98 protein-coding genes and 1 riboswitch (1 of these 99 running past the window's edge) are annotated in these 115,343 nt (G+C 61.6%); of the genes, 43 read left to right on the top strand and 55 right to left on the bottom strand.

Features of this window, described 5'->3' with window-relative positions; genetic code table 11:
• Window positions 1-7,582: the 5' portion of a peroxidase family protein gene (locus tag ACEN2R_RS13290; RefSeq protein WP_442042960.1), read on the bottom strand. It extends 977 nt beyond the left edge of the window; only the first 7,582 of its 8,559 coding nucleotides appear in the window; its start codon is at window positions 7,580-7,582; the stop codon falls past the left edge of the window.
• A gap of 452 nt (window positions 7,583-8,034) precedes the next feature.
• Between ACEN2R_RS13290 and ACEN2R_RS13285 the strand changes: the two genes are divergently transcribed.
• Window positions 8,035-8,709 (top strand): hypothetical protein, encoded by a 675-nt coding sequence (locus ACEN2R_RS13285; RefSeq protein WP_442042958.1) that lies wholly within the window; start codon window positions 8,035-8,037, stop codon window positions 8,707-8,709.
• A gap of 4 nt (window positions 8,710-8,713) precedes the next feature.
• Here ACEN2R_RS13285 and ACEN2R_RS13280 read toward each other — a convergent pair whose 3' ends face one another.
• The 17 genes from ACEN2R_RS13280 to ACEN2R_RS13200 form a co-directional block, all read right to left on the bottom strand.
• Window positions 8,714-10,267 (bottom strand): acyl-CoA dehydrogenase family protein, encoded by a 1,554-nt coding sequence (locus ACEN2R_RS13280; RefSeq protein WP_442042956.1) that lies wholly within the window; start codon window positions 10,265-10,267, stop codon window positions 8,714-8,716.
• Window positions 10,264-11,139 carry an amidohydrolase family protein gene (locus tag ACEN2R_RS13275; RefSeq protein WP_442042954.1) on the bottom strand — a complete coding sequence of 292 codons (876 nt, stop codon included), beginning with the start codon at window positions 11,137-11,139 and terminating at the stop codon, window positions 10,264-10,266. Before ACEN2R_RS13275 ends, ACEN2R_RS13280 begins: the two co-directional genes overlap by 4 nt.
• 8 nt (window positions 11,140-11,147) lie before the next feature.
• Window positions 11,148-12,980: a feruloyl-CoA synthase gene (locus ACEN2R_RS13270; RefSeq protein ID WP_442042952.1), complete on the bottom strand. Its 1,833-nt coding sequence runs from the start codon at window positions 12,978-12,980 to the stop codon at window positions 11,148-11,150.
• A 7-nt stretch (window positions 12,981-12,987) separates the two neighbouring features.
• Window positions 12,988-13,473, bottom strand: a complete 486-nt coding sequence (locus tag ACEN2R_RS13265) for a MarR family winged helix-turn-helix transcriptional regulator (RefSeq protein ID WP_442042950.1) — start codon at window positions 13,471-13,473, stop codon at window positions 12,988-12,990.
• A 14-nt stretch (window positions 13,474-13,487) separates the two neighbouring features.
• Window positions 13,488-14,810 carry a TRAP transporter large permease gene (locus tag ACEN2R_RS13260; protein WP_442042948.1) on the bottom strand — a complete coding sequence of 441 codons (1,323 nt, stop codon included), beginning with the start codon at window positions 14,808-14,810 and terminating at the stop codon, window positions 13,488-13,490.
• Entirely contained in the window at window positions 14,810-15,349 is a 540-nt protein-coding gene (locus ACEN2R_RS13255) for a TRAP transporter small permease (protein ID WP_442042946.1), read from the bottom strand. Before ACEN2R_RS13255 ends, ACEN2R_RS13260 begins: the two co-directional genes overlap by 1 nt.
• A gap of 2 nt (window positions 15,350-15,351) precedes the next feature.
• Window positions 15,352-16,398: a TRAP transporter substrate-binding protein gene (locus ACEN2R_RS13250; RefSeq protein ID WP_442042944.1), complete on the bottom strand. Its 1,047-nt coding sequence runs from the start codon at window positions 16,396-16,398 to the stop codon at window positions 15,352-15,354.
• An 80-nt stretch (window positions 16,399-16,478) separates the two neighbouring features.
• The gene (locus ACEN2R_RS13245; protein ID WP_442042942.1) at window positions 16,479-17,246 is read right to left on the bottom strand and encodes a crotonase/enoyl-CoA hydratase family protein; all 768 of its coding nucleotides are present in this window, start codon (window positions 17,244-17,246) and stop codon (window positions 16,479-16,481) included.
• Between the two features lie 26 nt (window positions 17,247-17,272).
• A complete protein-coding gene (locus tag ACEN2R_RS13240; RefSeq protein WP_442042940.1) occupies window positions 17,273-18,040 on the bottom strand; it encodes an SDR family NAD(P)-dependent oxidoreductase in 768 nt (255 codons plus the stop codon).
• Between the two features lie 253 nt (window positions 18,041-18,293).
• Entirely contained in the window at window positions 18,294-18,821 is a 528-nt protein-coding gene (locus ACEN2R_RS13235) for a DUF2478 domain-containing protein (RefSeq protein WP_442042938.1), read from the bottom strand.
• A 20-nt stretch (window positions 18,822-18,841) separates the two neighbouring features.
• Complete coding sequence (locus tag ACEN2R_RS13230; protein WP_442042936.1) at window positions 18,842-20,068, bottom strand: molybdopterin molybdotransferase MoeA; 1,227 nt, start codon at window positions 20,066-20,068, stop codon at window positions 18,842-18,844.
• A 54-nt stretch (window positions 20,069-20,122) separates the two neighbouring features.
• Window positions 20,123-20,953, bottom strand: a complete 831-nt coding sequence (locus ACEN2R_RS13225) for a peptidylprolyl isomerase (RefSeq protein WP_442042934.1) — start codon at window positions 20,951-20,953, stop codon at window positions 20,123-20,125.
• Window positions 20,953-21,675, bottom strand: a complete 723-nt coding sequence (narI, locus tag ACEN2R_RS13220; protein ID WP_442042932.1) for a respiratory nitrate reductase subunit gamma — start codon at window positions 21,673-21,675, stop codon at window positions 20,953-20,955. Before narI ends, ACEN2R_RS13225 begins: the two co-directional genes overlap by 1 nt.
• Before the next feature lie 11 nt (window positions 21,676-21,686).
• Complete coding sequence (gene narJ, locus ACEN2R_RS13215; protein WP_442042930.1) at window positions 21,687-22,397, bottom strand: nitrate reductase molybdenum cofactor assembly chaperone; 711 nt, start codon at window positions 22,395-22,397, stop codon at window positions 21,687-21,689.
• On the bottom strand, window positions 22,397-23,926 hold the full coding sequence (gene narH, locus ACEN2R_RS13210) for a nitrate reductase subunit beta (RefSeq protein WP_442042929.1): 1,530 nt from the start codon (window positions 23,924-23,926) through the stop codon (window positions 22,397-22,399). Before narH ends, narJ begins: the two co-directional genes overlap by 1 nt.
• The gene (locus ACEN2R_RS13205) at window positions 23,923-27,654 is read right to left on the bottom strand and encodes a nitrate reductase subunit alpha (protein WP_442042927.1); all 3,732 of its coding nucleotides are present in this window, start codon (window positions 27,652-27,654) and stop codon (window positions 23,923-23,925) included. The genes narH and ACEN2R_RS13205 overlap by 4 nt, the downstream gene beginning before the upstream one ends.
• 17 nt (window positions 27,655-27,671) lie before the next feature.
• Window positions 27,672-30,401 (bottom strand): nitrate/nitrite transporter, encoded by a 2,730-nt coding sequence (locus ACEN2R_RS13200; RefSeq protein ID WP_442042925.1) that lies wholly within the window; start codon window positions 30,399-30,401, stop codon window positions 27,672-27,674.
• Between the two features lie 230 nt (window positions 30,402-30,631).
• On the opposite strand from ACEN2R_RS13200, the gene ACEN2R_RS13195 reads away from it, so the two are divergent.
• Entirely contained in the window at window positions 30,632-31,330 is a 699-nt protein-coding gene (locus ACEN2R_RS13195; RefSeq protein WP_442042923.1) for a cyclic nucleotide-binding domain-containing protein, read from the top strand.
• Between the two features lie 210 nt (window positions 31,331-31,540).
• On the opposite strand, the gene corA is transcribed toward ACEN2R_RS13195, so the two are convergent.
• A complete protein-coding gene (gene corA / locus ACEN2R_RS13190) occupies window positions 31,541-32,512 on the bottom strand; it encodes a magnesium/cobalt transporter CorA (RefSeq protein ID WP_442042921.1) in 972 nt (323 codons plus the stop codon).
• Between the two features lie 186 nt (window positions 32,513-32,698).
• Between corA and ACEN2R_RS13185 the strand changes: the two genes are divergently transcribed.
• Genes ACEN2R_RS13185 through ACEN2R_RS13175 form a run of 3 tightly spaced genes read left to right on the top strand, consistent with a single transcriptional unit; the run spans window position 32,699 to window position 35,218 of the window.
• Window positions 32,699-33,367, top strand: a complete 669-nt coding sequence (locus ACEN2R_RS13185) for a potassium channel family protein (protein ID WP_442042919.1) — start codon at window positions 32,699-32,701, stop codon at window positions 33,365-33,367.
• A gap of 3 nt (window positions 33,368-33,370) precedes the next feature.
• Window positions 33,371-34,705, top strand: coding sequence for a TrkH family potassium uptake protein (locus tag ACEN2R_RS13180; protein ID WP_442042917.1), 1,335 nt, complete (start codon window positions 33,371-33,373; stop codon window positions 34,703-34,705).
• Between the two features lie 45 nt (window positions 34,706-34,750).
• The gene (locus ACEN2R_RS13175) at window positions 34,751-35,218 is read left to right on the top strand and encodes a hypothetical protein (protein ID WP_442042915.1); all 468 of its coding nucleotides are present in this window, start codon (window positions 34,751-34,753) and stop codon (window positions 35,216-35,218) included.
• Here the strand turns inward: ACEN2R_RS13175 and ACEN2R_RS13170 are convergent.
• Window positions 35,149-37,122, bottom strand: coding sequence for a transketolase family protein (locus tag ACEN2R_RS13170; RefSeq protein ID WP_442042913.1), 1,974 nt, complete (start codon window positions 37,120-37,122; stop codon window positions 35,149-35,151). The genes ACEN2R_RS13175 and ACEN2R_RS13170 overlap by 70 nt on opposite strands.
• 261 nt (window positions 37,123-37,383) lie before the next feature.
• Here ACEN2R_RS13170 and ACEN2R_RS13165 point away from each other — a divergent pair, with 261 nt between their 5' ends.
• From ACEN2R_RS13165 to ACEN2R_RS13140, 6 genes are all read left to right on the top strand, one after another.
• Complete coding sequence (locus tag ACEN2R_RS13165; RefSeq protein WP_442042976.1) at window positions 37,384-38,238, top strand: transketolase; 855 nt, start codon at window positions 37,384-37,386, stop codon at window positions 38,236-38,238.
• The gene (locus tag ACEN2R_RS13160; protein ID WP_442042911.1) at window positions 38,235-39,278 is read left to right on the top strand and encodes a transketolase family protein; all 1,044 of its coding nucleotides are present in this window, start codon (window positions 38,235-38,237) and stop codon (window positions 39,276-39,278) included. The genes ACEN2R_RS13165 and ACEN2R_RS13160 overlap by 4 nt, the downstream gene beginning before the upstream one ends.
• Window positions 39,279-39,332: 54 nt before the next feature.
• Window positions 39,333-40,085, top strand: a complete 753-nt coding sequence (locus tag ACEN2R_RS13155) for an SDR family NAD(P)-dependent oxidoreductase (protein WP_442042909.1) — start codon at window positions 39,333-39,335, stop codon at window positions 40,083-40,085.
• A 68-nt stretch (window positions 40,086-40,153) separates the two neighbouring features.
• Entirely contained in the window at window positions 40,154-41,119 is a 966-nt protein-coding gene (locus ACEN2R_RS13150) for a TRAP transporter substrate-binding protein (RefSeq protein WP_442042907.1), read from the top strand.
• Complete coding sequence (locus ACEN2R_RS13145) at window positions 41,119-41,691, top strand: TRAP transporter small permease (RefSeq protein ID WP_442042905.1); 573 nt, start codon at window positions 41,119-41,121, stop codon at window positions 41,689-41,691. Before ACEN2R_RS13150 ends, ACEN2R_RS13145 begins: the two co-directional genes overlap by 1 nt.
• A 12-nt stretch (window positions 41,692-41,703) precedes the next feature.
• Window positions 41,704-42,960, top strand: a complete 1,257-nt coding sequence (locus ACEN2R_RS13140) for a TRAP transporter large permease (protein WP_442042903.1) — start codon at window positions 41,704-41,706, stop codon at window positions 42,958-42,960.
• Here the strand turns inward: ACEN2R_RS13140 and ACEN2R_RS13135 are convergent.
• Entirely contained in the window at window positions 42,957-43,997 is a 1,041-nt protein-coding gene (locus ACEN2R_RS13135; RefSeq protein ID WP_442042901.1) for a LysR substrate-binding domain-containing protein, read from the bottom strand. The two genes, ACEN2R_RS13140 and ACEN2R_RS13135, sit on opposite strands and share 4 nt — an antisense overlap.
• 79 nt (window positions 43,998-44,076) lie before the next feature.
• On the opposite strand from ACEN2R_RS13135, the gene ACEN2R_RS13130 reads away from it, so the two are divergent.
• Window positions 44,077-44,544, top strand: a complete 468-nt coding sequence (locus ACEN2R_RS13130) for an Lrp/AsnC family transcriptional regulator (RefSeq protein ID WP_442042899.1) — start codon at window positions 44,077-44,079, stop codon at window positions 44,542-44,544.
• A gap of 153 nt (window positions 44,545-44,697) precedes the next feature.
• A complete protein-coding gene (locus ACEN2R_RS13125; RefSeq protein ID WP_442042974.1) occupies window positions 44,698-47,043 on the top strand; it encodes a transketolase in 2,346 nt (781 codons plus the stop codon).
• A 39-nt stretch (window positions 47,044-47,082) separates the two neighbouring features.
• Here the strand turns inward: ACEN2R_RS13125 and ACEN2R_RS13120 are convergent, their stop codons facing one another.
• Complete coding sequence (locus ACEN2R_RS13120) at window positions 47,083-47,823, bottom strand: FadR/GntR family transcriptional regulator (protein WP_442042897.1); 741 nt, start codon at window positions 47,821-47,823, stop codon at window positions 47,083-47,085.
• A gap of 202 nt (window positions 47,824-48,025) precedes the next feature.
• On the opposite strand from ACEN2R_RS13120, the gene ACEN2R_RS13115 reads away from it, so the two are divergent.
• From ACEN2R_RS13115 to ACEN2R_RS13105, 3 genes are read left to right on the top strand one after another with little or no spacing between them, the layout of a single operon-like run.
• Window positions 48,026-49,228 carry a mandelate racemase/muconate lactonizing enzyme family protein gene (locus ACEN2R_RS13115; protein WP_442042895.1) on the top strand — a complete coding sequence of 401 codons (1,203 nt, stop codon included), beginning with the start codon at window positions 48,026-48,028 and terminating at the stop codon, window positions 49,226-49,228.
• Window positions 49,228-49,995 carry an SDR family oxidoreductase gene (locus ACEN2R_RS13110; protein ID WP_442042893.1) on the top strand — a complete coding sequence of 256 codons (768 nt, stop codon included), beginning with the start codon at window positions 49,228-49,230 and terminating at the stop codon, window positions 49,993-49,995. Before ACEN2R_RS13115 ends, ACEN2R_RS13110 begins: the two co-directional genes overlap by 1 nt.
• Window positions 49,996-50,005: 10 nt before the next feature.
• Window positions 50,006-50,968, top strand: coding sequence for a 2-hydroxyacid dehydrogenase (locus tag ACEN2R_RS13105; RefSeq protein ID WP_442042891.1), 963 nt, complete (start codon window positions 50,006-50,008; stop codon window positions 50,966-50,968).
• Window positions 50,969-50,983: 15 nt separating this feature from the next.
• Here ACEN2R_RS13105 and ACEN2R_RS13100 read toward each other — a convergent pair whose 3' ends face one another.
• Entirely contained in the window at window positions 50,984-52,906 is a 1,923-nt protein-coding gene (locus tag ACEN2R_RS13100; protein WP_442042889.1) for an FAD-binding monooxygenase, read from the bottom strand.
• A 97-nt stretch (window positions 52,907-53,003) separates the two neighbouring features.
• On the opposite strand from ACEN2R_RS13100, the gene ACEN2R_RS13095 reads away from it, so the two are divergent.
• From ACEN2R_RS13095 to ACEN2R_RS13025, 15 genes are all read left to right on the top strand, one after another.
• On the top strand, window positions 53,004-53,453 hold the full coding sequence (locus ACEN2R_RS13095) for a MarR family winged helix-turn-helix transcriptional regulator (protein WP_442042887.1): 450 nt from the start codon (window positions 53,004-53,006) through the stop codon (window positions 53,451-53,453).
• Window positions 53,454-53,732: 279 nt separating this feature from the next.
• Window positions 53,733-55,331, top strand: coding sequence for an ABC transporter substrate-binding protein (locus tag ACEN2R_RS13090; protein WP_442042885.1), 1,599 nt, complete (start codon window positions 53,733-53,735; stop codon window positions 55,329-55,331).
• Window positions 55,328-56,392, top strand: coding sequence for an ABC transporter permease (locus ACEN2R_RS13085; RefSeq protein ID WP_442042883.1), 1,065 nt, complete (start codon window positions 55,328-55,330; stop codon window positions 56,390-56,392). The genes ACEN2R_RS13090 and ACEN2R_RS13085 overlap by 4 nt, the downstream gene beginning before the upstream one ends.
• Before the next feature lie 11 nt (window positions 56,393-56,403).
• On the top strand, window positions 56,404-57,306 hold the full coding sequence (locus ACEN2R_RS13080; protein WP_442042972.1) for an ABC transporter permease: 903 nt from the start codon (window positions 56,404-56,406) through the stop codon (window positions 57,304-57,306).
• A complete protein-coding gene (locus ACEN2R_RS13075) occupies window positions 57,303-58,136 on the top strand; it encodes an ABC transporter ATP-binding protein (protein WP_442042881.1) in 834 nt (277 codons plus the stop codon). The genes ACEN2R_RS13080 and ACEN2R_RS13075 overlap by 4 nt, the downstream gene beginning before the upstream one ends.
• Window positions 58,136-58,909 carry an ABC transporter ATP-binding protein gene (locus ACEN2R_RS13070; RefSeq protein WP_442042879.1) on the top strand — a complete coding sequence of 258 codons (774 nt, stop codon included), beginning with the start codon at window positions 58,136-58,138 and terminating at the stop codon, window positions 58,907-58,909. Before ACEN2R_RS13075 ends, ACEN2R_RS13070 begins: the two co-directional genes overlap by 1 nt.
• Window positions 58,906-59,967: a dipeptidase gene (locus tag ACEN2R_RS13065; RefSeq protein WP_442042877.1), complete on the top strand. Its 1,062-nt coding sequence runs from the start codon at window positions 58,906-58,908 to the stop codon at window positions 59,965-59,967. The genes ACEN2R_RS13070 and ACEN2R_RS13065 overlap by 4 nt, the downstream gene beginning before the upstream one ends.
• A 340-nt stretch (window positions 59,968-60,307) precedes the next feature.
• Window positions 60,308-60,529, top strand: coding sequence for a hypothetical protein (locus tag ACEN2R_RS13060; protein ID WP_442042875.1), 222 nt, complete (start codon window positions 60,308-60,310; stop codon window positions 60,527-60,529).
• A 35-nt stretch (window positions 60,530-60,564) separates the two neighbouring features.
• The gene (locus ACEN2R_RS13055; protein ID WP_442042874.1) at window positions 60,565-61,512 is read left to right on the top strand and encodes an MYG1 family protein; all 948 of its coding nucleotides are present in this window, start codon (window positions 60,565-60,567) and stop codon (window positions 61,510-61,512) included.
• A gap of 90 nt (window positions 61,513-61,602) precedes the next feature.
• Window positions 61,603-61,730: riboswitch (FMN riboswitch) on the top strand.
• A gap of 71 nt (window positions 61,731-61,801) precedes the next feature.
• Window positions 61,802-62,239 (top strand): 6,7-dimethyl-8-ribityllumazine synthase, encoded by a 438-nt coding sequence (locus tag ACEN2R_RS13050; protein WP_442042872.1) that lies wholly within the window; start codon window positions 61,802-61,804, stop codon window positions 62,237-62,239.
• A 253-nt stretch (window positions 62,240-62,492) separates the two neighbouring features.
• On the top strand, window positions 62,493-63,548 hold the full coding sequence (nadA, locus tag ACEN2R_RS13045) for a quinolinate synthase NadA (RefSeq protein WP_442042870.1): 1,056 nt from the start codon (window positions 62,493-62,495) through the stop codon (window positions 63,546-63,548).
• 2 nt (window positions 63,549-63,550) lie between these two features.
• On the top strand, window positions 63,551-65,125 hold the full coding sequence (locus ACEN2R_RS13040) for an L-aspartate oxidase (protein WP_442042868.1): 1,575 nt from the start codon (window positions 63,551-63,553) through the stop codon (window positions 65,123-65,125).
• Window positions 65,122-65,973 carry a carboxylating nicotinate-nucleotide diphosphorylase gene (nadC, locus tag ACEN2R_RS13035; RefSeq protein ID WP_442042866.1) on the top strand — a complete coding sequence of 284 codons (852 nt, stop codon included), beginning with the start codon at window positions 65,122-65,124 and terminating at the stop codon, window positions 65,971-65,973. Before ACEN2R_RS13040 ends, nadC begins: the two co-directional genes overlap by 4 nt.
• A 123-nt stretch (window positions 65,974-66,096) precedes the next feature.
• Window positions 66,097-66,525: a hypothetical protein gene (locus ACEN2R_RS13030; RefSeq protein ID WP_442042864.1), complete on the top strand. Its 429-nt coding sequence runs from the start codon at window positions 66,097-66,099 to the stop codon at window positions 66,523-66,525.
• Between the two features lie 72 nt (window positions 66,526-66,597).
• Window positions 66,598-68,478: a PHA/PHB synthase family protein gene (locus ACEN2R_RS13025; RefSeq protein WP_442042862.1), complete on the top strand. Its 1,881-nt coding sequence runs from the start codon at window positions 66,598-66,600 to the stop codon at window positions 68,476-68,478.
• Window positions 68,479-68,487: 9 nt separating this feature from the next.
• Here the strand turns inward: ACEN2R_RS13025 and ACEN2R_RS13020 are convergent, their stop codons facing one another.
• From ACEN2R_RS13020 to ACEN2R_RS12960, 13 genes are all read right to left on the bottom strand, one after another.
• On the bottom strand, window positions 68,488-69,438 hold the full coding sequence (locus ACEN2R_RS13020) for a 2-hydroxyacid dehydrogenase (protein ID WP_442042860.1): 951 nt from the start codon (window positions 69,436-69,438) through the stop codon (window positions 68,488-68,490).
• Window positions 69,439-69,441: 3 nt separating this feature from the next.
• A complete protein-coding gene (locus ACEN2R_RS13015; RefSeq protein WP_442042970.1) occupies window positions 69,442-70,344 on the bottom strand; it encodes a 5-dehydro-4-deoxyglucarate dehydratase in 903 nt (300 codons plus the stop codon).
• Between the two features lie 54 nt (window positions 70,345-70,398).
• On the bottom strand, window positions 70,399-71,913 hold the full coding sequence (locus ACEN2R_RS13010) for an aldehyde dehydrogenase (NADP(+)) (protein WP_442042858.1): 1,515 nt from the start codon (window positions 71,911-71,913) through the stop codon (window positions 70,399-70,401).
• Window positions 71,914-71,951: 38 nt separating this feature from the next.
• The gene (locus tag ACEN2R_RS13005) at window positions 71,952-72,413 is read right to left on the bottom strand and encodes a nuclear transport factor 2 family protein (protein ID WP_442042856.1); all 462 of its coding nucleotides are present in this window, start codon (window positions 72,411-72,413) and stop codon (window positions 71,952-71,954) included.
• Complete coding sequence (locus tag ACEN2R_RS13000; protein WP_442042854.1) at window positions 72,410-73,153, bottom strand: ribonuclease activity regulator RraA; 744 nt, start codon at window positions 73,151-73,153, stop codon at window positions 72,410-72,412. Before ACEN2R_RS13000 ends, ACEN2R_RS13005 begins: the two co-directional genes overlap by 4 nt.
• A complete protein-coding gene (locus tag ACEN2R_RS12995) occupies window positions 73,150-74,685 on the bottom strand; it encodes a UxaA family hydrolase (protein ID WP_442042852.1) in 1,536 nt (511 codons plus the stop codon). Before ACEN2R_RS12995 ends, ACEN2R_RS13000 begins: the two co-directional genes overlap by 4 nt.
• A gap of 2 nt (window positions 74,686-74,687) precedes the next feature.
• Window positions 74,688-75,764, bottom strand: a complete 1,077-nt coding sequence (locus tag ACEN2R_RS12990; RefSeq protein ID WP_442042850.1) for a mannonate dehydratase — start codon at window positions 75,762-75,764, stop codon at window positions 74,688-74,690.
• Window positions 75,765-75,776: 12 nt separating this feature from the next.
• A complete protein-coding gene (locus ACEN2R_RS12985) occupies window positions 75,777-76,487 on the bottom strand; it encodes a ribonuclease activity regulator RraA (RefSeq protein WP_442042968.1) in 711 nt (236 codons plus the stop codon).
• 11 nt (window positions 76,488-76,498) lie between these two features.
• A complete protein-coding gene (locus ACEN2R_RS12980) occupies window positions 76,499-77,689 on the bottom strand; it encodes an L-talarate/galactarate dehydratase (protein ID WP_442042848.1) in 1,191 nt (396 codons plus the stop codon).
• A gap of 7 nt (window positions 77,690-77,696) precedes the next feature.
• On the bottom strand, window positions 77,697-79,427 hold the full coding sequence (gene araD, locus ACEN2R_RS12975) for an L-arabinonate dehydratase (RefSeq protein ID WP_442042846.1): 1,731 nt from the start codon (window positions 79,425-79,427) through the stop codon (window positions 77,697-77,699).
• Window positions 79,428-79,432: 5 nt separating this feature from the next.
• Window positions 79,433-79,555, bottom strand: a complete 123-nt coding sequence (locus tag ACEN2R_RS12970) for a dihydroxy-acid dehydratase (protein WP_442042844.1) — start codon at window positions 79,553-79,555, stop codon at window positions 79,433-79,435.
• Between the two features lie 11 nt (window positions 79,556-79,566).
• Window positions 79,567-81,642: a TRAP transporter large permease subunit gene (locus ACEN2R_RS12965; protein WP_442042842.1), complete on the bottom strand. Its 2,076-nt coding sequence runs from the start codon at window positions 81,640-81,642 to the stop codon at window positions 79,567-79,569.
• A 141-nt stretch (window positions 81,643-81,783) separates the two neighbouring features.
• Window positions 81,784-82,824: a TRAP transporter substrate-binding protein gene (locus ACEN2R_RS12960; protein ID WP_442042840.1), complete on the bottom strand. Its 1,041-nt coding sequence runs from the start codon at window positions 82,822-82,824 to the stop codon at window positions 81,784-81,786.
• 169 nt (window positions 82,825-82,993) lie between these two features.
• On the opposite strand from ACEN2R_RS12960, the gene ACEN2R_RS12955 reads away from it, so the two are divergent.
• Window positions 82,994-83,725, top strand: a complete 732-nt coding sequence (locus ACEN2R_RS12955; protein WP_442042838.1) for a GntR family transcriptional regulator — start codon at window positions 82,994-82,996, stop codon at window positions 83,723-83,725.
• 5 nt (window positions 83,726-83,730) lie between these two features.
• On the opposite strand, the gene ACEN2R_RS12950 is transcribed toward ACEN2R_RS12955, so the two are convergent.
• The 8 genes from ACEN2R_RS12950 to ACEN2R_RS12915 form a co-directional block, all read right to left on the bottom strand.
• Window positions 83,731-85,137 carry a hypothetical protein gene (locus ACEN2R_RS12950; RefSeq protein ID WP_442042836.1) on the bottom strand — a complete coding sequence of 469 codons (1,407 nt, stop codon included), beginning with the start codon at window positions 85,135-85,137 and terminating at the stop codon, window positions 83,731-83,733.
• A gap of 35 nt (window positions 85,138-85,172) precedes the next feature.
• Window positions 85,173-86,213 (bottom strand): DUF475 domain-containing protein, encoded by a 1,041-nt coding sequence (locus ACEN2R_RS12945; RefSeq protein ID WP_442042834.1) that lies wholly within the window; start codon window positions 86,211-86,213, stop codon window positions 85,173-85,175.
• A 7-nt stretch (window positions 86,214-86,220) separates the two neighbouring features.
• Window positions 86,221-87,177, bottom strand: coding sequence for a 2-hydroxyacid dehydrogenase (locus ACEN2R_RS12940; protein WP_442042833.1), 957 nt, complete (start codon window positions 87,175-87,177; stop codon window positions 86,221-86,223).
• On the bottom strand, window positions 87,174-88,805 hold the full coding sequence (locus ACEN2R_RS12935; protein WP_442042831.1) for an ABC transporter ATP-binding protein: 1,632 nt from the start codon (window positions 88,803-88,805) through the stop codon (window positions 87,174-87,176). The genes ACEN2R_RS12940 and ACEN2R_RS12935 overlap by 4 nt, the downstream gene beginning before the upstream one ends.
• Window positions 88,798-89,715, bottom strand: coding sequence for an ABC transporter permease (locus ACEN2R_RS12930; RefSeq protein WP_442042829.1), 918 nt, complete (start codon window positions 89,713-89,715; stop codon window positions 88,798-88,800). Before ACEN2R_RS12930 ends, ACEN2R_RS12935 begins: the two co-directional genes overlap by 8 nt.
• A gap of 9 nt (window positions 89,716-89,724) precedes the next feature.
• Window positions 89,725-90,639: an ABC transporter permease gene (locus tag ACEN2R_RS12925; protein ID WP_442042827.1), complete on the bottom strand. Its 915-nt coding sequence runs from the start codon at window positions 90,637-90,639 to the stop codon at window positions 89,725-89,727.
• Window positions 90,640-90,700: 61 nt separating this feature from the next.
• The gene (locus ACEN2R_RS12920) at window positions 90,701-92,203 is read right to left on the bottom strand and encodes an ABC transporter substrate-binding protein (RefSeq protein ID WP_442042825.1); all 1,503 of its coding nucleotides are present in this window, start codon (window positions 92,201-92,203) and stop codon (window positions 90,701-90,703) included.
• Between the two features lie 241 nt (window positions 92,204-92,444).
• Entirely contained in the window at window positions 92,445-93,344 is a 900-nt protein-coding gene (locus ACEN2R_RS12915; protein WP_442042823.1) for a DMT family transporter, read from the bottom strand.
• 253 nt (window positions 93,345-93,597) lie between these two features.
• Between ACEN2R_RS12915 and ACEN2R_RS12910 the strand changes: the two genes are divergently transcribed.
• Genes ACEN2R_RS12910 through ACEN2R_RS12895 form a run of 4 tightly spaced genes read left to right on the top strand, consistent with a single transcriptional unit; the run spans window position 93,598 to window position 97,759 of the window.
• The gene (locus ACEN2R_RS12910) at window positions 93,598-94,752 is read left to right on the top strand and encodes a sialidase family protein (protein WP_442042821.1); all 1,155 of its coding nucleotides are present in this window, start codon (window positions 93,598-93,600) and stop codon (window positions 94,750-94,752) included.
• A 5-nt stretch (window positions 94,753-94,757) separates the two neighbouring features.
• Window positions 94,758-95,711: a 4-hydroxythreonine-4-phosphate dehydrogenase PdxA gene (pdxA, locus tag ACEN2R_RS12905; protein WP_442042819.1), complete on the top strand. Its 954-nt coding sequence runs from the start codon at window positions 94,758-94,760 to the stop codon at window positions 95,709-95,711.
• Entirely contained in the window at window positions 95,708-96,616 is a 909-nt protein-coding gene (locus ACEN2R_RS12900; protein WP_442042817.1) for a dihydrodipicolinate synthase family protein, read from the top strand. The genes pdxA and ACEN2R_RS12900 overlap by 4 nt, the downstream gene beginning before the upstream one ends.
• 21 nt (window positions 96,617-96,637) lie before the next feature.
• Complete coding sequence (locus ACEN2R_RS12895) at window positions 96,638-97,759, top strand: iron-containing alcohol dehydrogenase (protein ID WP_442042815.1); 1,122 nt, start codon at window positions 96,638-96,640, stop codon at window positions 97,757-97,759.
• Here the strand turns inward: ACEN2R_RS12895 and ACEN2R_RS12890 are convergent.
• Window positions 97,756-98,493: a FadR/GntR family transcriptional regulator gene (locus ACEN2R_RS12890; protein WP_442042814.1), complete on the bottom strand. Its 738-nt coding sequence runs from the start codon at window positions 98,491-98,493 to the stop codon at window positions 97,756-97,758. The genes ACEN2R_RS12895 and ACEN2R_RS12890 overlap by 4 nt on opposite strands.
• 11 nt (window positions 98,494-98,504) lie before the next feature.
• Complete coding sequence (locus ACEN2R_RS12885) at window positions 98,505-99,521, bottom strand: four-carbon acid sugar kinase family protein (RefSeq protein ID WP_442042812.1); 1,017 nt, start codon at window positions 99,519-99,521, stop codon at window positions 98,505-98,507.
• Window positions 99,522-99,678: 157 nt separating this feature from the next.
• Here ACEN2R_RS12885 and ACEN2R_RS12880 point away from each other — a divergent pair, with 157 nt between their 5' ends.
• From ACEN2R_RS12880 to ACEN2R_RS12860, 5 genes are all read left to right on the top strand, one after another.
• Window positions 99,679-100,593 carry a LysR family transcriptional regulator gene (locus ACEN2R_RS12880; protein ID WP_442042810.1) on the top strand — a complete coding sequence of 305 codons (915 nt, stop codon included), beginning with the start codon at window positions 99,679-99,681 and terminating at the stop codon, window positions 100,591-100,593.
• 76 nt (window positions 100,594-100,669) lie between these two features.
• Entirely contained in the window at window positions 100,670-101,581 is a 912-nt protein-coding gene (locus ACEN2R_RS12875; protein ID WP_442042808.1) for a dihydrodipicolinate synthase family protein, read from the top strand.
• The gene (locus ACEN2R_RS12870; RefSeq protein WP_442042806.1) at window positions 101,578-102,639 is read left to right on the top strand and encodes an Ldh family oxidoreductase; all 1,062 of its coding nucleotides are present in this window, start codon (window positions 101,578-101,580) and stop codon (window positions 102,637-102,639) included. The genes ACEN2R_RS12875 and ACEN2R_RS12870 overlap by 4 nt, the downstream gene beginning before the upstream one ends.
• Window positions 102,640-102,683: 44 nt before the next feature.
• Window positions 102,684-103,973, top strand: a complete 1,290-nt coding sequence (locus ACEN2R_RS12865) for an AMP-binding protein (RefSeq protein ID WP_442042804.1) — start codon at window positions 102,684-102,686, stop codon at window positions 103,971-103,973.
• A complete protein-coding gene (locus ACEN2R_RS12860; RefSeq protein ID WP_442042802.1) occupies window positions 103,970-105,076 on the top strand; it encodes a thiolase family protein in 1,107 nt (368 codons plus the stop codon). The genes ACEN2R_RS12865 and ACEN2R_RS12860 overlap by 4 nt, the downstream gene beginning before the upstream one ends.
• On the opposite strand, the gene ACEN2R_RS12855 is transcribed toward ACEN2R_RS12860, so the two are convergent.
• The 4 genes from ACEN2R_RS12855 to ACEN2R_RS12840 are packed head-to-tail and all read right to left on the bottom strand — an operon-like array spanning window position 105,073 to window position 107,621.
• Window positions 105,073-105,756 carry a nitroreductase family protein gene (locus ACEN2R_RS12855; RefSeq protein ID WP_442042800.1) on the bottom strand — a complete coding sequence of 228 codons (684 nt, stop codon included), beginning with the start codon at window positions 105,754-105,756 and terminating at the stop codon, window positions 105,073-105,075. The genes ACEN2R_RS12860 and ACEN2R_RS12855 overlap by 4 nt on opposite strands.
• Entirely contained in the window at window positions 105,753-106,298 is a 546-nt protein-coding gene (locus ACEN2R_RS12850; protein ID WP_442042798.1) for a biotin transporter BioY, read from the bottom strand. The genes ACEN2R_RS12855 and ACEN2R_RS12850 overlap by 4 nt, the downstream gene beginning before the upstream one ends.
• Window positions 106,299-106,324: 26 nt before the next feature.
• Window positions 106,325-106,921: an energy-coupling factor transporter transmembrane component T family protein gene (locus tag ACEN2R_RS12845; RefSeq protein ID WP_442042796.1), complete on the bottom strand. Its 597-nt coding sequence runs from the start codon at window positions 106,919-106,921 to the stop codon at window positions 106,325-106,327.
• Entirely contained in the window at window positions 106,896-107,621 is a 726-nt protein-coding gene (locus tag ACEN2R_RS12840; protein WP_442042794.1) for an energy-coupling factor ABC transporter ATP-binding protein, read from the bottom strand. The genes ACEN2R_RS12845 and ACEN2R_RS12840 overlap by 26 nt, the downstream gene beginning before the upstream one ends.
• Before the next feature lie 250 nt (window positions 107,622-107,871).
• On the opposite strand from ACEN2R_RS12840, the gene ACEN2R_RS12835 reads away from it, so the two are divergent.
• On the top strand, window positions 107,872-108,654 hold the full coding sequence (locus tag ACEN2R_RS12835; RefSeq protein ID WP_442042792.1) for an HpcH/HpaI aldolase family protein: 783 nt from the start codon (window positions 107,872-107,874) through the stop codon (window positions 108,652-108,654).
• Window positions 108,655-108,747: 93 nt separating this feature from the next.
• On the opposite strand, the gene ACEN2R_RS12830 is transcribed toward ACEN2R_RS12835, so the two are convergent.
• From ACEN2R_RS12830 to ACEN2R_RS12810, 5 genes are all read right to left on the bottom strand, one after another.
• Window positions 108,748-109,764: an endonuclease/exonuclease/phosphatase family protein gene (locus ACEN2R_RS12830; protein WP_442042790.1), complete on the bottom strand. Its 1,017-nt coding sequence runs from the start codon at window positions 109,762-109,764 to the stop codon at window positions 108,748-108,750.
• The gene (locus ACEN2R_RS12825; RefSeq protein ID WP_442042788.1) at window positions 109,761-110,804 is read right to left on the bottom strand and encodes an ABC transporter ATP-binding protein; all 1,044 of its coding nucleotides are present in this window, start codon (window positions 110,802-110,804) and stop codon (window positions 109,761-109,763) included. Before ACEN2R_RS12825 ends, ACEN2R_RS12830 begins: the two co-directional genes overlap by 4 nt.
• Window positions 110,805-110,815: 11 nt before the next feature.
• Window positions 110,816-111,691, bottom strand: a complete 876-nt coding sequence (locus ACEN2R_RS12820) for an ABC transporter permease subunit (protein ID WP_442042786.1) — start codon at window positions 111,689-111,691, stop codon at window positions 110,816-110,818.
• Between the two features lie 9 nt (window positions 111,692-111,700).
• Window positions 111,701-112,582, bottom strand: coding sequence for an ABC transporter permease subunit (locus tag ACEN2R_RS12815; protein ID WP_442042784.1), 882 nt, complete (start codon window positions 112,580-112,582; stop codon window positions 111,701-111,703).
• Between the two features lie 69 nt (window positions 112,583-112,651).
• Entirely contained in the window at window positions 112,652-113,956 is a 1,305-nt protein-coding gene (locus ACEN2R_RS12810) for an extracellular solute-binding protein (RefSeq protein ID WP_442042782.1), read from the bottom strand.
• 246 nt (window positions 113,957-114,202) lie between these two features.
• Here ACEN2R_RS12810 and ACEN2R_RS12805 point away from each other — a divergent pair, with 246 nt between their 5' ends.
• Complete coding sequence (locus tag ACEN2R_RS12805; RefSeq protein ID WP_442042780.1) at window positions 114,203-115,201, top strand: LacI family DNA-binding transcriptional regulator; 999 nt, start codon at window positions 114,203-114,205, stop codon at window positions 115,199-115,201.
• Window positions 115,202-115,343: the final 142 nt, after the last annotated feature.

The raw sequence follows: 115,343 nt of genomic DNA, 5'->3' as shown, positions 1-115,343 counted from the left end.
TGGCGCCGTTGGTGGCCGTCGTCAGCCCCGTATCCGCGTCCATCATCACCACCGTATTGGCCGGGTCGCTGCCCTCGGGGAACAGGATCACATCCTGTGGCCGCAAGTTCCCGATGATCGTATCGGACCCGCCATTCGACAGGAACACAATCCGGTGGTCCGACGTCAACCGAGAGATATCGACCGTGTCGTCGCCGGAACTGCCGTTGATGTGGATCGTGTTCAGCGCAAGCGAGGTCGTCCCGAAATCACCGATCGCCGCCACACTGTCGCCACCGCCGCCCGCGCTGTTGATGGCAATCTCCTCGATATTGTCCAGCTCGGCAATGATCTCCCCGTTGCGGGTGATCACGATCTCCGTGGCCGGGTTCAGCCCCGTCAACCCCGCCGCCAGCGCCGTGGCCGTTGTATAGATCCGGTAGGTTTCGGACGAAAAGTTGCCATTGACGGTAAAGGTATCAATCCCGTCGCCCCCATCGACAAAATCACGACCGTCGGTGGAGAAAAAGTTGGCATTCCAGACAATCCCGTCATTCCCGCCACCGGCGAAAACAATGTCATTCCCGGCGCCCGCGTCAATCGAACTGCCCGCGTCATTGCCAACAACAATATCGTTGTTGCCACTGCCGCTGAGCGTGCCGTTCGTATCGAAACCCATGGTGACGCGCGCGGTGTCGCCGCCGGCTAGGGTATAGTCGAACCGGTTGTTGGTTCCCGCCACATCCGCGACCGTCACAGCCTCGGTGCCAAGCACCGCGCTGACACCGCTTTGGTTCTTGACACCGACGACCGAAAGCACATCGTCCGCATCGCTGTCATTCGCCAACAGCGCCCAAAGGGGCACGTCAATGCCGCTGGTTATGTTGGTATAGACGGTATCGTTGTTGGCAATGGCGGGATCATCGGTGGCATTCACAGTCACGGTCGCGGTGGCGATCGTGCTTTCCGACTCGCCATCGGTGACTGTTACGTTGATCAGGCGCGGCGATCCGGAGCCCAGAGGGTTGGGGTTGTCACCGGTGTTGGCGAACCTGACCTGTGCAATCGCGGTCTGCATATCCGCGGATGAGGCCGGGCCTGCCAGATACATGGTGATTTCACCCGCAACTGCCGGACCGAAGCTGGCCGTGATCCCGGCGGGCAAATCCCCGGCTACCGACAGCACATCGTCGGTCTGCGCATTCGTCAGCACAACTGTCGCGCCCATGATCGTGGTGCCATCCGCATCCGCAACCGCAGGGCCCGCAGCAATGGCAACCGCTGCGCCGTTCTCATCAAAGGATGCCGTGTGATCGGTTGTGGGCATCGCCGAGGGGGCGTCGATGTCGATCTGGATATTGTCGACATAAAGGTTGTCAAAAAACCCGAAGCCGTCGAAAGCTGCCCTGAAGCGGATCGCGGACAAGGCCCCGATCTGATCGGCGCTCAGCGGTGCGGAATACGAGTAGCTTCCGTCGCCATTAGCCGACAGATTGGCAATCTGGTTCCACGAATTCGTGCCGCTGTTCCAGACCTCGGCAACAACGGCACCGCTGCTTACGCCATCATCTTCATAGTCGAAGCTGAGGTTCACCTGAGCACCGGCGGGCAGCCCGCCTAGATCAATCGCACGGGTGATCATTTCTCCGCCGTCAGTGCCGGCGTCAAACTGCAACCGGCCGCCGTTGATTTGAATGTCTGCGTTAAAGGGATCCACCTCGACCCAGTTCTCGTCCCACACGAAGCTGACCGGATCGCCGATGTCGTCTTCGGTGTAACTGGTGCTGCCGAAGGTTTCGATATACGCGCCCAGATGGTCGACCGTGTGCAATTGCAGCGTCGGCACTATATTCACCGGCTCGCCCGTCACGTCATTCAACACCACGGTGAACTGCCGCACTGCGACCAGAACACCGCCGTTTGCTGGCGTGTCCGAGTAGGAATTGATGATCACATCATACTGGTTGTCAACAAACTGGAACGACTGGTTTGCAGGGGTGTGAACCGGCGCTTCGAAGTTCAAAAGCGCAGGCCCGCCCTGATCGACAACCAGCGAATAGCGCGGGAAGCCGTTGATGTCGGTGCCGTTCTGGATGACCGTGAACCGCCCGCCGGCGCTGTTTGCCGGATCAATCTCGTGGTACAGGGTCGTCGGGTCAACGTCGGCTGGTGGCTGCCCGTTGATCGGCTGCGCGCCGTTATCCGCATCGAACGGGATTTGCAGGCCAACGATTGTGCCGGCCGCGCTGTTCTCGTCGACACTATAGGTTGCGGTCGGGCTGTCCGTTGCTGCTGACGCGATGCGTTCGGTCGTTCCGTTGGTATCCTTGAACACAGCGACGGCCCGCAAGACCTGACCCGGATCGACAGAGCGCACCGTATATTCAAGGCTGGTCTGGATCGTGGACCAGCCCCCGTTGCTACCGATCGCGGTGGTTTGCCATTCAAAGGAATAGGGCCCCGTGGGTGTGCCGTTTGCGTCAACAGCGACACCGTCCAGATCGAAAACATTGGTCAGTGTTGCCGTCAGTACCTGACCGACAACAGGTGTCACCAGACCATTGAACGGCGTGGCGTCCTGGATCGTGACAAGCCCCGATGCCAGGTTGTTATCCCCCGCGATGACGATCGTCTGATCGGCGAATTGCAGCTGTTCGATGTTGCGAAGCAGATCAATATCGTCCGTCAGCGCACCCCTGCTGGTCAGTTGCACACCATCGACGACAGCACCGATAGCGCCGGTGTCCATATCGCGGACCTTGATGAAGCCGTCGCCGTCAACATCTGCGGCTTCCGTGATGACGGTGCCGTTTGCCGCAACAACGCGGCCTTCGATCTCGTATTCCGCAAGGTTGCCCTGGAATGCAGCCGTATCGATGTCACCGCCGGGATCGGCCTGCAAAATTTCGCGCACAATGCTGAGAGAGCCGGGATTGATCGTGCCGTCCAGCATCAGCGAGTTCAGCGAACGACCGTCAAATGCCGGACTGCCGAAGTCGGGGTTGCCGTTTGCATCGGTGTTGAAGACAAGGCCGGAATATTCGCCCGCGACGGTGGCATCGGTGTTCAGCGACTCTGCCGAGTAGGTGACGCCATCATGGACAATCTTGATGCGCACGTTCAGCCATGCATCGCCATCCAGAATGTCGTATCCGCCACGACCGCGCAGAACATCGCTGCCGCCGCCACCGATCAGGATGTTCCCGTTCTGGAAGGTTGTGGAATTCGTGCCAAAGATCGCGTCCATCGCAACCAGCCCGCCTTCGGCGGTGTTGCCCCCCAGCAGGGCCCGCAACCCGTCGATGCGATCAATGCCCTCTGCATCCAGAACATGGTCGGTGAACAGCGCCACCGGCACAGAATCCGGTGCCGAGGAGCCGCCATTGGTATGGCCGCGATCGTCACCCTGAATATTGTCGTCATAGTTCCTGCCGGACGCGGCTTCGACCTGATCGAAGCGATCCTTCAGAATGTCGGCCGCGATGCTTGTGAAGATCGGGATCTGGAAGTCGAAATTGACGCCAGCCGTATCGTATTTGGCCGCTGCCCAGTCATAGCCGAACATGCCTTCGAACCGCTGGATGCCGGGCCCCGACAGCGCGATGTCGTCGCCGGATTCCAGGTCATAGTCCTGATCGTTGGCCTGACCCCAGGCCACGTCATGGCCGATGATGGTCGAGTTGAAGAACAGTTGCGAATTCTCGCCCGAGATGACGTCGAAACCCTGACCGCCTTCGATCCAGTCATTGCCTTCGCCGCCCAGGATGAAATCATTGCCGGAGCCGCCCAGGATAAAGTCGTCGCCCCCGTCGCCCGCCGCCTGTTTGTCGTCCTGCCCGAGGATGACATAGTCATTCCCTTCGCCGGCAAAGATCAGGTCAAGGCCCGACCCGGCGCTGATAACGTCGTTGCCATCGTCGCCGCGCAGAACGTCATCGCCGAACGGATCTTCGATAATGTCGTCGCCCGCGCCGCCAAAGACGCTGTCGGATTCCATGCCGGCGTTCAGGTAATCGTTGCCGCCGTCGCCCCAAAGCGTGTCGATGCCCTTGTCACCGAGCAGACTGTCGTTGCCCTCGGTGCCACCAAGCACCACATGTTCACCCCCGCTATATTTCAGGTAGCCGCCGACATCGTGGGTCACCCCGCCGACGTCGATCGTCGTTGCGCCGGTATAGTCGCGCACGACCCTGGGGTCGATCAGTTGCTGGAATGGATCGTCATGCACCGGATCGAGCGACGACGGGTCATCCGGGTTATAGTCCGCCTGAGCGATCCCCCGGTCCAGTTCGAATATATGGTCTGCCGTCACGAACAGCGCCGAATTAAGATGCGTCGCATATTCGTCACCCAGCGCAGAGTTGCGCATCACCAGATCGGTGAAGGTGTTCGGCTCCAGCTGGTTCAGCAGGTTGGTGCCCTGTGTCCGGCTCAGGTAATAGAACCGGTCGCCGGCCTGCAACTGCTCCATCTGGAACTCGAATACCAGATTGAAGGTCGATCCCAGCATCCCGCCGAATTCGTTCAGCTCTTCGGCCAGACCGCCGATCCAGAAGTCGATATTGTTCATCCCGCCAAGCTCGACCGTGGCATAGGCTCCGGTGGCGTTCAGGAAGTCGGACCGGTCCTGCGCAGGCAGTGCCGCAATGACGCGACCATCCGACAGGGTCTGGTCCACGCCCGTGACAATCGCCGTCGCCGCCGCGCGCTTGCCTTCTAGCGTGGCCTCGCCGGTGATCAGGCCATGGGTGCCATAGGCCGCGATGAAGTTGATGATCGAGGCGGGGTTCTTGATGTGCTGGGCAAAATCGAGCCAGCTTGTGTAGGGTTTCAGATCGGCAAGGCCGTAGTCCTCGTAGAACTGCTTGCGGGCCTCGTTCAGGGACGGAATACCGTTCTCGCGGCCCCGCGCGATGTTGATCGCGGCAAGGTCCAGAGGCAGCCCCAAAAGATTGCTTTGCAGCGCGGGAACCACGAATTCATCCATTTCGTTGGCGACATCCAGCGTGGCACCGCGCACGATGTTGCCGATGACCTCCTCCAGGGTGCCGCCACTGGCGAGAAACATCTGCGGGTTCAGGAAGGCCTCGACCAGCGTCGCCTGATCGGTCTCGTCCGGCAAAAGTTCAAGGTTGTTGTCCACCCGGTCTACCGTTTCGGTCAGCATCGAATGGCCGAACCGATAAACGGTATGGGCGAACTCTGCCACGATTGCGGCGTCGACATCGGGCGAATGGGTAAACACAAAGGGATCGACGGCGGGCTGGATACGCCGTGCAAATTCCTCGAAGACAAGATGCTGATACTGCATTTCGGTGACAAAGCGCGCCGCCTGGAACAGACGCTCGCCGTCCCAGACAAGCGTTGACAGATCGGCGGGAACCGCAGCGACATCAATCAGCAACCATTCATTCAAAAAGGCGATATCTCCGGCGTTCGCCGCCTCGAGGATCGTTTCCTTGTTCACCTCGACCAGACGGTTATGTTCGCTGTGGAACACCGAATGAACCGCAGTCAGCGCGATGTTCTCGTTGCCGCGCCCGTCGCCGGTGATGAAATGCGCATTCAGCATCTCGTCGTCATAGGTTGCGGGGTCATGGTCATCGGCGACGCCGGGGTCGGTGTCTGCCGTCTGGGGCGTATCCGGGATGTGATCGCCATTGGAATCGTACAGTCCAGGCCCTGCATGATGCGCGATGTCGTTCAGGAACGCATGGCCCGTGGTGTAGGCCCCCGCTGTCGTGACCGACCCGTCGGGGTTGCCTTCCTGCAGCCAGTCGGCCGCATGTGTGCCATCCGCCATCATCACCAGCTGCGCATAGCCGTTCGGGCCGAGAATGAGCTCGCCATAGGCATCCGTCGCCAAAAGCGGCGCGCTGTGAATGTCGAAATCTCCAAGGGTGATCCCCAGCATGGTCAGCGCCTGCGCCTTGACCTCGCCCCAGTTGGCTACCGCACCGGCCAACGAGCCGCTTGCGGTGGTGCCATCAAAAAGATGTCCGGTGGAAAGGGTGACCATGCCGTTGCCATCGCCAAGATCGGCCCGCATGTATTGGCGCAAGAAAACTTGATGCGACGGATGCGACGTATAGGTCTGGTTCTGGTCGACGAAGGGTGTCGTGGTGTTCTCGGCATTGCCGGTGGCGTCGATCTGCGCGCGTGTGACCGCCATAAAGGCCAGATGCGGCGGCACTTCGTCACCGCTGTTGGGGATGCCGTCCGGCCCGTGGGTGATCAGCGGATCGTCGGGCTGAAGCGGGATATAGACCGTGCCGTTATTGGCCTTGGTCACCAGATCCAGACCGTGATCGAAGAACTGCCCGAAGAAGGTCATCCAGGCGTTGAATGACGGTGAAAGCCCAATATCGGGCGACAGGTTGGGAATTTCCAGCCCGCCATCCGCCCCGATTTCGACACCAAAGCCAGAGGCTGTCTCGTGCAGTGCCGCATCCGCGGTCGCAACGGTGGTGCCAGCGTTCTGCGCGGCGGCAAGGGCATCTTGCGCGGCGGCGAGTTCGGCGTTCGCGATGTCAAGGCCGACAAGTGCGGCCGCAACAGCGCCACCAGGATCGACCAGCGGCTGAAGCGTGGCGGTCAAGGCGGCTGCATTGGAGGCGTTGAAATCGGCAGTGTTCGCGGCATCGACAACCTGCTGCAGCTCGTCGCTGGCGCTGACCGGCTCGTTCAGCGTCAGCCCGTCCGCGTAGGTCTGCAAGACGGTCAGAAGGGCCGCCATTTCGTTTTGCGCCGACAGTGCCTGTGCTTCTCCGGTCAGACCGGCAAGCGCCGTGGTAACCGCCTGTGCGGCAGCGACTGCGGCAACCGCCGCGGCGACGGCGGCATCGGCGTTATCAATATCGGTCTGGTCGACAGTCGAACCAAAAATCGCCGTGCCGACTGCATTTATCGCGACAGCCACATCTTCGGCCGCTGCCTGCGACGCAGCCGCAAGACCGGCAGGTCCGGCATAGATGTCCGCCGCGACGGCGGCATCATAGATCCCCTGCGCGTTTGCCTGTTCGGTTGTCTCCTGATCAATCGTTGCCTGCAATGCGGCAAGCGCGGCGGGCGATGCCGCACCGGCGGCCAGCTGCGCCGCCTGCAAGGCCGCATGCGCCGCCTGTATCGCGGCCAGCGCTGCCGTCGCATCCGCGCCCGTCACGCCGGCATACTGCAGCGCCGCCAGAATTGCGGCGGGGTTGTTCACGGTCTGGTCAACGATCAGGTTGCTGATCGTGCGCGGATCGGCGTCGATGACATTGCCGGGCTGGCTATAGTCGCCCTGAACCATTGCGGGCTGCCCGCCGGGGCCGTCGAAATCAATCGCATCGCCATCGGTGTCATTCACATACAGCGGGTCGAGCATGCGCGGAAACGGTTGATCCGCCGCGCCGAAATTCTCGTTGCCGGGGGCAAGATTGTTGTAGGTGCCATCGACCGTGCGCAACCCGAAGGGCACAAGATTGGTGTCAGATGCGCTTAGGCCATACTCGTTCTGTATCGCCTCGACCAGGGATAGCCCGCCCGAATGAGCTTCGGCGATTTTGATTTGGCGAAGGATGAACATCAGGTCGTCAGTGTTGACGGTAAAGCTGGTAGCCATTTTAAATTCCCCTATTGGTCAATGCGCAAAGCGCCGACGGCATTGCACCGGGGCCCCCTGCTTGCGCGGGCTGTTTCAATTATCGGTGTGCCCCTGGGCCAAAGCGCGACCGGTTCAATTCCGGTCGCTGGCCTATGGGCGGGCTGAAAATATCATTGAAATCAGGTTAACAAGCCGCGACCAGATTCGGCAGGCCGCAACGGCCAACAAGTTACGAGTCCTCCGGGGAAGGGGCGTATCCGACTTTGGTCTGAAACCGCCTTTGCACATTTCATGACGGTCCTGCCGCCCGCACCACGGAACCGACAGGCGATTTTCCGCGCGGGCCGCATCACACGGGCGTTGATCCGCGCATGGGGGCAGGGCGAAAGCTGGACAAGGGAACCGGTCCGGCCCATCACTTTCGGCATTGCCGTCCAACGTCGGGGGGCGTCAAGCAAAGGAAATGCGGAATGCTGTTGCGCGTCTCGATCGTCATTTTGATGCAGTGGGTGGTCATTGCGCCCGCGTGGGCGGCCAGCTGCACGACCTCGCTGAACGGGCAACTGCGCCAGATTGACTATAGGGTGTCGCAGTCCGACCCGACCGCCGCCAGCCAGTTCGTCCCGAAACAAGAGATGAAGGGGAACACATCGGTTCGCGAACGGCTTTTCGGGCGATGGGGCAGGGTGGATTGCCCCGCCTATCTGACGCTAAGGGAATTCACGCCGGACCTGACCGATGCAGAGCGCAAGCCGTTCTGCCTTGTCTATGACAAGGATGCCGATACCTACACGGGTTTCTCCGAGGGCGCGCGCGATGCCTATCTGGTCTGCAATGACCCAAAGACGCTTTGCGAGCGGGTGAACACCACCAAAGACGAGGCCCGGTCGATTGCGCGGACCGGTCTTGATATCGCAGGCAGAACCGCCTTGTCGACGGCCCGGTCGGCCCTGTCACTGGACGGCGGAACGATCATCGGTCACAGTTCGGGCGCGTTGATCATGAACGGCTCTGGCGGTTTTATCTCGGGCGCATTGGGTGCGGCGGGCACCACGCTTGGCACCGCGCTGACAGCGCCTGCGGTGATCGCGGCCGGCGCGGTCACGCTGGTCGGGGTCGGGGGCGCCGTCTATTTTTGCCGATAGCCGGTCATGGATCAAAAGGCGCGCCTGCCTGCTTTGACAACCGGATAAGGTCCTTGCAGGCGCTATGGTGCGGTGCCACGAGGACGATGCGCTGCCAGATGGCGCGCTCAAAGATCGCCAGCGTCGCTTTGACAAAGCGGTGGGCCTGCGCGGCGGGATCGGGGGATTGCGCCACCTCGGCGCAAAGCTCCTGCCATGCGGCCACGTCTTTTGTCAGTCCGCCATCAGGTGACAGGTCGTTCAGCAGGGCGGCAAAGGCCGCGGTGGCACCTTCCATGTGCAAAAGGCGCGTCACAAGAGAGAGGGCGTGGATGCCGTTCGTCCCCTCGTAAATGGCGGTGATCCGCGCGTCGCGGTAGGTTTGCTCTATGCGGTATTCTGACAGATACCCGGATCCGCCAAGGATCTGGATACCAAGATCGGCGGCGCGGATACCGGCCTGTGTGCCGTAGATCTTGCACAGGGGCGTCAGAAATTCGACAAGCCTGTGTGCTGTGCCGCTTTCCAGCTCGACCAGCGCCAGATGGCACATGGCGCGTGCGCCCAGCGTCAGAAAGCGCTGTTGGTCAAGCATCCGCGCGACATCGGCATGGTCGGACAGCACGGCGGGCGACCCGTCGGCCCGACGTCCTTGTTTGCGCTCGGCGGCATAGGCGCGCGCGATATCGCTGGCCCGCGCGGCATGGGCCACCCCCTGAAGCGCCACATCGAGGCGCGCGTGGTTCATCATCGTGAACATCGCTTTCAGGCCCTCGCCCTCAGTACCAAGCCGCTCTGCCGGGGCCGCGTCAAAGGCCAGCTGGCATGTCGGAGAGGCGTGCAGCCCCATCTTTTCCTCGATCCGCGTAACGGTGATGCCGTTCGGGCCAAAGTCACCGCCGTTGCGACACAAAAACAGCGAAAGCCCCCGCACGCCGTCTTCGGCCGCGCCGGTGCGGGCAAGGACAAGATGCAGGATGTGGTTCGACAGGGACTGATCCCCGCCCGAGATGAAAATCTTGCTGCCGGTGATCTGCCAGCCATCGCCATGCCGCGTGGCGCGGGTGCGGATACCGGACAGGTCGGACCCGGCGGCGCCTTCGGTCAGGCACATGGTCGCCAGTGCCGCGCCAGAGGCCAGCGCGGGCATATGTGCCGCGATCTGGTCCGGCGTGCCAAAGCGTTCAAGCGTGCGCGCGGCCCCCGGAACAAGGCCGGTGATCATTTGCAGGGCATGGCAGGCCCCCGAGAATATCTCGGACACGGCACCGTGCAGTGGCCCTGACAGCCCTTGACCGCCCTGCGCCTCTGGCAGCGAGAGCGCGTGCCAGCCCTGTTCGACATAGCGTGCGTAACATTCGGCAAAACCGTCGGGCATCATCACCCGCCCGTTCTCGATCCGGCACCCCTGGCGGTCCCCCGGCTCGTCCAGCGGTGCGATCTCGTGTTCTGCAAATCCGGCGAAATGCGTCAGGATCTCACCTGCGAAACCGCTATCCCAATCGGGCAGGCGACCGGCACGGGCAACATGGTCAAGCGAGAACAGGATGTCTTCGACGGGGGCCGAAAAGGGCTTCATTCCGCCACGCCCAACAGCCGCATCGCGTTTTCCTTCAGGATCAGGGGGCGGACCTCGTCCCGAAAGGCGGCCTTATCAAACGCATCAAGCCATTTCTCGGGCGAGATCATCGGCCAGTCGGACCCGAACAGCATCTTTTTCTTCAGCATCGTATTGGCATATCGCACAAGGATGTCGGGGAAGTATTTCGGCGACCAGCCCGAAAGGTCGATATACACATTGGGCTTGTGGCTGGCCACGGAAAGCGCCTCTTCCTGCCAGGGGAAAGACGGATGCGCCAGAATGATTGGCATGTCGGGAAAGTCGACCGCAACATCGTCGATATACATCGGGTTGGAATACTTCAGCCGCATCCCGTTGCCGCCGCGCATCCCCGATCCGACGCCGGTCTGCCCGGTGTGGAACAGCGCGGGCTTGCCGGTTTCGGCAATCGCCTCGTACAGGGCGTAGGCCATGCGGTCGTTGGGATAGAACCCCTGCATGGTCGGGTGGAACTTGAACCCCTGAACGCCGTAATTCTCGACCAGATTGCGGGCTTCGCGTGCGCCAAGCTTGCCCTTGTGCGGGTCAATCGAGGCAAAGGGGATCAGAATGTCGGAGTGTTCGGCGCAAAGCTCTGCCACTTCCTCGTTCTTGTAGCGGCGGAACCCGGTTTCGCGCTCTGCGTCGACGGGGAAAATCACGGCGGCGATATTTTGCGCGCGATAATGCGCGGCGGTCTGCGGGATCGTCGGCGGGTGGCTCCACGGGGCACCGAAATACTGTGCCATCGACGATTGCAGATCGTCGTATCCGTCATCGGCGTGGCACCCGCAGGGCTCCTCGGCGTGGGTGTGAAAATCAATCGCGCGGACCTTGGAGAAATCAATCATGTTCTACCTCACACCCGGATCAACGCCGGGTCTTCATTGTCATAAAGCCGGTCCAGCAAAGCCGCGCGGCGGGTGATGACCTTGCGCACATTCAGCGAGCCCTTGTCGGTCACTTCGAGATCCTTGAGGGACGGCGGTTCGGCCAGAATGATCGCCCGCGAGATCCGCTTGGCAGAGCCGGTCGCGACACGCGCCATTTCGCGCAGGCGTTCCTCGATCCGGGCCTGAAGCACAGCGTCGATCACTGCCCCGTCAGAGGTGTTATTCCCGTGCACCTGATCGGGGCGCGGAAAGATGAACAGGCCAATGGCGTCGCGGTCATGGCCGCAGATCACCACATCCTGCACAAGGCCACGCAGACCTTCCAGCGCGTCGATCCGCAGCTTGCCCGCCTGCACCCAGGTTCCTGTGGTCAGCTTGAAATCCTCGGAAACCCGGCCATCAAAGGCAAGGCCCACCTCTGGTCGCACAGGATCAACGAAGCGCACCGCGTCGCCGGTGATAAAGAACCCCTCGTCGTCAAAGGCCGCGGCGGTTTTCACGGGGTCACCGAAATAACCGCGCAGCACGTTCGGGCCTTTCACGCGGATCTCGCAGCGCATGTCCTCGTCGGGAAGTAGTTTCACCTCGACCCCCGGTAGCGGCACACCGATCACGCCAGAGCGGCCGATGGGTTCATGTTGCATCACGCAGGCGGGGGCGGTTTCGGTCAGGCCCCAGCTAGAGGTCATCAGCGGCAGGCGACCGCGAATGTCCATCGCGTAATCCTCCAGCTTTTGCCACACGTCTTGCGGCAGCGAGGCCCCGGCATAGAAGATCATGTCAAGGTCGCGGAAATAGGCCTCGCGTAGCGCAAGATCGGTTTCCATCGCCTGCACCAGCATTGAAAATCCCACAGGCACATTGAACGACAGCGTGGCGGGCTGGTCCGTGATGTTGCCGATGGATGTCTGGAACCCCGATTTCGTGGGCTTGCCATGGTCGATATAAAGCGAGCCGCCATGCGCCAGCATCATGTTGACGTTATGGCTGCCGCCGAACACATGGTTCCATGGCAACCAGTCGACAATGCGCGGTGGGCGGGCCTTCAGAAAGGGCAGGACCGACGCCATCTGCGCCTGATTGGTGCACATCATCCGCTGCGTGGTCAGCACGCCTTTCGGCTCCGAGGACGAGCCGGAAGTGAAGAGGATCTTCGCCAGAGTATCGGGGCCGACGGCGGCATTGGCTGCGCTGATGTCAACACCGGCATCGCCGCGCAGCAGGTCGGAAAACGGCGTGACAGGACGCGCGGCCCCCTTTGGGCGCGCGGCAACAACCTCGACCCCGGCAAGCTGCGGCAGGGCCAGCGCGCCGGCATAGCGGGCGGCGTCATCGACAAAGGCCATCGCGGGGCGGACCTTGTCCAGCACATAGATCAGGCGCCCGTGGGCCTCGGGGATCAGCGAATACTGCTCGGCCAGCGGCACGGTCGGCACGCCGACATACTGCGCCCCGAACGACAAAAGCGCGTGATCCATGCCATTGCCGGACAAGATCGCGATTGGTGTGCTTTCGTTCAGGCCCCGCGCCAGAAGGCTGGCCCCGATCGCCTGAACCATATGCAACACTTCGGCATATCCATGCGTGCGCCAGCCTGCGCCGGACCGTTCCGCCAGATAGACCCGGTCCGGCGCGGCGGCGGCCCAGTGGTGCAACCAGTCCGAGGTCTTTGAAACCGCAGGGTCAAGCGGGTGATCCGACCGGAACAGGATCGAACCATCGGCGCGCTGTTCGGTCAAAGCCTTATGGGGCAGGAAACCGTCGAACACGGGGCGGCAGGTGCGGTCGGTCTGGGTCATTATATCCTCAATTCGGGTCGTCGTCCGGCTGGGTGGCTTCAATACGGTTGAGCATGTCCACAAAGGCGGCGCGTTCATTCGCGCTGAGCGCGCTGAAGGTCCGGTCTTCCTGCGCAAGCACCTGCGCACGGGCTTTTTCCCAAAGGCGACGGCCCTTGAGGGTCACGCGCAGCGCATAGGACCGGCGGTCGTTCTTCACCTTGTTGCGGGTGATCAGCTCGGCATTTTCCAGCTCGTCGACGATCAGCACCACACCGGACCGCTCGATAAAAAGCGCCTGACCCAGTTGGGTCTGGGTGATGTCCGGGTTCTCGATGATTGTTGCCAGCGCTGAAAACGTCGTCTGGCGCAGCCCAAGCGTGGCCACCATACGGCGCATGTCGGCATCGGCGACAAGGTAGGCCCGTTTCAGGCTATACCCCGCAAATTGCCGCAGATTGGAGTCTGACAGCGGGGTCTGCGTGTCGGGCTGTGCGGCTTTGGGAAGTTTCATGATGGGTCTCCGGCTCATTGAGTGACAATCTGGACAAGCCAGTAGCTGAGAGCGGGGAAGGCAACCAGAATAGTAATCCGAACAAATTCCGCCATGATGAAGGGAACCGTGCCGCGAAAGATTTCCCGCGTGGGAATGTCACGCGCCATGGCCCCGATCACAAAAAGATTCATGCCGACAGGCGGTGTGATCATCCCGATTTCGACCACCACCAGCGTGATGATCCCGAACCACATTGCCTGCTGTTCGGGCAGCAGGCCAAAGTCGAGCACCATAACAGTTGGAAAGAACACCGGAACGGTCAGCAGGATCATCGAAAGGCTGTCCATGACGCAACCCATGACAAGGTAAAAGGCGATGATGGCAATCAGCACCGTCATCGGGGCAATATCGGCCCCCGAGAACCAGCCTGCAACCTCGGTCGGCATGCGCGACAAGGCAAGTGCGACGTTGAACAGGTCGGCGCCAAAGATAATCGCAAAGATCATCGCGCTGGACCCGGCGGTGTCGATCAGGCAGTCGATCAGATCGGGCAGTGACAGGCTGCGCGTGACAAGACCCGCAGCCATGGTCGCCACCACGCCGACCGATGCGCCCTCTGCCGGGGTGAATATGCCGCCGTAGATGCCCATAAGGACACCGCCGAAGATCCCGACGATATACCAGATATCGCCCAGGGCCTTGATGCGTTCGATCAGGGGTTTGCGGGGTAATGCAGGGGCTTCGGTAGGGTAAATGCGGGCGTAGATCGCGATTGCCGTCATAAACCCCAGAACCGCAAGGATGCCGGGAAGGGTGGCAGCAAGGAACAGTTTGACGATGTTCTGTTCGGTCAGTAGCGCATAGATGATCAGCACCACGGATGGCGGGATCAGGATGCCAAGCGTGCCGCCCGCCGCCAGCGATCCGGCAGAAAGCGCGCCCGAATAGCCGTGTTTGCGCATTTCGGGCAGCGCCACCCGTGCCATCGTCGATGCAGTCGCAAGCGACGACCCAGAGATCGACCCGAACATGGCGCATCCGGCAATGGCGGCCATGGCAAGCCCGCCACGAAAATGCCCGATCCACGCGTTTGCCGCGTTGAACAGCTTGGCCGAGATGCCGGTGCGGGTCGCCAGATGCCCCATCAGGATAAACAGCGGAACAATGGCCAATTCGTAGGACATGAACTTGTCCGGCCATGCGGTGGACAGATAGGCAGAAAGCGCCATCGGGCTGGCCAGCGTGACATAGCCGGCAGACCCGACCAGCCCCATCGCAAGCGCAATCGGCGCGCGCAAAAAGATCATCACCAACAGGATGACGACCATAAGGGCCGCAATGAACATCGGGTCCATCAGATATGCTCCATTTCCGGAATATTGCCGCGCAACAGGCTGTTGGCGCTGACAAGGGCGATGAAACAGGCAAGTCCGGTGGACAGAACGGCGGGCACATAGACCCACCAAAGCGGCAGTTTCAGAAGCATCGTGCGGTCGCCATAGCCGTAGACATCGACAAGCCCGTGACCCAGACGCCAACTGAGAATACCCAAGGCAAGGGCAAAAACCAGTGTCCAGGCACCGTCGATCCGGTGCTTTGCGGGCGTGGGCATCCAGTCGGTGAACAGATCGACCAGAACATGACCGCGCCGCAATTGGCACAGCGGCAGAAACAGGCTGGCGCAGGTCGCCGCGACGACCTCTACCAGTTCAAAATCCCCGCGTATGCCGCCGAACCCGAAGGTGCGCAGGGCGACGGACAGGCTGACGGTCAGCGAGGCGGCAAAAATTGCCACCCCGCCAAGAGCCGCAAAAACGATGGAAAGCCGCAAGAGCCATAGCTGCAGGGAAGGAACCCTTCCCTGCGCATTCCACATGGATCTGAAACCGGTCATGCTCAGCCCGCGTCCAGCAGTTCGTTGGCACGCCTTAGGACGGCTGCGCCATCAAACCCGTTGTCGTCCAGCTTTTTCTGCCATTCGGCATAGATCGGCGCGACCAGCGGACGCCAGCTTTCCACCTCGGCTGCCGCGATCTCGTTGATCTGGTTACCTTGCTTTTCGACAACCCCGCGACCGCCCGTCTCGAAGGTGTCAAAGGACTGACCCATCCGCCGTGACAGCGCGGGACCAGAGGCGTTGTCGATCACGCCGCGCAGATCCTCGGGCAGGCCGTCATAGACCCCCTGGTTCATGACCAAAGCGAACGTGTTGGAATAAAGGCCGCGTGCGGCGGGGGCCGGTTCGCTGCTGAACTTGGTCAGCTCTTGCAGCTTGAAGGCGGGCACCACCTCGTAGGGCAGGCAGCACCCGTCGATCACGCCGTTCGACAGGCCGACGATCATATCGGTGACGGGAAAGAACACAGGCTCTGCGCCAAGCGCCGACAGCAACTGGCCGGTCGACTGGTTCGGGCTGCGGATCTGCTTGCCCTTCAGGTCGGCGGCGGTGACTACGGGTGTGTCGCGCATGTGGAATTTGCCGCCCGCGTGGGTGTGGAAGGCCAGCGGCTTTAGCCCTGCGTATTCGGCAGTGCCGAACTCGTCCATCAGGGTCTGCATCGCGATCGAGCTTTTCTCGGCGGTGGTCACCATGAACGGCAGCGCCATCGTCTCTGCCAGAAGAAAGCGGTCAGGGGTGTAGACCGGCAAGGTCCATGCGATATCGGCAATTCCGCCCTTGGCCTGATCGGCCAGTTGTGGCGGTTTGCCACCAAGCTGCATCGAGGGGAATATCTGGATTTCGATGCGCCCGTCGCTTGCCTCGGCAATTTCCTGTGCCCATGGCTCAAAAATGTTGCGCTGCACCGGGGCCATCGCGGGCAGGAAATGATGCAGGCGCAACGTGACCTCTGCCGCATTGGCACGCTTTACCAGCGCGGGCATGGCAAGCGTCGCCCCCATGGCCGCCAGCATCGTCCGCCTTGTCAGTGAATTCGTCGTCATTGTAGGACCTCCCAGTTATACAAATGTCTGCGGCATCAACCGTGCCGGTGGTGCCCGATAGGCCGCGCGTCCCGCGCCGCTTATCGGAATTTCGGCTGCCTTTTTTCCAGAAAGGCGCGCAGCCCTTCTTCGGCATCGCGACTGGTCTGGGACACGGCGGCGCACAGGCTTTCGGTGAACAGACCATCCTGTTTGGGCATATCGGCGATCCGGCTGATCGCCTGGATCATCATGTAGTTCGACAACGAGGCGTTGGCGGCGATTTTGCCCGCCAGTTCCCGCGCCAGCGGCAGGGCCTCGCCCTCGGCCACCGCGTAATGCGTCAGCCCGAGGCCAAGCGCCTCGCTCGCGGTGTATTTGCGCCCTGTCAGCATCATTTCGCACATCCGGTCGGCCCCGATGATCCGCCCGATCCGCACAGTTGCGCCGCCACCCACAAAGATGCCGCGCCGCCCCTCTGGCAGCTGAAAGATCGACGACGGCTCTGCGATGCGGACATGGGTGGAGGCGGCAAGCTCCAGCCCGCCGCCGATCACGGCGCCGAACATGGCCGAGATCACCGGAAGGCCAGAGAACTGGATCAGGTCCATGACGCGGTGCCAGTTGCGCGAGTGGCGCATTGTGCCCTCCGCATCCCGCGAGACATGCTCGGACAGATCCAGCCCAGAACAGTAATGCCCCGCCGTTCCGGTCAGGATCACCGCGCGCACGCCCTTCGGGGGCTGCGCAAAAAAGGCCTCTATCGCATTGAGCAGCGTATCGCACATCGCGTTGCGTTTGTCGGGCCGGTTCATCACCAGCGTCGCAATGCCGTTTTCAATGGAAATCTGAAGCATGGTGTCAGTCATATGTTTGTTCTTCACTGTTAAGGGGGTCAGCGCGGCTGAAGCCGCACGCCACCGTCAAGACGGATCACGGTGCCATTCAGGAAAGGGTTGCGCACGATGTGTTCGACCAGCAGCGCATATTCCCCGGCATGGCCCAGACGCGACGGAAACGGGATATTGGCCGCGATTGACGCACGCACATCCTCGGGCAGGCTGTCGGTCATGGCGGTTTCGAACAGGCCCGGTGCAATGGCCATAACACGCACCCCCACCCGCGCCAGTTCCCGCGCGGCAGGCAGGGTCAGCGAGGCGATGCCGCCCTTGGATGCGGCATAGGCGGCCTGACCGATCTGGCCATCCTGCCATGCGACAGAGGCGGTGTTGATGATGACGCCACGGGTGCCGTCGCCATCAAGCGTTTCAAGCGTGCTCATGCGTTGGGCGGCATGGCTCATCACGATGTAGGTGCCCAGAAGGTTGATGCGCAACGTCTGTTCGAAGGCGGCAAATGGCAGCACACCGTCCCGCGGCAGAATGCGCGCCGCCGTTCCGATGCCGGCGCAATTCACGACAATCCGGGGGGCTGATCCAAGGGCGTCGCAGGCGGTGTCGAAGGCGGCGGCGACCGCCTTTGCATCGCTTACATCGGCACTGATACCAACGCCGCCGATCTCGTCTGCGACCGCAGATGCCCGCTCTTGCGAGAGGTCCAATACGGCAACGCGTGCCCCTAGCTGCGCCAGATGGCGGGCCGTCGCGCGGCCAAGTCCGCTTGCGCCGCCGGTGACAAGCGCGGTCTGGAATGGAACGGTCATTCAGTGTCCCCCATAGGTGTCTTAACTGTTACATAGCATAACAGTTTTTATTTTAATATATAATTTTTTGAACAATAATTTCTGCACTGCGGCAGGGAAAAAGGCTTTTGCTGCAAGGCAATCCACCGGACAGGGTTGCACTGCAACACGCATCCGCCGCCGTTTTCAGACGCAACGCGTCCTGAACCTGTTGGGAAAAGGATTCGTGGGGGTAGGGTGGACCTGCGCGTTAGGCAGGTCCATTTGCCATCCGTCAAGCCGGAGCAGAATTCCGCGCATCCAGACCGGACAGCCAGGCCGCCAAAAGATCGACGTCAGCCGCAACCGGAACGGCAAGACCTTCGGTAAAACGCTGAAACGCGGCAAGGTTCAGCGGGTTCACCCCGACGATGACAGGTATCGACGCCGACAGCGCCTCTGAGATGATGCTGCGGAACCCGCGACCTTCGGCCTCGTGTTTGCCGAATTTGTTTATGATCAGGACATCCACGCCGCCAGTCATGCGTGTCTCGACCATCGCGACGGCATGTTCCAGCGCCGAAGGGTCAAGGCGGCATCCCTTTGCCAGGGGGCCCAGAGACTGCGAAATCCGGATCATCGGCCCGTCGGGCAAGATGCGCACATCCATGTCGCAGGGGTGGGTCTCGCCGCAATCGGTATTGATCTGCGCAACACCGCAGGTCCGCATACCAGCGGCTTTCAGGCGGTCCGCAAGCCGGGCGAGGACCAGATCCGTGTCGCCCCGCCCCTGCGCCATCGTATAGGCAATCTGCATCGTCATGTTCCTTTTCGTTGGCCGTTTCATCCCGCCCGGAATGGCAGAAAATCAAGCAGATCGCCCGGTTGAACCGCCTCGGTCGCTGCGGGGATCACGATCAGACCATCCGCATCGGCCAGCACGCTTAATCGTCCGGAATGGACAGCGCCCCCTGCGGCGACGATCTGTCGCCCCAGATGGTCGATGCCGGTGATTGTGGCCGGGCGATATTCGCAGCGCCCCGGTCGGTGGTGCAAGGGGTGTCCGGCGACCACCAGTCTTGATCGGGCAGCGGGCGTTCGGTTGCCGACAAGCCGCGCGATCAGCGGCAGCCCCAGCACCTGCCATGTGACATAGGCCGACACGGGATTGCCCGGCAGACCCAGCCATACCGCCCCGGCCACGCGACCAAACATCACCGGCTTGCCGGGTTTCATCGCAACACCGGCGACGGCGATTTCACCCTGCGCCGCCAGAATGGCAGCTTTGCAGTGGTCCTCTTCGCCGACGGATACGCCGCCGGTCGTGATCAGCATATCGACCTGTCCGGCCAGCCCGACCATCAGCGCCCCAAGCGCGGCAAGGTCGTCGGGTGCATGTTTCACGGTGACAATCTCGGCGTCGGCTGCCCGAATGGCCGCAACCAGCAGGCTGGTGTTCGCGTTCCAGATCGCACCATGGGTCAAGGGCGAACCGGGCGGCACGATCTCGTCCCCCGTGGTCAGCAGGGCGACACGCGGACGCCGCGTAACCGTAACGGTCGCATGGCCAGCGGCGGCGGCGGCCCCGATGTCGCGCGGGCCAAGCCTGCGGCCTGCGGGAACAATGCTCTTGCCCGCTGGCGCCTCTTCGCCAGCACGGCGGATATTTTCACCGATGGTCGGACACCGGACAAGGTGGATGCCGTCAGCGCGACGCGTCACGGATTCCTGCATCACAACCGCATCGGCACCATGGGGCAGGGGGGCACCGGTAAAGATGCGCAGCGCTGCGCCGGATTCAAGGGCGATGCTGCGTGCGTCCCCCGCAGCAATCCGGTCCTGCACGGTCATGGACCAGGGCCCTGCACCCGGCATGTCGTTGACCCGCACTGCATACCCGTCCATCGCCGAGGCATCGTATGGCGGCAGCATTGCGCGCGCCACAACGGGCAAGGCCAGCACCCTGCCCGAAGCACCGGCCAGCGGAACCACCTTGCGGTCGGACACCGGCACCACAAACCGCAGCGCCGCCGCGATCGCCTGATCGACAGACATCAGTCCGGGCTGCATATCTCTGGCATCACAGCCACAGTCGGGCCCCACGTATCGCGTCTTCACCTTGTTTCACCCCGCTTGGCCCTGGTGGATATCAAGATCCACGCCGCGAATATCTGCGGCCTTCATCAGATCGGCGGTAAAGTCGCGGGCGGCGCGGGTCCATCCGGCCTTTTCGGCGGCTTCGGCCAGACGCGCGCGCACGGCGGAAAAGGGCAGCTCGCGGGTTTCGGCGCGGCTGTCCAGCCGGATCACATGCCAGCCGAAACGGGTGCGCACGGGGGTCGCGGCCATCTCGCCCGGCGCAAGGTCGCGCAGGACGGCCTCGAACTCGGGCACCGCATCGCCGGGCACAAGCTGGCCCAGCATCCCGCCATTGGCCTTGGACGAACAATCGCTCGCGTCGCGGGCAATCTTGCCAAAGGACTTGGGGTCGCGGGTCACTTGCGCATGGATCGCCTCGGCCCGCAGCCGCGCGCCCTCTGTCGCATCGGCGTCGAACGGGTCTGCGGCGCACAGGATATGCGAGGCCTCCCACAGGGGTGGCGACCGAAAGCGGGCGGGGTCTTTGGCCCAGATCGCTTCCAGCTCGGCCTCGGTTGGCGGGGTCACGGCTATCGCCTGTTCCAGCAAGGCGCGGATCTGCGCCTCGTCGGGCGTTTCCATCAGTCCGGGTCCGACAGCCATCGGCGTAGCCACGATGCCGCGCCGTGCCGCATCCTCCAGCAGAAGTTTGCGGATGGTCAAAGCCCGCGCCGCCATCCGCCAGGCCAGACCCGGCTTGCCCTTGGGGGCTGTGTGGTTCTGCGCCTCGGCGGCGATTGCGGCAGAGGGGATCACCGCGCCGTTGACGGTGATTTCGGGAAACAACGGCGTTTGAGACAGTGCGGGGATCTGCATCACAGTTTCTCCGCCGGTTTGATGGTGGATCTGGGCCGCGCCCTGGGTCGGCGGGATCGCACGATCTGCCAGCCGGGGCGCAATGTGACATAGCGGATCGGGACCGAGAGCATGTGAACAAGCCGCGTGAACGGGAACACCAGCAGAATTGTCAGCCCCAGAAACAGGTGCAGCTTGAAGATCAACGCCGCGCCGGCGATGTGGTCAGCCGCGCCTGCCTGAAAGGTAAAGATACCCTGCGCCCAGGACATGAAGGTGGTCATTTCATGCCCGTCCAGATGCTGAAGCGAGACAAAGATCGTGCCAAGCCCCAAGACCAATTGCGCCAGCAGCAGCGCCAGAATGGCAATGTCGGCAACCGAGGACGTCTTGCGTATGCGCGGGTCGGTCCAACGCCGATGGAACAGGATGCCACCGCCGACCAGTGCCATCACCCCGGCAATGCCGCCCGCAACAACGGCAAGAACCTGTTTGGCACCGTGACTGATGCCAAGCGCGTCGAACACCCAGATCGGCGTCAGCAGGCCAACGAAATGGCCCGCGAAAATGACCAGAACACCGATGTGGAACAGCACCGATCCAAGGATCAGTTGCTTGCGCCGCAACAGTTGCGACGACGATGATTTCCAGGTGAAAGGCACGGTTTCATAGCGCGCGATTGTGCCGATCAGCAGTACGCTAAGCGCGATATAGGGGTAAATGCCGAAAAGAAAGTTGTGCATTGTCGCCTCCTTCAGTCCGCCGCGACCGGCATAGCCGGTTCGGGGGTTACGGGAATATCCATGCCCGCAAGCAGGTCACGGACCTGCGGGCAGCCGGCAGTCGGGTCTGGGCCAAAGGTGACTTCGGTTTCCTCCCAGACGGCATCAAGGGCGTCCAGATCGGTCGGGTCGTCCTCTGGCTGTTCCAGCATCAGGGCCACCGCCGCGCTGTCGGCCACGGTGCCGGACAACTGGCGCAATGCGGCGAACACGGCACCATAAACACAGTCGCGCCGGTCCAGCCTTGTGGCGATGGTGGCAAAGATATGCGCCGCATCGGCCAGCATTTCACGCGCCTCGTCTGCGGATTGCGTCGCCAGAAACTCCAGCAGCACGGGCAGGTGGTCGGGCAGTTCGGTGCTGATCGGGTCGAACCCCGCCTCGCGATAGGTTTCAACCAGCGACACCATCGCCCCGCCCCGATCCCGGCTTTCACCGTGGACATGTTCGAACAGGTTCAGCGACAGCGTGCGCGAGCGGTCGAACAGCATCACATACTCTTCTTGCAGCGCGTAAATGTCGCGTCCGGCCAGCCCTTCGATCAAAGGGCGCAGCGCGCGTCGCATGGCTGCGGTCAGTCGGGTTTCCGACGCCAGCACGCCGCCGATCTCGGGCATTGCGGCCTGCAATTCGGGGGTCGGATAGCTGAGGATCAGCGACAGGGCTTTTAAACTACGGTCCATCAGAATGCCTCCGAAGGCAGGGTCAGGGTTTTCTTTTTCTTGCCGCCGAACAACGTGCCCTTGTCGATTGATCCGGTCGAGCAACCGTTGCCATCGGTGAACCCGCAGCCGCCGCGGATGTCATAGACTTCCTCTGCCTGTTCGCGGTGGGTGGTGGGGATGACAAAGCGGTCCTCGTAATCGGCCAGCGCCATGATCTTGTACATATCCTCGATCATCGCGGGGGTCAGACCGACACGGGCGGCGATGCCTTCGTTGATCACACCGTCCACAGTTTTCGACCGCATATAGGCGCGCATCGCCGACATCCGTTCCAGTGCGGTGACGATCGGCTCCTCTGCCCCGGCGGTCAGCATATTGGCAAGGTATTTCACCGGAATGCGCAGCTTGCGCACATCGGGCAGATCGCCGTTCATCCCCAGATCGCCCACTTGGGCGGCGTTCTGGATCGGGGACAGCGGCGGAACATACCAGACCATCGGCAGGGTGCGATATTCGGGATGCAGCGGAAACGCTACCTTCCAGTCCATCGCCATCTTCCAGATCGGGCTTTCCTGCGCCGCCTTGATCCAATCCTGCGGAATGCCATCGGCCAATGCCTGCGCGATCACCGTCGGATCGTTTGGATCCATGAACACATCCAGATGCGCCTGATACAGGTTGGTTTCTTCGGGCACATTGGCGGCCTCGGCGATCTTGTCGGCGTCATACAGCATCACGCCGATATAGCGGATGCGCCCGACGCAGGTTTCCGAACAGACCGTGGGGTTGCCGGATTCGATGCGGGGATAGCACAGGGTGCATTTTTCGGATTTTCCGGATTCCCAGTTGTAATAAATCTTTTTGTAGGGGCAGGCCGAAACGCACATCCGCCAGCCGCGGCATTTTTCCTGATCTATCAGGACGATACCGTCCTCCTCGCGCTTGTAGATCGCACCCGACGGACAGGCCGAGGCGCAGGTCGGGTTCAGGCAATGCTCGCAGAGGCGCGGCAGATACATCATAAAGGTGTTTTCGTATTGGCCGTAAATGTCCTTCTGGATGTTCTCGAAGTTGTAATCCTTTGACCGTTTCGAGAACTCGCCGCCAAGGATTTCCTCCCAGTTCGGGCCTTTCTCGATCTTCTCCATCCGCTCTCCGGTGATCAGCGACCGGGGCCGCGCCGTGGGGAAGGCGTCCATCTCGGGGGCGGATTTCAGGTGGTCGTAGTCGAAGGTGAACGGCTCGTAGTAGTCGTCGATCTCTGGCAAATCGGGGTTGCCGAAGATGTTCGCAAGGATGCGCCACTTGCTGCCCTGTTTGGGCTGCAAGGTGCCGCGGGCCGTGCGCGCCCAGCCGCCATTCCACTTCTTCTGGTTCTCCCAGTCGGTGGGATAGCCGGTGCCGGGCTTGGTTTCGACATTGTTGAACCAGGCGTATTCGACCCCCTCGCGAGAGGTCCAGACGTTCTTGCATGTCACCGAACAGGTGTGACAGCCGATGCATTTGTCCAGATTCAGGACCATGCCGATTTGTGCGCGAATTCTCATTCTGCGGCCTCCTTTGCGGGGGTATCAAGCCAGTCAACCTTGCGCATCTTCCGCACGATCACGAATTCATCGCGGTTGCTGCCGACAGTGCCGTAATAGTTGAAACCATAGCTCAGCTGCGCGTAGCCGCCGATCATATGGGTGGGTTTTAGCGTGGTGCGGGTGACCGAATTGTGGATGCCGCCGCGATGGCCGGTCTTTTCGGAACCGGGGGTATTCACGATCTTTTCCTGCGCGTGATACATGAACAGAGTGCCCTGCTTGATCCGTTGGCTGACAACAACGCGGGCGGTCAATGCACCGTTGGTATTGTAGGCCTCGACCCAGTCGTTATCGACCAGCCCCGCCTTGGCCGCATCCACTTCGGACATCCAGACCACCGGCCCGCCACGGTTTAGCGTCAGCATCAGCAGGTTGTCGGAATAGGTGGAATGGATGCCCCATTTCTGGTGCGGCGTGATGAAGTTCAGCACGACATGGGGCTGGCCCGCGTCGGTGTTGACCGCCGTGGTGATGGTTTTCAGGTCCACCGGCGGGCGGTAACTGACGAAGCCTTCGCCAAAGGCCCGCATCCACAGGTGATCCTGATACAGCTGTTGGCGGCCTGACAGGGTGCGCCACGGGATCAGCTCGTGCACATTGGTATAGCCCGCGTTATAGCAGACCTCCTCTGATTCAATGCCCGACCATGTGGGGGACGAGATAATCTTGCGCGGTTGCGCCGCCAGATCACGGAACCGGATCTTGGTGTGATGCGCGCCTTCCGCCAGATGGGCATGTTCGCGGCCCGTCGGTTTTTCCAGCTCGTGCCAGGCCTTGACGGCCACCTCGCCATTGGTTTCGGGGGCCAGCATCAGGATCATTTCGGCGGCATCAATCGCGGTATCCAGCCGCGCCATGCCTTTGGTCACGCCCTCTTCCAGCACCACACCGTTCAAGTCGCGCAGATGCTGCACCTCTGTCTTGGTGTCCCAGTTGATGCCCTTGCCGCCATTGCCAAGTTTATCAAGCAACGGCCCGACTGCGGTGAACTTCTTGTAAAGGTTGGGGTAATCCCGCTCTACCGCGATGTAGTTCGGCGCGGTTTTGCCGGGGATCAGGTCACATTCGCCCTTTTTCCAGTCCTTCACATGCGGCTGCGCCAGTTCGCCCGCCGTGTCGTGTAGGATCGGCAGTTGCACGATGTCGGTTTCCACCCCCAGCACCTCGGGCGCGATATCGGAGAACTTTTTAGCGATGGATTTGAAGATGTCCCAGTCTGATTTGCTCTCGTACGCGGGGTCCACGGCCGCCTGAAGCGGGTGGATGAACGGGTGCATATCCGAGGTGTTCAGATCGTCCTTTTCATACCAGCTGGCCGTGGGCAGCACGATGTCGGAATAGACGCAGGTGGTGGACATGCGAAAGTCGATGGTGACCAGCAGGTCGAGTTTGCCCTTGGGCGCCTCGTCGTGCCATTTCGCCTCGACAGGCATCACGCCGCCTTCCTCGCCCAGATCATGACCCAGCACACCGTGCTGCGTGCCCAGAAGATGCTTCAGGAAATACTCGTGCCCCTTGCCCGACGACCCCAGAAGGTTGGAGCGCCAGATAAACAGGTTGCGCGGCCAGTTTTCGGGTGCGTCGGGGTCTTCGCACGACATTTCCAGCGCGCCGGATTTCAGGCCCTCGGTCACAAAGGCCGGGATGTCCTTGCCCGCTGCCTTGGCCGCTTTGGCCACCTCCAGCGGGTTGGTTTTCAGTTGCGGCGCAGAGGGCAGCCAGCCCATCCGTTCCGCCCGGATGTTGTAGTCGATCAGCGATACATCCCAGTCACCCTTTGGCGCGGTGGGCGACAGGATTTCCGTCGCGCGCAGCGTTTCATAGCGCCACTGGTCGGTATGCGCATAAAACGCGCTGGTGGAATTCATGTGCCGTGGCGGGCGGTTCCAGTCCAGCGCAAAGGCCAGCGGCGTCCAGCCGGTTTGCGGGCGCAGCTTTTCCTGACCGACATAATGCGCCCAGCCGCCGCCCTCTTGTCCGATGCAGCCGCACATCACCAGCATGTTGATGATGCCGCGATAGTTCATATCCATGTGATACCAGTGGTTCAGACCGGCCCCCAGGATCACCATCGACTTGCCGCGTGTTTTCTCGGCGTTGTCGGCAAAGGCACGGGCAACGGCGATGATGTGTTCCGCCGGAACACCGGTGATCTTTTGGGCCCAGGCGGGGGTATAGGGCACGTCCTGATCAAAACCCGTCGCCACCGCATCGCCGCCAAGCCCGCGATCAAGGCTGTAGTTGGCGCAGAACAGGTCGAACACCGTCGCCACAAGGGCGGTCTCGCCGTTGGCCAGCGTGATCCGCTTGGCGGGGATATTGCGGGTCAGCACATCCGGGTGGTCGCATTTCACGAAATTTGGCGTGGCCTGCCCGCCGAAATAGGGGAAATCAACGCCGACAACCTCGTCATGGTCGGTATCAAGGATCTGGCTAAGGCGCAAATGGGCCTCGGCCCCTTTCGCGCGTTGTTCAAGGTTCCATTTGCCGGTCTCGCCCCAGCGGAATCCGATGGACCCGTTGGGCGCCACGACCGTTTGGGTGGTTTCATCCCAGGCCACCGTTTTCCAGCCGGGATTGTTCGCCTCGCCCAGGGCACCGTCGAAATCATCGGCGCGCAACTGGCGACCGGGCACAAGGCGGCCGTCGACCTCGTCCAGCCGGACCAGCATCGGCATGTCGGTATATTTGCGGGCGTAGTCCTCGAAATACGCGGCCTGCCGGTCAAGGTGGTATTCGCGCAGGATCACATGACCAAAGGCCATCGCCAGCGCGGCATCGGTGCCGGCCTGCGGGGCCAGCCAGACATCGCCGAATTTCGCGGCCTCGGAATAATCGGGGCAGATCACCGCCGACCGCGCCCCGCGATAGCGCGCCTCGGTGTAGAAATGCGCATCGGGCGTGCGGGTCTGCGGCACGTTCGACCCCCAAAGCAACAGGAACCCCGCGTTGTACCAATCGGCCGATTCCGGCACGTCGGTCTGTTCGCCCCATGTCTGGGGGCTGGCCGGGGGCAGGTCGCAATACCAGTCGTAGAACGACATGCAGGTGCCCCCCAACAGCGACAGATAGCGCGTGCCAGCGGCATAGCTGACCATCGACATCGCCGGAATGGGCGAAAAGCCGAACACCCGGTCGGGGCCATAGGTCTTGGTGGTATAGGCGTTGGCGGCGGCGATGATCTCGGTCGCCTCGTCCCATGTGGCGCGCACGAACCCGCCCTTGCCGCGGGTTTCGACATAGGAGGCCCGCAGGATCGGGTCATTTTGCAACGCGGCCCATGCGGCCACAGGGGCCATGGTTTCGCGCATTTTGCGCCAGGCCCGCATCAGACGGCCCCGGATCAGCGGATTTTTCACGCGGTTCGCGGAATAAAGATACCAGCTATAGGACGCCCCGCGCGCGCACCCGCGCGGTTCGTGGTTGGGCAGGCCCGCGCGGGTGCGCGGATAGTCGGTCTGCTGGGTTTCCCATGTCACGATGCCGGATTTGACATAGATCTTCCAGCTGCACGATCCGGTGCAGTTCACCCCATGGGTCGAACGCACGACTTTGTCGTGCCGCCAGCGATTGCGATAGGTATCCTCCCAGTCGCGGTTCTCGTTGGTGACCTGACCGTGGCCGTCGGCAAAGGTCTCAAGCCGTGTGGTCTGGAAAAAGTTCAGTCGGTCTAGAAGATGGCTCATGGTACTTTCCTTTCGGCTCAGGCTGTTTGTGCAGAGGCACGCGCGCCCCGGCCGTTTTCGATGTCATGCAGCAGTCCACCCCGCCGGGTGTAGTAGGCCCAGGTGATCACAAGGCAGAGGACGTAGAAGACGAGGAACCCCCAGAGGGCCGCAATCGGGCTGCCGGTCATGGCGATGGCGGTGCCATAGGCCTTGGGGATGAAGAAGGCGCCATAGGCGGCAATCGCGCTGGTAAAGGCGATAATCGCAGCCCCTTCGCGGCCGGCCTGACGCTGGCGATCCTCTGGCCCAAGGTTCGGCATAAGGCGCGGGATCTCGCGGCCCATGATGATCGGGATCATCTGGAAGGTAGAGGCGTTGCCGATGCCGGTCAGCAGGAACAGCGCCATGAAGCAGGCAAAGAAGCCGCCGAAGTTTCCTGCGCCGCCGTCTGCGGGCAAGAAATGGATCACGCCGTAAACCGCCACGATCATCGCCGCGAATGTCCAGAAGGTGACACGCCCACCGCCGAACCGATCCGACACCCAGCCGGTTCCGGCCCGGCTAAGCGCGCCGACCAACGGCCCCAGGAACACATATTGCAGCGCGTTCACCTCGGGGAACATCAGCTTGGTCAACAGCGGAAACCCTGCGGAATAGCCGATGAAGCTGCCAAATGTGCCGGTATAAAGGATGCACATGATCCAGTTGTGCTTGCGGCTGAAGATGATCGCCTGCTCTTTGAAGCTGGCCGAAGCATCGGCGATGTCATTCATGCCAACCCATGCCGCGACCGTGGCCGCGATGATGAAGGGCACCCAAACAAAGCCCGCGTTCTGCATCCACAATTGCCCGCCGTCCGACATGACCTGTGGTTGCCCGCCCATCGCACCGAACACGCCCGCCGTGATGACGATGGGGATCAGGAATTGCATCACCGACACCCCCAGATTGCCCAGACCCGCATTCAAGGCCAATGCGTTGCCCTTTTCCGCCTTGGGGTAGAAATAAGAGATATTCGCCATCGACGAGGCAAAGTTTCCGCCGCCGAAGCCACAAAGAAGCGCCAGCACAAGGAAGATCAGATAAGGCGTTTCGGGGTTCTGCACCGCATAGCCGATGCCGATCGCAGGCAGCAAAAGTGAGGCCGTTGACAGCGTGGTCCACAGCCTGCCGCCAAAGATCGGCACCATGAAGCTGTAGAAGATGCGCAAGGTCGCGCCGCTTAGGCCCGGCAGGGCGGCCAGCCAGAACAACTGGCCGGGGGTGAAGTCAAACCCGATGGCAGGCAGCCGCGCCACCACGACCGACCAGACCATCCAGACCGAAAACGCCAGCAGCAGCGCAGGGATCGAAATCCACAGATTGCGACGCGCGATTCTGCGGCCCCTGTCCTGCCAGAACTCGGGGTTCTCGGGGTGCCATTCGGTCAACACGCGCGGCATGGTTGTGGTGGCTGCGTGGTGGATCGGCTGCATTTCAGGCAATTCGGGCAACTGGTCCAGCGCCTCGCCATGCGCGGCACGTTCCATTGCGCGGATCGACAGATGCATCCAGGCCAGCGACACGGCAACAATCACGAACAAAAGTGCGAAACAGCTGGTGTAGATACCTGTCAAGTCCAGCAGCGCACCGAAGGTGATCGGCAGGATGAACCCGCCCAGACCGCCGATCATCCCCACCAGACCGCCCACCGCGCCCACATGCTGAGGGTAGTAAACCGGGATGTGTTTGAAAACCGCCGCCTTGCCAAGGCTCATGAAAAAGCCAAGAACGAAAAGCGTGGCAACAAAGGGCCATTGCGCCATCTGCGTGGAAAAGGCGATCGGGCCGTCCTTGCCCTGAATGATATAGCTGGTCGGCGGATAGGACAGCATGAACAGAAAGATCAGCGAAAAGCCGAAGGTCCAATACATCACCGTCCGTGCACCGAACCTGTCCGACAGATGCCCGCCATAGGCGCGGAACAGGCTGGCCGACAGGCTGAAGGCCGCCGCCGACATACCGGCGGTTTTGACATCCATGCCGTAGACGTCGATCATATAGTGCGGCATCCACAATGCCAGCGCCACAAAGCCGCCAAAGACGAAGAAGTAATAAAGCGAGAACCGCCAGACCTGCAAATTGGCCAGCGGGGCGAATTGCTGGGCCAGCGTTGGCGATTTCACCCCGGATGCACGACGCGCAACCAGTTCGGGGTCATCCTTGGCAAACAGGTAAAAGATGACAGCCATCGCCGCCAGCCCGACAGCCCAGACGTTGGCCACCCCGTGCCAGCCATAGGCGACCATGACAAAGGGCGCCACAAACTTGGTCACCGCCGCACCGACGTTCCCCGCGCCGAAAATCCCCAGCGCCGTGCCTTGCTTGCCCGCCGGATACCAGCGCGACACATAGGCGACGCCGATGATGAACGACCCACCGGCAAGGCCGATGCCAAGCGCCGCGACCAGATACATCGTATAGGTATCGGCCAGCGTCAGCAGCCATGTGGCAACCGCCGCCAGCATCATCTGCAACGAAAACACGATGCGCCCGCCATATTTCTCGGTCCAGACCCCAAGGAACAGCCGCGTCAACGAGCCTGTCAGGATCGGGGTCGCGACCAGCAGGCCGAACTGGAACTCGTTCAGGCCCAGTTCGGCCTTTATGGCGACGCCGATGATGGAAAAGATCGTCCAGACTGCGAAACAGACCGTAAAGGCGATGGTACTTAATGACAGTGCGCGGTTTTGGTCCGCCTGCGTTACAGTTCCCGTGGTTTGCATGATTGTGCTCCGGCAAAATGCGTTGGAACAGACCTGGGGCAGGGCGCGGCGCATCGACTTGATCCATGTCAAAGGGTTGCGCCAGACCTTTGAAATAATTGATAAATGTACTAATGTGTGCCAGAGGTCGGACATAGATCATCTGGCGCTTGGCGGGTTGTTCAGTGACAGGCCGTCACTTGTCGGCTACAGTCTTGATAATTATCAATCCAACCGGGGCGGGACACAGGATGCGGCCAGCCGAAGCAAATTTGATTCGACCCTTGCCCCTGTTCAGGGACATGGAAGATGTGCATTTCGATGCGTTGATGCGCGGATCTTATGTGCAGAACTTTCCACCCCAGATCGAGCTGATCACCGAAGGCGACCCCAGCGATTTTCTGCATATCGTCGTCGATGGCTGCGTCGAACTGTTTGCCGGATGGAATGGCCGCGAGACGATCATGGCAACGATCCGCCCGGTTTCCACCTTCATTCTGGCGGCGACGATACGGGACGCGCCCTATCTGATGTCCGCCCGCACGCTTGAAAAGACGCGGATTGTTTTGCTGCCTTCGGAAGATGTAAGGGCGGTGTTCGACGCGGACCCGACCTTTGCCCGCGCGGTCGTGACCGAGCTTGCGCAGTGTTACCGAAGCGTGGTCAAGAACACCAAGGACCTGAAACTGCGCAGTTCGGTGGAGCGGCTTGCCAACTATCTTTTGCGCAAGCATGCCGCCGCCAACATGCCCGCTGCGTTCGACCTGCTCATCGAAAAGCGCAAGCTGGCGTCTTTTCTGGGCATGACCCCGGAAAATCTGTCGCGTTCCATCAAGGCGCTACAGGCTTACGGCGTCGAGACCGAGGGAAGCACCGTGCGCATTACCGATGTCGCGACCCTGATGCGGCTGGCCAAACCGACGCCACTGATCGACGATCCGGCGCATTGACGCGGCGGCAGCCCAAGGCCCACCACCCCCAGCGCCATAGATTGCTGCACGGTCAGTGCGATGATGGTGCGATCCGGCGCACCTATCAGTTTTGGCGTGGCGATCTGTTTCAGCTTTGCCATCGTCTTTGTTCAGATCATCAGCGCAATGACCACCGCCGAACTGTCGGCAAGATACCCGGAAACACTTGTTCCGCCGAATGCAGCCGCGCTACAACCAGCCACGGTGTTTGAAGAACAGGTAGGGCAGGATCGCGGAAAGCACCATAAGGCCAAGTGCGAAGGGATAGCCAAGCGGCCATTGCAATTCCGGCATATGGATAAAATTCATCCCGTAAATGGATGCAATCAGCGTCGGTGGCAGAAAGACGACGGCAGCGACCGAGAAAATCTTGATGATGGCGTTCTGTTCGATATTGATCATGCCAAGGGTGGCATCCAGCAGAAACGTGATCTTTTGCGACAGGAAACTGTCGTGGTCGGCCAGCGAGCGCACATCGCGCGACAGCGTCTTGATCCGTTCCCGCAAGGTCTTGTCGCTTTTGCGCTGAAGCGCGCCCTGACCGAGGAACCCGACCAATCGTTCAAGCGTCACCAGACTGTCGCGGATGTTCGAGATCAGGTCACCCTTGCGACCGATAGATTCCAGAACCTTCTGGAAATCGCGACTTTTGGTAGGTTTCGCGCCTTTTTGCTGGAAAATACTGCGTGAAATAGCGTCGATTTCGCGGCCCACGCGCTCTAAAATATCCGCCAGACGGTCCACGATTGCCTCTAGCAAGGCCAAAAGAACCCCTTCGCCGGTCTCGCACCCCATCGGGGTCTTTTCGGCGCGGATCGGAAAGGTCTGAAAGGCGCGCGGTTCGTGATAGCGGACCGTAATCAGCCGCTTGCCGGCCAGCACGAACGAGACCGGCGCCATCTGGGGGTCATCGCCGTCGGCCTGCGACGGCAAAATCGCGGTCATGAACGTGGCGCCGTCTTCGGTATAAAGGCGGGACGAGATCTCGATCTCCTCCATTTCGTCCCTGGTCGGAATATCGACGCCCAGCCATTTCTCGACCTGATCTTCCTCTGCATCGCTGGGGTTCATCATATCAATCCAGACAAGCCCGTTCAAACGCTCCTGCACCTCGGCGACCGGCTGCAAGCGGCCCGCCTCGTTTACATATCCGGTGATCATCGGCGTCTCCTGTGTCTTCAAACGAATCTATTTGCGTGGACCCCCCACGACCGCTTGCCGCTTTGTAGTGCGCCTGTGGTGGCGATGCCAGACCAGCGGGATGGGCCCCGTTGCGGTCGTAACTTGTCATCTGCCGCCGATTGCGGCTTAGATGCGTGCAACAGCAACAGCCGGAAGGCAGGATCAGTGAAAACCCGCAGCTTTGCCGTGATCGGCCTTGGAACTTTCGGCAGCACCGTTGCCAGCGAACTGGCCCGCTTCGGCAACCCGGTTCTGGGAATAGATACGGACGCGCGCCACGTCACCAGACTGGCCGATACGCTGTCCGAGGCCATCATTGCCGATGGCAAGGATGAAGCCGCGCTGAAAGAAGCCGGCGTTGGCAACTACGATGTGGCCATCGTCGCCATAGGCGAGGATCTGGAGGCGAATATCCTTTGCACGATGAACGTCAAGATGCTGGGGGTCGAGACGATCTGGGTGAAGGCACTTAACCGGACTCACCACCGTATTCTGACAAAACTGGGCGCGGATCGGGTGATCCTGCCCGAACAGGAGATCGGACAGCATATCGCGCAGATGCTGCATAACCCGCTTGTGCGGGACTATGTAAGCCTTGGAAACGGGTATCATGTCGTCGACCTGCGGGTGCCGTCGCAACTCGACGGCAAGCGGATTGGGGATGCGGCTATTTTCACCAAATACGACCTGCGCGCGCTGGGGGCGATGCGGGACAGCAAGTATCTGTCCTGCGAGGGCGGTGATCTGACGTTGATGGAGGGTGACAAGCTTCTTATCCTTGGAAAGAGAACCGATCTGCGGCATTTCGGAGACGACCTGCGCGACGGGGGCTGACCCATGGCATTTCGCACAGTCAAAAGGCGGGTATCGCACCTGCCGCCCCCGCTTGTCCTTGTTCTGATCTACGCCACCTTCATTCTGCTCGGGGCCATCACCCTGAAGCTGCCCTTTGCGACGACGGCACCCATCACATGGTCGGATGCCGTATTCACGGCCACATCCGCGGTGACGGTCACGGGGTTGGCGGTTCTCGACACGGGGGGCGATTTTACCCTGTTCGGGCAGATCGTGATCGCCTTTCTGATCCAGCTTGGCGGCTTGGGCCTGATGACCTTTGCCGTGCTGATCCTGTCGATGCTGGGCCTGCCCGTCGGGTTTACGCATCATCTGTATCTGCGCGAGGATCTGAACCAGACATCTGCCACCGACCTTCTGGCTTTGACAAAGATGATCCTGCGCGTCGTTCTTTTGTGCGAAATGGCCGGTGCCGCGCTGCTTGCCTTGGTGTTTGTGCCCGAATTTGGCTGGGGCGAGGGGATGTGGCAATCGGTTTTCCATTCGGTTTCCGCCTTCAACAACGCAGGCTTTTCCCTGTTCCCCGACAGCCTTAGCCGGTGGGTCGGAAACCCGGTGATCAATATCGTTATCCCGGTGCTTTTTATTCTGGGTGGTCTTGGGTTTACGGTTGCGGCAGATGTCTGGGGCCATTGGCGCTGGCGGCAATATTCATTGCACACCAAACTGATGCTGGTCGGCACGGCCGCGCTTTTGGCCTGGTCCACCATCGCCTTTGCCGCGATGGAATGGACCAATCCGAACACTTTGGGCGCATTGGACTGGCCTGCCCGGATCTGGGCCAGCTGGTTCCAGGGCGCAAGCACCAGAACGGCGGGCTTTAACACGGTGGACATAGGCGCCCTGAACGACAGCACCGCGCTTATGTTCATGACGTTGATGGTGATCGGCGCGGGTAGCACATCGACCGGCGGCGGGATCAAGGTCACGACCTTCATCGTTCTGCTGCTGGCAACGGTTGCGTTTTTCAAACGCCGCCCCAATGTCGATGTGTTCGGGCGCAGGCTTGGCGCGGATCAGATCATGAAGGTGCTGGCGCTGTCGATGGTCAGCCTGCTTTTGATCCTCATCGCCCTTTTCGTAACGCTGCTGTTCCACGAAGGTGAATTTCTGGACCTTGCCTTCGAGGCCGTCTCGGCGTTTGGCACGGTCGGCCTGTCGCGCGGCGTGACCGGTGATTTCGACACCGCCGGGCGTATCGTGATCATGTTCATCATGTTCGTCGGGCGGGTCGGCCCGTTGACCCTTGGCTTCCTGCTTGCCACAAAAAGACCCAAGCGGATTTCTTATCCCTCGGGCACGGTTTATCTGGGGTAAGACACCGGATCGGTGCGGACCGCGCCAAGGAGTCCAATTCTAAGCATGTTGTTTTCCAGTGTTTCAGGCAGTGACGGATTTCGGGAAGGCCTTAAATTCGGCGTCGAAGCACCCGATTTCCCCCAGCGTTTGCACAAGCCCCCCGGCAAGCGTTATGATCAACGCACTGATGGATATGTCCAATTTGCCCGCGAGCGGCCACAGCGCCCGGCCACGGTGCACCTTGTGCTGGAAGCGGCTGAAGGGATTTTATTTTACGGTGTCGGGGCAATTCAGGGCCGGGTTGCCGCCCCGCGCCCCCGCCACCGGTTCAGCGCGCTGTTGTTGCAAAGCGCCTGCGTTTGGCATCAGAAACACTCAAGGACGCTGGAAGATGCAGCGGCATCGATCGCCGATTGCGAAGTCGATATGCGGATTGAGCAGCACAACAAACTGTCGCCCGCCTATGCGTCCGACCCGCCCAACAGGACTTTTCCGGTCTCGACGATGCGTGCGGCGGTTATGCCAAAATGATCATACAGGATTTCTGACTTTGCCGAGGCGCCAAAGCCCGTCATGCCGATAAACGCATCGCCTTCGCGCAACCAGCGGTCCCAGCCAAAGCGCAGTGCGGCCTCTACCCCGATGCGGGGGACACTGCCCAGCACCTGGGCGCGGTAGGCCGGTTCCTGTGCCTCGAACAGCTCCCAGCAGGGCATGGAAACCACCGCCGCCGCGATCCCGGCCTTGGCCAGTTCGCCCTGTGCGGCAAGCGCTAGTGCGACCTCTGTTCCAGTGGCAATCAGGGTCAGCACACGCGGACCATCTGCGGGACTCACCACATAGGCGCCTTTGCGGCTCAGGTTCTTGTCTGTTGTCCGGCGCAGGGGGGCGGCGGGTTGCCGCGACAGCGCCAAAAGGCTTGGCCCCGTCGTGGTTTCCAGCGCGATCTGCCAGACCTCGGCGGTTTCCACGGCATCGGCGGGGCGGAACACCTGCATGTTCGGCATCGCGCGAAAACTGGCGAGGATCTCGACCGGCTGGTGCGTCGGGCCGTTGCTGCCGACACCGATGGAATCGTGACTAAAGACAAAAAGCGCGGGCAGCCCCATCAAGGCCGCCATGCGCATCGCGGGCCGCTCGTAGTCGGCAAAGGCAAGATAGGTCACGTTGACGGGGCGCAACCCACCATGCGCGGCGATCCCGTCGGCCATTGCCCCCATCAAATGCTCGCGCACGCCGCAATGAACATAACTGCCGTTGCGATCCGTCGCGGTGAACGCTGTGCGGCCCCGCTTGTGGTTTGTCGGCGCCTCCAGATCGGCACAAAGCACAAGGGTTTCGGGCAGGTCGGACGCAAGCGCATCGCAGACATCCCCCGATGCCAGAATCGTGGGGCGCGGTGCGGTTTGGTCCAGCGCTGCGGCGGCAATGTGTTCGGTGATTCCGCTCCAGGCGTCGGGCAGGCAACCCTCGTGCCACCGGCGGAATTCATCCGCCTCGGGGTGATCTGTCAGGCGCGTGGTCCAACCGGCACGGGCCTGCGCGCCCCGGTCCATGGATGTCGCCCAATCTGCGCGGATTTCGTCGGGGATCACAAATGCGGGATGGTTCCAGCCCAGGGCGGCGCGGGCCTCTGTCGAATCCTGTGGCGTCAGCGGGGCGCTGTGCCCGCCGCGTTGCCCTTGAAGACGGGGAATGCCCCGCGCAATCACCGTGCGACACGCAATCATCGAGGGGCGCGGGTCGGCCTTTGCGGCGTCGATGGCGGCGTCGATCGCCTCTATGTCATGCCCGTCGACCGGTTGAACATGCCAACCTGCCGCGCGAAATCTGGCCGGGACATCCTCGCTGATCGACAGCGCGGTGGCGCCGTCATCGGTGATCTGGTTGTCATCCCAAAGGAAGGTCAGCTTGCCCAGACCAAGGTGGCCAGCCAGCGAAATCGCCTCCTGACCGATGCCTTCTTGCAGGCATCCGTCACCGACAAAGGCCCAGGTGCGGTGATCCACCAATCCGGTGCCGAACCGTGCGGCAAGGCGCGCCTCGGCCACCGCCATGCCGACGGCGCTGGCAATCCCTTGCCCCAGCAACCCCGTGGTGATCTCTATTCCGGCATGTTGTTCTATTTCGGGGTGACCCGCGCAGATCGCGCCCAGTTTGCGGAAGTCTTTCAACGCCGCGACCGATATCGGCTCGTAGCCCGACAGGTTCAAAAGCGCATAAAGCAGCATCGACCCGTGGCCGTTCGACAGCACCACGCGGTCCCGGTCAGGCCAAAGCGGCGCCTTGGGATCTACCTTTAAATGGCGCGCATAAAGCGTCGCCGCGATCTCTGCCATACCAAGAGGCACGCCCTGATGGCCTTCGCCTGCGTTCAATATGGAATCCAGCGCAAGAAAGCGGATGGCGTTCGCCATTTTTGAAATATCGGGCATGGTCGGTCTCTCGGTTTTCTGGTCAAAGAAGCGCACGAATACCTGCAATCACCACACAACCGGCCCTGCCGAAGTGCCATTGGAACAGTGCAGGTATCCGTCGCCGCAGTGGGTTTCGCACATTGAACTGACTGATGGTTATCTTGTTTGGCATTGGAATGTTGTTAAGTTTTTCTAACAAGCTTTTGCATTTTTAGGTAATTTCAGGACGCCGGAATGCTGTTACCACCTTGGGACGTCATCGAGCCTTGGGAGGAAACCATGACCGCACACCACCACTCCGGTGCCTTGCCCAACATGTCGTTGGACATGCGCGCCTGGAACATTCGCCGCAAGGCTTTGCTGATGGGCGAGGTTCAGGGACAGGGTTACATCGGTCAGGCCCTCGGGGTCGCAGATGTTCTTGCGACATCCTATTTCCATGCGCTTGAATATCGCCCCGAAGACCCGGAATGGGAAGGGCGCGACCGCTTTCTTCTGTCGATCGGGCACTATGCCATCGCACTTTATGCGGCCCTGATGGAGGCCGGTATTCTGCCCGAGAACGAACTGGACACCTACGGCATGGATGACAGTCGCATGCCGATGTCCGGCATGGCGTCCTACACGCCGGGGATGGAAATCACCGGTGGTTCGCTGGGGCAGGGGTTGGGCATTGCCGTGGGCATGGCCATGGGCCTGAAACGCAAAAAGAACCCCGCCTTTGTCTATAACCTGATGTCGGATGGTGAACTTGGCGAAGGATCGACCTGGGAGGCGGTGATGTCCGCGACCCAATGGAAACTTGATAACCTGATCTGCATCGTCGATTTCAACAACCAGCAGGCCGACGGACCAAGCCGCGACGCGCTGGCGCAAGGGGCGGAAGCACCGAAATGGCAGGCGTTCGGCTGGCACGCGCAAGAGGTAGACGGCAATGACCTGCCCGCGCTGGTCAAGGCCTTTGACACGGCCCGCGCCCTGTCCGACCCAAAGCCGCGGGTCATCATCTGCAATACAAAAATGTGCAAGGGCGTGGATTTCCTTGAACGCCGCGAAAGCAACCATTTCGTGCGCGTCGAGGCCGAGGAGTGGTCCAAGGCACTTGCCGTTCTGGAAGAAGGAAAACCGCAATGACGTTCGCCTCAATGGCCCGCAAATACGAGCCGCGCACCGTCAGCTTGGGGCCGGACGGCGAACGGGTTGCGACCTCTGCCATGATCGCCTCGCTGGCGGCAGAGGGCTATGACGCCGTTCCCGCCCCCTTTGGTCACGCGCTGATCGAACTGGCCAAAAAGGACGACCGCATTGTCGGCCTGTCCGCCGACCTGTCGAAATACACCGACCTGCACGTCTTTGCGAACGCGATGCCGGATCGCTTTTACCAGATGGGTATGGCCGAACAACTGCTGATGTCTGCGGCGGCGGGCATGGCGCGCGAAGGCTTCATTCCCTTTGCCACGACCTATGCTGTCTTCGCTTCGCGGCGGGCGTATGATTTCATTGCCATGGCCATCGCCGAGGAAAACCTGCCGGTCAAGATCGTCTGCGCCCTGCCGGGCCTGACCACTGGCTATGGCCCCAGCCATCAGGCCACCGAAGATATCGCGATCTTTCGCGGGCTGCCCAATATGACGATCATTGATCCCTGCGACGCGAATGATGTGGCGGGGATGGTGCCGGAAATGGTTGCGCATGACGGCCCCGTCTATGCCCGCCTGTTGCGCGGCAAGGTGCCTTCGGTCCTGACCCGTTTCAAACCCGACTACAAATTCAAGTTGGGCAAGGCGCAAATGATCCGCGAGGGCAAGGACGTTCTGGTCATCTCGACCGGCATCATGACCATGCGTGCGCTTGACGCGGCAGAAAAGCTGGCGGCGGACAATGTGGATGTCGCTGTGCTGCATGTGCCGACGATCAAGCCGCTGGATGTCGAGACCATTCTGGCCGAGGCCGCAATAGGCGGTCGGCTGGTCGTCGTGGCCGAGAACCACACGGTGAACGGGGGCCTGGGCGAGGCCGTGGCGCGCGAATTGCTGGTGGCGGGCGTGACCCCGACCTTCCGCATGATCGGGCTGCCGGATGAATTCCTCGAGGCGGGCGCGCTGCCGACCTTGCACGACATGTACGGTCTTTCGGTCAACAAGGTGGCCGAGCGGATCAAGGGTTGGCTTTGACCAACGCACGGCCCCGACGGGGACAGTTCTTTTAATCAGAGGGAGAGAAGGGTCATGGGCCTTTTGGACGGAAAATTTGCGATCATCACCGGCGCGGCCAGCCCGCGCGGTCTTGGCAAGGCAACGGCGAGACTGTTCGCCGAACATGGCGCGACCATTGCGATCCTCGATCTTGACGCGGGTCAGGCACAGGCGGCCGCTGCGGATCTGGGTGCAGGGCATGTCGGCCTTGCCTGCAACGTGACAGACAAGGCGGCCTGTGCCGCCGCCGCCCGTGCGCTGGTGGCACAATGGGGCCGGATCGACATTCTTGTGAACAACGCCGGTATCACCCAGCCGCTGAAACTGATGGACATCGAACCGCAGAACTATGACGCGGTGATGGACGTGAACCTGCGCGGCACACTTTTCATGAGCCAGGCCGTGATCCCGACCATGCGTGCGCAAAAGTCGGGCAGCATCGTCAACCTGTCGTCGGTGTCCGCACAGCGCGGCGGCGGCATTTTCGGTGGCCCGCATTATTCCGCAGCCAAGGCCGGTGTCCTTGGCCTGACCAAGGCGATGGCCCGCGAACTGGCCCCCGACAACATCCGGTCGAACGCGATCTGCCCCGGCTTTATCGCCACCGATATCACCGGCGGCATGTTGACGCCGGACATGATGGTGCAGATATTGGCGGGTATCCCCATGGCCCGTGCTGGCGAAGCCTCTGACGTTGCCGGCTGCGCCCTGTTCCTTGCGTCCGACCTTTCGGCCTATTGCACAGGCACAGAGGTCGACGTGAACGGAGGGTCGTTGATCCATTGATTTCGAGCGCCCCGGTGTTGAGGAGCGCGGGGGCGTAAATTGCAGTCTTCTAAAGGGAGGAACCAACCATGAAGACGAAACTTTTGGCCATTCTGGCCGCCACCACCATGATCGCAGGAACCGTTCAGGCGGACGAGGTGATCTTTGCCCATGGCGCCAATCCGGGTAACCCCCGCTTTGTCGCAGCCGAAAAATGGGCCGAACTATACGCGGCATGCACCGGCGGCACCGACACCGTGAATGTCGCGCCATCCGCGACAATGGGCAATGACGTTGAAATGCTGACCTCGGCCATTGGCGGCGTGATCCAGATCTCTGCCAACTCGCAGGGTGCCATGAGCCAGATCGTGCCGGAAATCGGCCTTTTGGGTCTGCCGTTCCTGTTCAAGGATCTGCCGACCGCATGGGGTGTTCTTGACGGCGAGGTTGGCGGCCTTCTGGACGCGCGCGCACAGGAATCCGGCCTCAAGATCCTTGGCTTCTGGGATAACGGCATCCGCAATGTAACCCATGTGTCGAAAAACGTGTCGGAGCCTGCCGATCTGGCCGGCATGAAAATCCGCACGCCCCCCGATCAGATGACCGTCGATATTTTCGAGGCATTGGGCGCATCGCCTGCTCCGCTGGCGTTCTCGGAACTGCCGACCGCACTGCAATCGGGTGTCTTCGACGGTCAGGAAAACCCGCTGACCAACATCTACTCGTCGAAGATCCACGAGATCACACCCTATGTCACGATGACCGGCCACAAGTATGAATCTACGCCGGTCGTGGCAGGTCTGGCATGGTGGTCCGGTCTGGACGCCGCCAAACAGGCATGCGCCCTGGAGGCGACCGCCGGTGCAGGGGAAATCCAGCGCCAGATGTCGCTTGATGGCGACGCGTCGCTGCGCCCCAAGATGGAAGCAGAAGGGGCCATCTTTGCCGAGGCAAACCACGCCGCCTACGTCGCGGCCACCGCGTCGGTCTATGACAAATATGCGGCTGACTTCCCCGATCTAGTCGCGGCCCTGAAGGCCGCTGTGGGGCAATAATGAACCGCCGGGACCCCTCGTCCCCGGCGCACAACGGGAAGGGGCGGCAACGCCTCTTCCTTGATGCGGTCGCGGTTGCGATGTCGGTTTTCGAATGGAGCGGCAAGATCATCTCTGTCGCAACCCTTGGCATCATGTTTTTCGCGCTTTTTGCCAATGTGGTCCTGCGCTACGCCTTCGGGTCCGGCCTTGCCTGGGCCTATGAAATTCACGCGGTACTGCTGCCTTGGCTTGTGGCGGGGGGGATTGTCATCGCCGCGACGCGGTCGCGTAATATCGCGATTTCCCTGCTGCCGGATATGGTGCAACCCGGCACCCGGAGGGTTCTGTTTCTTGCGGTGCAGATTGCCATCCTGGTGATCGCGGTCAGCGTGCTTTGGTCCAGTCAGCCGATCCTGAAGGCCTCGCAGTTCCAGAAACTCTCGACATTGGGAATAAAACAAATCTGGGGCTATTCCAGCCTTGTCTACGCCTTTGGCGCAATGGCTGTGATCGCCGCGCTTGAAACAATACGGACGGTGTTGTCGGGCCCGCGTCAAGGCACTGACCCCGCCCACGGCAGCCTGAGCTGAGGAGACATAGCCATGTCCGCAATAATGATCTGGATTTTCTTCGGGCTGCTGGCCCTGTCGGTGCCGGTTGCCCATGCCATGCTGGGGGGTGTGGCGGCGGCCCTTTGGCTTGAAGGCAAGCCGATGGCGGTGATTGCGCAGCGGCTATATACGCCGACTCAAAGCTTTCCGATGCTTGCGATCCCGTTCTTCATCCTTGCGGGCAATCTGATGATGTCGGGCAAATTCGGCGTCTATCTGGTCAACATCGCCAGACTGTTCGTGGGCAATTTCAAGGGCGGGCTGGGGCAGGTCTCGATCATCGGATCGGTGATGTTCGGCGGCGTGTCGGGGTCAGCGGTGGCGGATGCCTCGGCGCTGGGAAATGCGCTGATCCCTGTGCAAAAGCAGGAAGGTTATCCCGGCGGTTTCGCGGCCGCGATCAACTCTGCCTCCTCGACGGTTTCGGTGCTTATCCCGCCCTCTATCCCGCTGATCCTCTATGGGTTGGTGTCCAACGTCTCTATCATCAATTTGTTCATCGCGGGGATCCTGCCGGGCCTTATGCTGGGGGGCGGCATGTTCATTGCGGTCTGGTTTGTCGCCCGCAGGGACGATCTGCCGCGCTCGCCGCTGGCGGGTGGTTTCAAGGCCTTCAGGGGCCAGATTTTCACTGCTCTGCCTGCGCTGCTGATGCCGGTCTTCGTGATCGGAACACTGCGTTTCGGGGTCGCGACACCCACCGAGGTCAGCGTGATGGCCGTGGCCTATGCGCTGTTTGTCAGTGGTGTGATCTACCGCGACCTTGACTGGGCGGGGATCTGGAACGCGGCCGTTGATACCGCGATGATGACGGGGGCTGTCATGTTCATCATCATGGCCTCTTCAACGATCCAGTGGGTCCTGACGGCAGAGCGCATTCCACAAGATCTGGCCGTGTGGGTGGCCGCCACGATTTCCGAACCGTGGATGGTTATTCTGGCGCTGAACGCCGTGATGCTGGTTGTCGGGGCGTTTCTGGACCTTCCTGCCGCCGTTCTGTTGCTTGGGCCGCTGTTTGTGACCATCGGTCAGGCCATCGGTCTGGATCCGGTGCAACTGGGTCTGATGATGGTCGTGAACCTTTCGATCGGGCTATATACACCTCCGGTCGGGACCACGCTGTTCATCTCGGCGGCGATTGCCGAGGTCGGGATCGGCGAGGTGGTCAAGGCGCTGGTGCCGTTCTATCTGGTGGCGATTGTGGTGCTGATGCTGATCTCTTTCGTTCCTGCCCTGACGATTTACTAAAGCCCCCAGGGCTTTACGTCGATCAATTCCGGCCGGGCCTCGGTCCTGAAACTACAGCCGAGACCCGCAAGAAAATCGCGGGTCTCGCTCTCGTGTCCGCCTGCCTCTGCGGTTATCCATTCAGAAAAACGGTTCACGATGCGGCGGTTCAGGTGGCGGGGCGGGCAAACGAACCAATAGGCCGGAAAGTCGATCACCGGAATTGTGGGCGCAAGTGGCACAAGCTCTCCGCGCTTCAACTCCGGCAGGCAAAGCATTGCGCTGTCCAGTGCCACGCCGCCACCTTGTTTCGCCATTTCAATCGACATCGAAGAGCGATCGAACCGGAAAGGATAGCTGATTTCCTGTATGTCGATGCGGTTGGATGCAAGCCAGATGTCCCAACGGAACAGCGTCTTGGCACTGTCGATCAGCCGCGCCTGCCGAAGCTGTTCGCTGGTGTCATCCGACACGGCGCGAAGACGCGTCAGGTAATCCGGGCTGCACATCGGCAACACAAGGTCGTGCATGACGCAAGCGACGGTCAGTCCGGCCCAGTCGCCCAGACCATAGCGCAAGTCCAGATCGACCGCCTCGGTGTCGAACGCCGAAAAATCCGGCGTCGCATCAATGCGGATGTTCCACTCGGGGTTGGCGCCTGCGAAACTGGCCACGCGGGGGCCAAGCCAGCGAACGCCAAAGCTGGGACTGACCCTGATCGTCAGGCTGCGCGTGTTATGCTGGCGCCCGATCGCGCTGCGCGCATTCCGCAGCGCGCTGAACGCCTGCGTTGTGGTCTGGAACAGCCTGTCGCCGTCAAGGGTCAGAACCAGACGCCTTTTCTCGCGCCGGAAAAGTTTTACACCGAACTGGGTTTCCAGATGGCGGATTTGCTGGCTGACGGCCGAAGGCGAAACGCCCAGTTCGACAGATGCCTTTGTCACGGTCCCAAGGCGCGCGACGGCTTCGAAATACTCTGTAGCTTTGAGGTTCAGATCCCGCATTTCTGGCGTATACAATGCGTGGAACTCTTTGACCAAGATGAAATTGCAAAACATGCGGTTTCCGGTTCTGACAGTTGCCACTGGCGCGTATTGCAGCACAGTATGCCGGAAATACCCCGCAAAGGAGCCGTAAATGCCAACACGTCACCTTGACCATATCGACCGCAAAATCCTTGCAGAGCTGCAAAGGAACAGCAAGCTGACCAACGTCGAGCTGTCCGGTCTGGTCGGGCTTTCGCCGTCGCCATGTCTGGCCCGCGTCAAACAACTGGAGCGTGACAAGGTCATTCGCAGCTATGTTGCGCTTGTCGATCCGGTGGAACTGGGTTTGTCGATCAGCGTGTTCATTCAAGTGACGCTGGAACGGCAGGTGGAACGGGCGTTGCGGGTGTTCGAGCAGAAGATGAACAGCTTTCCCGAAGTCATGGAATGCTATCTGATGACGGGTGACAGCGATTATCTGGTGCGCCTGATCGTGCCCGACATTCAGGCGTTGGAGCGGTTCATCGTCAAGGAACTGACCACCATTCCCGGCGTGTCCAACATCCGCTCCAGCTTTGCCCTGAAGCAGGTGAAATACAAGACGGCCCTGCCGGTTTAGGGGTGCAATGCGGCATAGTGTGCCGTCTGTGATCATTGAGCAGCACAAATACCCGAAAACATGCCCCACTGGCAGCACCTTCCGCAGCACATATCGGGGGGGTTGACCTATGCTGGCCACGCGCAATTGACCGACGACCAGAAAGAGGCCCGCATGACCGGACCACAGCATTTGAAAACCATAGAGCAACGCCTGCTTTGGCTGTCGCACTGGATGATCCACAACGCCAACCACATCCGGCCCAAGGCGGACGGGATCAAGGTGGGCGGGCATCAGGCCTCGTCGGCCTCTATCGTGTCGATCATGACCGCGCTGTATTTCGGCACCTTGCGGCCCGGCGACAGGGTGGCGGTCAAGCCCCATGCCGCTCCGGTGTTTCACGCTATGCAGTATCTTATGGGCAATCAAACCCTTGAGAAGATGCAGAATTTCCGTGGCTACGGCGGGGTCCAGTCTTACCCGTCGCGGACCAAGGACATCGACGATGTGGATTTCTCGACCGGATCGGTCGGCCTTGGCGTGGCGATCACATCCTTTGCATCCATCGTGCAGGACTACATCCAGGCGAAATCCTGGGGAAAGGATCTGCAAACCGGGCGCATGATCGCCCTGGTCGGGGATGCAGAGCTGGACGAAGGCAATATCTACGAATGCCTGCAAGAGGGCTGGAAAAACGATCTGCGCAACACATGGTGGATCATCGACTATAACCGCCAGTCGCTGGACGGCATCGTGCGCGAAGGGCTGTTCAAGCGGGTAGAGCAGATTTTCGACGCATTCGGTTGGGATGTGGTGCGGGTGAAATACGGCGCCTTGCAACGCGCGGCCTTCACCGAAAAAGGCGGAGAGCGGCTGCGGGACTGGATCGACACATGCCCCAACCAGCTTTACTCTGCGCTGACGTTCATGGGCGGCGCTGTCTGGCGCAAGCGGTTGATGGACGATCTGGGCGATCAGGGGGATGTAACGGCCCTGATCGACAGCCGCACGGATGCAGAACTGGCCGCGCTGATGGAGAACCTTGGCGGCAACTGCGTGCAGACCATGGCCGAGACATTCGCCGCCATCGACCACGACCGCCCCGTGTGTTTCCTTGCCTACACGGTAAAGGGCTGGGGCACGCCGATTGCGGGTCACAAGGACAACCATGGCGGCCTGATGAACAAGAGCCAGATGGCCGCGTGGCAACAGCATATGGGCGTGCCCGAAGGTCAGGAATGGGAGCCATTCGCAACGGTCAAAGACCCCGCCGGGTTAGCGTCGTTTCTGGCCGCCACCCCGTTCTTTTCCAAAGGCCCGCGCCGCTATACCGACGACCGCATTGCGGTGCCGCGCATCGAGACGGGCACAGACCGCGACATCTCGACCCAGACGGGCTTTGGCAAGATCCTTGACGCGCTGTCCAAAGGCGACAGCGAACTGGCCGCCCGCATTGTCACGACCTCGCCCGATGTGACGGGCACCACCAGTCTTGGGCCTTGGGTGAACCGCCGGAAACTGTTCGCCCGCACCGAACAGGCCGACACCTTTATCAACGAGAACATCCCCTCGACCGCGAAATGGGAATTCACGCCCGAAGGCCAGCATATCGAACTGGGCATCGCCGAGATGAACCTGTTCCTGCTTTTGGGGGCTGCGGGGCTGTCGCATTCCTTGTTCGGCAAGCGGCTGTTGCCCATCGGAACGGTCTACGATCCCTTCGTCGCGCGCGGTTTGGATGCGCTGAACTACGCGTGCTATCAGGACGCGCGGTTCATGATCGTCGGCACGCCGTCCGGCGTCACCCTTGCCCCCGAAGGCGGGGCGCATCAATCTATCGGATCACCGCTGATCGGCATGTCACAAGACGGCCTGGCCGCATTCGAGCCGGCCTTTGTGGACGAGCTGGCCGTCATCATGGAATGGGCCTTTGCCTATATGCAGAAAGACGGAGAAGGCGCCCCGGACGAGCGCACATGGCTGCGCGATGAAACCGGCGGTTCGGTCTACCTTCGCCTGACGACGAAGCCACTGGAACAACCCGGCAAACGTGGGAATGACGATTTCAGGCAGGGTGCAATCGACGGGGCCTACTGGCTGCGCAAGCCGGGGCCGAACTGTTCGGTCGTCATCGCCTATCAGGGTGCCGTCGCGGACGAAGCGATTGCCGCCGCCGGACTGGTTGGCGATATGCGCCGTGATGTCGGCGTTCTGGCGGTGACCTCTGCCGATCGGCTGAATGCGGGCTGGATGGCGGCCCAACGGGATCGCGCCCGCGGCAACGCCGGTGCGACAAGCCACATCGAGGCGCTGCTGGCCGGTCTTCCCGCCACCTGTGCCGTGGTCACCGTCATAGACGGGCATCCCGCAACCCTGTCGTGGCTTGGGTCGGTGCGCGGTCACAAAACCATCCCGCACGGCGTTGAACACTTCGGGCAGACCGGCACAATTGACGATCTATATCGCCATTTCCGCATCGACCGGCATTCGATTGTGCAGTCGATCAGGGCGCTGACATAAGGGGCTTTGGTGGCGGCGCGTGGTCAAACGCAGGACAGGTCAGGTGATGCCGGCATGCAGCAGAACCGTTACGGCGGAATCGAAATGTTCGGATATCGCGGCCTCGGCGCGGGTCGGATCCTGCGCCATGATCGCCAGCGCAATCCGTTCGTGACAGCGGATATTCTCCTGCCGGTTTTCAAAGGTGCCACGGCTGCGCCAGCCGATATGCCAGGTCTGGCGTGTGATCACCCGGAATGAATTGACGATGATGGAATACAGCGAATTTCCGGATGCCTTGGCGATCACCTCGTGGAACCGGATATCCAGCTCCATCAGGGCGTCAGGCTGGTCAAGCGCCTCGAACATCCGGGCGACGATGTTCAAAAGCTCTGTCGCCTCGGCGTCGGTCCGGCGCAATGCGGCAAGGCTGGCGGTGCGCAGTTCCAGCGTGCGCCGCACGTCCAGCACCTGCTGGAACGACAGTTGTTTTGTGTAAACGGTGTGGTCCAGGATCATGCTGAGCGCGTCGGCATCCGGGGCGGCAACGCGGGCCTTGCGCCCGTTCCCGATCTCGACAATCCGCAATGTGGCAAGGGCGCGGAATGCCTCTCGGGCGACGGTGCGTGACACGCCAAGTTGCGCCGCCAGCGCAGTTTCGCTGGGCAGCGCGTCGCCGGGCTTTAGCTGATTGTCGCGCATGAACTGCCGGATATCGGCAATAGCCCGGTCAACAAGGCCGACAGTGACGGGCCCTGTGGTTTCGTCAGACTTCCCGACCTGTATGATAGGTTCTAGCATTTATGGTTACCAAACATCATTTTTATGTTGTCAAAACCCTAACATTCCGGCTTAACTCTGCACAGTGAAATCTGAGTCGCCCGCAGCTTGGGGGGAAATCAACACCATTTGACGAACCGGACAGGTTCGATCCGCGCAGTCAGGGGGCTGCGCCCGGTGAAGGTTTGCCCTGTCGGGGACGCCCTAACCGAATGGACGAGGCATGAAGATCACCGCCCTGCGCACCTACCGCGTCGAAGAATTTGCCAATGTTCTTTGGATTCATGTCGAAACCGACGCGGGCATCACCGGTCTGGGCGAAACCTTTTACGGGGCCGAGGCGGTCGAGGCGCATATCCACAATACGCTGGCCGTGCGGCTGGTCGGGCAAGACCCGCTGAACATCGAACTGCTGCACAAGGAAATGGTGTCGCTGCCCAATGCGCAGGCCTCGACCGGGGTGGAATATCGCGCGGCGTCTGCTGTCGATATCGCGCTGTGGGATCTGTTCGGCAAGGTCTGCGGCCAGCCGGTGCACACCATGCTGGGCGGCCAAAGCTGGGATCGGATGCGCACCTATAACACCTGCGCCGGAACGCGATATGTGCGGACCAACAAGATCAGGCCGGTCGATACCTGGAACCTTGATGCCGCGCCGTCGCCCTATGAAGACCTTGACGGCTTTATGAACCGCGCCGGCGAACTGGCCGAGGATTTGTTGGAGAACGGTATCAGCTCGATGAAGATCTGGCCGTTCGACCCTGCGGGTATCGAGAACAAGGGCCAGTTCATCACCACAGAGCAGATGAAAACCGCCGTAAAACCGTTCGAGCTGATCCGCAAGGCGGTGGGCGACAAGATGGATATCATGGTCGAGATGCATTCGCTGTGGAACCTGCCCACCGCGATGGAGATCGCCCGCACGCTGGAGCAGTTCAACCCGCGCTGGTTCGAGGACCCGATCCGCATGAACTCGCCGCAGGCGCTGGCGGAATTTGCACGGTCCACACATGTCTGGACCTGTGCGTCCGAAACCCTCGGGTCTCGGTTCGCCTATAAGGAATATCTGGACCGTGACGCGGCGCATGTGGTGATGGCCGATCTGTGCTGGACCGGTGGCCTGACCGAGGGGCGCAAGATCGCCGCCATGGCCGACACCTATCACCGGCCCTTCGCGCCACATGACTGCATCGGGCCGGTGGGTTTCATCGCCGCGATCCACATGTCGTTCAGCCAGCCCAACACCCTGATCCAGGAAAGCGTGCGCGCGTTTTACAAGGGCTGGTACCGCGAATTGGTGACCGAAGTGCCGCGCATCGAAGGCGGCTATATCTACCCGATGGAAGGTCCCGGACTTGGCACCGAACTTGTCCCGCAGTTCTTCGAGCGGTCCGACCTGACCGTTCGCGTGTCGGAGGCGGCGTGATGTCGGTGTCCTTGTTCGATCTGACGGGCAAGACAGCCCTGATCACCGGTTCCTCTCGCGGGCTTGGCCGCGCCTTTGCCGAAGGGTTGGCCGGCGCGGGCGCGCGCGTGGTGCTGAACGGGGTGAACGAGGCGCGACTGGCCGAGGCGGCAACCCAGATGCGGGCGGCGGGGTTCGAGGTTCTGACCTCTGCCTTCGACATCACCGACGAGCCCGCGATCATCGCGGCGTTCGATCATTTCGACAAAGACGGGGTCGAGATCGACATCCTGATCAACAACGCGGGCATCCAGTTCCGCAAACCGATGCTGGAGCTGGAAACAGCGGACTGGCGCCGCGTGATGGACACCAACCTGACCTCTGCCTTTGTGATCGGGCGCGAGGCCGCCAAACGCATGGCCGCGCGGGGCAGGGGGAAAGTCATCAACATCGGCTCGCTGACCTCGGAACTGGCCCGCGCGACGGTCGCCCCCTATACGGTGTCCAAGGGCGGCATCAAGATGCTGACCAAGGCGATGGCCGCCGAATGGGGCGAACTGGGCATTCAGGCCAACGCCATCGGCCCCGGCTACATGATCACCGACATGAACGAGGCGCTGATCAACAACCCCGATTTCGACGCCTGGGTCAAAGCCCGCACGCCCGCCCGTCGCTGGGGAAAGCCAGAGGAACTGGCAGGCACGGCGATCTATCTGGCGTCGGATGCATCGAACTACATCAACGGACAGATCATCTATGCCGACGGCGGCATGATTTCGGTATTATAAGGATCCCGCGATGAAAATCGTTTTCCATGGCAACAATGCCGCAACGTTCCACCCCGGTTTCGCCGGACTTCTTTCGGCGCCACATGACATCAGTATCCTGTCCGATACGCTTGATCGCGCGGATGAGGTAGCGGCGCTGACTGGTGCGGATGTGGTCATCGGGGTCAAGCTGACGCCGGATCACCCTGCGCTGACGGCGCGGTTGTATCAGGTGCCGGGCGCGGGGTATGATGGCATTGATCTGTCGCTGCTGCCGCCCGATTGCGCGCTGTGCAACTGTTTCGGACATGAAACCGCGATTGCGGAATATGTGATGGCGGCGCTGCTGTCGCGCCATGTGCCGCTGGCAAAGGCCGACGCGCAACTGCGGCAGGGCGACTGGCATTATTGGGCGGGTGGGCCGGATGGCCTGCGGACCGAGCTGGGCGCGCAAAGCATCGGCATCGTTGGGTATGGCCACATCGGGCAGGCGGTTGCGGCGCGGGCGGCGGCCTTTGGGATGGCGGTGCATGTTGCCAACCGGTCACCGGTCGCGGGGGGCCATCTGGCGGCAAGCTATGGGCTGGATGCGCTGTCAGACATGCTGGGCCGCGTCGATATTGTCATCAACACCCTGCCGCTGACAGAGACCACACGCGGCTTGATCGGCATTCAGGCGCTGGCCGCCATGCAGCCCCACGCGATCCTGATGAACGTCGGGCGCGGCGCGGTGGTCGACGAGGATGCGCTGTATGACGCGTTGGCCGGTGACAGGATCGGCGGCGCCATTCTGGACACTTGGTATGTCTATCCGACGCCAGCGGCACCGCATCCGCTGCCCGGGAACAAGCCGTTCCACTTGCTGCCCAACGTCACGATGACCCCGCATATGTCCGGCTGGACGACCGGCACAATCGCGCGCCGCCGCGCCGCGATGGCCGAAAACGTGAACCGCCTTGCTGCGGGGGATGACCTGATCAACCAGATACAGTAAGCCGCCAGATCGGCGTCAAACGCCGGGCGGCTGCACCCCGCGGTCGCGCATGAACCCGTCAAAAAAGCCCGCAACCGCGTCAAAGGCGTCGAGGGGCAGGACCTGCGCGACGTATTGATCTGGCCGGACAATAATCAGGCAACCATTCTGCCGGTCAATCCCGCGCATGTCGAAAATGTCGGCCCCGGATTTCAGGTCTGGGCAAAAGACCTTTTCGGCGTCGGTCAGGCCATAGCGGCCCTTTTGCGGGCGCAGTAACGGGTGCAAGGCGCTGACATCCAAGGCCCTGTGCCCCTTCTGGAACACCGCCCGCACGTCGATCACCGCATCTGTGTCGGCGGTGGCGGGGGTGTATTTGCGCAGGGGCGATCGGGGCGTTTCGGTCAGGAAATCGCAAAGGGCATCAATGTCCTTGCCGCCTGCCTTCGTGCCGGCAAAGGCAATCAGGCGCCAGCGGCCATCTGCCTTGAACATATGCCCCAGTGGAACAGGTCTGGCGTCTGCGGCACGGATCACAGGTGCGGAATGGAACCGCATCCCGATGGTCAGCCCTTTGGCAAGATGTTGATGCGCCGTATCGCCGGTAATCAGGGACGGGCCATACTGCACCGACGTGCCTGCGGTGAACCGCCCGTGCCGCTGGAAATATTTCTGGAATTCCTTCGGGTCGACCGCGTCTTCGTCCGCATCTGTCCCTGCGCCCTCGATAACGGGTTTGGCGCTGAACATTTTGGCGAAGGCGCGGTCGAAATCAATCAGCTCTTTTGCAATCGCCTGACGCTCGGCGGAATAGGTGCAAAGCAGGGCGGGATCGCTGTTGCCGCGCAGAACGCTGGCCAGTTTCCATCCCAGATTGAACGCATCGCCCATCGACACATTCATGCCCTGACCCGCCTTGGGGCTGTGGGTATGACCCGCGTCGCCCGCGATGAAAACATGAGGCAACGGGTTGGATGCGTCATCGGCATCGTCAAACTTGTCGCACAGGCGCTGGCCTATTTCGTAGACCGACCACCACGCCACCTCTTTCACCTCGAAGCTGTAGGGATGCAGAATGCGCTTTGCCGCTGAAATCAACTGGTCCCGGGTGATGTTCTTGCTGGAGATCCGTTCGTCGGTCTTCAGCTTTTCCAACTCGACATAAAGCCGCACCAGATAGCCGCCTTCGCGCGGGATGATCAGAACGGACCCTTCGTTGGCCGAATGGATCACCGATTTCAGCCGGATATCGGGAAAATCCGTATCGACCAGAACATCCATGACCCCCCAGCCCTGATTGGCGGCATCGCCGACAAGATCGCGGCCCATGGATTTACGCACGACGCTGCGCGCCCCGTCACAGCCGACAACATAGCGGGCCTTTATGGTCTCCGGGGTGCCGGTGTCTGCCCGCTCGATGGTCACGGTTGCCGGATGGCGTGCCGTGCGGTCCATCGACAGGCCTGTAACCGCGCGGCCATAATAGGGTTCCAGTCTGGTGGGGGCGTTGCGCATCACGTCAAGGTAGAAGTCATGCACACGCGCCTGACTAAGGATCACATGGGGAAATTCGGACAGGTCGTCTTCGGTGTCCTGAATCCGGTCGGACCGCGCAATCGTATCGGGCCGGTCGGTATCGGGTTTCCAGAATGTGGTTTCGTTGACCCAATAGGCCTCGCGCAGCACGCGTTCGGCAAATCCGAAGGCCTCGAACATCTCGACCGAACGGCAGGCGATGCCATCTGCCTGACCGAACTGAAGGGGGCCGGGTTTTTGGTCGATGATGCAGGTCTTGATGTCGGGAAAGGCCGCCAGTTGCGCGGCCAGCGTCAATCCTGCCGGACCACAGCCGACAATCAGAACATCCACCTTCGGGGGCAGGGTGTCGGGGCGGGGATCGCCGATGTGGTCGGCGATATGGGGGCTGCCGGTCCGATATCCATTCAGGTGATACTGCATGTCCGCGCTCCATATTAATATGTATACATATCTTATATGAGGACTACCGTAACGCTTGTCAATATGATATGTATGCATTCTATTTCGAGGAAACCACATGACCGAGAGTATTCCATTGTCAGATATGCCGGGGCATCTGATCCGGCGCCTGAATCAGGTATCGGCCTCGGTTTTTCAGGACCGGGTCAAGGCGGCAGGCTATGACCTGACCTCGGTTCAATTCGCGGCGATGAACACGGTGCGGCAAAATCCGGGGGTCGATCAGGCAACGCTGGCCAGTCTGATCGCGTATGACCGCGCCACGATTGGCGGCGTTGTGGAGCGGCTGGAGCGCAAAGGATTGGTGACGCGCAGCATCAACAAAGAGGACCGCCGCGCGCGTGCGCTTTGGTTGACCGAAGACGGGCAGGCCACGCTGGACCGGATCGGACCTGTCGTGCGCGGCCTTCAGGATGATATCCTGGGGTCACTGACCGCATCCGAAAGAGAGCAGTTCATCGCGCTGGCGCAAAAGGCGTTGCGGCCCGACGAAAAGGCGCAAGATTAATTGCAGCGGCAATTCTGGCCGATTTTTCCCTTGCCCGTCCCGCGCCATGATCTGCGGGCCAGATGTAGACCTTTGATTTCACGCAGTATTTTACCAGTTGATAAAATTACAGGCAAACGCACACCCCCCTGCCCATGGAAGTGGCAGCGCCTGGCGGGTTTGCCGGGCCTGCGGCAGGCAACTTGACTTGCCCCGAAACTCTCGCGCTAATCGTGCCAGAGCGTGGATTTGGACCTTTGGCACCATTCGCCGCGCCACCATTCAACAGCGAGGTCAAAGATGTCAAACATCTCAAGATTTATTGCGGCAGCCGCCGTTGCGGCCCTAACCGCGTTTGCACCGCCCATGGCGCTGGCCGAAACCCCGAAAGACACCCTGATTCAGGCCTGGTCGATCGACGATGTGATCAGCCTTGATCCGGCGGAGGTGTTCGAGTTCACCGCCTCCGAAATTCTCGGAAACTCTTACCAGCCGCTGGTCGGCTATGACGTGAACGATGTCTCCGACATCTTCGGTGTGATCGCCGAAAGCTGGGAAGTGTCAGCCGACGGCAAGACATTCACCTTCAACATCCGTCCCGACATGAAATTCGCAAGCGGCAACCCGATCACCGCCGCCGATGCCGTCTATTCGCTGACCCGCGCGGTCAAGCTGGACAAGTCCCCCGCGTTCATCCTGACGCAATTCGGGTTCAGCCCCGAGAACGTCGATGCGATGATCCGCCAGACCGGCGACATGACGTTCGAATTCGAGATGGACAAACCCTATGCGCCGACGCTGGTGCTGTATTGCCTGACCGCGACGGTTGGTTTCATCGTCGACAAGGCGTTGGTTGCCAGCCACGAGGCCGATGGCGATTTCGGTTATAACTGGCTGAAAACGAACTATGCGGGATCGGGGGCTTTCAGCATCCGAGAGTGGCGCGCAAACGAGGTTATCGTGCTGGAACGCAACGATAATTACAATGGAGCAGCGCCCGAAATGGCGCGCGCGATCTATCGCCATATCCCAGAGGCCGCAACGCAGCGCCTGCTGCTGGAAAAAGGTGATATCGACATCGCCCGCAACCTTGGGGCAGAGGAAATCGTGGCCCTGGGGTCGAACCCCGACATCACGATCGAAAGTGGCGTCAAAGGCTCGATCTACTACCTTGGTCTGAACCAGAAGAACGCGTTCCTGTCCAAGCCCGAGGTGCGTCAGGCGATGAAGTATCTGGTCGACTATGCGGCGATTGCCGATACGATCATGAAGGGCAAAGTGACCGTGCATCAGGCGTTCCTGCCCAAGGGGTTCCTTGGCGCACTGGAAGACACGCCATTCGCGCTGAACGTCGAGAAGGCCAAGGAACTGCTGGCAGCGGCCGGTGTGCCAGATGGCTTTACCGTGACGATGGACACCCGCAACACGCCTGAAATCACCGGCATTGCGCAAGCGATCCAGCAAACGATGGCCATGGCCGGCATCACGATGGAACTGATTCCGGGCGATGGCCAGCAGACGTTGACCAAGTATCGCGCACGGAACCACGACATCTATATCGGCCGCTGGGGCCCCGACTATCAGGACCCGCACACAAACGCCGATACCTTTGCGCGCAACCCCGACAATTCCGACGATGCGACGTCCAAGCCACTGGCATGGCGCAACGCCTGGGACATTCCTGGAATGACCGCAAAAGCCGACGCCGCCGTTCTTGAAAGCGACGCGGGCAAGCGGGCAGAGATGTATGTCGAGCTGCAAAAAGAGCATCAGGCGATGTCCCCCTTTGTCATCATGTTCCAGGAAATCGAAGTTCTGGGCATCCGGTCTAACGTGAAGGGCTTTATCGTCGGCCCGTCGTTCAACGACAACTCGTTCCGGGCTGTGACCAAGGAATGAGTGCAACACCATCGCAAACGGGGGGGCGCCTGCGCGCCCCTTCCACCTGGATCATGCCTGTTGCGCGACTGTGCGGGACATTGGCGGTAACGTTCTTCGGTCTGTTGCTGGTGACCTTTCTGATCGGGCGCGTCGTGCCTGTCGATCCGGTGCTGGCGGTGGTGGGCGACCGCGCGTCGCAGTCCACCTATGATAAGGCGTTTATCGAACTTGGTCTGGACAAGCCGATCTACGAGCAATTCTGGATCTACCTGAAAAAAGCGGTCGTGGGCGATTTCGGCACCTCGCTTCTGACCAAGAAAGACATTGCCGAGGATATTCGGCGGGTGTTTCCCGCCACGCTGGAACTGGCCACGGTCGCAATCATCATCGGCACGGTTCTGGGTCTGCCCGTCGGGGTTCTGGCGGCGGTGAAGCAGGGCAAGCTGATCGACCAGATCGTGCGGGTGGTGGGCCTGATCGGCTATTCCGCCCCGATCTTCTGGCTGGGCCTTCTGGGTCTCTTGGTATTTTACGCACAACTGGACTGGGTTGCGGGGCCGGGGCGGATAGATATCGCATACGAATATTCCGTCACCCAGATCACCGGCCTGTTGCTGATCGACACCGCGATTCAGGGCCAGTGGGAGGCCTTCGGAAACGTCTTTTCCCACATCATCCTGCCCGCCTCGCTGCTGGGGTATTATTCCATGGCCTATATCAGCCGGATGACCCGCAGTTTCATGCTGAACGAGCTTGCGCAGGAATATGTGACCACCGCGCGGGTCAAGGGTGTTGCGGAATGGCGGATCATCTGGGTCCACGCCCTGCGCAATGCCGCTGTGCCTTTGGTGACCGTGATCGCGTTGTCCTATGCCAGCCTGCTGGAGGGGTCGGTGCTGACCGAGACCGTCTTTGCCTGGCCGGGGTTGGGGCAATATCTGACCAATTCGCTGCAAAATGCCGATATGAACGCCGTGCTTGGCGGGACACTGGTGATCGGCGTTATTTTCGTGGGGCTGAACCTGTTGTCCGATCTACTGTATACCGTGCTTGACCCCCGGGTCAGGAGGCGCGGATGACTGTGCCTGTCCTGTCCCGCCGCGAATGGCTTTTGTCCGATCACCCGACCTCGCGCCGTCAGGCACGGGCAGGGCAGACCTATCGCACCTGGCTGGCTTTTCGCACCAACCGTCTGGCGATGGTCGGTCTTGGCATTGTTGTACTGCTGGTTCTGGTCGCGGTCTTTGCCAATGCGATCGCGCCCTATAACCCGCTTTCGGGTGGCGATCTGCGCACAGAGCGGCTGTTGCCGCCAAGTGCCGCGCATCTGATGGGCACAGATGAACAGGCCCGCGATATCTTTAGCCGGGTCGTGCACGGCGCGCGACTGACGCTGATGGTTGTGGCGCTGGTGGCGGTGATCGCCACGCCGATCGGGCTGCTTGTCGGCACCACGGCGGGCTATTTCGGCGGCTGGGTCGATACGGTGCTGATGCGCCTGACCGACATCTTTCTGGCCTTTCCGCGCCTGATCCTGGCCCTTGCCTTTGTGGCTGCGTTGGGGCCGGGCATCGAGAACGCAATCATCGCCATCGCGATCACCAGCTGGCCGCCCTATGCCCGTCTGGCGCGCGCCGAAACGCTGACCATTCGCGACACCGATTATATCGCCGCGATCCGCCTGCAAGGGGCGGGGCCGGCGCGGATCATCTGGGGGCATGTCGTGCCTTTGTGCCTGTCGTCGGTCATCATCCGCGTGACGCTGGATATGGCGGGTATCATCCTGACCGCCGCCGGCCTTGGCTTTCTGGGCCTTGGCGCGCAGCCGCCACAGCCCGAATGGGGGGCTATGATCGCCTCGGGGCGGCGGTTCCTGATTGATTTCTGGTGGGTGGCAACGATGCCCGGCATCGCGATTTTCGTGGTCTCCCTTGGGTTCAACCTTTTGGGTGACGGGCTGCGCGATGTGCTTGACCCGAAGGGGCTGAAATGAGCAATTTGTTGACTGTAGAAGATCTGCGCATCTCTTTCCCGTCGCGCCACGGCCCGGTCGAGGTCGTGCGCGGCGTCAGTTTTTCCATGGGCCGCGAACGCCTAGGCATCGTCGGGGAAAGCGGGTCGGGAAAGTCGCAAACCGGCCGCGCCATTCTTGGCCTGACGCCCGAACCCGGCAAGGCTGTCGCAAAGCGGCTGGAGTTCGACGGCACCGATCTGCGGAACGCGACAAAGGCGCAATGGCGGGCCATTCGCGGGCAACGGATTTCCATGGTCATGCAGGACCCGAAATTCTCGCTTAATCCGGTGATGACCATCGGGCGGCAACTGATGGAGGCCTATCGCACCCATGGTCGCGCCTCGAAGTCGGAGGCGAAAGCGAAATCGCTGGAGATGCTGGACGCGGTGCAAATCCGCGACGCCGAGCGGGTGATGGGCGCCTATCCACACGAGCTGTCGGGGGGCATGGGGCAACGCGCGATGATCGCGATGATGCTGATCACCGAGCCCGAACTGCTGATCGCGGACGAACCCACATCGGCGTTGGATGTGACCGTCCAGATCGAGGTGCTGCGCATCCTTGACCGGCTGGTGACCGACCGCGGCATGGGCCTGATCTTTATCAGCCACGACCTTCGGCTGGTGTCCTCATTCTGCGACCGCGTTCTGGTGATGTATGCGGGGCAGGTCGTCGAAGAAATCGCGGCGTCGGACCTTGCCCACGCCAAACACCCCTATACACAGGGGCTTTTCAACTGTCTGCCACGGATCGAGGGTGGCATCCGGCCGCTGCCGATCCTGGAGCGGGACGAGGCCTGGGCGAACTGATGGCAATTCTTGACGTTGAAAATCTGGAAGTCACCTTTTCCAAGGGCGCGGAAAAAGTCCATGCCGTGCGCGGCGTTTCCTTTGCCGTGAAACAAGGCGAAAGCTATGGCATCGTCGGCGAAAGCGGGTCTGGCAAGTCCACCGTTCTGCGTGCGATCTGCGGGCTTGCGCCGCGCACCGCTGGCACGATCCGCGTGGACGGAGAGGCGCTGATCCTGCCGCTGACCTCTGCGTTCTACCGACAGGTGCAGATGGTGTTCCAGGACCCCTATGCCTCGCTTCATCCGCGCCACACGGTCGACCGCGTGCTGTCGGAACCTCTGGCGATCCACGGCTTTGACGACCGCGAGAACCGCGTGGACCGGGCGTTGGAGGATGTGGGGTTGGGGCAGGGCTTTCGCTTTCGCTATCCGCACCAGCTGTCGGGCGGACAACGTCAACGGGTGGCCATTGCCCGCGCGCTGATCCTTGAACCGAGCATCCTGTTGCTGGACGAACCGACCTCGGCGCTGGATGCGTCGATTCAGGCAGAGGTGCTGAACCTGCTGGACCGCCTGCGCGGCGAACGCGGCCTGACCTATGTGATGGTCAGCCACGATCTGTCGGTGGTGGCGCATATGTGCGAGCGGCTTTTGGTGATGCAGCACGGTCTTGCGGTCGAGGAAATGACCCGCGAGGATCTTCAGGCGCGGCGCGCCAAGGAACCCTATACACAGTCGCTGCTGTCGGCCACATTGGGCTACCGCGCGGACGAAAAGGAAAAGACCGAATGACGACCCCCATCCCGCATTTCGACGGGCACAACGATTTCCTCTTGCGCCTGCTGCGCGATCCCGCCAACCGAAAGGCGACCTGGCTGACGGGAAACGGCAAGGGACATCTGGACTTGCCCCGAATGCAAAAGGCCGGTTTCGCGGGTGGATTTTTTGCGATCTACATTCCCTCGCCCGTGGCCCATGACGCCCCCGATTTCGATGCCCTGATGAGCCACCCGCCCTATGACCTGCCCTTGCCCGACCTGATCGGGGTCGATGGCGCGCAGCCTGTGGCGCTGGCCATGGCCGGACATCTGATGTGGATGGAGCGCGCGGCAGGCGGTGCCTTCAAGATCTGCCGGACGGCGGCCGAGGTGCGCGATTGCGTCGCGCGCGGTGTCATCGCGGCGATCATGCATATGGAAGGTGCCGAGGCGATCGGCGCCGATCTTGACGCGCTGCACGTCTGGCATGCGGCGGGGCTGCGCTCTCTCGGGCCGGTCTGGTCGCGCCCGACGGTGTTCGGCCACGGCGTGCCGTTCCGGTTTCCGGGTTCGCCCGATACGGGGCCGGGACTGACCGATGCGGGCAAGGCGCTGATCCGCGAATGCAACGCGCTGAACATCATGGTCGACCTGTCGCACCTGAACGAAAAAGGGTTCGACGATGTCGCCGCGATCAGCGATGCGCCGCTGGTCGCCACCCATTCCAACGCCTATGCGGTCACGCAATCGACCCGCAACCTGACGGACCGGCAACTGGGGGTGATCGCCGCCTCTGACGGGATGGTCGGGCTGAACTATGCGGTGTCGTTCCTGCGGCCCGACGGGCTAAAGGGCGCCGATGTGGGCTGGGACATCCTGCTGCGCCACATGGACCACCTGTTGCACCATCTGGGCGAGGATCGCGTCGGGCTGGGGTCGGATTTCGACGGTGCGACCATTCCTGACGGCATCGGCGATGTGACAGGGGTGCCCGCGTTTCAGGCCGCGATGCTGGCGCATGGCTACGGCGCGGATCTGGTGCACAAGATCAGCCGGGGGAACTGGCTGGCGCTGCTGGACCGGACGTTGTGATCCCGTAAGGTCCGGCCAGCCAGCCCCGATTTTTCCGGCAGTCCTTCTTTTCTGCCAAAAAGTATCGGGCTTACTTATCCGAGCAAACAGCAATTGTGTCCACCTGCGCCGATATTGCCGATGCCGCCCTTTCGAAACGGACGCCAATCGGGCCAAGCGGACAAAAGTCAGTCGCGTCAACGATGGTTTGCGTGACGCCGACTGCATTTCAAGGATCGTTTCTTATAGGTAGGAACGCTTTTTCTTTCGAAAACCATAACGTCCGGCTGAAACGCGCCGTTGCCACTGCCGTTGCTTTATGGCAATCGCGGGGGCTGAATTCACAAAGATCAAAGAGCCTATGACCAATACACTTCTGACCAACGACGACCACGACATGCTGATGCAGGCATTGCAAAGCAAGTCCCCCGATGTTTTGCAGGCACGCATGGCCAATGCCCTGCTTCTTTTGTCCGAAGGCCTGCCGGTCGAGGATGTGGCGGGGCTGCTTTACCTGACCGAAGAGGCCGTCTCCGGCTGGCAAAAGATCTTTGAAAAGCGGTCCGTAAAAGCGGCCGCATAAGCCAATAACCCTTTGAATAACAAGGTGTATCCGGTATGATCCCCGATTTTCTAGTGACCCATTCCGGCGGGTTCCATGCCGATGAACTGCTGTCCAGCGTCATCCTGCAACGGCTTTTCCCGGACGCATCCATCATGCGCAGCCGGTCGCCCGACTGGATCACCCCCGGCGCGGATCGCATCATCTATGATGTCGGCGGGGCCTACGATGCACAGGCGCGGATTTTCGATCACCATCAGCGCGGCGCCCCGCTGCGCGAGGATGGCCAACCCTACAGCTCGTTCGGGCTGATCTGGAAACACTATGGCCACGACTATCTGGCGACCTTCGGCATCCCGCAGGACCAACTGGAAAAAGTCCATGCCTCGTTCGACGCCGATTTCGTTTTGCCCGTCGATCTGGTCGATAATGGCGCCTTGAATCTGTCCGTGGCGGGGCCGCTCTCCGGGTTGACATTGCCGGGCCTGCTGGAAACGCTGAAGCCCGTCTTCGATGACACCGACCCGGACGCGGAGGACCGCGCGTTCCGCATCGCCCTGGGCATCGCGCGCAGCTTTGCCGAGGCGCGGGTCGGTCGAAGCGCCGCAAAACTGCGGGCCGAGGCGCTGGTGCATCGCGCCATCGTGGACGCGGGCGAAGGGCGTGTTCTGGAACTGCCGAGCGGAATGCCCTTTCGGTCTGCCGTTGTAAAAGCGCAGGCCGATCACCTGTTGTTCGTGATCCACCCGCGTCAGCAGGACTGGTGCCTGACCGGAATCCGCCGTGCCAGCGAAGGGTTCGAACTGCGCGCCGATCTGCCCGCGGCCTGGGCCGGGCTGACCCATGCCGATCTGGAGGCCGCTTGCGGCGTCGCCGGTGCCAGCTTTTGCCACAATGGCCGCTTCATTGCTGCCGCCAAAACCCGCGATGCTGCCATCAAGATGGCGGAACTGGCGGTGCAGGAGGCCTTGCAGGTCGCGGAAGATGTCTGGCAAAACGGCTGACGCAAGACCAAGGCGCGACGCATATTGCCGCAGGACCGCTGCGGCGGGGCGCCGGCGCACTTGCCTTGGGGCACACATCTTAGTACATGGCGGCATTCTCGGGGCGGGGTGCAATTCCCCACCGGCGGTTAAAGCCCGCGAGCGCCTTCGCAAGAAGGGTCAGCAGATCCGGCGAAATTCCGGGGCCGACGGTATAGTCCGGATGAAAGAGAATGGGCAGGACGGGACGCAGGTTCCGGCCTGACCGCTATCGCCTTGGGACCTATTGCTTGAGAGAGAGAAGGTTCCTGTGACAGACACACTGAAAATCGCCTTTATCAAGGCACGCTGGCATTCCGCGATCGTCGACCAGGCGTTGGTCGGGTTCAACCGTGACATGGAGACGTCGGGCATTCCGTTCCACATCGTAAGTTACGATGTACCGGGTGCGTTCGAGATGCCACTTTTGGCGCAAAGGCTGGGCGCGTCCGGCACGTTTGATGCCATTGTTGCCGCAGCGCTGGTCGTGGATGGCGGGATCTATCGTCACGACTTTGTCGCCGATGCGGTTGTATCCGGCCTGATGCAGGTGCAACTGAAAACCGGCGTTCCGGTGTTTTCCGTCTCACTGACGCCGCATCACTTCCAGCCCACAGAAGAGCACATCGGGTTCTATACCGGGCATTTTGACAAAAAAGGCGCCGAGGCCGCGCAGGCCGTCCGCATGGTTGCCGCGACCAAGGTCTAAGTCTCGACACCGCGTTCCTTTTACGGGGCGCGGATCAACCCTATGCGCAATGGTGACCACCGATCCGGCGGAACGGACATAAATAACATAACTACACTTATGCGAAGCATGCCTGTGCCGGGCACATTCTAGAATGGGTTGTGACAAATCCTAGATCTTGCTGGAAAGCAGAGACGACAGGGTCAATGCCCCTAGAACTTGTCGCACGACAGTTATAAACCGTGCCCCAACAATGACGTGAGGGAAGTTATCTGTGCCTGACCTTTCAACCATCCGAACGCTGCTGTCGCAGGAATACGATCTGAAACCCTCGGTCGAACTTGCCGAGGCGACCAAGGACATCTACGCCAAGGTGGACCGCGTGATTTCGCCTGCGGACTGGGCGATCTTTGCGCCCTACGTCGTGGCGATCAACCGGCTGAAGAAACAGCGGAACGCCGTTATCCTTGCGCATAACTACATGACGCCGGAAATCTACCATGGCATCGCAGATCATGTTGGCGACAGTCTTCAGCTGGCGATCATGGCGACCAAGGTGACCGAAGATGTCATCGTGCAATGCGGTGTGCATTTCATGGCGGAGACGTCGAAAATCCTGAATCCGTCGAAAACGGTTTTGATGCCTGACATGGCGGCGGGCTGTTCGCTGGCCGAAAGCATTACTGCCGAGGGCGTCGCAGAGATGCGCGCGAAATACCCCGGCGCCCCTGTCGTGTCCTACGTCAACACCACCGCCGAGGTCAAAGCGGCATCTGACATCTGCTGCACCTCTGCCAACGCGCTGCAAATCGTCGAGGCGATGGACGGCGATACCGTCATCATGACGCCGGACCGCTATCTGGCGCAGAACGTCGCCAACCAGTCGACGAAAAAGGTCGTGTTCTGGGAAGGGTCGTGCATCGTGCACGAGCTGTATACCGCCGAAGACCTGCGCGCCTACCGCGAGAGCGACCCCGAGGTGAAGATCATCGCGCATCCCGAATGCACGCCAGAGGTGGTGGCAGAGGCGGATTTCACCGGCTCGACATCGGGCATCATTGACTGGCTGCACCGGCACAATCCCGCAAAGGCGATGCTGGTGACCGAATGTTCGATGGCGGCCAATATCTCGGACGAACTGCCCGATGTGGAGTTTGCCAAGCCCTGTAACATGTGCCCCTACATGAAAAAAATCACGCTGGAGAAGGTGCTGTATACGCTGCACACGATGACACAGGAGGTTATCGTCGACCCGCAGATTGCGGAAAAAGCCTGCCTTTCGGTCACCAGGATGATCGACCTCAGCCAGTCTCTGGCCAAGTCGGCATAGCCTTGGAAACACGCCTTACAACAGGCCGCGTCGTGATAGTGGGCGCGGGTTTGGCGGGGCTTTACGCCGCGCTGGAACTTGCGCCCCTGCCCGTGTTGATCCTGTCGCCAGAGCCGCTTGGCACCGGGGCAAGTTCTGCTTGGGCGCAGGGCGGGGTTGCCGCCGCGATGGATAAGAACGACACCCCCGAGGCACATGCCCGTGACACGGTAACTGCGGGGGCAGGCACGGTTGACGCGGCTGTTGCCGACAAGGTTACACGCGATGCGCGCAATCATATCCTTGACCTGACCACCCTTGGCACGCCCTTCGACCGCGACACCCAAGGCAACTATATGCTGAACCGCGAAGCGGCCCATGGCACCGCGCGGGTCGTTCGGGTCAAGGGCGATCAGGCCGGATACCGGATCATGGAAACCCTGATCGCCGCCGTCCGGCAGTGTCCTTCGGTGCAGGTCGTCGAGGGTGCGATGGCCACGGGGATCGACGCGGCGGATGGTGCTGTCACTGGCATCAGGGTCGAGAGTTCTGCCGCGGGCGGATCGGACCCGGTGCTGATCAGGGGCGCCGCCTATCTGTTGGCGGGGGGCGGGTCCGGCGGACTTTTCGCGCTGACAACCAATCCACCCCGCATTCGCGGTCAGGTGATCGGCATGGCCGCCCGCGCCGGTGCCGTGATCGCGGACGCCGAATTCGTGCAGTTCCACCCCACCGCCATCGACATGGGCGAAGACCCCGCGCCCTTGGCGACAGAGGCCCTGCGCGGTGAAGGTGCGACCCTGATCAACCGCAAAGGCGAGCGGTTCATGCAAGGAATCCACCCCGATCTGGAACTTGCCCCGCGCGATATCGTGGCCCGCGCGATCTTTGCCCAGACACAGGCCGGAAACCGCCCGATGCTGGACACGCGCGATGCCATCGGCGCGGCCGTTGTCACCCAGTTTCCCGCCGTGGCTCAGGCCTGCGCCCGCGCCGGGATCGACCCGGTGACACAGGCCATTCCGGTGGCCGCCGCCGCGCATTACCACATGGGCGGCATTGACACCGGCGCGGATGGGCGCGCCAGCCTTGGCAATCTCTGGGTCAGCGGCGAGGCCAGCTCGACCGGTCTGCATGGCGCGAACCGCCTTGCCTCGAACGGCCTGCTGGAGGCGCTGGTGTTCGCCCGCACCTGTGCCGCCGGTATCAAGGACGCGTTGGGTCCGGTTGGCGCGCCCTGCCCCACGGTCGATATCCGGTTCACTGGCCAAGGCACCGCGCCCGTTGAAACGGCGATCGCCCGACTGCGCCAGACGATGACGGACCATGTCGGCGTTGTCCGCGATGCGGCGGGTCTGAAAACCGCACTTTGCGTGATTGCCGAACTGGAACAGGCGCAACAGGATTGCCCCGCGTTCCAGAATATGACCGCCACAGCCACGCTGATTGCCGCATCGGCCCTTCTGCGCAAGGAATCGCGCGGCGGCCATTTCCGTGCCGATTTTCCCGACCCTGATCCTGCGCTTGCCAACCGCAGCCGCCTGACCCTTGAACAGGCCCTGACGATCCGCAAAGCCGCAGTGGAGAACACGATATGACCGCCTACAGCACCCTGCCAGACCTGATCCTTGAGCCGCTGGTGCGCGCCGCCCTGCTAGAGGATCTGGGCCAATACGGCGACATCACCACCCGCGCCGTCATCCCCGCAGACACAACCTATGACGCGCGGATCAATGCCCGCGGCACCGGCATCGTTTCGGGCATGCAACTTGCCGCGATTGCGTTTCGTCTGGTCGATCCGGCGTTGAAGGTCACGACGCATTTGCCCGACGGAAGCCCCTGCAACCCCGGCGACACGCTGATGAAACTGTCAGGATCTGCCGCCTCTATTCTGTCGGCCGAACGTGTCGCGCTGAACTTTGCCGGGCGTCTGTGCGGCATCGCGACCCTGACGAACCGCTTTGTGGCGGAAACAAGGGGCACCAAGACGCGCATCACCTGCACCCGCAAAACCACCCCCGGCCTGCGCGCGGTGGAAAAGCAGGCCGTGCTGCATGGGGGCGGGTTCAACCACCGTTTCGGGCTGTCGGACGCGATCCTGATAAAAGACAACCACATCGCCGCCGCCGGTGGCATTGCTGCCGTGCTGACCTCGGCGCGCGCTGTGGCCTCGCATATGGTGCGGGTCGAGATCGAGGTGGACCGTCTGGACCAGCTTGAACTGGTGCTGGCCTCGGGCGGCGCCGATGTGGTGCTGCTGGACAACATGGATACGGCCACCCTGCGCGAGGCGGTCCAACTGGTGGCGGGGCGTCTGGTGACAGAGGCGTCGGGCAACATGACCCTGCCCCGCATCGCCGAAGTTGCCGCGACCGGCGTTGATTATATCTCGTCGGGTGCGCTGACCCATTCGGCCATGACCCTGGATCTGGGGCTGGATTTCTAGGAAAATCGGCGGTTTTAGCGCATAATCGGCGGGCGAATACCTGCCCGATTGACGACTATCAATGCGCAGGCCCAAGGTGGTGTGCTGAATGCGGGTGTTGCCACATCCAGAAGGACTATCCGCATGGCCCGATCCGAACAGAACCTCAACACCGTCACCGACCTGATCAAGCAGGCGCAGGGTATCTTTGCCGTCACCCCCTTGGTCACATCGCAAACCGACCGGCTTTGGGCAGCGCAGGACAAGATCCTGAGCGAGACCGAGCAGTTTTTCCGCCATTGGTTTGCACGCCGCCACGAGGCCGCAAGGACCGCGATGCAAACCGCGAAGGCGGTGTCGTCAAAGGCCATGTCAGACCCCGCCGCCGCGATCACCGCGATCACAGACTGGCAGACGCATTCGATGCAGCGGCTGATCGAGGACAGTCAGGAATGCGCCGAACTTTATTCCAGATGCACGGCGCATCTGGTCAACGAAGAAATTCATGTGACCGAAGATGTCACAAAGATGGGAACCCGTGCTGCAAAAGCGGCAGAGGCGGTTCCTGTCTGACGCGGCGCTTTTTTCGCCAGATGGCAGGCAACGCGGGCATTCACCCCGCGTTGCAATAAGGGAAAACCGGACATGAACATCACCGGAAAACCAAACGGCAGCACGCATGAGGCCCCAAAGCTGCAACTGGTAAACGCCGCCGAAGCCCCGCAAGACGCTGTGTCCCTTGAAGACCGTGCAGGGCTAAAGGCAGAGCCGCCCGAATTCCGCTATACCTCGCCCGTTGACGCCCCGGACCGCTACAGCACCCAAAGCCTTGATCGCGCGGCAAAGGCGCATCTGGCGCGGTTCACGTTGGGCGTGTCGCCCTATGGCCTCGCCTCTACGGTTTTCACATGGGCGGTGCATTTGATGGGGTCGCCCGGCAAACAGGCGCAACTGATCGAGAAAGCCGCGCGCAAGATGTCGCGGCTGGCGATTTATAGCGCCAATAGCATACACAACTCTGGCTGCGAGCCCTGCATCGAACCGTTGCCCCATGACCACCGCTTTGATGATCCGGGCTGGCAGACCTGGCCATACAACCTGATTTACCAAAGTTTCCTTTTGAATCAACAGTTTTGGTATAATGCCACAAACGACATCGACGGCCTGACGCGCCGCGAGGAACAGGTGGCCTCGTTCGTTTCGCGACAGGTGCTGGACATGTTTGCCCCCGCCAACTTTCCCATGACCAACCCAGAGGTGGTCCGCGAAACAGTGCAGCAAGGCGGACAGAACCTGACGCGCGGCTATCACAATTTCATCGAGGACTGGGAACGGGCGATCTCCGGAAAGCTTCCTGTCGGGGCCGAAGACTATCTTCCGGGTCGGAATGTGGCGGTGACACAGGGCCGGGTCGTGCTGCGCACCCACCTGATCGAACTGATCCAGTACGCGCCAAAAACGGCCAAGGTGCATGCCGAACCGATCCTGATCGTGCCCGCGTGGATCATGAAATACTACATCCTTGACCTGTCCCCGCATAACTCCTTTGTCAACTATCTGGTGGAACAAGGCTTTACCGTTTTCATAATCTCGTGGCGCAATCCTACCGCAGAGGATCGCGATCTTGGCATGGTCGACTATCTGAATGCCGTCGGTGAAGCACTGGATGCCGTGACCACGATTGTGCCCCGTAAAAAGGTTCACGCCATCGGCTATTGCATTGGCGGAACGCTGTTAACCGCCAAGGCCGCGCAATTGGCCCGCGATGGTGATGACCGGCTTGCAAGCGTTACGCTGCTGGCCACCCAGACCGATTTCGAGGACGCGGGGGAGTTGCAGCTGTATGTCAGCGAAAGCGAGGTCAGCTTTCTGGAGAACATGATGTGGGATCAGGGCTATCTGGAAACCAAACAGATGGCGGGCGCGTTTCAGCTGCTGCGCTCGAACGACCTGATCTGGTCGCAATATATCCACGAATATCTGATGGGGCGCCGTCAGAAGATGTTCGACCTGATGGCCTGGAACGCCGATGCGACGCGGATGCCCTACAAGATGCACAGTGAATACCTGCGCCATATCTTCCTGAACAACGAGCTGGCCAAAGGGCTGTACGAGGTCAACGACGCGCCCGTCATGCTGGGCGATATTGCGGTCCCGATCTTTTGTGTCTCGACCACCAGCGACCACGTCGCGCCTTGGCGGTCGGTGTTCAAGTTGCATCTTATGGTCGATACGGACATCACCTTTGTGCTGACCAACGGCGGGCATAATGCGGGGATCGTCAGCGAACCCGACCACGTAGGCCGCCATTACCGGATCCGAACCAGCATGGGCCGCGACCGCTATGTCTCGCCAGAGGAATGGCAGACAGAGGCAGAGCAGCGCACAGGGTCGTGGTGGCCGGCGCTTTCGGCCTGGCTGGTCGAACGGTCAAGCGCCGAAATCGCTCCGCCGCCGATGGGCCGGAAAAACGGGCGATATGCGGCAACCGACCCCGCGCCCGGCACCTATGTGTTCCAGCGGTGACCGGTCCGGTCAGACCAGATTTGCCGCGGTAATCTGGCCACCTTGGGCGAAGATGCGGATGTTTCCGGCCCAATGCCCGACCATCCGGTCAAGGTTGTGACGGGTCCGCCCCCCGACATGCGGCAGCATGACAAGGCTGTCGATGTCGCGCAGCGGGCTGTCGTCGGCCAAAGGTTCTGTCGCAAAAACGTCAAGTCCGGCGCCACCCAGATGCCCGCTGGCAAGTGCTGCGGCAAGCGCTGCCTCGTCCACCAGCCCGCCCCGCGAGGTGTTGATCAGGATGGCACCCGGTTTCATCGCCGCCAGACGCGTGGCGTTGATCAGGTTGCGCGTGTCGGGCGTCAGCGGCACATGCAGACTGACCACGTCGGAGCCGGCCAGCAGGGCGTCCAGCGGCGCGTAGGTCAGATCGCATCCCGCCACAGGACCAGACGCGCGCGTATAGCTGACAGTCGCGCCAAAACCGGCAAGCCGGTTGGCCACCATCTGTCCGATCGCGCCGAACCCGACAAGGCCAACCCTGGCCTCGCACAGATCGAACGCTTGATCCCACAGCGCATCAGGGGCCCAGGCGCCTGCCCGCACACCGGCGTCGGTCTGCGGGATGCGGCGCGCGACGGCCAGCATCAGACCAAGCGCAAGATCGGCCACCGTCGGCGCGTTCAGGCCGGGGCTGCGGGCCACCTGAATGCCCCGCGCGCGCGCCTCGGACACAGGGATGCCGTCAGTGCCGGTGCCCCATTGATGGATCAGGCGCAGGTTCGGGGCGTGGCCAAGCAGCGCGGCGGGCAAGGCCACCGCACGCACCACGGCGAATTCCACATCCGCCAGCACCGCCGCCATATCGGCGGCAGCGGCGCTGGCGGTGAACCGAAGGTCCAGATCAGGCCCCGCCGCCGTCCTGACCTTTGCCTGCATTCCGGCATTCATCGGTTCCAGAACGGCGACGGGAAAGACCATTTATCAGCCTCGTCCGGCGATCAGGGCGCGCATCATCGCGTCCTCATCTTCGGTCAGGTCCATCAACGGCGTGCGAACTTTGCCCGACGCAAAGCCGCGCATCCGCACGCCCGATTTGACCGCAGACACGGCATAGCCGGTTTTGCGGTCGCGGATCGCGGCGAACGGGTAGTAGAAATCGCGCAGCATCGCGTCGCAGGTGGCATCATCGCCCGCGATGAACGCCGCGTGAAAGGCCAGCGCCGTTTCGGGCACAAAGTTGAACACCGCCGACGAATAGGTCGCCATGCCGGCACCGCGATAGGCCTGCGCGAACAGCTCGTGCGTGGGCATGCCGCCAATGTAGGACAGGCGGTCGCCCATCTTGATCGTCACACGGCGCACGGTGTCGATATCGCCGGTGCCATCCTTGAACCCGATCAAGTTGGGGCAATCGTTCGCCAAACGCTCCAGCGCCTCGGCGGTCACGCGGCTGGCGCCCCGGTTGTAGACAATCACGCCCATATTGGTCGCGTTGCAGACAGCGCGGATATGCGCCTCTATCCCGTCCTGCGGTGCGCCGATCAGGTAATGCGGCAGCAACAGGATGCCGTCACCGCCCGCCGCCTCGATCTCTTTCGCCATCTGGCAGGCCATTTTCGTGCCATAGCCGCAGCCCGCAAGGATCGGCGCATCGCCGGCCTGCGCCTTGGCGGTGCGCACCACCTCGACAACCTCGGCGGGGGTCAACGAGAACAGCTCGCCCGTGCCGCCCGCGACAATCAGGCCGGCAACCGGATAGGCCGACAGCCATTCCAGATGTTCGGAAAACGCGGTTGCGTTGAAATTGTCGTCCGCATCGAAGGGCGTCACCGGAAACGAAAGCAGACCGGTGCGGATGATGGATTTCAGGTCGTTCGGGGTAATCATGGTCTATCCTTTGGGAAAAGGGACGGTGCGCGCAGCTCCGCCCGCTGTTGTTCAGTGAAGATCGTCGGGCAAAACGCCCTCGGGAATGTTTTGATAGCTGACCGGGCGCAAAAAACGCCGGATCGCCATGGTGCCGACGCTGGTCGCACCGAAGTTGGTCGAGGCCGGATAAGGCCCGCCATGCACCATCGCATCACACACCTCGACGCCGGTCGGGAACCCGTTGGCAAGAACGCGCCCCGCCTTGCGTTCCAGAATTGGCATCAGGTCACGGGCGGCGCCGGTGTCGTCCGCATCCATATGCAGCGTGCAGGTCAACTGACCTTGCAGACTGCGCGCAACCTGGGCCATTTCAGCCATGTCAGCGACGCGCACGATCAGGCCAAGCGGGCCAAAGACCTCCTCCCCCAGATCGTGATTGCCCAGCCAGTCGTGGCCGGTCGTCTCGAACAGATAGGGGGTGGCGTTGCGCATATCGCAGACCGAAGTCAGCAGTTCGCGCACGCCCGCCGATCCCGCGATCCGGTCACGCCCGTCGCGGTAGGCCTGTGCCATGCCGTCGGTCAGCATGGTTTGCGGCCCGACCTGTGCCAGACCCTCGCGGGCGGCGGCGGCAAAGGCGTCGGCCTCTGGCCCGTCCAGCACAACCGCGATACCGGGGTTGGTGCAGAACTGGCCCGCGCCCATCGTCAGCGATCCGGCCCAGCCTGTGCCGATCTGTGCGCTGCGTGCGGACAGGGCGGCAGGCAGCAGGAACATCGGGTTGACGCTGCCCAGCTCGCCGAAGAACGGGATCGGTTCGGGGCGGCTGGCACACAGGTCGAACAGGGCGCGGCCTCCTGCAAGGCTTCCGGTGAACCCGACCGCCTTGATCAACGGGTGCTGCACAAGGCCGGTGCCGACATCGCGGCGACCGCCCTGGATCAGGCTGAAAATGCCGGGGTGCATCCCCAGCGCGGTAATCGCCGCATGAATGGCCTCGGCCACGATTTCGCCGGTGCCGGGGTGGGCCGAATGGCCTTTGACGACAACAGGACACCCCGCCGCCAGCGCAGCCGCCGTGTCGCCGCCCGCCGTTGAAAAGGCCAGCGGAAAGTTCGACGCACCGAACACGGCAACCGGGCCGATCGGGCGCTGCATCAGGCGGATTTCGGGGCGCGGCGCAGGTTGCCGGTCGGGCAAGGCCGCATCAACGCGCCGATCCAGATAATCGCCGTCAAGAATGTGGGTTGCGAACAGGCGCAGCTGGCCGGTGGTGCGGCCTCGTTCGCCCTGCAAGCGGCCCACGGGCAGGCCGGTTTCCTGCGTGCCGATCTCGGTGATGGCCTCGGCGCGGGCCTCGATCTCGTCGGCAATGCGGTTCAGCAGAGCGGCACGATCCGCGCGGCTGGAATAGCCGTAGGACCAGAAGGCATCCTCTGCCGCCTGACAGGCCGCATCGACATGCGCCGGTGTTCCGACAGCATAATCATGCGCGGGCCCATGCGCGGGGCTGGAGGTAAAGACCGCCTCGCCCGCGATCCAGTTTCCGGCAATCAAATGGCGTCCATGTGGTGTAAAAGTCATGCGTTTTCCTTCCAGAATTTCCGTCTTTGCCGCAATGGTCAGTCGCGCCCGTCTACGACCGGCGGTGCCATGTGATAGCCGCGCCCGCCATAGTCGAACCCGTGCAGTTTGTTCACCGCATCGGCCTTGTTCACCGGGCTGGCGTAATAGGCGCGGATCTCGGTGATTTTCGTGATGTCATCGTTGAAAATATACCACTCGTCGCCGCGCAATGCCTCGTTCAGCTTTGTTTTCCAGTGGGTCCATTCGATCACCGCCTCGCGCCCAGAGGCATCGCAGAGCACCTTTTCGATGGTCCATTTCGACCCCATGTTCTGCACGCACCAGACCCAGCCATCGGCAATTGCCGCCGCCCCGCGCCACGGTGCGCCAGGCAATCCCGGTGGGAAATAGTGAACCCCGTCAGGCGTGAAACAGTCGATCAACCCCTGACGGTCGCCCGCATTGCACATGTCGAAATAGTGGCGGATCAGGCGCTCTGCTCTGGCGGCCCGGGTCATAGCGTGCCCCCTGCGGTTTTCCATGCCTCGAACTCGGCCAGTGTTTCGTCACTGGCGGGGTAATTGCCCCAAAGGCTGCCACCCGCGTCGATCTTCGTGAACAAAAACGCCTCGCGCAGTTCCTGATCATAGGCGGTGTTGGCCACATCTTCGGCCAGATGCCGCGGAATGACTGTGACGCCGTCGCTGTCCCCGACGATGATATCGCCGGGATACACCGCCACTTCGGCGCAGGCGATGGGCTGCTGCATGTCGATGGCACGGTGATAGGACGGGCGGGTGCTGGCGACATTGGCGCGGCAATAGGCGGGGAAATCCATCGCGGAAATCTCTGTCCCGTCGCGGAACGCCCCGTCGGTGATCGCCGCAGCCACGCCTTTGCGCATCATCCGCGTCATCAGCATATTCCCGGCCGAGGCCGCGCGCACGTCGTTGCGGCTGTCGATCACCAGAACCTGTCCGGCCCCTATCGCCTCGACGGCTTCCCATTGCACATTGTCCGCGCCGCGCTTCTTCAGGTCGCCCAGATCCCAGTCCTTGTCCTCGCGGCTGGGGATGAACCGCAGGGTGAATGCCTCGCCGGCAAAGCGACCGGCGGCCTTGTTCAGCGGCGTTAGCCCGACCATGAACTGTTGCCGGTAACCTCGGCGGAACATCTGCGTGGTCAGGGTGCCCTGCCCGCATTTTTTCAGCCGTTCAAGCGTCGCCTGCGGCACCGCGACAGGGTCGCTTCTGGTCATGCCAAAACCCCGATCTGCCATGGCGCGAATTCCTCTTCGCCGACGCCAAGCGCCTCTGATTTGGTTTTCACGCCCGATGCGATTTCCAGAAACTTGGCAAAGATCACCTCGCCCATTTCATCCAGCGTCTTGTCGCCGTCGATCACGGGGCCACAGTTGATGTCCATGTCTCCGGTCATGCGCCCGTACATCGGCGTGTTGGTCGCCAGCTTGATCGTTGGCGCCGGAAGCGACCCAAAGCAGGACCCGCGCCCGGTGGTAAAGGCGATCAGGTTCGCGCCACCCGCGATCTGGCCCGTGGCGGACACCGGATCATAGCCGGGGGTGTCCATGATCACGAGGCCATGTTCGGTGACCGGTTCGGCGTAATGGTAGACCTCGTTGATGCCGCTGCTGCCGCCCTTTTTCGACCCGCCCAATGATTTTTCGATGATATTGGCCAGACCGCCCGCGTTGTTTCCGGGCGACACACGCCCGTTGATCTGCGTGTCGCGGCCACGGTTGTATTCCAGCCACCAGTTGATCCGCTCGATGAACTTCTGACCGACGGCTTCGGTTTTGGCGCGGGCGGTCAGCGTATGTTCGACGCCGTAAAGTTCCGGCGTTTCCGACAGGATCGCAGTGCCGCCGTGGCGCACCAGAATATCGACCGCCTTGCCCAGCGACGGGTTCGCCGACAGGCCCGAAAACCCGTCAGAGCCACCGCATTGCAGACCCACCATGATATGGCTTGCCGGGGCGGGCTGGCGGACCATCTTGTTCGCCTCGACCAGCATCTCGCGGATGATCTTTTTGCCTTCCTCGATCGCGGCGGCGGTGCCGCCCGCGTGTTGCATCGTCACGGTGTGCAGCATCTTGCCGGTTGCAAGGCTTTGTTCTTCCATGAAAACGCCAAGGTTGTTACGCTCGCAGCCCAATGAGCAGACCAGCGCGCCGGCCGTATTGGGGTGCCGGATGTACCCCGCCAACGTGCGGCGCAGCAGGTCCATCGGCTCTCCGGTCATTTCCATGCCGCAGCCCTGCTGGTGCACAAAGGCGACGACGCCGTCAACGTTGGGATACTCTGCCATACGCTCTTCGTCGAAATACTGGCTGATCTTGCGCGCCACCGTGGCAGAGCAATTCACGGTGATGAACAGCCCGATGTAGTTGCGCGTTCCAACGCGGCCATCGGCGCGGTGATAGCCCATGAACTGCGCCCGCTCGTCCTCTGGCAACAGGGTCGTCGGCAGGTAATCCTGCGTATAGCGATAGTCTTTCTGGAAATCGTCCATCAGCACGTTGTGGCTGTGCAACCAGGTGCCGGGCACCAGATCTTCCGAGGCAAAGCCGATGGTGGTATTGTATTTCTTGATCGCCTCGCCCTTTTTGATCGGACGCGTGGCAATCTTGTGGCCCAGCGGCACCTCTTGCAGGGTTGTGACGCCCTCTGTCGCAATCAGCGTGCCCACGGCGATCGGCTCTCTGGCGACCACGACATTGTCGGCGGCATCAAGCCGGATAACGGGGGATTTCTGGTCTGTCTGGGTCATGATCATACTGCCTGTAATAGTCCGCGTGTGTAGCCAAGCGCGAAGGCGAAAAACCGTTCGCGCGCTGTGTCCAGATCAGAGGCCGGAACATGGTCGGGGCACAAAATACCGCTGTAGCCGACGGCGCGGTAGGTGCGCACCGCCTCGGCCATGTCCACATCGCCCTCGTCCGGAAAACATTCGGAAAAGTCGCAATAGCCGCCTTTGATGTTGCGGAAATGGACCATGAATATCCGGTTGCGCCCGCCAATCCGGCGGATCGCATCCATAACGTAGGGGTTCGGGTCGGTGGCCATTTCCGCAACCGTGCCCTGACAGAAATTGATCCCGTGCACCGCACTTGCAGGGGCAAGGTCCAAAAACCGTTCCATCCCTTCGATAGAGCCGACGACATGTTCAACGCCGTTCAGCCCCCCCTTGGGATAGGCCGGATCATGGGGATGACCGGCAAGCCGCAGGCCGACCTGTTCGGCGGTGGGCACGATCTCTTCGACAAGACGGGTCAGCGCCGACCAGACCTGCGGTTCCGACAGGCCGGGAATGTCTGTCGCCATGACCTGACCCAGCGCCTCTGTCGTGCCGGTGGCGTTCACGGCAATGTCGGCGCCCCTGGCCCCGCCACCCGGATGGCCGACGCCCCAATAGCTGTGCGCCCTGTCGCCCTCGGGGGAATAGTCCACCGCGCGAAACGCGCTTTCCAGCACACCCCCGCGACCGCGCCGCCGACCCGTGCGGGTGATGCCAACCATCTGGACGTTGTATTTCAGCATCTCCAGCCCGCCCGCAGACGCCGCACGGATATCGGCGCGCATCTTGGCCGCCCGCGCCGTTGCCCGTTCCGGCTCGTGCACGCAATCCAAAAGGAACGATCCAAGATCAAGCGAGATACATTCCACCCCAAGACCGAAGCCTTCGATCCAGCGGCGATACTGCGCGACCTTATCAGCGTCCCAATGGCCATCCGGCCCTTCAAGCCGGGTGTTCGGGCGCGTGTCCAGCACCACGCGTTCCACCCCCAACTGCGTCGACAGACGCAGCCGGTCGGCAGAGGGGTTGATGATCTGTTCACCGATATACATGTCGTTGTCCTATTAGCGGCCGTTCGCCTTGCGCCATTCGGCAAAGCGATCCAGATTGCTTTCGTCCGTCGCAGGGTAAAGCCCGATGATCGACTGACCCGCCTTGACCTGCTCGACGGCGAAATCCTCGTAGGCTGTCATCTCGACCGCCTCGGTGGCGATCTCGTCCGCGATACCGGCGGGGATCACGATCACAGAGTCGTCGTCGCCCACAACAATATCACCGGGAAAGACCGCCGCATCGCCGCAGCCGATCGGGCCGTTGATCTCGATTGCCTCGTGCAGGGTCAGGTTCGTCGGGCTGGACGGGCGGCTGTGATAGGCGGGAATGTCCAGTGCGCCGATCACCATGCTGTCGCGGAAGCCGCCATCGGTGACAACACCGGCCCCCCCGCGTACCATCAGGCGGGTGATCAGAATATCGCCGCTGGATGCCGCGCGCGCATCCTTGCGGCTGTCCATCACAAGGATCGACCCGGCGGGGCATTGCTCGACCGCCTGACGCTGCGGGTGCATCGGGTTGCGGAACTCTGCCAGCGTGTTGCGGTCCTCGCGGGCGGGCATATAGCGCAGGGTAAAGGCGGGGCCGACCATATTGCGGCCCTTGCGGGCAACCGGGCGCACATCCTGTATGACCTGATTGCGCAGACCGCGCTTGAACAACGCCGTCGCCAGTGTCGCGACAGAAACGCCCATCAGTTTTTCACGGGTATCGGGATTCATCATGTATCCTTTCAGGGCCGTTTGCCCAAAGTCGTTTTGGATTTGGTCCAGCCGCGTGCCTCCTGCGACACGGTAAAGCCAAGACCGGGGCGGTCTGCGATATGCATCCGCCCGCCTTCGATATGCAGGCGTTCGTTGAACAGCGGTTCAAGCCATTCGAAATGCTCGACCCAGGGTTCCGTCGGAAAGGCCGCCGCCAGATGCAGGTGCTGTTCCATGACCATATGCGGGGCAAGGTTGATCCGCGCCGCCTCGGCCAGGTTCATCACCTTCAGAAACGGCGTGATCCCCCCGATACGGGGCGCATCGGCCTGCAATATATCCGCGCCACCCGCCGCAATCAGTTGCGCCACTTCCTCGACGCTGGTCAGCATCTCGCCGGTGGCAATGGGCGTGGACAGCGCACGCGCCAGTTCGCCGTGACCTTCATAATCGCGGGCATCCAGCGGCTCTTCGATAAACACGAACCCCATGTCATCCACGATCTTGCCAAAGCGCATCGCGGTCGGGCGGTCCCATTGCTGGTTGGCGTCGATCATCATCGGCACGGCGTCGCCCAGATGGCTGCGCAGCGCGTCAAGGCGGGCCAGATCCTCCATCGGGTCGGGCTGGCCGATCTTGACCTTGATCCCGCCGATCCCCCGCGCGAACGACGCGGCGGCGGCCTCTTTCATCTGCTCGACCGTAGACGACAGATATTGCCCAGACGTATTGTAAACTCTGACGGAATCGCGGTGCGCCCCCAACAGCTTGGCCAGCGGCAGCCCGGCGCGGCGGGCCTTCATATCCCACAGGCAGCTGTCGAAGGCGGCAATCACCTCGTTTGCCAGACCCGACCGCCCGATAGAGGCGCCGCGCCAGGCAAGCATCGACCAAAGCCGCGAGATATCGTTCGGATCCTCGCCCAGCAGGCTGTCGCCGATCTCGGCGGCATAGGCGAACATCGCAGGTCCGCCGACGCGCAGGGTATAGGAAAACCCCATGCCGTCGAAGCCGTCATCGCTGGTCATTTCGACCAGCAGGATATCGGTCGTGGTCAGGGGTTTCTGCCGCCCTGTCAGAACCTTGGCATCCGAAATTTCGCCGCTCAGCGGCACCACGACATGCGAGATGGTGATGCCGCTTATGCGGTCCTTGCTGGCCACACCACGGGCAAGGCCCGCAGCCGGAGGATTGGCAGCGATCAGTCGTTTACGTTGCATGAGGCCCTCAGTTGATCGCGGGTTCGGGTGTTGGTCCGCCGAAATCGGACCGCAAAAAGTCAAAGTCGCAGCCCTTGTCGGCCTGCTCGATATGCTTGCCGAACATCTGGCCGTAGCCACGTTCATAGCGCGGTTCGGGGGCAACCCAGGCCGCGCGGCGCGTTGCCAGTTCCGCCGCATCAACCACCATGTTCAGGCTGCGGTTCGGGATGTCCAGCTCGACGATATCGCCGGTTTTCAGCAGCGCCAGCGGCCCGCCGATATAGGCCTCTGGCGCCACATGCAGCACACAGGCCCCAAAGGACGTGCCCGACATCCGCGCATCCGACAGGCGCACCATATCGCGGTGACCGTCTTTCAACAGCGCCTTCGGCATCGGGATCATGCCCCATTCCGGCATCCCCGGCCCACCCTGCGGCCCCGCGTTGCGCAGCACCAGAACCGTGTCGGGCGTCATCGGATAATCGGGGTCGTCGATGATGGTTTTCATCTCGGCGTAGCTGTTCGCCACCAATGCGGGACCGCTGTGTTTGTGGAACTTCGGATCACAGGCGGCGGGCTTTATCACCGCGCCGTCCGGGCACAGATTGCCCTTCAGCACCGCAAGGCTTCCCTCGTGGTACACGGGATTGGACAGCGGGCGGATCACGTCGTCATTGAAGACCTGCACGGCGTCCAGACCTTCGACCAATGGCCGGCCGGTGACGGTAATCGCCTTCGGGCTCAGCTTTGGCTCGATCTGTTTCATCAGGGCGCGCAGCCCGCCCGCGTAAAAGAAGTCCTCCATCAGGTAACCCTTGCCCGAGGGCCGCACATTGGCCAGCACGGGCGTCGTGCGGCCGATGCGGTCAAGGTCGTCCAGTTCCAGCGGGATACCGGCGCGGCGGGCCATGGCGATCAGGTGGATGATGGCGTTGGTGGAACAGCCGGTGGCCATCGCGACGGTCACGGCATTGTCCACCGCCTCGCGGGTGATGATCTTGTCGGGGGTCAGATCGTCCCAGACCATCTCGACGATGCGGCGGCCACATTCCGCGCTCATCCTTTGGTGGTTCGCATCGGCGGCGGGAATGGACGACGCACCGGGCAGCGTCAGCCCCATCGCCTCGGCGATTGCGGTCATCGTGCTGGCGGTGCCCATCGTCATGCAGTGGCCATAGCTGCGGGCGATGCCGCCCTCGATGCCGGTCCACTGTTCCTTTGATATGGTGCCCGCGCGGCGTTCGTCCCAGTATTTGAACCCGTCGGTGCCAGACCCCAGCACCTGCCCCGCGTAGTTCCCGCGCAGCATCGGGCCGGCGGGAAGATAGACAAAGGGAATGCCCATGCTGACCGCGCCCATCACCAGACCGGGGGTCGTCTTGTCACAGCCGCCCATCAGAACCGCGCCGTCGATCGGATGGCTGCGCAGCAGTTCCTCGACCTCCATCGCCAGCAGGTTGCGGTACAGCATTGTCGTCGGTTTCACGAAATTCTCGGACAGCGACAGCGCTGGCAGCTCCATCGGGAAACCGCCCCGTTGCAGGATGCCGCGTTTCACCCATTCGGCGCGGTCGCGAAAATGCATATGGCAGGGCTGGGCCTCGGACCAGGTGTTGATCACGGCGATGATCGGCTTGCCCTCCCAGTCTTCAGGGCCAAAACCCATCTGCATGGTGCGGGACCGGTGGCCGAACGACCGCAGGTCATCGGGTGCCATCCACCGTGCAGAGCGCAGGTCTTTGTATTCCTTTTTCATAACGCTTATCCGATACTTTTCGCAAAATAGAACATGATGAAGATGATGGCGCCGGCGATGCAGACCCCCGCCACATAGGGCCAAAGGCCGTAGCCGTTCATGTCATCGTTGCTGTCGCGTCCAATCATTGGAATTCTCCTTAGTGTGCCAGAGCTTCGGGAAGCCACAGTGCGATTTGCGGGAACATCACGACAAGGAACAGACCGAAAATCTGGATCGCGATAAAGGGCAGAACCGCCATGAAGATCTCTTGCAGGGTCACGTCCTTGGGGGCGACGGATTTCAACCAGAAACAGGCGGGCCCAAAGGGCGGCGACAGGAAGTAGATCTGGATGTTCATCACGAACAGGATGCCGAACCAGATCTTTGCCTGATCCGGCGTCAGCCCCAGTTCGGGGGCCAAAGTGACCACCACGGGGGCGAAAACCGGAACCGTGATAAAGACGATCGCGATCCATTCCATGAACGTGCCCAGAACGACCAGAACCGCCATCATCAGGATGATGGTGCCCATCGCCGACAGACCCAGCCCAAGGAAGATGTCGCGCATATACTGCCCGCCACCGACAAGGTTGAAGATGCCGACGAAAGACACCGCCCCCAGCACCAGCCAGATGATCGTGCCGACCGTGGCCATCGACCCGACCAGCGCGGGTTGCAGGACCGACCATTTGAACTGGTTGCGCACCGCCGCCACAAAGATCGACCCGACCACGCCAAGCGCGGCGGATTCGGTGACCGATGCGATACCGGCATAGATCGACCCCATCACACTGGCGATCAGGATGACGCACATGACGACCGCGATCATACGCTCGCGGCTCAGTTTGTTTTCAACGCCGGTGATCTGCGCCACCTCTGCCGCCGTCGGCGCAAGCGAGTGGTTCAGGTTCACACGGATCAACACATAAACCGCGTAGAACACCGCCAGCATCATGCCCGGAACGGCACCCGCCATGAACAGATCGCCGATGCCGACTTCGGCTGACAGCCCGTAAACGATCATGATGATCGACGGCGGGATCAGCGTGGCCAGCGCACCGGATGCGCAGATCAGGCCGATGGTCAGCTTGCGGTCATAGCCAAGGCGGAACATCTGCGGCAGCGCCACAAGGCCCAGCATCACGATCTCTCCGCCCATCACCCCGGACATCGCCGCCAGAATGACCGCCACAACGACAGTTTGAACCGCGACGCCACCGCGCAGGTTTCCGGCAAAGATCGACATCGCATCGAACAGATCTTCGGCAATGCCCGCGCGTTCCAGAATGGCGGACATCAGTACAAAGAACGGGATCGCAACCAGCGAGTAATGCTCCAGCAGACCCGCAGCATTGGTCGAGACAAGGTACAGACCGCGCGGGCCAAAGAACGCCACCGCCATGATGACAGAGACGATCAGCGTCACAATGCCAAGGGGCATACCCGTCATCATCAGCGCGACAAGGATCAGCACCATGATCAACGAGATGAAGCCAAGCGAGTGACTGCGCATGTCCAGCGCGGGGCTGGGGTCAAGCGCCGCGCCGATGCCGCTGAACCAACCCGACAGCATGCCCGCCGCGCTGTCCGCGCCCATGACAAAGGCCAAAAGCGCCGAGACAAAGTAGATGACCATCAGCAGGGCGGTGCCCTTGACGACCATCCGCCACGCGCCTGTCGCCAGCCGGTGCAGGTTTACCGTCAACTGCGCAAGATACATGAACCCACCGACCATCAGCGCCGATTTCAGCATCATCGGCATCGGCGCGTTGAACGCCGATCCGGTGCGCTCGATCATCGCGATGGACAGATAGGCGCGGTGGCTGGCATCCGCCAGCAAGAGGAACAGCGCGATAACCCCGACGATGGCCGCAAACACATCAAGCCACCAGCGCACCTTGGGGGTGGCGATAGAATGGAATACGGTGATCCCGATGTGGCGCTCTTTCATTGTGATGTAGCCCGCAGACCCCATCCAGGCGGTAGCGCACAATACCATCACAAGTTCGAATGCCCAAAGCGTTGGCGCATCGAACGCATACCGCGCGACGACCTCCCACAAGGTGGCCCCAGCCGCAAATATGTAGATGACCGAAATTGCCAGGCCAGAGAAATGGCTGATATGGTCAATGATTGTATAGTCCCCGGCAGCGGGTCCGTTCCCTTCGTGAAGCGGATCGTCTGCAGCAAGGTCTATGCTGGCGTCGTCAATGGTCATGGTGTCGTTAGACATGGCCTGGCCCTCTGGATCATTGCGGTGCACCTGCAAGGCGCAGCGTCGCGGTCCGACTATCTGAAGTTGAATTTCGCGCCGGATCGGGTCGCTCCGGCAGGCGGGTGACCGCGCCCGGCTTGGGGCGCGGTCGGTGGCGGATTACTTCAGCAAACCGGCCGTTTTCATAAAGTCGATGTGCGCGGTGTAGGTTTCCTTGGCCAGATCGGAAGAGGCGGCAAAGGCCTCCCATGCGTCCACGGCGATAACGCGGAACGCATCGCGGTCTTCCTGTGGCCAGTCGATCACTTCGATATCGCCTGCCGCCTTGTCACGGGCGACCAATGCGCGGTCTTCCATGTCAACCACACGGCGCATGTCGTTGTAGGCCGCGACATACCAGACCTCCAGCGAGGTGCGCTCTGCGGGTGTCATCGCGTCCCATGCCAACTGCGACACAGTGAACTGAAGGATCGGGGTCGAATGGATGCCGGGGAAGATCGGGAATTTGGCAACCTTGTGCAGACCGTTTGCGTCATTGTTCGCGTAGGCAGAGTTGTCAGCCGCGTCGATCACGCCCTTTTCCAACGAGGTGTAAACCTCGGAGCCGGGCAACGACACTGGGGCCGCACCGGCGCGCCTGAACACGTCAGCGGCAAGACCCTCGGGCGAGCGGACCTTGATACCCTTGAAATCCGCAACGCCGCGGATCGGCACCTTGGACACGAACGCCTCGCGGGCGTAAGCGCCGCAACCGACCACATGGATGCCGGGAACATAGGCATCATACAGCTTTTGCAGCATCTCTTTGCCGCCGCCGTTGGCACAGAATGTCTGGATCTGGTCGGCACTGTCGTAGCCCGCAATCAGGTCGCCCATCAACGCGAATGCTGCATCTTTGCCGGCGAAATAGTTGATCGACGTCAGGTCACCGTCAAGGATGCCCATGGCCACGGCCTCGGGTGTTTCGCGATGGGGAACAACGGCGCCGATGGGCAGAAATTCGATTTCCAGCGATCCGCCGGTCATTTCTTTCAGCTTCGGCACCCAGTTCTCGTTCAGAAATGCCAGGGTAAAATGGCTGGCGGTCGAGCTTGTCTGCACCTTCAGCGTCTTGGCATCCGCTGCGGCAGCAGTGGCGATTCCCAGCACAACTGCGGCAACTGCAGCTTTGGCAAATCCTTTGAACCCGTTGTTTTTCATGACGTCCTCCCAGACATTCCTGATTATGGTTTTCCACCGGAACGCGCACCGCCCTCTGGTGATGACGTTCTTATATATTAGTGTTTTAGTTGTCGCAAACGATTTTCTACCCTATATTGAAAATGGCGTGGGGGCTTGATCTTGGCTCTGGCTGATGTAGGGAATGGGCATGATGAATATGGGCAACCCGATTGCGACAGTTATGGACCGGTTTGGCGACGCAGACAGATCGTCGGCGGGTGTTTCTGCCGTGTCCCGCACCTTTGATCACCTGCGCCAGCGCATCATCAGTTTGCAGCTGCCGCCGGACGCGGTCCTGTCGCGCACGGAACTGGCAAAGCAATACGATGTCAGCCAGACCCCCGTCCGCGAGGCGATGCAACGCCTTGAGGCGGAAGGGTTGGTCAGAATCTATCCGCAGTCGCGCACCATCGTCACCCGCATCGACGCCGATCAAATCCACGAGGCGCATTTCCTGCGCGTCGCGGTCGAGGCCGAAATCCTGCGCCACCTTGCGCAACACTGCCCCGACACGGTTTTAAGCCGCCTGAAAACCATCATCATGATGCAAGAGGCGCTGGCGGGAAATCCCGACGAAATCACCAGTTTCCAGGAACTTGACGAGGTGTTCCACCAGACCCTGATGGCCGGCGCCGGTCAGGCCGGATTGCACGCGGTCCTGCGGGCCCAGTCCGGTCACCTGAACCGGGTGCGGCGACTGGATCTGCCGGGCGAAGGCAAGATCAAGCGGATCGTCGAGGATCACAAGATTATTGTCGCCGCTTTGGAGGCGCGCGACCCCGAAGCCGCCGTTGCCGCGATCCGCCAGCACCTTAGCCAGACGGTCAGCCGCGTGGACCAGCTTAAGGCAAAATACCCGGACTTTTTCAAGACCGGCTGATCCGTCTATTGCCCGCCCGTCAACACCCAGAACACCGGCACTAGCGCCAGCACCACGGCAGCCGAAAACCCTAGGTTCCAGCCCCAGGTCAGTGTTCGTCCGGGAATGCCGCCGACGCGGTTGGTCAGCAACACCACCGTGGCAAAGGGTGAAAACGTCATCGACACCGCCCAGCCGCAGGAAATCGACAGGGCGATCAATGTCGGATCGGCTGGCATAACCGGAAGGCTGCCGAACAGGCTTCCGAAAAACACCGCCATCATGATCGGGCTAAGCGCCAAAAGGCTGAACACCGACAATGCGACAGGCAGAATCGACAGCAAGACGAAATCCGGCATCGCGTCCAGCCCCAGCACGGCAGCAACGCTTTGCGCGGGGATAAGGGCGGCAGCGGCACGGCCCACAAAACCGGAACAGGCAAGGGTCACGGCAACGGGGGCCGCTTTTGGCAGGTTCTCGAAGGCGATGCCCGACAGGCGCGACAGGGCCGCGCGACGCTCTGCCGGTCCAGCCCCGCCCTGTTGGGCCACGATCCAGCCGACCAGCATGACAGGACAAGACACCATCAACCCGAAAATGATCGTGTCCCCGGCAAGCCACGCCACCGCGCCCGTCATCGCGAACAGCCAGACGCAGGCCATCGCGAACCGCAGATAGGCCCCCGTCGGGAACAGCGGCGCCTGCCGCACAATCGCCGGCCTGTAGGACCGAAACCGCCACATGTCCTCTAACGCGCCCAGAAACATCACCCCCACGAACAGCGCCAGTCCAAGAAAAATCCACAATTGGCGGTTGGTGCCGGGGATCAGTTCGACCAAGGCAAGCGGCGCAATCGCGGTGGGCGACCAGACGACGCACCACGCAAATCCGCGCAGCATCGCCGAAATCTGCCGCCGCTCGCGGATCGGGTTCAGAGGATCACCGGGCGTCGCGGTTTCAATGCCGCGCTGGATCAACGGGACCAGAAAACTGACAACACCGATGTTGAACAAAACCGCCATCGCTGCCGTGCCAGCGTTCAACGCGTAATACCTGCGGCCGGGGGGCTGGCGGGTCAGATACTCACCACAGGCCGCGACCGAAGGAGAGGTCGACGCCGCCTCGTGCAGGAGCCCCAGAAGCAGGATGAACGCCATCAGAAAGCTGGCCTGGTCCAGCGCCGATGCAAGGACCGAGACCGGGGCCGGATGAAGAGTTACCGCGACGGCGACAAGTGCAACGCACAGGGTCAAAAGATAGCCCTCGCGCAGGCCAAGACGGCGGCGCGCGCCCAGCACAACCAGACCCGCGCAGCCCCAGGCGACCCAGCGGAACACCTCGACCCCGGTCAGCCGCGCCAAAAGCTCGAATGCCATAACGGCGATCAGCGAAAGAGCAAGGCCGCGGGACGAATAAGGGACCGAAGCAAACATATGATTTCCGGGTCAAAAGGGGCGGTCGCGATGGCCTACAGGTTTTCGGCCCTGCGATTGTAACTGATCGAGGACCAAAGCGAGAGACCAATCAGCCCGACCCCGAGAGTGCCCGTCACGAATTCTGACACATGAAGCAGGGATTGCGCGAACATGATCACCGACAGTGCAAGGATCGAATAGAAGGCACCATGTTCCAGATAGCGGAATTGTGCCAGCGTCTTTCGCTCGACCAGCATGATCGTCATTGACCGCACATACATCGCCCCGATGCCCAGGCCGATCGCGATCAGGAACAGGTTCTGCGTCAGGGCAAAGGCCCCGATCACGCCGTCGAAACTGAAACTCGCGTCCAGCACCTCCAGATACAGAAACGCGCCCAAGCCCCCGGCCCGCGTCACGTCGCGCGCCTCTTCGCTCATGTCCAGAACGCGCCCCAGCATATCGACCGCCAGAAACGCCAGCAACCCGAACAGCGACGCGAACAGGAAGGTCAGCGCGTCCGCATCGGGCAGCGCCATTGCAAAGCCCAGCACAAGGATCAGCACAAACCCGATTTCCAGCCCGCGGATAGACGCGCATTGACGCAACCGGCGTTCCAGCGCGCGGATCCAGTCCACCTCCTTGCCCTCGTCCACGAAATAGGTCAGCCCGACCATCATCAGGAACGTGCCGCCAAACGCCGAAATCGACAGATGCGCCTCGCCTATGATCCGAGAATATTCGGCGGGGTTGGTCGCCGCCAGTTTCACCGCCGCAATCGGCCCTATATGCGCCGCGACCGCGACGATCAACAGCGGAAACACAATCCGCATCCCGAACACGGCAATCAGGATGCCCCATGTCAGGAACCGGCGCTGCCACAGCGGCGTCATATCTTTCAGCTTGTTCGCATTGACAATCGCATTGTCGAACGACAACGAAATTTCAAGCATGGCCAGCACAGACCCGATCACCAGAAAAGAAAGGGCGCCCGCAAGTGAGCCGGTGGTTTGCCAGCCAAGCCAGAACGCCAGAACCAGACCCGATGCCGTGATGGCAAAGGCCCAGCGAAAATACCCGAATGTCGATGTCATGGAACAGCTACCTTTGGATCTCTCCGTTGACGGGCGTCAACAGAGGCTTGCCGCTGAAGTATGCAGACAGGTTGTCAACTACAAGCTGCGCCATCGCATTGCGTGTCTCGAACGTGCCCGAGGCATGGTGCGGATAAAGAACAACGTTGTCCATTGCGGCAAAGGCCGGATCGGGGGTCGGCTCGTTCAGATACACATCAAGACCCGCAGCCCCCAGCCCACCCGACTGCAACGCCGCGATCATCGCGGGTTCGTCCACCACGGTGCCGCGTGCAATGTTGATCAGCGTGCCCTCCGGCCCCAGCGCCGCGATCGCCGCCGCCCCCACCAGCGCCTGCGTGTCGGCGCCGCCGGTTGTCGCGATCACCAATATGTCGGACCAGCGCGCCAACTCGACCAGATCGGGAAAGAACGCATACGCGGTGTCGGGTTTTCGGCTGCGTCCGGTGTATCCGACCTCCAGCCGCAGCGCCTCGCACCTATGTGCAATCGCGCGGCCGATACGGCCAAGGCCGACAATACCCACACGCTTGCCGGCGGTCGCAGAGGTCAGCGGCAGAGGCCCGTTGCGGCCCCAGTCGCCGGACCGCACCCAACGATCCCCGACGATCAATTTGCGTCGCGTCGCCAACAGCAACAGCAGCGCAATATCGGCGACATCGTCGGTCAGCACATCGGGGGTGTTGGTGATGGTCACGCCATGCTCGGTGCAGGCCGCGACATCCATCGTGTCATATCCGGCACTGGAGGACGCGGCGATTTTCAGGTTCGGCAGCTTTGCCAGCAAGGCGCGGTCCAGTACGCGGTGCCCGTTGGTCACCATCGCGGTGCAGCGGAGGCCGACCTCTGCCAGCAGGGCGTCGGGGTCGGCGGCAAGGTCCAGCCGGTGCAAGGTATAGCGGGCCTCCAGCATTTCCATCTGGCGGGCGCGGGTCGGATAGTAGACAAGAACGTCGGGTTTCATGCGGGGGTCAGGTCCTTCTTGCGTCGGTTCGCACGGCGTTCCGCCTGCACCACCGGATCGGGGTCAAGGCTGGCCGCCAACAGATCGCGGGTATAGGTTTCGCGGGGGTCGTCGAAAATCTGGCGCACGGGGCCTTCCTCGACAATGCGGCCCCCCTGCATCACCACCACGCGGTCGGCAAAATCACGCACCACGGGCAGGTCGTGGGCGATAAAGATATACGACAGCCCCAGATCGCGGCGCAGACCGTCCAACAGCTCGATCACCTGCGCCTGTATCGACACGTCCAGCGCGGATACGGCCTCGTCGCAGACGATCAGCCGGGGTTCCAGCGCCAGCGCCCGCGCGATGGCGATCCGCTGACGCTGGCCGCCGGAAAACTGGTGCGGATAGCGGTGCGCGTGTTCTGCGGTCAGGCCGACCTGCATCAACAGTTCCGCCACGCGGTCGCGCCACTTTTCCTTTGGCAGAATGTCGGGGTGGATCGCCCATGCCTCAGAGACCAGGTCATAGACCGACATGCGCGGGTTCAGCGATTGCGCCGGGTCCTGAAACACCATCTGAATCTCGCGGCGGATCGCGAACATCTCTTTCGGGGACATCGCGAACAGATCGCGCCCCTTGTAGAATGCGGCGCCCGCTGTCGGCTCTTCCAGCCGCAACAAGGTCTTGGCCAGTGTCGATTTGCCGGACCCGCTTTCGCCGACAATCGCGACCGTCTCGCCCTCCATCACGCAAAAGCTGGCGCCTTTCAGCGCGTCGAACTGGCCATAGGTTTTGCCCACATTCTCCAGCCGCAGCAGCGGCTCGTCATGGGGTCTGGCGGTGCTCGCCATCTGGCCCTTGCCGGGGGCCGCCCCGATCAGGCGTTTGGTGTAGGGGTGGCGCGGGTTGGCATAGACCTGTGCCGCAGCGCCGGTCTCGACGATCTCTCCGGCGTTCATCACCACAACGCGGTCGGCGATTTCGGCAACGACACCCAGATCATGGGTGATCAGCAAAAGCCCCATCCCGGTTTCCAGCTGCAACTCTTTCAACAGCTCCAGAATCTGCGCCTGCACCGTCACGTCAAGCGCGGTTGTCGGCTCGTCCGCGATCAGGATGTCGGGCTTGAACGCCAGTGCCATCGCGATCATCAGGCGTTGCCGCTGTCCGCCGGAAAACTGGTGCGGATAGGCGTTCATGCGGATTTCCGGTTCGGGAATACCGACGCGGTTCAGCAGCTCAAGCGCCCGTTCTTTGGCCTGCGGGGCGGGCATGCCGTGGGTCGTCATCATCTCGATGATCTGCCAGCCGACGGTATAGACGGGGTTCAGATGCGCCAGCGGATCCTGAAAGATCATCGCGATCCTTGCACCGTTTATCGCGCGACGGGCCTCTTTCGGCATCTGCAACAGATCGTCGCCGTTATACAGGATTTCACCACTGGTGATGTCCCCGGGGGGACAGTCGATCAGGTTCATGATCGCCGAGGCGGACACCGATTTCCCCGATCCGCTTTCGCCCAGAATGGCCAGCGTCTCGCCTTTGTCCAGATACCAGCTGACATTTCGAACCGCCGGAACGATGCCATGCACGGTGTGAAACTCGACCGACAGGTCGCGCACTTCCAACAGGTGTTCAGCCATTTTTCTTGCCTCCGATTTCCAGCCGCCAGCGCTGCACCGGATCAAGCGCGACGCGCATCCAGTTCGACAAAAGGTTCAGGCTAAGGGTTGTCAGGATGATCGCAAGGCCCGGCCAGAACGACAGCCACCATGCGTTCGTCAGATAGGGCCGCCCCTGCGCCACCATCAGGCCCCATGTGATTTCCGGCGGCTGGATGCCGATGCCCAGAAATGACAACGAGGATTCTGCAAGCATCACGAACGAAAAGTCCAGCGTGGCGATGGTCAGCAACGTGGGCAGAACCATCGGCAGGATATGCCGGAAAATGATCCGCCGGTCCGACGCGCCCATGACAAGGGCGGCCTGAACGAACATCCGCTCGCGCACCTCCAGCACCTCTGCCCGCGTCGTGCGCAGATAGATCGGTATGCGTGTGATCGCCAGAACCAGAATGATATTCCCTACCGACGGCGACAGCATGTAAAGCACGATCACCGCCAGCAAAAGTGACGGAAAGGACATGATGACATCGGCCAGCCGCAGGATGATCTGGCTGGCCCGCGTGCGCGAATATCCGGCGATCAGGCCAAGGGCGCTGCCAACCAGCATCGAGATGGCGACCGCGCCTGCGGCAACCATCATCGTATTGCGCGATGCCACGATGATCCGCGCCAGCAAGGGCCGGCCAAGGGCATCGCCGCCCAGCACAAACAGCCAGCCGCGGGACACATCGAAAACGGCGGAATTGCGCCCGCGCAGGTTCTGTTTGGTCGCCGCGTCATCCAGCAGCCATGGCCCCAGAATGGCGCAAAGGACGACGACGCAAAGAAAGATTGCGGCGACAAGGGCGAACTTGTCGTTCCACAGCATCCGCAAGATCTGGCGGGTGGCGGAAACGGTTTCGGTTTTAGGGGTCGTGCTGTCAGTCATTGTCATTGCCTAATACCGGATGCGGGGATCAAGCACCGCATAGGCGATGTCGATCAGCAGGTTCATAAGGAAAATGGCAATCGCGGTTACCATGATGGCGGCCAGAACAACGGTGAAATCCCGTTGCAGGATGGAATCGATCATCAGCTTGCCAACGCCGGGAAATCCGAAAATCGTCTCGACCACGACAGCGCCGTTCAGCATACCCGCCGCCTGATCGCCGATCACCGTGATCACCGGCAGCATCGCGTTGCGCAGGGCGTGGATAAAGATGATCGGGCGCGCACGCACGCCTTTGGCCCGCGCGGTTTTCACATAGGCAGAGGACAGCGCGGAAATCATCGACCCGCGCACCACCTGAAGGATCAGCCCGAATGGCCGGATGAACAGGACGGACACCGGCAGCACCCAGTGCCAGACCGAGCCCGTGCCGGAGGTCGGCAACCAGCCAAGGTTCACCGAGAACAGCACGATCGCCACGATGGCAATCCAGAAATCCGGGGCGGACGCGCCGATCAGCGACACAAAGGTCGCGACCCGGTCAAACGTCTTGCCAACCTGAAATGCGGCAATCGACCCGACGATAATCGCGGCGACGGTCACAAGGGCCATCGTCAAGGCGGCCAGCGTCAGGGTCCATGTGAACGCCTGCAAGACGACCTCCAACGCGGGCTGCGCCTTGCGGATCGACTGGCCAAAATCAAGATGCAGAACATCCCAGGCATAGCGGCCGAACTGGACCAGCAGCGGGTCGTTCAGGCCATTGATTTCCCGAAACTGCTCGCGGCTTTCAAGGCTGGCATCAACGGGCAGATACAGCGCGGTCGGGTCGCCTGTCAGACGGGATAGAAAGAACACCAGCACAATCAGCACCAGCAATGAAAGGGCGCTGGCACCGGCCCGCTTTCCCAGGAATTTTCTCAACTGATCGCTCCCCCTTGATCGGTCGGGTGAAGGGGGCGGCGCACCGCCCCCGTCGAAAGGTTTACTTGAACTTGATCTGCGACAGCTGCAATTCGCTGTTTGTCGCAATTGTCGGAACAAAGTCCAGACGCTCGCTGACACGACTGAAGCCAACCATGTGGAACAGCAGGACATCGGCAACCGTTTCTTCGTGCAGATACGCGATCAGCTCTTTCCAAAGCGCACTACGCTCGTCGCCGGTGGCGGACGTTGCCTGAGCAATCATCTCGTCAACCTTCGGGTCACACATACCGGACTGAAGTCCCTCGCACGCATACTTGAAGAACATCGAGAACACAGGATCGCCCTTGGCATTGTCATGCATCGCCGCGACAAGGCTTGGGCCGCGATCCTCGGCGAAGGGCCGGGAGTACAGGTCGATCCATTCGGCAACCTCGTGCATTTCCAGTTTCACATTGAACCCGACATCCTGGAACATCGCCTGCACCGCCTCCATCACCTCGGTGACATTGGCAAAGTTCCCGGTGCGCCCGATCAGCGTGATCTGGGTATCGACAGGGACACCATCAGCCTTTGCCTCGGCCAGCAGCGCCTTGGCACCCTCGACGTCGAACGCGGCTGGCGTCAGGTCTGGGTTCCAGCCGATGGTCGATGGCGGAACCATTGCGGTGGCAGGAATGGCGTCTGCGGGGATCAGCGTTCCCAGCAATGCCTCGCGGTCAACGGCCATGTTCATCGCCTTGCGCACCCGCACGTCATCCAAAGGCGCGATGCTGTGATCGACCCGCAGATAGGTGGTTTCAGAGTTCGGATAGGCAAAGTCCGTCGCGGGGTTGGTCGCGTCCAGTTCGGAAATCAGCGGCGAAATGTCCGCCTCTCCGGTTGCGACCATTGCAGCCCGCACAGCATCGTCAGAGCGGAACAGATAGGTCGCCTGGCTGACGGCGGGTTCCGCCCCCCAATACCCATCGCGGCGCGACAGGATGATGTTCTGCCCTGCATTCCACGCGGTCAGCTCGTATGGTCCTGTGCCGATGGGATTGCGGGTGAACTCGATCGGCGTTTCTGCCGGAACGATGGTGACGGTGGACATCAACAGCGGCAGGATAGGCTGCGCCGGGTCCGATGTAATGTCGATGGTCATGTCGTCGACCACGGTGGCGGTGATGGTCATACCGCCAAAGTATTTAGCGCCGATCTCGCAGGAAATCTTGTCGCTGAGCGTGCGTTCGATCGAATGCTTCACGTCGCCCGCGTCGAATGCGCTGCCGTCGGAAAAGGTCACGTCGGGGCGCAGGTGAAACCGCCATGTTCCGCCGTCGGTCGACTCCCAGCTATCGGCAAGCTTGGCCTGCAAACCCTCGGCGGGGTCCAGCACGGTCATGGTTTCGGATATATTCTGCAAAATGACGCGGCCGATGTTCGACTGCGACGCCATGCAGGGCTCTACTGTTTCCAGTTCTTCGTTCAGAACGATTGTTACGCCCGTATCCTGTGCAAACACAGGCACGGCCATCGCCAAGGCGAAGGTGGTTCCCAATAGTGATGCGGTCAGATTTCGCATGTTTAGTCCTCCCTATTCTAGCAGCTTCTTTCTTGAAAACGGTGCAGCTGCGCACATCCGTCTTTCATTCCTGATTCGGAATCATCTACGTGATCGCCTCGGAACTTCCTTATATATTAATATATTTAATCGGCGATCACGAATTTCTTTTGATGCAATATGATACTTTTTCGGTATCAGTCCTCTGCTCCCCTGTATCACTGGGCTACATCATGGCGCCCGAACGTCCTATCTGGACGCCTTACAACGTGGGGTCCCGCCCACGCGACCATCGCGCGCTTCCGGCGACGATCAGTGTCGCGGTGAAAATCACCCCCGCACCAACCCAGGTCTCAATGCCGGCCACCTCTCCGAAGAATAAAAAGGCCAGGATCGCCACGGCGGGCAGGCGCACGAAATCCAGCGGCGCAAGGAACGAGGCATCGGCCAGCCCCAGCGCCCGCGTGACCAGCATCATGTTAAGCGCGCCAAACGCACCCTGAATTGCCAAAAGGCCAAGCTGTGCCGGTGTCGGCTGCGTCCAGAAAACCAGCGCCGGTATCAGCGCAAGCGGCACCATCGCGATCAGGTTCCAGGCCACCAGCGTCTCGGCGCTGTCGCGGCCCGACATCCGTTTCAGGATCAACTGGATTCCCGCCGTCACCGCCGCCCCGATCAGCGCATAGACCAACGCAGGAGAGATCCCGCCCTGCCCCGGACGAATAACGAAAAGCACCCCGATGAACCCCGCCAGAACCGCCAGAAGACGCGGTACGGTCAGGCGTTCGCCCAGAAACACAACAGCCCCCACCGTCAGAAAGATCGGTGCCGTGAACATGATCGCGGTGACGTCCGCCAAAGGGGCCGCCGCAAAGGCCGCGAAATACGCGACCAGCGACACCAGCTTCAGCGCGGCGCGCACGACATGCAATGTGCGATAGGACGATGTCAGCATCGCGCGACGCCTCAGTATCCAGGGCAGCACCACAATCAGCCCGAACAGGCTGCGGAAAAAGGCGATGACGAAAGGGTGCACCTGATGGGCCAACAGCCGCACGATGATCGCGTCGCAGGCATTCAGCGTCGCCGCCAGAAGCATGAACACAACCCCGAGCAATGCCGCCCGTCTGTGCATCTTTGCAGTGCCTGTTGGCGCAGCCATCCCCGAGCTCCGGTTGATACGGGCATATGTTAACCCATTGACCAGACCATCTTCCATTCGCACCACATTTGTCAACAAAATGATTTCTTATTTTGATATAGAAAACTCATGCTTGTTCAAGCATTTGTTTTTCTTATATTTTTGTAATAATAGTGATTTAAATTGCAAAATTCGGCAATCAAGCAACTTGACAACTTTTTACAAACGGATGAATGATCAACCCAACCTGGACCCCAAAAGAAACGGATTCCCCGTGCAGATTGACGAGATTGAAAAGGGCATGACCGGCCAGATAGCCGGACAAGGCACCACACTGGGCGCACCGCGATCGGGGGCGCTTTTGCCCTCGCCCAAGGTGCAGAACCATGCCGCGTTCCTGTCGCTGGACGACGCAGGCACATTGTCCTGCGTCTGGTTCGGTGGCACGCTGGAGGGGAAGTCCGACATCTCGATCTACCAAAGCACTCTGACACAGGACGCAACCCGGTGGACGCCCCCCGAGCAGTTGAGCGACGACCCGGAGCGGTCCGAGCAGAACCCCGTCCTGTTCAACACCCCCGACGGGCGGCACCTGCTGTTCCACACGGCACAGACTGGCGGCAATCAGGATGAATGCCTGCTGCGCGTCCGCGCGTTGAATGATCTGGCGCATCCGGCGGTGATTGCCCTGCCCTTGGGCAGCTTTGTCCGCGCACCGGTCGTTGTGCGCGGCGATGGCGCCTGGTTGCTGCCGCTGTTCCGCTGCAAAAGTCAGGCGGGCCGCCGCTGGACCGGGCGTCATGACACCTCGGTTCTGGCCATTTCCAATGACGCGGGTGCGACATGGAGAACGGTGGATGTCCCGAACTCGACAGGGGCTGTTCATATGACAATAGTGCCGCTGGACGGCGCGCGCATGGTCGCGTTTTTCCGCCGCCGTCAGGCCGATTTTGTCTTTCGTTCCGAAAGCCTTGATGGCGGCGAAAGCTGGTCCGCCCCGGCGGCCACCGATGTTCCCAACAACAACTCGTCGATTGCCGCAATCCGGCTGATCGACGGGCGGATCGCCCTGCTGTGCAACCCCGTCTCTGCAGCAACATCGGCAGAGCGGCGCGTGTCGCTCTACGACGAACTGGGCGATGACCCGCGCGAGGATGCCGAGGGTGGCTGCACCCCGGTCTGGGGCGTTCCGCGTGCGCCTTTGACGCTGTGCATTTCAACCGACGACGGCGTGACCTTCGCCCGACGCCACTGCATAGAGGACGGGCCGGGCACCTGCCTTAGCAACAACTCGCTGGACGGCAAAAACCACGAATTGTCCTACCCGTCGATGCTTCAGGCACCGGACGGCACGCTGCATATGGCCTTTACCTATCACCGCCGCGCAATCAAATATGTCCGCCTTGATAGCGGCTGGACAGGAGCATAGACCATATGACCATTGGTATCACCATGGGCGACCCCGCCGGCGTCGGCCCGGAAATCATCGTCAAGGCGCTGGCCGATATGTCGCCCGCCGATCTGGCGCGCACGGTTGTTTTCGGCAACCTGCCAACGCTCGAAGCGGCCCGCGCGGCGACCGGTGCGAATATCATCTTTGGCACGGGCGGTGCGCATGTCATCGACTTGCCGATCGAAGGCGCGCCACTGCCATGGGGAAAGCTGGACCCGGTTGCGGGCGATGCCGCATTCCGGTTCATCGAGGCCGCCGTTCGCGCGGCGCAGGCGGGCACGATCAGCTGTATCGTCACCGCCCCGATCAACAAGGAGGCGCTGAATGCCGCCGGTCACCACTATGACGGGCACACCGGCATGCTGACCTCTTTGACCGGCGCAAAGGGCGCATTCATGCTGCTGGCGTCCGAGCGGCTGAAGGTCATCCATGTCTCGACCCATGTCGCCCTGAAAGACGCCATCGCCCGCGCCCTGCCGACGCGGATCATCGCGACAATCCGCGCCGGCGACGCGCACCTGCGCCGCCTTGGCTTTGACAACCCCCGGATCGCCGTCGCCGGCATCAACCCCCATTGCGGCGAAGGCGGGCTGTTCGGCACCGAGGACGACGACCATATCGCCCCCGCTGTTGCCGCCGCCCGCGCCGAGGGGATCAACGTGGTCGGCCCCATTTCCGCCGATACGGTGTTTCACCGGGCCTACACCGGCGGCTTTGATCTTGTTGTCGCGCAATATCACGATCAGGGGCATATCCCGATCAAACTGGTCGCGTTCGACACGGCGGTGAATGTCAGCCTTGGCCTGCCGATCGACCGCACATCGGTCGATCACGGCACCGCCTTTGACATCGCCGGCAAAGGCATTGCCAACCATCTTAACCTGCACGAAGCCATTGCATACGCACGCAAATTGGGCGAAGGGAAAAACCAATGACAGCCTCTGATATAGGTGGCGTCTTTTGCGCCGCAGCAACACCTTTGGACGCCGCCGGCGCGCCGGATATCAAAAATTTCGCCGCCCATTGCAAGACCCTGATCGACAACGGCTGCGACGGCGTTGCCTTGCTTGGCACCACGGGAGAGGCGAATTCCTTTGGTCTGGCAGAGCGGATGGCGATCCTTGACGGTGCGATAGACGCGGGCATAGACCCCGCGCACATGCTGCCCGGAACGGCGCAGACCGCTGTGACTGACACAATCGTTCTGACCCGCCATGCGGTTGACGCGGGCGTGCGCGCCGTGTTGTTGCTGCCGCCGTTCTACTACAAGGGCGTCAGCGACGAGGGCATTTACCGCGCCTTTGCCTCGGTCATCGAAGGGGTTGGCAACGACCGCCTGCGCGTGATCCTGTACCACATCCCCCAAGTGTCCGGCGTGGCCATTCCCCATGACGTGATCGCCCGCCTGCGGGAGGCCTTTCCGGGTATCGTGGCGGGGATAAAAGACAGCTCCGGCGATATGGAAAACATGAAAACCATGGCGGCCCGGTTTGATAATTTCAGCGTTCTGGCGGGGGCCGATCCACTGTTGCTGCCGCTGATGCAGGCGGGTGGCGCGGGCTGTATCACCGCCACATCGAACCTGCTGGCCGCCGATTTGCGCATCGTCTTTGACGGCTGGAACGATCCGGCGCGCGCCGCTGAGGTTGCGGCCGCGCAGGACCGGATCAACGACATGCGCAACCTGTCCAATCGCTATACCCAACTGCCGACGATCAAAACGATGCTGGCCAGCAGATACGGCGACGACGGCTGGCTTAGGGTGCGCCCGCCGCTGATCGAGCTGTCAGACGCAGAGCGGGCCGATGTCTGGAACACGATGGCGGCTCTTGGCGGCTGATACATGAAAAAGGACCGGAACATGGGCGCAGGTATCGCAAGGGCAATCCAGCTGCATCAACCAAGACAACTGGACATCGGCACAGGTGCCGCGACACGGGTCGGGGACTGGGCAAAAGCCGCGGGCCTGACCCGCACCCTTGTCATCGTCTCGGGGCAGACGGCGCAGATGGTGCCGCTGTTGCGTCTGACCGGCGAGGTGAAAATCGCCCGTCCCACCCCGCCAGAGCCGGACGAGACCGCGCTGGACGACGCATTGGCGGTGGCCCGCGCGTTCCGCCCCGATCTGGTGATCGGGCTTGGTGGCGGGTCGGTGATGGATGTGGCGAAACTGGTGGCGGTCCTGTGGGACAGCGAACAGACGCTTGCCGATGTGGTCGGCCCGAACAAGGTCGCCCGAAAGGGGGCCGCCCTTGTGCAGATCGCAACAACAGCCGGCACCGGGTCAGAGGCCGGCATTCGCGCCCTGATCACCAATACTGCGACCAGGGCAAAGATGGCCGTCGAAAGCCCACTGATGCTGGCCGATCTTGCGGTTCTTGACCCGGCGCTGACGTTTTCGGTGCCCGCCGCCGTGACCGCAGCGACCGGCGTCGATGCTATGGCGCACTGTGTCGAGGCCTTTACCAACATCCGTGCGCATGACCTGATCGACGGCTACGCCCGGTTGGGCATCGGCCTTGTCGGGCGCTACCTGCGCCGCGCCGTCGCCGATGGGCAGGATGCAGAGGCCCGCACCGGCATGATGCTGGCCAGCTATTACGGCGGTCTGTGTCTTGGGCCGGTGAACACGGCGGCGGGGCACGCGTTGGCCTATCCCTTGGGCACGCGGCTTGGCCTTGCGCACGGGTTGGCGAATGCGATCATCTTTCCGCATGTCCTTGCGTTCAACGCATCGGTCCGCCATGAAAAGACCGGCGAAATTCTGCGCGCGCTTGGTCTGGACGACAAGGGCGGATTTGACGCGGCCTACGGGTTTTGCCGGTCCTTGGGGATCGAGATGCACCTGTCGAACCACGGCGCCGACCAAGGGCAACTGGAGGACTGGGCCGCAGAGGCCCACGGCATCCGCCGCCTGATGGACAACAACCCCCGCGATATGTCGGTGACCGAGGTCGCGGCGATCTATCACGCCGCCTTTTAGGTCATCGCGATCTGCGAGGTCATGCTGAGCCTGCGCCCCTCGAACAGGCGATCGCGCGATCCTTCAAGGTGCGCGCGCATCAAGGTCCGCGCACGCGCCGCGTCGCGGTCGCGAATGGCCGTGAACAGCGCCTCGTGCTCGTTGTAGACATGGCGCAACCCGTCCGGCGTCAGCTTTAGCGATAGCCCGTGAAACTGCATCCCGACGGCGATGTGATCCTCCAGCGCCTCCATCGCGGTGGCGAAATACTGGTTGTTCGAGGCCCGCGCGATGGCAAGATGGAACATGAAATCCGCGTCCTCGCGATGCCTTTGGCGGCTGGTGGCATCCCCCATCAGTTGCAACGCGTCCTTGATCGCCTTCAGCGCGTCGTCGTCATGCCGTTCGGCGGCGGCGGCGGCGGCCTCCGGTTCGACCGTCAGGCGGAATTCGTAACACCGTTGCAGATCGGCGATGTTTTCCATCTGCCCGAACCCCAAGGGTTTTTTCAGGCCAAGCGTGCGGACAAAGCTGCCCGCCCCCTGCCGCGAATAGATGAACCCCTGATCGCGCATCCGCTTCAATGCCTCGCGCACCACGGGGCGGGACACCTGGAATTCCGCCGCCAGTTCGTGTTCCGTTGGCAGGCGTTCGTCGGGGCTGTAGGCGCCCGATTTGATCGCGCGCTGCATCCGCTCGAACACCTGTTCGCTCAGGCTTTTGCGTTTCGCACGGGCGTTGGGTCCATCCTGCACCTGTCTCTCCTTCATCCTGTTGCCTGCTCTGCTAGCCGGATCAATGTTTCTGCGTCCCCGAAGCCGCCTGATTTGGTCACGATCTGCAATGTGCCCGCCTCTGACAGTGGCAGGCCGTCCAGTATTTCACCCCGCACATGCAGCAGGTCAATCCCGATGCCCGCCAGCACCGCCTCGGCCGTGGCACCGCCGGTCAGCACCAGCGCACGCCGCCCCGTGACATAGCCCGCCATCAGGCTTGCGGCCAGTGCGCGCCCCACATCCGTTCCGCTGGCCGCGCTGCCCCCCGCAACCGCCTGAACAACCGTTACGGCGGGGCAGCCGCGGGCGGGTGGCGCGGCACCGTTCGGGGCGGCAACCGGCACGATCCCCATCGCGGACAGGCGGTCGACCTGCGCCATGGTGATCGGGTCGCGCGACCCGACGACGATGGTGACAGGCCCACGCAGGGGCGGCGGCGGCGCAGGGTCAATCCGGCCGGTCATCGCACGGGCCAGCGCCTCGGCCAGACCACGCGCGCCCACCAGCAATCGCCCACCCGCATCCGCCAGCGCCGCATCCATATCGGCATCGCTGCGGCAGTCGGGAATATCGGCCAATGGCGCAAGCCGGCCCAGAACCCCGCGCACCGCAATAGGCGTATCGACACCATGCCCGCCAAGCTGCCCGTCCGTCACGACCCGTCCGAAGGCAGGGATCGCGGGCATGACCAGCATCGGCCCCGCCCCCAGGTCTTGCAGCTCTGCCGCTATATGCCCTTTCAGCCGCGAGTCGATCTTTTTGAACAGTCGGACGCCACCGGGCAACATCGGGCGCAGGTCGGCAATCGCGCGTCGCGCGGCGGTCTCTGACAGATCACGGCTGGCCGTATTGACCGCAACGATATCCGCGTTCTGCGCCAGGGCCCGGCCAAGGGCGCCCCCGCCGGTCGCAACAACGCAGGTCAGCCCGCGCGCGGCAAAAGGCCCCGTCGCATCCAGCGCCCCTGTCAAGTCATCCGCAAGAATGACCAATTTCACGCCCGCCATACATGCTGCCTTCCAAGCCATAACACCATGACAAATCGAGTTGTCATACACCCTTTTCATTTTCCTTTATTTTCAGCGCATTTCAAGGGAATTCCACTTTACATTAGGGCATTTTATTAACAACATTACACAAATGTCCCGGCGCAAAGGCCTGCCCATGTCCGCTGCACTGTTCGAAATCAACCAGTTGCGATATTTCGTTGCCGTGGCCGAGGAGCTTAGCTTTCGCGGGGCGGCAAAACGGCTGAACATGACCCAACCCCCCCTGTCCCGCCATATCGCGCAACTGGAATACCGGCTGGGGGTCATGCTGTTCGACCGCACCAACAGAAGCGTCCGGTTGACCGCCGCTGGCACCAGTTTTTTGTTCGATGCAACCGACATCCTGCGCCGCGCAGAGGCCGCGAAGCTGGCCGCACGGCAGGCAGAGCGGGGCGAGGCAGGCGCAATCGCGCTTGGCTTTGTGCCCTCGGCCGCGATCGAGGTTCTGCCGCGGATCGTGTCCGCCGTGGCCAGGGCTATCCCCGGCGTGCACCTGACACTGACAGAGATGATGAGCTATGAACAGGTCGAGGGGCTGCTGTCGGGAAAGCTTGATCTGGGGATCACGCGGTTGCCCCGCTCGAACCAGCCGGTCCGCATGACCCGGATCTATAGCGAAACCTTTGTCCTTGCCCTGCCGCGCACCCACCCGCTGATGTCGCTGGATGCGCTGTGCGTCGAAGACCTGCACGATCTGGGGATGATCGGCTATTCCACCGAACGGGGAGGCTTTGTGCGCGACATGCTGTATGGGTTCTACAGCTCTCGCGGGGTCGTTCCGAAGGAAATTCAGGCCGTCAGCCAGACCCATTCGGTTCTGGCGCTGGTGAACGAGGGGCTGGGTGCCGCGCTTGTTCCGGCCTCCAGCCAGTCGATGCAAATGGCCAATCTGTGCTACCGCGACATAGAATTGCCCGACGATCTGCGGTCTGACCTCTATCTTGCAACCGGACCAAAAGCACCGACTTTGCTGCAATCCCGCATCATCGGGATCATCGAGGCGGAAATGATACGAAATCAGTATCAGTAGCGCCTTCTTTGGCATTGGACAGCCGTTTCCCGGCCCCCTAGACCCAAGGCACCCCCCATAAGGATCACCCGAAATCATGCGCATCCGACAGGCCCTGACCGGCATCTCCGGCATTCTTGTAACGCCATTCGACAGCAACGACAAAGTGGACACCGGCCCGTTGAAGCCGGTGATCGACCGCGCGGTGAATGCCGGCGTGCATATTCTGGTTGCGAACGGGAACACAGGCGAATTCTACAGCCTGACAATGGACGAGGCCGAGACCGCGATGCACGGCATGATCGACCATGTCGCCGGACGGGTGCCCCTGGTTGCCGGTGTCGGTCGCAGCGTTCACGATGCCTGCCGCCTTGCCCGCACGGCGCGGTCGGCCGGGGCCGAGGCGTTGATGGTGCATCAAACCCCCGATCCCTTTGTCTCGCCCCGCGGTCTGGTCGACTATGTGTCGCGCATTGCCGAAGCCGGCGACGGGCTGCCCTTGATGCTATATCTGCGCAACGACGCCATCGGCACGGCGGCGATCCGCGCTTTGACAGAGGTCGAAGGCGTGATCGGTGTGAAATGGGCAACCCCGAACCCCCTGCGACTGGCAGAGGCAATGGCCGCCACCGACCCTGGCATCATCTGGGTCGGTGGCCTTGCCGAAGTCTGGGCACCGCCGCTGTATGCCGTCGGCGCCCGCGGCTTTACCAGCGGGTTGATCAACGTCTGGCCGGAACATTCGGTGGCCATCCACACCGCACTAGAGGCAGGCGATTACACCAAGGCCCGCGCCCTGATCGCCAGAATGACCGCCTTCGAGGAGGTCCGCGCCGAGGAAATGAACGGCACGAATGTGACCGGCGTCAAAACCGCGCTGCACATGATGGGGATGGATTGCGGCCCGACCCGCCCGCCCGCAGCCTGGCCGTTGACCGGGGTGCAATCCGCCAAACTGGCCGCGATGCTGACCGGCGAAGGGCTGATTGCGCGAAAGGACAGACCATGACCAATCTGCCGGATACCCCCCGCTATCATGCGGCCCAGCTCGAGACCTTCGCTCTGGACCTGTTTCAGGCTGCGGGCCTTGAGGAAAAGCTGGCCGCCCCTGTCGCACACTATCTGGTCGAGGCCGATCTGATGGGGCATGACACCCACGGCCTTGCTTTGGCGGGCTGGTATCTTCAGGCCATCGACGACGGGGTCATGGCACCCTCTGGCACCTATGACATCCTGTCGGATCGGGGGGCCGCCGTCGCATGGCACGGTCGCCGCCTGCCCGGCGCATGGCTGGTTCAGCAGGCGATGACCCTGGCCTGCACCCGTGCGGTGGACTACGGCACATGCACCATCGCGGTTGGCGGGGCGCATCATATCGGGGCGCTTGCGGCCTATCTGACACTGGCAACTGACGCCGGATTGATGGTCAGCATCGCATCATCCAGCCCGTCGGGCGCGCATGTTGCGCCGTTCGGCGGGGTGACAGGCGTCATGACCCCGAACCCGGTCGCGCACGGGATTCCGACGCCGGGCGACCCGATCCTGATCGACATTTCCGCCTCTGTCACCACCTTCAACATGAGCCAGCGCCTGATCCGCGAGGGCCGCCAGTTTTCGGCAGACTGGCTGATGGACGCAGGCGGCAAAGCGTCGCAAGACCCCAAAGTTCTTGAACACGGCGGCACGCTTTTGCCCACTGGCGGTGCGGATCACGGCCAAAAGGGCTACGGCATGGCGCTGCACGTCGAGGCGCTGACCCAAGGGTTGTCCGGTATCGGCCGCGCCGATGCACTGAAGGGAACGAACTGTGCCTTCTCGGTGCAAGTCCATGACCCCGATGCCTTCGGGGGCCGCGACGCCTTTGTGCGCCAGACCGGCTGGCTTGCCGATGCCTGCCTTGCGTCAACGCCGAAACCGGGCGTCTCTGCCGTCAGGCTGCCCGGACAGGCGGGGCTGGCCCGCCGCCGCGCCGCCCTGACCGACGGCGTGCCGCTTTACCCCACGATCATCCCGTCCCTGTCGGAGGCGGCGCAAAAATACGGCGTCGCCCTGCCTACCCCCGTTTGATCCGTAACGTTCGGCAATGGCAACGCCCGCATTGACTTGTTACTATGCGTCAGACCTTGACGCGCAAGGTCGATGGCACAAAGGCGGACAGCAGGTTGAACAAGGCGGACAGGTTCCTTTGGCACAAGGGCACGGGCGTCTATGCCAACGGGCGGCGGCTGAACCTGCATGGTGCCGGGGATGCGCTTCCCGTACCGGATGCAATACGCGTTCGCGACATACCCGCGCTTGAACCCGCAAGCGCGGTTTCGGCCTTGTGCCACGCGATCGCGCTTGGGCAAGAGTTCCGCATCGGGGCCGATGGTGCGATGAAGGCCGCGCAAGACATATCCGGCGATCCGCACTTTTTCCAATGTATGACCTCGGGGTCGACCGGCACCCCGAAATCCATCCGTCGCAGTCACGCCTCGTGGATCGCCAGCTTTGATGTGAACCGCGCGCGGTTCAACCTGACCGCCGATGACACCTATGCCGTTTTCGGCCATCTGGTGCATTCCCTGTCGCTTTATGCCCTGCTGGAGGCGGCGCATACCGGCGCGGACATTCATATTCTGGCCGGGATGCGCCCCGACCGTCAGCGGACCATGCTGGAACAGGCGAAGGCGACCGTGCTTTACCTGACCCCGACCCAATTGCGGGCGCTGGGGTCCGGCGATGCCGCCCTGCCCTGCGTGCGCCATATCCTGTGTGGTGGCGGGCTGCTGGACGCCGCGACAAAGGCGCAGGCAAAGACGCTGTGCCCCAACGCCACCTTGACGGAATTCTACGGCGCATCCGAGACCAGCTTTGTCACCATGTCCGATGCAACAACCCCGCAAGGATCGGTCGGCAAGCCCTACGCGGGTGTTACGCTGGATATTCGCGGTGAAGGGATCGGCGAGGTTTGGGTGAAAAGCCCCTATCTGTTCGACGCCTACGCAGCGGGCAACAGCGTGGACACGCAATGGAGCAACGGGTTTCTGACCGTGGGCGAACTGGGTTATCTCGACCGGGACGGATACCTGTTTCTGATCGGGCGCAAGACCCGGATGATCACCATCGCCGACCAGAATGTGTTCCCAGAGGAGATAGAGGCGCTGCTGTCCCGCGACCCGAAGGTCAGGCATTGCGTGGCCTTGCCCCGTCCCGATGCCAAACGCGGTCAGGTTCTGGTGGCGGTTGTCGCGGGGCCAGAGGACAGGCGTCTGGGAGAGCAGTTGACAGACCGTTGCCGCAGTGCCCTTGGCCCGTTGAAAGCGCCGCGACAGATCCTGTTTCTGGACCCTTTCCCGCTGTTGGCCGCCGGAAAGCCCGACATTCAGGCGGTGGCCGCATGGTTGGATGCACGCCGATGAAAAGGTCATACATCGCCGCCGCCTTTCGGTCCGCCGTGGCCCCGCACAGCGGTGGCCTGTCACATCTGGACCTGCATCAGCTGGGCGCACCCGTCATGCTGGCCTGTCTGGAACGGGCCGGGCTGGGGCCGCAGGATGTCGACGAGGTGATCGTCGGCAACGCCCTTGGGGCGGGCGGTAATCCGGCGCGGCTTTTGTCCCTCGCCGCGGGGCTGCCGCAGACCGTGGCGGGCCTGACGATTGACCGGCAATGTTGCAGCGGGCTGGATGCGATCCTTTTGGCGGATGCGCTGATTGTGTCCGGTCGGGCCGAGGTGATCCTTGCGGGTGGCGTGGAAAGCTATTCGCGCAGGCCCCTGCGGCAGAAAACCTTTGCCAACGGCGCCCCCCCCCTGCCCTACGACCGCCCGCCGTTTACCCCATGGGCCGACCGTGACCCCGAAATGGCCGAAGCCGCCGACGCCCTTGCGCAGGCGCTTGGCATCACCAAACAGGCGCAGGACGACTGGGCGGTGCACAGCCACCAAAAGGCACGCTTGGCGCAGGACAGGATGCGCGACGAGATAGTCGAGATCGACGGCGTCGGACAGGACAGTTTCACCCGCGATCTGACACAGGGCCTTTGCGCCCGCGCGGGACGGATCAGCGGCGATATCACAACGGCCAATACATCGGTCGCGGCGGATGCGGCGGGGTTCTGCCTTGTGGTGTCGGACCGCATTGCGCAGCGGTTGACCGGCCCCATGGCTCAGATCACCGGCGGTGCCACCCTTGGCGGCCAGCCCGACAGACCGGGCATCGCCCCCGTTGCTGCGATCGCACGGGGGCTGGCGCACGCCGGTCTGTCGCCCGACGACCTGATCGCCGCCGAAATCATGGAGGCGTTCGCCGCGCAGGCCATCGCCTGCGTGACGGGTGCGGCGATAAATCCTGCCATCACCAACCTCGGCGGCGGATCACTGGCGCGGGGGCACCCCATCGGCGCGTCTGGTGCGATCAATGCGGTGCGGCTGTTCCACCAGATGACAGGCCGTCAGGGATCGGGCGTGGCGGCCATCGCGGCGGCAGGCGGGTTGGGCACGGCGTTGGTGCTGACGGTCTAGGGTGCAAAGCCGCGGAAGATCGCATAGGCGTCCAGCGCTTCGCGTTCCGTGCGGAAATTGTTGACCGGCGCGTCACGGTCGGCCACCCCAAGGGCAATCCCGCAGACGACCAACTCGTCATCGGCCAAACCCAGCGCCTCATGGGTGACATCGGCATAGTTCGCCAGCGCCCCGATGCCGCTTGTGGCATACCCCAGATCCTCTGCCGCCAGAAACAACGCCATCAGGGACATGCCCAGATCCATAAAGCACCCTTTGCCCATGTCCTTTTGAATGGTCACGACAATGCCGACGGGTGCGTCGAAAAAACGGTAATTCAGATCGAACTGGGCACGGCGGGCCGCACTGTCGCGCCGGTCGATCCCCAGCGCCTGATACAGGGCATATCCCGCCGCCCGTTGCCGCGCCTTCAGGTGGGCGGGCATCGGATCGGGGAAATAGGAATACCCGGACACGATCGGACGGCCCGACGCAATCGCACCCGCCAGTTCCTGTTTCAACTGCCCAAAGGGCTTGCCCGTCAGGGCGTGGAACGCACCGGGTTGCAGGTTGGCGCCACTGGGCGCACGGCGCGCGGCGCGCAATATCCGCGCGACATCGGCCTGCGGAACGGGGGTCTCAAGATAGGCTCTGGCAGATTTTCGCTGCCAGAGAAGGCGTTCGATGTGGGTCTCGCTCATGCGCGGGACAGAACGCTTTGCGGTCTGGCCCTGGCAAGCGCCGAGGTGACCATGCCCGCAATCGCGGCCTTCAGGATGTCACCGGGGATAAAGGCGGTGACCAATGCGGCCGCCTCGCCGATGGTCTTGCCCAGAACGATGGACATGCCGCCGATGCCAAAGACATAGAGCACCGCGATGCCCCCCACCGCAGCGCCGACACCCGCAACCAGCGTCAGCGGCGCGCCGCGCCATTTCTCGACGATCAACCCTGTGACAAAGGCCGCAACCGGAAAGCCGATCAGGAACCCGGCAGTGGGCGATGCGAACAGCCCAAGACCACCACGACCGCCCGACAACAGCGGCAGACCAAGCGCCACCAGCAGCAAAAACAGCAGCACCGCCAACGCGCCCCGCCTGGCCCCCAGAACCGTGCCGCACAGCATGATGCCCAGACTTTGCGCCGTGACCGGCACGCCAAAGCCAAGGGTAATTTGCGGGATCAGGCCAAGAGCAGCGATCAGCGCTGCAAACAAGGCGATAAGGGCAAGGTTACGTTCCATGGTTGGTCTTCCTCAATTTGTGGCACCTAAAGCCCGCCGCGGGCTTTCAGTGCCTCTGCTACATGTTCGGCGTCATCAATGGCAAGAACTGTGAACGGCATGATGATCTTCCAGTTTGGTCGTCTACGCGATCTTGCACGCCATGATTGCACAAGGTGCCCCCCTTTTTCAGCAAGCGCAGGGGTGAACCGCACAACAAGCGCGATGGCCAGTTCTAGGGCGCGGGTTTTCAGACCCAGCACCCGCAACGGGGTGGCCAGCATTTTCACGACCTCTATCATATCGGACAGGCGGGTTGTCATCGTCACCAGATTTGCGATCCCCACCGCCGTCAGCAGACGCAGGGCGATCACCAAGCCCTGTTGCGGGGCGTCCGTCCACCAGTGCCAGACCAGAATGACCGCCAGAAAGGGCCATAATCCCGCCAGCCGGCGACAACCCAACATCAGAAACACCAGCCCCGGCAGGGCGTAAAGCAGCATGCAGCCCGCAAAAGCCACGGCATGGAACAACGGCTGTTGCGATGCGAACAGGCCCATCGTCGCGGCGCACAACAGCGCCAGTTTCAGCCCGGCAGGCCACCGGTGGGCCCAGGTTTCAACCGGCGAGGTCAGAGATATCATCGCCTCCCCCGATTTCTGCCATCCGGCGGGCAAACGCGGCAAGCGTCGGCTGTGCCGCACCGTCTTGCACAATTTTACCACGGTCCAGCCAGATCACGCGTTGATACCCCGCAAGGCTCGCCGGATCATGCGAGATATGCACCAGCGCTGTCTCTATCTGCGCAAGATACCGCCCCAACTGAAGGCGCGTGGGAATATCGAGACCGGAAAACGGTTCGTCCAGCAGGATCACTTCGGGCTTCATCACAAGGATCGACATCAGGCAGACCAGCTGCTTTTGCCCCTGCGACATCTGATGGATCGCGGCCTTTGCCCAATGCTCCTTGCCGAACCGCCCAAGAATGTCTTGCGTGTTGTCCCGCGCCTCTGACCGGGTCTGCCCCGACTGAAGCAGGCCAAAGCCGATTTCCTCTTCGACGGTGGGAAAGATGATCTGGTGATCGGGGTTCTGGAACAGGATGCCAACGGTCGCGACGGCTGATTTCCTGTCCTTCGCAACATCGACCCCCGCAATGGTCACGCGGCCCGCCGATGGTTCGATCAGCCCCGCCATCACCCGCGCCAGCGTGGTCTTTCCAGACCCGTTGCGCCCGACAATCCCGATGCGGTTCTCGGTCGCGCGGAAGGTGATGGCCTCAAGGATCCGTGCGTCGCCGGACGTGTAGGACACGTCAGACACAAGAATGGCGTTCGTGGTCATTCGCGCGTGCACCCTTTTGCCCCGTATGTCATCGCTGGTCCCGGCCGCGTCCCGCGGTCAATCCTTTCAGAGTTCATACGACAAGTGGCACAGGCGTAGCAACCAACTGCGACAGGCTGGTTGGGGGTCTGCCGCTTTGCCGGTTTTGCAATTGACAATTCAGGCGCGTTTTGTCGACTGTGTCATGCAGCCTGTCCGCATCTGAAACCGCGACGCAGAAAAAGGGCAGGTCTTTGCCCGAAAGGAAAGAATGATCAAGAACAAGCTCAAGCAGATCTGGAAAAATGGCCAGCCAGCCATCAACGGGTGGCTGTCGATCGGCAACGCCTTTTCTGCCGAAATCATGGCCGCGCAAGGATACGATTCAGTCTCGGTCGACATCCAGCACGGCGCTCTTGATTACAGCGCGGTGCTGCCGATGTTTCAGGCCATGCGCGCCTCTGGCGTGGTGCCGATGGCCCGTGTGCCATGGCTGGAGCCGGGCATCATCATGAAGGTGCTGGACGCAGGCGCCTATGGCATCATCTGCCCGATGGTGAACACCGCCGAACAGGCCGCGCAATTTGTCAGCTACATGCGGTATCCACCACATGGCAACCGCAGCTTTGGCCCGACCCGCGCCGTCTATTCCGCAGGTGCCAACTATGCCGCCGAAGCCAACACCGAGATTTTGGCCTTTGCGATGGTCGAAACCGCCGAGGCAATGGAAAACCTCGATGCCATCGCCGCCACGCCCGGTCTGGACGGAATTTATGTCGGGCCCGCTGATCTGGCCTACAGCCTGTCACAGGGCAAACTGGCACCCGCCTTTGACCGGGAAGAGCCCGAGATGATCGAGGCGCTGCAAAAGATTGTCGCCGCCTGCCGCAAGAACGGAATTCGCGCCGCGCTGCATTGCGGCACTGCAACCTATGCCGCGCGCGCCGTGGGCTGGGGGTTTGACATGACTACCGTTGCCAGTGACGGGCGGCTTTTGGCGGCGGCGGCTTCGGCCTCTGTCATAAAGTTCCGCGAACTGGTCGGCGGGGCGTAAACCCGGTGCGCCATATCATCGTTCCGACACGCCATAGTCAGGCCGCATCAACGCCGGAAACCACCCTGTCGGTACTGCCCGCGTGATCCCAGACTATTTAAGGGTTTCTTTGCTGATACCTGCAATGCACCAGACCGCGTCGTGATCAGAAAGGGGTTTCAGGTCATCCGTCAGCGCCGGGATCAGCGCCTTGTCGCGGCAGGCCAGCCCCCGTGCGCAGAACCAGTCAAGTTTCATCTTGCGCGACGGGTGCGGGGTTATCAGGCTTGGTCGGGTGGTGTGCCCGTCGGGCGTAAACCCCCAGTCGTAGCCCTGTGCCTCTGCCCGCGCAAACAGCGTTTCTGACCGCCAGTCATAATCGGGGGGCATATGGTTGCCAGTGTTCATATCCCCGCCGATCAGGACCGGCATATCAGGCGCGAAATCATCGACGGCCTGCATCAGGGTGTCAAACTGCGCCGCGCGGTGCGGGGCGTCAGCATTGCTTTCAAGATGGGTCGAGACCACACAAACATGGCCGTTTTCAGTTGCCAAAATCGCCGCCAGGGCCATGCGCCCGCCGACGCGGGGCTGGTCGGGATCGGCGTCCAGCTCGTCCGAGGCGAACCAGTGGCCGTGGTCATCCAGCCGGATCATGGTGACCCTGTCAAAGGGTGCCACGCTAAGGATCGCGTTGCCGTGCCACCCCCTCTCATTGAAATAGTCCTTGCAGAACGCGCGTTCGGTCGCACCGCCCAGGTCCAGTTCGTGAAACTCGACACCAAAGGCATAGACCATGCCCATTGCGCGGGCCATGTCCTGTGTCGTGTGACACTGGCCGGTGCGGGCCATGCCGTGATCGACCTCGGACAGCAGCACGATGTGGGGGGCGTAGGCGGCTAAAAGGTCCGCGCTTTCTTGCGGAAACAGGCAGCGTTCGACGTTCCACGCCACGACCGACAGGTCAGCAGGCAGGCAGGCGACAGAGGCCGCGCCGCCGGTCTGGACCGCATTCATGCCAGGCAATGCCCCCAACAGGTCGCGGTGCGATGCGGCTGTTCGGGGCGAGGCCAGGATGCGCGCCCGTTCATCGGGCGTGACCTGAGGCAGCTCTGGCAAGATCCCGGTCACAGCCGATGCCCCGTGCCGGTGGCGAACAACGAAACCACATTTGGCTTGAGCGTGGCGCGCAGCGCACCCGTAAACACCGGGCTGTCCTTGCCCACGTGCACGCTGATCTGTTGACCGCCAATGGCACCGTGCAGCAGACGGTGCGCACCAAGCTCTTCGACAAGGGCGATGTCCAGCTCCAGCGGGCCATTCGCGTCGGGAACAATGTCTTCGGGGCGGATGCCGACCGTCACTTTACCCGTCTGGCCTGACGGGACCGCCATCACCGCCACATCGCCAACCCGCACTGCCCCCCCCTCAAAGCGGCCTTCCATCAGGTTCATCGGCGGGGCGCCCATGAAAGAGGCGACAAAGGTTGTGGCGGGGGTGTTGTAGACCTCGGCGGGGGTGCCGATCTGTTCGATCCGTCCTGCGTTCATGACGATGATGCGGTCGGCCATCGTCATCGCCTCGACCTGATCGTGGGTGACATAAACCGAAGTAACGCCAAGGCGGCGCTGCAAGGCTTTGATTTCGATCCGCATCTGGTTGCGCAGCTTGGCGTCAAGGTTCGACAGGGGTTCGTCGAACAAGAACAGCGTCGGATCACGCACAATGGCCCGGCCCATGGCAACGCGCTGGCGCTGCCCGCCTGACAATTGGCTTGGCTTGCGATCCAGATAGTCATCAAGGTTCAGCATGGCCGAGGCGGCTTTGACTTTTTCATCTATCACTGCCGCGGGAATTTTACGGTTTTTCAGCCCGTAACCGATGTTTTTACGAACGGTCATATGCGGATAAAGCGCATAGTTCTGGAACACCATCGCGATGTCGCGATCCGCAGGGTCCACGTCATTCACGATGCGATCCCCGATCACCAGTGTGCCTTCGGAAATTTCTTCCAACCCCGCGATCATACGCAGCATCGTGGATTTACCGCACCCCGAGGGGCCGACCAGTACCACGAACTCGCCATCGGGGATGTCGAAACTGGCGGGCTGAACCGCCTGAATTCCGGTGGGATAAACCTTGGCGATGTTAGACAGGGAAACCTGTGCCATGGGGAAATTCCTTATTTATCCGAGTCCGTCAAACCTTTGACGAACCAACTTTGAAAAAAGACGACGATGAGGACGGGTGGCAGGATCGCGATCAACGCCAGCATATTGGCGCGGCCGTATTCCGGCAGGGTTGTCCCGTCGAGCGACTGGGTGATCTGCTTGATCCCCCGCACAAGGGTGAACATGCCCTCTTCGGTGGTGATCATGGTAGGCCAAAGATACTGGTTCCAACCATAGACAAACATGATGATAAACATCGCCGCGATCATGGTGCGCGACAGCGGCACGAGAATGTCGAAGAAGAACTTGATCGGTCCGGCACCATCTATCCGTGCGGCTTCGACCAGTTCTTCGGGGATCGAGAGGAAGAATTGCCGGAAAAAGAAGGTGGCCGTGGCCGACGCGACTAGCGGGATTATCAAACCCTGATAGGTATTCAGCATGCCCAGCTTTTGCACGATCTCGTAGGACGGCAGAATGCGCACCTCGAGCGGTAGCAAAAGCGTGGTGAAGATCACCCAGAACGCCAAAGTGGCAAAGCGCATGCGGAAATAGACGATGGCATAGGCGGCCATCATCCCCAGAACGATCTTGCCCACGGCAAAACCCACACCAAGGATCATCGAGTTCCACAGCATCCGCAGGCCAGTATTTACCCCCGAAAACCCATCGGCCTTGAACATCGCTTTGCGGAAATTATCGTCCAGTTGATCACCGATCATCAGGCTTGGCCCGGTCTTCATGTTGATCAGATCAGGGACGGAAGTCATCTGCAGCAGCATCGCCACAGGCAGGATCATGAACAATGATCCAAGGATCAGGATCACATGGTCGATGATCGTGCCGGGCTTGAACCGGCGGCGCGGCAGGGGGCGGAAGTCGGTCATTTCAGATCCTCAGGTATAATGGATGCGGCGTTCGACCAGCCGGAACTGGAACACTGTCATCGCCAGGACAAGGACCATCAAAATCACCGATTGCGCAGACGAGCCGCCCATGTCGTTGCCGCGAAAGCCATCGACATAGACCTTGTAGACCAGCGTCATCGGGTTGTTGCCCGGTTCGCCTTTGACGATCGTGTCGATCACGCCGAAGGTGTCGAACAGGGAATAAGTGATGTTGGTGATCAGCAGGAAAAAGCCGGTGGGTGCCAGCAAGGGAAAGGTCACATCCCAGAACCGCCCCGCGGCAGACCGGTTGTCGATCAACGCCGCCTCGCGGACGGACCGCGGAATAGATTGTAGGCCGGACAGAAAGAAGATGAAATTGACCGGAATCTGCTTCCAGACCGAGACCAGCACCATCGCCGAGGCGGTGTCATAATAATGGACGCCCAGCATGAAATCCCAGCCGAACAAGCCGGCAAGCCGAGTCAGCGGGCCCCAGCTTTGGTTGAACAGGATGATCCCCATAACCCCCGCAACAGGCGGTGCGACCGCATAGACCCACATCAAAAGCGTGCGATAAGTCTTGGCCCCCCGGATCACCTTATCCGCTTTGACCGCCAGCAAAAGCGCGATGGCCAACGATAGAAAAGTCACCAGCAGACTGAAGACAACGGTAAACTGTGCCGCCCGCGCATAGGCTGACGAATTGAACAACGAAGCATAATTCGAAAGTCCCACAAAGGTCTCGCTGAACCCGAAGGGATCTTGCAGATAGAACGACGACTGGACGGCATGAAGCGCGGGCCAATAAAAGAAGACCGCAATAATAGTGACCTGCGGCATAAGCAGAAAAAGAGGCAACCATCTTGTTGTAAAACCGGCGCGTTTCATCGTGAAGTCGTCCTTCCAGTGGGTCCGGTGGCCGCGCAAGGCACGGCCACCGTTCAGGTCTGGCGGCGCTTATTGCGCTTGGGTTTGTGCGAACCTGGCCAACAGGTCGTTGGCATCGGTTTCGATGGTTGCGAATGCGTCCTCTACCGAGGTTTCGCCGCTTAGAAGGCGGCCGTATTCACGGTTCATCACATCGCGGATCTGGACATAAAAGCCCATGCGATAACCCTTGGTGTTGGCACCGACCGGCAGGGAAAGCTGCTGGATGCCGACTTCGGCAGCGGGCGCTTTGGTGTAGTAGCCGTCAGCCTTTGCCATCTCATAGGCTGCGGTGGTGATCGGAACATACCCGGTCTCTTTGTGCCACATGTACTGGACTTCGGGCGAGGTCAGATAGTTGAAGAACGCAGCGGTGGCCTTGTTCTCTTCAGCCGACTTGCCAGCCATTGCAAACAGCGACGCACCGCCAATAAAGGTCTGGGTCGGTTCTTTGGTCACAGCCTCCCAATACGGCAGGAAACCAGCCGAGAACTGGAACGGCAGGTCCAGCTTTGACAGGCCCCCGAACGAACCGGACGAGCCCAGCCAGATCGCAACTTTGCCCTCTTCGAAAGGCTTCTGGTTGTCGTTCCATGCTGCGCCGTACCAAGCATAATAACCCTTATCGAGCCATTCTTTGACATGGGTCCAGTGCATCTTGATCTCGGGCGCGTTTACGAGAATTTTAGTGTCCATTCCGTCATAGCCGTTGTTGTTGGTGGCGAACGGCAAGTTGTGGCGGGACATGAAATTTTCGGTCCATATCCACGGGGAATGCGACTGGGCCAGCGGAATGTAGCCTGCGTTAACCAATGCAGGCGCGGTGACGGATTCGAACTCTTCCCAGGTTTTGGGGGCTTCAACGCCGGCCGCGTCCAACGCCTGAACATTGTAGTACATAATGGGCGACGACGAATTGAACGGCATGCCGATCATCTTGCCGTCGCTGTCAGCGTAGAAGTAGCGAACGCCGGAAATGTAGTCGTTGATATCAAACGCAACGCCGTTTTCGGTCAGCAAATCCTGAACCGGAACAGTGGCACCTTTGGCACCGATGACGGTGGCAGCCCCTGCATCGAACACCTGCAGGATGTTGGGCTGCTCGCCCGCACGGAAGGCCGCAATACCGGCGGTCAGCGTCTCTTCGTATGTGCCCTTGAACGCGGGGGTGATCACATAGTCAGACTGGCTTGCGTTAAAGTCGGTGGCGATCTTGTTGACGGTTTCGCCAAGTGCACCACCCATAGCATGCCACCAGGTGATGTCGGTCTGTGCAGAGGCCGCGCTTGCCAGCAGCGACAGCGCAGCTGCGGAAACGAGTGAAAGACGGGTCATAGTGTTACTCCGGTCAAATGGATGCCCGGTCGGGCATTTTGATTTGGCCGCGATGGCCCGAAGACCAAACGTTGCCGCGAAAGTCGGTTTCCTTTCGGATCCCCCGGGTTGGGCCATCGTCATTTTGGCATCGGGCGTGATTCCCGCTTGCGCAACGATGTGCACACGTGTTCACATAGCCGCGATATGTGACATCCCGATGAAACCGGCGACCCTCCGGAAAAAATTGATCCCTCAGGCCCGCACATGACCGATGCACTTCGCAAGAAACGGATCACTGCCCAGGACATCGCCTTGCGGGCCGGTGTATCCCGTTCGGCCGTGTCGCGGGCCTTTACCGACGGGGCCTATATCGACCCCGACAAACGGGCGCGCGTATTGCAGGCCGCCCATGAGCTGGGATATCGCCCCAACGCCCTGGCTGCTGGCCTGAAGGGCGCGCGGTCCAATCTCGTGGCGATCTTTGTCGGCCAAATGCCCAACGAATACGATAAGGAAGTCGTCGCGGAACTGGTGATGGGCCTTAACAGCATCGGGAAGTGGCCCATCGTTATCGGCGGAACCGAAACAGCGGCCCGCGAGGCCGTATCAAATGTCCTGAGGTATCCGCTGGAGGCGATGATCCTTCGGTCCGGAAGTCTGGATGAAGACATCGTGAACGCCTGCGGAAAGCTGAGCATCCCGGTCATCTCGTCCGGTCGCGTTCTCAGGGTGCCCGGAGTGGACAACATCTGTTGTCGCAACAAAGAGGGCATGGCGCTTGGCACGCATCTGTTGCTGGATCGGGGGCGGCGGCGGTTCGGCTTTATCGGCGGGCCGCAGTCCTTCGCGTCATCGAATGCCCGCCGTGCTGGCCTTGTGGAAACGCTCCACTCGGCAGATCTGGAATTGCTTGCGGAAGAGACAGGCAGGTTCACCGTTCAAAGCGGCTATGAGGCTGCGCACCGGCTGGTGCAGGCGGTGCAGATCGACGCCTTGGTTTGCGCGAACGATGCCATGGCCATCGGCGCACTAAGCGCCCTTCGCGAGCGCGGACGCGTCGTGCCGGATGATATATCCGTCATCGGGTTCGACGATATATCGATGGCCGCATGGCCCGCCTTCGCTCTTACGACGCTGCGCAATCCGATAGAAGAATTAGTGACCGCCGTGCTCGGGCTGCTCGCACGGCGCACCATTGCCCCGGATAAACCGGACGAAACGATTTATCTTGACGCCAATCTGGTGCTGCGGAATAGCCATTGATTGAGGTCCCCGCGGGTGATGCCGCCGATGCCCGTATTTGGGCCGTCGTTGTTGTATACCCATTGCGAGCTATGCGGGAATTTGGGTGATGGCGTGATTTGAAGGGCGGCGTATCGTGGCGGGTGTCAAAGCCGGCCAGAAC

This window comes from Pseudogemmobacter sp. W21_MBD1_M6 (assembly GCF_052119585.1).
Lineage (GTDB): Bacteria > Pseudomonadota > Alphaproteobacteria > Rhodobacterales > Rhodobacteraceae > JBGQOJ01.
Note: the sequence above shows the minus strand (reverse complement) of the source record. Positions and strands in the feature narration are given on the sequence as shown.

Coding starts and splice junctions, on each gene's coding strand:
- ACEN2R_RS13285 (WP_442042958.1), top strand. CDS start 8,035: ATGCTGTTGCGCGTCTCGATCGTCATTTTGATGCAGTGGGTGGTCATT.
- ACEN2R_RS13280 (WP_442042956.1), bottom strand. CDS start 10,267: ATGAAGCCCTTTTCGGCCCCCGTCGAAGACATCCTGTTCTCGCTTGAC.
- ACEN2R_RS13275 (WP_442042954.1), bottom strand. CDS start 11,139: ATGATTGATTTCTCCAAGGTCCGCGCGATTGATTTTCACACCCACGCC.
- ACEN2R_RS13270 (WP_442042952.1), bottom strand. CDS start 12,980: ATGACCCAGACCGACCGCACCTGCCGCCCCGTGTTCGACGGTTTCCTG.
- ACEN2R_RS13265 (WP_442042950.1), bottom strand. CDS start 13,473: ATGAAACTTCCCAAAGCCGCACAGCCCGACACGCAGACCCCGCTGTCA.
- ACEN2R_RS13260 (WP_442042948.1), bottom strand. CDS start 14,810: ATGGACCCGATGTTCATTGCGGCCCTTATGGTCGTCATCCTGTTGGTG.
- ACEN2R_RS13255 (WP_442042946.1), bottom strand. CDS start 15,349: ATGACCGGTTTCAGATCCATGTGGAATGCGCAGGGAAGGGTTCCTTCC.
- ACEN2R_RS13250 (WP_442042944.1), bottom strand. CDS start 16,398: ATGACGACGAATTCACTGACAAGGCGGACGATGCTGGCGGCCATGGGG.
- ACEN2R_RS13245 (WP_442042942.1), bottom strand. CDS start 17,246: ATGACTGACACCATGCTTCAGATTTCCATTGAAAACGGCATTGCGACG.
- ACEN2R_RS13240 (WP_442042940.1), bottom strand. CDS start 18,040: ATGACCGTTCCATTCCAGACCGCGCTTGTCACCGGCGGCGCAAGCGGA.
- ACEN2R_RS13235 (WP_442042938.1), bottom strand. CDS start 18,821: ATGACGATGCAGATTGCCTATACGATGGCGCAGGGGCGGGGCGACACG.
- ACEN2R_RS13230 (WP_442042936.1), bottom strand. CDS start 20,068: ATGCAGCCCGGACTGATGTCTGTCGATCAGGCGATCGCGGCGGCGCTG.
- ACEN2R_RS13225 (WP_442042934.1), bottom strand. CDS start 20,953: ATGCAGATCCCCGCACTGTCTCAAACGCCGTTGTTTCCCGAAATCACC.
- narI (WP_442042932.1), bottom strand. CDS start 21,675: ATGCACAACTTTCTTTTCGGCATTTACCCCTATATCGCGCTTAGCGTA.
- narJ (WP_442042930.1), bottom strand. CDS start 22,397: ATGGACCGTAGTTTAAAAGCCCTGTCGCTGATCCTCAGCTATCCGACC.
- narH (WP_442042929.1), bottom strand. CDS start 23,926: ATGAGAATTCGCGCACAAATCGGCATGGTCCTGAATCTGGACAAATGC.
- ACEN2R_RS13205 (WP_442042927.1), bottom strand. CDS start 27,654: ATGAGCCATCTTCTAGACCGACTGAACTTTTTCCAGACCACACGGCTT.
- ACEN2R_RS13200 (WP_442042925.1), bottom strand. CDS start 30,401: ATGCAAACCACGGGAACTGTAACGCAGGCGGACCAAAACCGCGCACTG.
- ACEN2R_RS13195 (WP_442042923.1), top strand. CDS start 30,632: ATGCGGCCAGCCGAAGCAAATTTGATTCGACCCTTGCCCCTGTTCAGG.
- corA (WP_442042921.1), bottom strand. CDS start 32,512: ATGATCACCGGATATGTAAACGAGGCGGGCCGCTTGCAGCCGGTCGCC.
- ACEN2R_RS13180 (WP_442042917.1), top strand. CDS start 33,371: ATGGCATTTCGCACAGTCAAAAGGCGGGTATCGCACCTGCCGCCCCCG.
- ACEN2R_RS13175 (WP_442042915.1), top strand. CDS start 34,751: ATGTTGTTTTCCAGTGTTTCAGGCAGTGACGGATTTCGGGAAGGCCTT.
- ACEN2R_RS13170 (WP_442042913.1), bottom strand. CDS start 37,122: ATGCCCGATATTTCAAAAATGGCGAACGCCATCCGCTTTCTTGCGCTG.
- ACEN2R_RS13165 (WP_442042976.1), top strand. CDS start 37,384: ATGACCGCACACCACCACTCCGGTGCCTTGCCCAACATGTCGTTGGAC.
- ACEN2R_RS13160 (WP_442042911.1), top strand. CDS start 38,235: ATGACGTTCGCCTCAATGGCCCGCAAATACGAGCCGCGCACCGTCAGC.
- ACEN2R_RS13155 (WP_442042909.1), top strand. CDS start 39,333: ATGGGCCTTTTGGACGGAAAATTTGCGATCATCACCGGCGCGGCCAGC.
- ACEN2R_RS13150 (WP_442042907.1), top strand. CDS start 40,154: ATGAAGACGAAACTTTTGGCCATTCTGGCCGCCACCACCATGATCGCA.
- ACEN2R_RS13145 (WP_442042905.1), top strand. CDS start 41,119: ATGAACCGCCGGGACCCCTCGTCCCCGGCGCACAACGGGAAGGGGCGG.
- ACEN2R_RS13140 (WP_442042903.1), top strand. CDS start 41,704: ATGTCCGCAATAATGATCTGGATTTTCTTCGGGCTGCTGGCCCTGTCG.
- ACEN2R_RS13135 (WP_442042901.1), bottom strand. CDS start 43,997: ATGTTTTGCAATTTCATCTTGGTCAAAGAGTTCCACGCATTGTATACG.
- ACEN2R_RS13130 (WP_442042899.1), top strand. CDS start 44,077: ATGCCAACACGTCACCTTGACCATATCGACCGCAAAATCCTTGCAGAG.
- ACEN2R_RS13125 (WP_442042974.1), top strand. CDS start 44,698: ATGACCGGACCACAGCATTTGAAAACCATAGAGCAACGCCTGCTTTGG.
- ACEN2R_RS13120 (WP_442042897.1), bottom strand. CDS start 47,823: ATGCTAGAACCTATCATACAGGTCGGGAAGTCTGACGAAACCACAGGG.
- ACEN2R_RS13115 (WP_442042895.1), top strand. CDS start 48,026: ATGAAGATCACCGCCCTGCGCACCTACCGCGTCGAAGAATTTGCCAAT.
- ACEN2R_RS13110 (WP_442042893.1), top strand. CDS start 49,228: ATGTCGGTGTCCTTGTTCGATCTGACGGGCAAGACAGCCCTGATCACC.
- ACEN2R_RS13105 (WP_442042891.1), top strand. CDS start 50,006: ATGAAAATCGTTTTCCATGGCAACAATGCCGCAACGTTCCACCCCGGT.
- ACEN2R_RS13100 (WP_442042889.1), bottom strand. CDS start 52,906: ATGCAGTATCACCTGAATGGATATCGGACCGGCAGCCCCCATATCGCC.
- ACEN2R_RS13095 (WP_442042887.1), top strand. CDS start 53,004: ATGACCGAGAGTATTCCATTGTCAGATATGCCGGGGCATCTGATCCGG.
- ACEN2R_RS13090 (WP_442042885.1), top strand. CDS start 53,733: ATGTCAAACATCTCAAGATTTATTGCGGCAGCCGCCGTTGCGGCCCTA.
- ACEN2R_RS13085 (WP_442042883.1), top strand. CDS start 55,328: ATGAGTGCAACACCATCGCAAACGGGGGGGCGCCTGCGCGCCCCTTCC.
- ACEN2R_RS13075 (WP_442042881.1), top strand. CDS start 57,303: ATGAGCAATTTGTTGACTGTAGAAGATCTGCGCATCTCTTTCCCGTCG.
- ACEN2R_RS13070 (WP_442042879.1), top strand. CDS start 58,136: ATGGCAATTCTTGACGTTGAAAATCTGGAAGTCACCTTTTCCAAGGGC.
- ACEN2R_RS13065 (WP_442042877.1), top strand. CDS start 58,906: ATGACGACCCCCATCCCGCATTTCGACGGGCACAACGATTTCCTCTTG.
- ACEN2R_RS13060 (WP_442042875.1), top strand. CDS start 60,308: ATGACCAATACACTTCTGACCAACGACGACCACGACATGCTGATGCAG.
- ACEN2R_RS13055 (WP_442042874.1), top strand. CDS start 60,565: ATGATCCCCGATTTTCTAGTGACCCATTCCGGCGGGTTCCATGCCGAT.
- nadC (WP_442042866.1), top strand. CDS start 65,122: ATGACCGCCTACAGCACCCTGCCAGACCTGATCCTTGAGCCGCTGGTG.
- ACEN2R_RS13030 (WP_442042864.1), top strand. CDS start 66,097: ATGGCCCGATCCGAACAGAACCTCAACACCGTCACCGACCTGATCAAG.
- ACEN2R_RS13025 (WP_442042862.1), top strand. CDS start 66,598: ATGAACATCACCGGAAAACCAAACGGCAGCACGCATGAGGCCCCAAAG.
- ACEN2R_RS13020 (WP_442042860.1), bottom strand. CDS start 69,438: ATGGTCTTTCCCGTCGCCGTTCTGGAACCGATGAATGCCGGAATGCAG.
- ACEN2R_RS13010 (WP_442042858.1), bottom strand. CDS start 71,913: ATGACTTTTACACCACATGGACGCCATTTGATTGCCGGAAACTGGATC.
- ACEN2R_RS13005 (WP_442042856.1), bottom strand. CDS start 72,413: ATGACCCGGGCCGCCAGAGCAGAGCGCCTGATCCGCCACTATTTCGAC.
- ACEN2R_RS13000 (WP_442042854.1), bottom strand. CDS start 73,153: ATGACCAGAAGCGACCCTGTCGCGGTGCCGCAGGCGACGCTTGAACGG.
- ACEN2R_RS12995 (WP_442042852.1), bottom strand. CDS start 74,685: ATGACCCAGACAGACCAGAAATCCCCCGTTATCCGGCTTGATGCCGCC.
- ACEN2R_RS12990 (WP_442042850.1), bottom strand. CDS start 75,764: ATGTATATCGGTGAACAGATCATCAACCCCTCTGCCGACCGGCTGCGT.
- ACEN2R_RS12985 (WP_442042968.1), bottom strand. CDS start 76,487: ATGAATCCCGATACCCGTGAAAAACTGATGGGCGTTTCTGTCGCGACA.
- ACEN2R_RS12980 (WP_442042848.1), bottom strand. CDS start 77,689: ATGCAACGTAAACGACTGATCGCTGCCAATCCTCCGGCTGCGGGCCTT.
- araD (WP_442042846.1), bottom strand. CDS start 79,427: ATGAAAAAGGAATACAAAGACCTGCGCTCTGCACGGTGGATGGCACCC.
- ACEN2R_RS12970 (WP_442042844.1), bottom strand. CDS start 79,555: ATGATTGGACGCGACAGCAACGATGACATGAACGGCTACGGCCTTTGG.
- ACEN2R_RS12965 (WP_442042842.1), bottom strand. CDS start 81,642: ATGTCTAACGACACCATGACCATTGACGACGCCAGCATAGACCTTGCT.
- ACEN2R_RS12960 (WP_442042840.1), bottom strand. CDS start 82,824: ATGAAAAACAACGGGTTCAAAGGATTTGCCAAAGCTGCAGTTGCCGCA.
- ACEN2R_RS12955 (WP_442042838.1), top strand. CDS start 82,994: ATGATGAATATGGGCAACCCGATTGCGACAGTTATGGACCGGTTTGGC.
- ACEN2R_RS12950 (WP_442042836.1), bottom strand. CDS start 85,137: ATGTTTGCTTCGGTCCCTTATTCGTCCCGCGGCCTTGCTCTTTCGCTG.
- ACEN2R_RS12945 (WP_442042834.1), bottom strand. CDS start 86,213: ATGACATCGACATTCGGGTATTTTCGCTGGGCCTTTGCCATCACGGCA.
- ACEN2R_RS12940 (WP_442042833.1), bottom strand. CDS start 87,177: ATGAAACCCGACGTTCTTGTCTACTATCCGACCCGCGCCCGCCAGATG.
- ACEN2R_RS12935 (WP_442042831.1), bottom strand. CDS start 88,805: ATGGCTGAACACCTGTTGGAAGTGCGCGACCTGTCGGTCGAGTTTCAC.
- ACEN2R_RS12930 (WP_442042829.1), bottom strand. CDS start 89,715: ATGACTGACAGCACGACCCCTAAAACCGAAACCGTTTCCGCCACCCGC.
- ACEN2R_RS12920 (WP_442042825.1), bottom strand. CDS start 92,203: ATGCGAAATCTGACCGCATCACTATTGGGAACCACCTTCGCCTTGGCG.
- ACEN2R_RS12915 (WP_442042823.1), bottom strand. CDS start 93,344: ATGGCTGCGCCAACAGGCACTGCAAAGATGCACAGACGGGCGGCATTG.
- pdxA (WP_442042819.1), top strand. CDS start 94,758: ATGACCATTGGTATCACCATGGGCGACCCCGCCGGCGTCGGCCCGGAA.
- ACEN2R_RS12900 (WP_442042817.1), top strand. CDS start 95,708: ATGACAGCCTCTGATATAGGTGGCGTCTTTTGCGCCGCAGCAACACCT.
- ACEN2R_RS12895 (WP_442042815.1), top strand. CDS start 96,638: ATGGGCGCAGGTATCGCAAGGGCAATCCAGCTGCATCAACCAAGACAA.
- ACEN2R_RS12885 (WP_442042812.1), bottom strand. CDS start 99,521: ATGGCGGGCGTGAAATTGGTCATTCTTGCGGATGACTTGACAGGGGCG.
- ACEN2R_RS12880 (WP_442042810.1), top strand. CDS start 99,679: ATGTCCGCTGCACTGTTCGAAATCAACCAGTTGCGATATTTCGTTGCC.
- ACEN2R_RS12875 (WP_442042808.1), top strand. CDS start 100,670: ATGCGCATCCGACAGGCCCTGACCGGCATCTCCGGCATTCTTGTAACG.
- ACEN2R_RS12870 (WP_442042806.1), top strand. CDS start 101,578: ATGACCAATCTGCCGGATACCCCCCGCTATCATGCGGCCCAGCTCGAG.
- ACEN2R_RS12865 (WP_442042804.1), top strand. CDS start 102,684: ATGCGTCAGACCTTGACGCGCAAGGTCGATGGCACAAAGGCGGACAGC.
- ACEN2R_RS12860 (WP_442042802.1), top strand. CDS start 103,970: ATGAAAAGGTCATACATCGCCGCCGCCTTTCGGTCCGCCGTGGCCCCG.
- ACEN2R_RS12855 (WP_442042800.1), bottom strand. CDS start 105,756: ATGAGCGAGACCCACATCGAACGCCTTCTCTGGCAGCGAAAATCTGCC.
- ACEN2R_RS12850 (WP_442042798.1), bottom strand. CDS start 106,298: ATGGAACGTAACCTTGCCCTTATCGCCTTGTTTGCAGCGCTGATCGCT.
- ACEN2R_RS12845 (WP_442042796.1), bottom strand. CDS start 106,921: ATGATATCTCTGACCTCGCCGGTTGAAACCTGGGCCCACCGGTGGCCT.
- ACEN2R_RS12840 (WP_442042794.1), bottom strand. CDS start 107,621: ATGACCACGAACGCCATTCTTGTGTCTGACGTGTCCTACACGTCCGGC.
- ACEN2R_RS12835 (WP_442042792.1), top strand. CDS start 107,872: ATGATCAAGAACAAGCTCAAGCAGATCTGGAAAAATGGCCAGCCAGCC.
- ACEN2R_RS12825 (WP_442042788.1), bottom strand. CDS start 110,804: ATGGCACAGGTTTCCCTGTCTAACATCGCCAAGGTTTATCCCACCGGA.
- ACEN2R_RS12820 (WP_442042786.1), bottom strand. CDS start 111,691: ATGACCGACTTCCGCCCCCTGCCGCGCCGCCGGTTCAAGCCCGGCACG.
- ACEN2R_RS12815 (WP_442042784.1), bottom strand. CDS start 112,582: ATGAAACGCGCCGGTTTTACAACAAGATGGTTGCCTCTTTTTCTGCTT.
- ACEN2R_RS12810 (WP_442042782.1), bottom strand. CDS start 113,956: ATGACCCGTCTTTCACTCGTTTCCGCAGCTGCGCTGTCGCTGCTGGCA.
- ACEN2R_RS12805 (WP_442042780.1), top strand. CDS start 114,203: ATGACCGATGCACTTCGCAAGAAACGGATCACTGCCCAGGACATCGCC.